At 72.1% G+C, this 112,401-nt stretch carries 101 protein-coding genes and 1 tRNA gene (2 of these 102 running past the window's edge); 52 read left to right on the top strand and 50 right to left on the bottom strand.

Features of this window, described 5'->3' with window-relative positions; genetic code table 11:
* From IAI59_RS04630 to IAI59_RS04670, 9 genes are all read right to left on the bottom strand, one after another.
* Positions 1-642, bottom strand: partial view of an ABC transporter substrate-binding protein gene (locus tag IAI59_RS04630; RefSeq protein ID WP_207419158.1) — the 5' portion only. The gene continues 477 nt to the left of window position 1, outside the view; the window shows 642 of its 1,119 coding nt (coding positions 1-642); its start codon is at positions 640-642; the stop codon falls past the left edge of the window.
* On the bottom strand, positions 639-2,798 hold the full coding sequence (locus tag IAI59_RS04635; protein WP_207419157.1) for a TonB-dependent siderophore receptor: 2,160 nt from the start codon (positions 2,796-2,798) through the stop codon (positions 639-641). The genes IAI59_RS04630 and IAI59_RS04635 overlap by 4 nt, the downstream gene beginning before the upstream one ends.
* A gap of 341 nt (positions 2,799-3,139) precedes the next feature.
* Positions 3,140-4,063: a dihydrodipicolinate synthase family protein gene (locus IAI59_RS04640; RefSeq protein ID WP_207419156.1), complete on the bottom strand. Its 924-nt coding sequence runs from the start codon at positions 4,061-4,063 to the stop codon at positions 3,140-3,142.
* A gap of 229 nt (positions 4,064-4,292) precedes the next feature.
* The gene (locus tag IAI59_RS04645; protein ID WP_207419155.1) at positions 4,293-5,123 is read right to left on the bottom strand and encodes an alpha/beta fold hydrolase; all 831 of its coding nucleotides are present in this window, start codon (positions 5,121-5,123) and stop codon (positions 4,293-4,295) included.
* Positions 5,120-6,463, bottom strand: coding sequence for an FAD/NAD(P)-binding protein (locus tag IAI59_RS04650; protein WP_207419154.1), 1,344 nt, complete (start codon positions 6,461-6,463; stop codon positions 5,120-5,122). The genes IAI59_RS04645 and IAI59_RS04650 overlap by 4 nt, the downstream gene beginning before the upstream one ends.
* A gap of 24 nt (positions 6,464-6,487) precedes the next feature.
* Positions 6,488-6,853, bottom strand: coding sequence for a gamma-butyrobetaine hydroxylase family protein (locus tag IAI59_RS04655; protein WP_207419153.1), 366 nt, complete (start codon positions 6,851-6,853; stop codon positions 6,488-6,490).
* Positions 6,854-6,868: 15 nt separating this feature from the next.
* On the bottom strand, positions 6,869-7,087 hold the full coding sequence (locus IAI59_RS04660) for a Trm112 family protein (protein ID WP_207419152.1): 219 nt from the start codon (positions 7,085-7,087) through the stop codon (positions 6,869-6,871).
* Positions 7,088-7,144: 57 nt separating this feature from the next.
* Complete coding sequence (locus IAI59_RS04665; protein WP_207419151.1) at positions 7,145-7,801, bottom strand: LON peptidase substrate-binding domain-containing protein; 657 nt, start codon at positions 7,799-7,801, stop codon at positions 7,145-7,147.
* Between the two features lie 46 nt (positions 7,802-7,847).
* On the bottom strand, positions 7,848-8,801 hold the full coding sequence (locus IAI59_RS04670) for a tetratricopeptide repeat protein (protein WP_408887626.1): 954 nt from the start codon (positions 8,799-8,801) through the stop codon (positions 7,848-7,850).
* 112 nt (positions 8,802-8,913) lie between these two features.
* Here IAI59_RS04670 and IAI59_RS04675 point away from each other — a divergent pair, with 112 nt between their 5' ends.
* From IAI59_RS04675 to IAI59_RS04700, 6 genes are all read left to right on the top strand, one after another.
* Positions 8,914-9,393: a YbaK/EbsC family protein gene (locus IAI59_RS04675; RefSeq protein WP_207419150.1), complete on the top strand. Its 480-nt coding sequence runs from the start codon at positions 8,914-8,916 to the stop codon at positions 9,391-9,393.
* A gap of 93 nt (positions 9,394-9,486) precedes the next feature.
* Positions 9,487-9,561 (top strand) — tRNA-Gly (locus tag IAI59_RS04680).
* 283 nt (positions 9,562-9,844) lie between these two features.
* Positions 9,845-10,819 carry a PEP-CTERM sorting domain-containing protein gene (locus IAI59_RS04685; RefSeq protein ID WP_237180928.1) on the top strand — a complete coding sequence of 325 codons (975 nt, stop codon included), beginning with the start codon at positions 9,845-9,847 and terminating at the stop codon, positions 10,817-10,819.
* Between the two features lie 68 nt (positions 10,820-10,887).
* Entirely contained in the window at positions 10,888-11,097 is a 210-nt protein-coding gene (locus IAI59_RS04690) for a hypothetical protein (RefSeq protein ID WP_207419149.1), read from the top strand.
* 222 nt (positions 11,098-11,319) lie between these two features.
* A complete protein-coding gene (locus tag IAI59_RS04695; protein ID WP_207419148.1) occupies positions 11,320-11,688 on the top strand; it encodes a hypothetical protein in 369 nt (122 codons plus the stop codon).
* Between the two features lie 294 nt (positions 11,689-11,982).
* Positions 11,983-12,174 (top strand): DUF3606 domain-containing protein, encoded by a 192-nt coding sequence (locus IAI59_RS04700; RefSeq protein ID WP_207419147.1) that lies wholly within the window; start codon positions 11,983-11,985, stop codon positions 12,172-12,174.
* Positions 12,175-12,231: 57 nt separating this feature from the next.
* Here the strand turns inward: IAI59_RS04700 and IAI59_RS04705 are convergent, their stop codons facing one another.
* Positions 12,232-12,600, bottom strand: a complete 369-nt coding sequence (locus tag IAI59_RS04705) for a DUF6481 family protein (protein WP_237181196.1) — start codon at positions 12,598-12,600, stop codon at positions 12,232-12,234.
* A gap of 144 nt (positions 12,601-12,744) precedes the next feature.
* Between IAI59_RS04705 and IAI59_RS04710 the strand changes: the two genes are divergently transcribed.
* Both IAI59_RS04710 and IAI59_RS04715 read left to right on the top strand, forming a co-directional pair.
* Complete coding sequence (locus tag IAI59_RS04710) at positions 12,745-13,167, top strand: CopG family transcriptional regulator (RefSeq protein ID WP_207419145.1); 423 nt, start codon at positions 12,745-12,747, stop codon at positions 13,165-13,167.
* 82 nt (positions 13,168-13,249) lie between these two features.
* On the top strand, positions 13,250-14,386 hold the full coding sequence (locus IAI59_RS04715) for an extracellular catalytic domain type 1 short-chain-length polyhydroxyalkanoate depolymerase (RefSeq protein WP_207419144.1): 1,137 nt from the start codon (positions 13,250-13,252) through the stop codon (positions 14,384-14,386).
* Positions 14,387-14,554: 168 nt separating this feature from the next.
* Here the strand turns inward: IAI59_RS04715 and IAI59_RS04720 are convergent, their stop codons facing one another.
* Positions 14,555-15,565 carry an aldo/keto reductase gene (locus IAI59_RS04720; RefSeq protein WP_207419143.1) on the bottom strand — a complete coding sequence of 337 codons (1,011 nt, stop codon included), beginning with the start codon at positions 15,563-15,565 and terminating at the stop codon, positions 14,555-14,557.
* A 46-nt stretch (positions 15,566-15,611) separates the two neighbouring features.
* A complete protein-coding gene (locus tag IAI59_RS04725) occupies positions 15,612-16,697 on the bottom strand; it encodes an SMP-30/gluconolactonase/LRE family protein (protein ID WP_207419142.1) in 1,086 nt (361 codons plus the stop codon).
* A gap of 216 nt (positions 16,698-16,913) precedes the next feature.
* On the opposite strand from IAI59_RS04725, the gene IAI59_RS04730 reads away from it, so the two are divergent.
* The gene (locus IAI59_RS04730; RefSeq protein ID WP_207419141.1) at positions 16,914-17,243 is read left to right on the top strand and encodes a hypothetical protein; all 330 of its coding nucleotides are present in this window, start codon (positions 16,914-16,916) and stop codon (positions 17,241-17,243) included.
* Positions 17,244-17,347: 104 nt separating this feature from the next.
* Here IAI59_RS04730 and IAI59_RS04735 read toward each other — a convergent pair whose 3' ends face one another.
* Positions 17,348-19,177 (bottom strand): AI-2E family transporter, encoded by a 1,830-nt coding sequence (locus IAI59_RS04735; RefSeq protein ID WP_207419140.1) that lies wholly within the window; start codon positions 19,175-19,177, stop codon positions 17,348-17,350.
* 157 nt (positions 19,178-19,334) lie between these two features.
* On the opposite strand from IAI59_RS04735, the gene IAI59_RS04740 reads away from it, so the two are divergent.
* From IAI59_RS04740 to IAI59_RS04750, 3 genes are all read left to right on the top strand, one after another.
* A complete protein-coding gene (locus tag IAI59_RS04740; RefSeq protein ID WP_207419139.1) occupies positions 19,335-22,349 on the top strand; it encodes a response regulator in 3,015 nt (1,004 codons plus the stop codon).
* Positions 22,350-22,356: 7 nt separating this feature from the next.
* Entirely contained in the window at positions 22,357-22,734 is a 378-nt protein-coding gene (locus tag IAI59_RS04745) for a response regulator (protein ID WP_207419138.1), read from the top strand.
* Between the two features lie 72 nt (positions 22,735-22,806).
* A complete protein-coding gene (locus tag IAI59_RS04750; protein WP_207419137.1) occupies positions 22,807-23,631 on the top strand; it encodes an alpha/beta fold hydrolase in 825 nt (274 codons plus the stop codon).
* Positions 23,632-23,692: 61 nt separating this feature from the next.
* On the opposite strand, the gene IAI59_RS04755 is transcribed toward IAI59_RS04750, so the two are convergent.
* Complete coding sequence (locus tag IAI59_RS04755; RefSeq protein WP_207419136.1) at positions 23,693-25,459, bottom strand: SLC13 family permease; 1,767 nt, start codon at positions 25,457-25,459, stop codon at positions 23,693-23,695.
* 220 nt (positions 25,460-25,679) lie between these two features.
* Here IAI59_RS04755 and IAI59_RS04760 point away from each other — a divergent pair, with 220 nt between their 5' ends.
* Complete coding sequence (locus IAI59_RS04760) at positions 25,680-26,312, top strand: DUF533 domain-containing protein (RefSeq protein ID WP_207419135.1); 633 nt, start codon at positions 25,680-25,682, stop codon at positions 26,310-26,312.
* Here the strand turns inward: IAI59_RS04760 and IAI59_RS04765 are convergent.
* Positions 26,293-26,718, bottom strand: a complete 426-nt coding sequence (locus tag IAI59_RS04765; RefSeq protein ID WP_237180927.1) for a CBS domain-containing protein — start codon at positions 26,716-26,718, stop codon at positions 26,293-26,295. The two genes, IAI59_RS04760 and IAI59_RS04765, sit on opposite strands and share 20 nt — an antisense overlap.
* An 83-nt stretch (positions 26,719-26,801) precedes the next feature.
* Positions 26,802-27,275 carry an Lrp/AsnC ligand binding domain-containing protein gene (locus IAI59_RS04770; RefSeq protein WP_207419134.1) on the bottom strand — a complete coding sequence of 158 codons (474 nt, stop codon included), beginning with the start codon at positions 27,273-27,275 and terminating at the stop codon, positions 26,802-26,804.
* A gap of 107 nt (positions 27,276-27,382) precedes the next feature.
* Between IAI59_RS04770 and putA the strand changes: the two genes are divergently transcribed.
* Positions 27,383-30,925 carry a bifunctional proline dehydrogenase/L-glutamate gamma-semialdehyde dehydrogenase PutA gene (putA, locus tag IAI59_RS04775; protein ID WP_207419133.1) on the top strand — a complete coding sequence of 1,181 codons (3,543 nt, stop codon included), beginning with the start codon at positions 27,383-27,385 and terminating at the stop codon, positions 30,923-30,925.
* Positions 30,926-30,968: 43 nt separating this feature from the next.
* Here the strand turns inward: putA and IAI59_RS04780 are convergent, their stop codons facing one another.
* Both IAI59_RS04780 and IAI59_RS04785 read right to left on the bottom strand, forming a co-directional pair.
* Positions 30,969-31,496 carry a hypothetical protein gene (locus IAI59_RS04780; RefSeq protein WP_207419132.1) on the bottom strand — a complete coding sequence of 176 codons (528 nt, stop codon included), beginning with the start codon at positions 31,494-31,496 and terminating at the stop codon, positions 30,969-30,971.
* Complete coding sequence (locus IAI59_RS04785) at positions 31,493-33,124, bottom strand: hypothetical protein (protein WP_207419131.1); 1,632 nt, start codon at positions 33,122-33,124, stop codon at positions 31,493-31,495. Before IAI59_RS04785 ends, IAI59_RS04780 begins: the two co-directional genes overlap by 4 nt.
* Positions 33,125-33,227: 103 nt before the next feature.
* Between IAI59_RS04785 and IAI59_RS04790 the strand changes: the two genes are divergently transcribed.
* The 6 genes from IAI59_RS04790 (at position 33,228) to IAI59_RS04815 (ending at position 39,993) form a co-directional block, all read left to right on the top strand.
* Positions 33,228-33,986, top strand: a complete 759-nt coding sequence (locus IAI59_RS04790; protein ID WP_207419130.1) for an IclR family transcriptional regulator — start codon at positions 33,228-33,230, stop codon at positions 33,984-33,986.
* A gap of 13 nt (positions 33,987-33,999) precedes the next feature.
* A complete protein-coding gene (locus tag IAI59_RS04795) occupies positions 34,000-35,286 on the top strand; it encodes an MFS transporter (protein ID WP_237180926.1) in 1,287 nt (428 codons plus the stop codon).
* Positions 35,287-35,300: 14 nt separating this feature from the next.
* On the top strand, positions 35,301-36,314 hold the full coding sequence (locus IAI59_RS04800; protein WP_207419129.1) for a ketopantoate reductase family protein: 1,014 nt from the start codon (positions 35,301-35,303) through the stop codon (positions 36,312-36,314).
* 184 nt (positions 36,315-36,498) lie between these two features.
* The gene (locus IAI59_RS04805) at positions 36,499-37,248 is read left to right on the top strand and encodes an SDR family NAD(P)-dependent oxidoreductase (RefSeq protein ID WP_207419128.1); all 750 of its coding nucleotides are present in this window, start codon (positions 36,499-36,501) and stop codon (positions 37,246-37,248) included.
* Positions 37,249-37,585: 337 nt separating this feature from the next.
* The gene (locus IAI59_RS04810; protein ID WP_207419127.1) at positions 37,586-39,070 is read left to right on the top strand and encodes a phytoene desaturase; all 1,485 of its coding nucleotides are present in this window, start codon (positions 37,586-37,588) and stop codon (positions 39,068-39,070) included.
* Entirely contained in the window at positions 39,067-39,993 is a 927-nt protein-coding gene (locus IAI59_RS04815; RefSeq protein WP_207419126.1) for a phytoene/squalene synthase family protein, read from the top strand. The genes IAI59_RS04810 and IAI59_RS04815 overlap by 4 nt, the downstream gene beginning before the upstream one ends.
* Here the strand turns inward: IAI59_RS04815 and IAI59_RS04820 are convergent.
* Positions 39,938-40,453 (bottom strand): sterol desaturase family protein, encoded by a 516-nt coding sequence (locus IAI59_RS04820; RefSeq protein ID WP_207419125.1) that lies wholly within the window; start codon positions 40,451-40,453, stop codon positions 39,938-39,940. The two genes, IAI59_RS04815 and IAI59_RS04820, sit on opposite strands and share 56 nt — an antisense overlap.
* A 269-nt stretch (positions 40,454-40,722) precedes the next feature.
* Here IAI59_RS04820 and IAI59_RS04825 point away from each other — a divergent pair, with 269 nt between their 5' ends.
* Entirely contained in the window at positions 40,723-41,976 is a 1,254-nt protein-coding gene (locus IAI59_RS04825; protein ID WP_207419124.1) for a glycosyltransferase, read from the top strand.
* Between the two features lie 169 nt (positions 41,977-42,145).
* Here the strand turns inward: IAI59_RS04825 and IAI59_RS04830 are convergent, their stop codons facing one another.
* The 4 genes from IAI59_RS04830 to crtY form a co-directional block, all read right to left on the bottom strand.
* The gene (locus IAI59_RS04830; RefSeq protein ID WP_207419123.1) at positions 42,146-43,075 is read right to left on the bottom strand and encodes a polyprenyl synthetase family protein; all 930 of its coding nucleotides are present in this window, start codon (positions 43,073-43,075) and stop codon (positions 42,146-42,148) included.
* A 143-nt stretch (positions 43,076-43,218) separates the two neighbouring features.
* Complete coding sequence (locus tag IAI59_RS04835) at positions 43,219-43,866, bottom strand: DUF2585 family protein (RefSeq protein ID WP_207419122.1); 648 nt, start codon at positions 43,864-43,866, stop codon at positions 43,219-43,221.
* 11 nt (positions 43,867-43,877) lie between these two features.
* Positions 43,878-44,978: a type 2 isopentenyl-diphosphate Delta-isomerase gene (gene fni / locus IAI59_RS04840; RefSeq protein ID WP_207419121.1), complete on the bottom strand. Its 1,101-nt coding sequence runs from the start codon at positions 44,976-44,978 to the stop codon at positions 43,878-43,880.
* A complete protein-coding gene (crtY, locus tag IAI59_RS04845) occupies positions 44,975-46,162 on the bottom strand; it encodes a lycopene beta-cyclase CrtY (RefSeq protein WP_207419120.1) in 1,188 nt (395 codons plus the stop codon). The genes fni and crtY overlap by 4 nt, the downstream gene beginning before the upstream one ends.
* Positions 46,163-46,247: 85 nt before the next feature.
* Between crtY and IAI59_RS04850 the strand changes: the two genes are divergently transcribed.
* Positions 46,248-46,985 (top strand): fatty acid desaturase, encoded by a 738-nt coding sequence (locus tag IAI59_RS04850; RefSeq protein ID WP_207419119.1) that lies wholly within the window; start codon positions 46,248-46,250, stop codon positions 46,983-46,985.
* A gap of 157 nt (positions 46,986-47,142) precedes the next feature.
* Here the strand turns inward: IAI59_RS04850 and IAI59_RS04855 are convergent, their stop codons facing one another.
* From IAI59_RS04855 to IAI59_RS04900, 10 genes are all read right to left on the bottom strand, one after another.
* Positions 47,143-47,514: a hypothetical protein gene (locus tag IAI59_RS04855; RefSeq protein ID WP_207419118.1), complete on the bottom strand. Its 372-nt coding sequence runs from the start codon at positions 47,512-47,514 to the stop codon at positions 47,143-47,145.
* Between the two features lie 54 nt (positions 47,515-47,568).
* On the bottom strand, positions 47,569-49,284 hold the full coding sequence (locus IAI59_RS04860) for a dihydroxy-acid dehydratase (RefSeq protein WP_207419117.1): 1,716 nt from the start codon (positions 49,282-49,284) through the stop codon (positions 47,569-47,571).
* Between the two features lie 237 nt (positions 49,285-49,521).
* A complete protein-coding gene (locus IAI59_RS04865; protein ID WP_237181197.1) occupies positions 49,522-50,322 on the bottom strand; it encodes an alpha/beta hydrolase in 801 nt (266 codons plus the stop codon).
* A complete protein-coding gene (locus IAI59_RS04870; RefSeq protein ID WP_207419116.1) occupies positions 50,315-51,076 on the bottom strand; it encodes a 2,3-dihydro-2,3-dihydroxybenzoate dehydrogenase in 762 nt (253 codons plus the stop codon). The genes IAI59_RS04865 and IAI59_RS04870 overlap by 8 nt, the downstream gene beginning before the upstream one ends.
* Positions 51,077-51,238: 162 nt before the next feature.
* Positions 51,239-55,081: a non-ribosomal peptide synthetase gene (locus IAI59_RS04875; protein ID WP_207419115.1), complete on the bottom strand. Its 3,843-nt coding sequence runs from the start codon at positions 55,079-55,081 to the stop codon at positions 51,239-51,241.
* A complete protein-coding gene (locus IAI59_RS04880; protein WP_207419114.1) occupies positions 55,078-55,314 on the bottom strand; it encodes a phosphopantetheine-binding protein in 237 nt (78 codons plus the stop codon). The genes IAI59_RS04875 and IAI59_RS04880 overlap by 4 nt, the downstream gene beginning before the upstream one ends.
* Entirely contained in the window at positions 55,308-55,952 is a 645-nt protein-coding gene (locus IAI59_RS04885) for an isochorismatase family protein (protein ID WP_207419113.1), read from the bottom strand. Before IAI59_RS04885 ends, IAI59_RS04880 begins: the two co-directional genes overlap by 7 nt.
* On the bottom strand, positions 55,949-57,574 hold the full coding sequence (locus IAI59_RS04890) for a (2,3-dihydroxybenzoyl)adenylate synthase (RefSeq protein ID WP_207419112.1): 1,626 nt from the start codon (positions 57,572-57,574) through the stop codon (positions 55,949-55,951). The genes IAI59_RS04885 and IAI59_RS04890 overlap by 4 nt, the downstream gene beginning before the upstream one ends.
* Positions 57,575-57,774: 200 nt before the next feature.
* Complete coding sequence (locus IAI59_RS04895; RefSeq protein ID WP_237180925.1) at positions 57,775-58,923, bottom strand: isochorismate synthase; 1,149 nt, start codon at positions 58,921-58,923, stop codon at positions 57,775-57,777.
* Positions 58,924-58,939: 16 nt separating this feature from the next.
* A complete protein-coding gene (locus IAI59_RS04900; RefSeq protein WP_207419110.1) occupies positions 58,940-59,998 on the bottom strand; it encodes a YncE family protein in 1,059 nt (352 codons plus the stop codon).
* Between the two features lie 155 nt (positions 59,999-60,153).
* On the opposite strand from IAI59_RS04900, the gene ddpX reads away from it, so the two are divergent.
* On the top strand, positions 60,154-60,702 hold the full coding sequence (gene ddpX, locus IAI59_RS04905) for a D-alanyl-D-alanine dipeptidase (protein ID WP_207419109.1): 549 nt from the start codon (positions 60,154-60,156) through the stop codon (positions 60,700-60,702).
* On the opposite strand, the gene IAI59_RS04910 is transcribed toward ddpX, so the two are convergent.
* The gene (locus IAI59_RS04910) at positions 60,695-61,297 is read right to left on the bottom strand and encodes a DUF938 domain-containing protein (RefSeq protein ID WP_207419108.1); all 603 of its coding nucleotides are present in this window, start codon (positions 61,295-61,297) and stop codon (positions 60,695-60,697) included. The genes ddpX and IAI59_RS04910 overlap by 8 nt on opposite strands.
* 200 nt (positions 61,298-61,497) lie before the next feature.
* Between IAI59_RS04910 and IAI59_RS04915 the strand changes: the two genes are divergently transcribed.
* The 3 genes from IAI59_RS04915 to IAI59_RS04925 all read left to right on the top strand — a co-directional run bounded on the left by IAI59_RS04915 (position 61,498) and on the right by IAI59_RS04925 (position 64,288).
* A complete protein-coding gene (locus tag IAI59_RS04915) occupies positions 61,498-62,124 on the top strand; it encodes a LolA family protein (RefSeq protein WP_207419107.1) in 627 nt (208 codons plus the stop codon).
* Positions 62,125-62,218: 94 nt separating this feature from the next.
* On the top strand, positions 62,219-63,016 hold the full coding sequence (locus tag IAI59_RS04920) for a gamma-glutamyl-gamma-aminobutyrate hydrolase family protein (protein ID WP_207419106.1): 798 nt from the start codon (positions 62,219-62,221) through the stop codon (positions 63,014-63,016).
* Between the two features lie 315 nt (positions 63,017-63,331).
* The gene (locus IAI59_RS04925; RefSeq protein WP_237181198.1) at positions 63,332-64,288 is read left to right on the top strand and encodes an SMP-30/gluconolactonase/LRE family protein; all 957 of its coding nucleotides are present in this window, start codon (positions 63,332-63,334) and stop codon (positions 64,286-64,288) included.
* Positions 64,289-64,322: 34 nt separating this feature from the next.
* Here IAI59_RS04925 and IAI59_RS04930 read toward each other — a convergent pair whose 3' ends face one another.
* From IAI59_RS04930 to IAI59_RS04975, 10 genes are all read right to left on the bottom strand, one after another.
* Positions 64,323-65,102 carry an SDR family NAD(P)-dependent oxidoreductase gene (locus IAI59_RS04930; protein WP_207419105.1) on the bottom strand — a complete coding sequence of 260 codons (780 nt, stop codon included), beginning with the start codon at positions 65,100-65,102 and terminating at the stop codon, positions 64,323-64,325.
* On the bottom strand, positions 65,099-66,268 hold the full coding sequence (locus tag IAI59_RS04935) for a zinc-dependent alcohol dehydrogenase (protein WP_207419104.1): 1,170 nt from the start codon (positions 66,266-66,268) through the stop codon (positions 65,099-65,101). The genes IAI59_RS04930 and IAI59_RS04935 overlap by 4 nt, the downstream gene beginning before the upstream one ends.
* A 288-nt stretch (positions 66,269-66,556) precedes the next feature.
* Complete coding sequence (trpA, locus tag IAI59_RS04940; RefSeq protein WP_207419103.1) at positions 66,557-67,375, bottom strand: tryptophan synthase subunit alpha; 819 nt, start codon at positions 67,373-67,375, stop codon at positions 66,557-66,559.
* The gene (gene trpB, locus IAI59_RS04945) at positions 67,372-68,613 is read right to left on the bottom strand and encodes a tryptophan synthase subunit beta (protein WP_207419102.1); all 1,242 of its coding nucleotides are present in this window, start codon (positions 68,611-68,613) and stop codon (positions 67,372-67,374) included. The genes trpA and trpB overlap by 4 nt, the downstream gene beginning before the upstream one ends.
* A 109-nt stretch (positions 68,614-68,722) precedes the next feature.
* Positions 68,723-69,409, bottom strand: coding sequence for a phosphoribosylanthranilate isomerase (locus IAI59_RS04950; protein WP_207419101.1), 687 nt, complete (start codon positions 69,407-69,409; stop codon positions 68,723-68,725).
* A complete protein-coding gene (gene pyrF / locus IAI59_RS04955; RefSeq protein WP_207419100.1) occupies positions 69,406-70,143 on the bottom strand; it encodes an orotidine-5'-phosphate decarboxylase in 738 nt (245 codons plus the stop codon). Before pyrF ends, IAI59_RS04950 begins: the two co-directional genes overlap by 4 nt.
* 9 nt (positions 70,144-70,152) lie before the next feature.
* Positions 70,153-70,494: a lipopolysaccharide assembly protein LapA domain-containing protein gene (locus IAI59_RS04960; protein WP_207419099.1), complete on the bottom strand. Its 342-nt coding sequence runs from the start codon at positions 70,492-70,494 to the stop codon at positions 70,153-70,155.
* A gap of 4 nt (positions 70,495-70,498) precedes the next feature.
* The gene (gene ihfB / locus IAI59_RS04965; RefSeq protein WP_207419098.1) at positions 70,499-70,831 is read right to left on the bottom strand and encodes an integration host factor subunit beta; all 333 of its coding nucleotides are present in this window, start codon (positions 70,829-70,831) and stop codon (positions 70,499-70,501) included.
* Between the two features lie 236 nt (positions 70,832-71,067).
* A complete protein-coding gene (gene rpsA / locus IAI59_RS04970) occupies positions 71,068-72,789 on the bottom strand; it encodes a 30S ribosomal protein S1 (protein ID WP_207419097.1) in 1,722 nt (573 codons plus the stop codon).
* Positions 72,790-73,092: 303 nt separating this feature from the next.
* Complete coding sequence (locus IAI59_RS04975; RefSeq protein ID WP_207419096.1) at positions 73,093-74,403, bottom strand: UbiH/UbiF/VisC/COQ6 family ubiquinone biosynthesis hydroxylase; 1,311 nt, start codon at positions 74,401-74,403, stop codon at positions 73,093-73,095.
* Between the two features lie 196 nt (positions 74,404-74,599).
* Here IAI59_RS04975 and IAI59_RS04980 point away from each other — a divergent pair, with 196 nt between their 5' ends.
* Both IAI59_RS04980 and IAI59_RS04985 read left to right on the top strand, forming a co-directional pair.
* Positions 74,600-74,938, top strand: a complete 339-nt coding sequence (locus IAI59_RS04980) for a P-II family nitrogen regulator (RefSeq protein WP_207419095.1) — start codon at positions 74,600-74,602, stop codon at positions 74,936-74,938.
* A gap of 29 nt (positions 74,939-74,967) precedes the next feature.
* Positions 74,968-76,350 (top strand): ammonium transporter, encoded by a 1,383-nt coding sequence (locus IAI59_RS04985; protein ID WP_408887625.1) that lies wholly within the window; start codon positions 74,968-74,970, stop codon positions 76,348-76,350.
* Positions 76,351-76,666: 316 nt separating this feature from the next.
* Here IAI59_RS04985 and pepN read toward each other — a convergent pair whose 3' ends face one another.
* Positions 76,667-79,318: an aminopeptidase N gene (gene pepN, locus IAI59_RS04990; RefSeq protein ID WP_207419093.1), complete on the bottom strand. Its 2,652-nt coding sequence runs from the start codon at positions 79,316-79,318 to the stop codon at positions 76,667-76,669.
* Between the two features lie 415 nt (positions 79,319-79,733).
* Between pepN and IAI59_RS04995 the strand changes: the two genes are divergently transcribed.
* From IAI59_RS04995 to IAI59_RS05010, 4 genes are read left to right on the top strand one after another with little or no spacing between them, the layout of a single operon-like run.
* Positions 79,734-80,489 carry an amino acid ABC transporter ATP-binding protein gene (locus IAI59_RS04995; RefSeq protein ID WP_207419092.1) on the top strand — a complete coding sequence of 252 codons (756 nt, stop codon included), beginning with the start codon at positions 79,734-79,736 and terminating at the stop codon, positions 80,487-80,489.
* Position 80,490: 1 nt separating this feature from the next.
* A complete protein-coding gene (locus IAI59_RS05000) occupies positions 80,491-81,171 on the top strand; it encodes an amino acid ABC transporter permease (protein WP_207419091.1) in 681 nt (226 codons plus the stop codon).
* A 5-nt stretch (positions 81,172-81,176) separates the two neighbouring features.
* Positions 81,177-81,851, top strand: a complete 675-nt coding sequence (locus tag IAI59_RS05005; RefSeq protein ID WP_207419090.1) for an amino acid ABC transporter permease — start codon at positions 81,177-81,179, stop codon at positions 81,849-81,851.
* A gap of 26 nt (positions 81,852-81,877) precedes the next feature.
* On the top strand, positions 81,878-82,375 hold the full coding sequence (locus IAI59_RS05010) for a DUF4269 domain-containing protein (protein WP_272874671.1): 498 nt from the start codon (positions 81,878-81,880) through the stop codon (positions 82,373-82,375).
* A gap of 16 nt (positions 82,376-82,391) precedes the next feature.
* Here the strand turns inward: IAI59_RS05010 and IAI59_RS05015 are convergent, their stop codons facing one another.
* Positions 82,392-82,886 carry a DUF2244 domain-containing protein gene (locus IAI59_RS05015; protein WP_207419089.1) on the bottom strand — a complete coding sequence of 165 codons (495 nt, stop codon included), beginning with the start codon at positions 82,884-82,886 and terminating at the stop codon, positions 82,392-82,394.
* A gap of 267 nt (positions 82,887-83,153) precedes the next feature.
* Here IAI59_RS05015 and nth point away from each other — a divergent pair, with 267 nt between their 5' ends.
* Entirely contained in the window at positions 83,154-83,801 is a 648-nt protein-coding gene (gene nth / locus IAI59_RS05020; RefSeq protein ID WP_207419198.1) for an endonuclease III, read from the top strand.
* 231 nt (positions 83,802-84,032) lie between these two features.
* Here nth and IAI59_RS23305 read toward each other — a convergent pair whose 3' ends face one another.
* Entirely contained in the window at positions 84,033-86,168 is a 2,136-nt protein-coding gene (locus tag IAI59_RS23305; RefSeq protein WP_207419088.1) for a glycosyltransferase, read from the bottom strand.
* Between the two features lie 193 nt (positions 86,169-86,361).
* Between IAI59_RS23305 and IAI59_RS05030 the strand changes: the two genes are divergently transcribed.
* Positions 86,362-87,738 (top strand): glycosyltransferase family 4 protein, encoded by a 1,377-nt coding sequence (locus IAI59_RS05030; RefSeq protein ID WP_207419087.1) that lies wholly within the window; start codon positions 86,362-86,364, stop codon positions 87,736-87,738.
* Between the two features lie 238 nt (positions 87,739-87,976).
* Here the strand turns inward: IAI59_RS05030 and IAI59_RS05035 are convergent, their stop codons facing one another.
* The gene (locus IAI59_RS05035) at positions 87,977-89,938 is read right to left on the bottom strand and encodes an alpha/beta hydrolase domain-containing protein (RefSeq protein ID WP_207419086.1); all 1,962 of its coding nucleotides are present in this window, start codon (positions 89,936-89,938) and stop codon (positions 87,977-87,979) included.
* A 265-nt stretch (positions 89,939-90,203) separates the two neighbouring features.
* On the opposite strand from IAI59_RS05035, the gene IAI59_RS05040 reads away from it, so the two are divergent.
* The 18 genes from IAI59_RS05040 (at position 90,204) to IAI59_RS05125 (ending at position 110,668) form a co-directional block, all read left to right on the top strand.
* Positions 90,204-90,719, top strand: coding sequence for a hypothetical protein (locus tag IAI59_RS05040; protein ID WP_207419085.1), 516 nt, complete (start codon positions 90,204-90,206; stop codon positions 90,717-90,719).
* 277 nt (positions 90,720-90,996) lie between these two features.
* A complete protein-coding gene (gene rimP, locus IAI59_RS05045; protein ID WP_207419084.1) occupies positions 90,997-91,617 on the top strand; it encodes a ribosome maturation factor RimP in 621 nt (206 codons plus the stop codon).
* A gap of 4 nt (positions 91,618-91,621) precedes the next feature.
* Positions 91,622-93,172: a transcription termination factor NusA gene (gene nusA, locus IAI59_RS05050; RefSeq protein WP_207419083.1), complete on the top strand. Its 1,551-nt coding sequence runs from the start codon at positions 91,622-91,624 to the stop codon at positions 93,170-93,172.
* 73 nt (positions 93,173-93,245) lie between these two features.
* Positions 93,246-93,851, top strand: a complete 606-nt coding sequence (locus tag IAI59_RS05055) for an RNA-binding protein (protein WP_207419197.1) — start codon at positions 93,246-93,248, stop codon at positions 93,849-93,851.
* A 60-nt stretch (positions 93,852-93,911) separates the two neighbouring features.
* On the top strand, positions 93,912-96,695 hold the full coding sequence (gene infB / locus IAI59_RS05060) for a translation initiation factor IF-2 (RefSeq protein WP_207419082.1): 2,784 nt from the start codon (positions 93,912-93,914) through the stop codon (positions 96,693-96,695).
* Between the two features lie 103 nt (positions 96,696-96,798).
* Positions 96,799-97,239, top strand: a complete 441-nt coding sequence (gene rbfA, locus IAI59_RS05065; RefSeq protein WP_207419081.1) for a 30S ribosome-binding factor RbfA — start codon at positions 96,799-96,801, stop codon at positions 97,237-97,239.
* Complete coding sequence (locus tag IAI59_RS05070; protein ID WP_207419080.1) at positions 97,236-97,634, top strand: acyl-CoA thioesterase; 399 nt, start codon at positions 97,236-97,238, stop codon at positions 97,632-97,634. Before rbfA ends, IAI59_RS05070 begins: the two co-directional genes overlap by 4 nt.
* A 188-nt stretch (positions 97,635-97,822) precedes the next feature.
* A complete protein-coding gene (gene truB, locus IAI59_RS05075; RefSeq protein WP_207419079.1) occupies positions 97,823-98,824 on the top strand; it encodes a tRNA pseudouridine(55) synthase TruB in 1,002 nt (333 codons plus the stop codon).
* A 5-nt stretch (positions 98,825-98,829) separates the two neighbouring features.
* Entirely contained in the window at positions 98,830-99,102 is a 273-nt protein-coding gene (gene rpsO, locus IAI59_RS05080; protein ID WP_408887624.1) for a 30S ribosomal protein S15, read from the top strand.
* Between the two features lie 436 nt (positions 99,103-99,538).
* Positions 99,539-100,627 (top strand): amino acid ABC transporter substrate-binding protein, encoded by a 1,089-nt coding sequence (locus IAI59_RS05085; RefSeq protein ID WP_408887623.1) that lies wholly within the window; start codon positions 99,539-99,541, stop codon positions 100,625-100,627.
* 86 nt (positions 100,628-100,713) lie between these two features.
* Positions 100,714-101,916: an amino acid ABC transporter permease gene (locus tag IAI59_RS05090; protein WP_207419078.1), complete on the top strand. Its 1,203-nt coding sequence runs from the start codon at positions 100,714-100,716 to the stop codon at positions 101,914-101,916.
* 111 nt (positions 101,917-102,027) lie between these two features.
* A complete protein-coding gene (locus IAI59_RS05095) occupies positions 102,028-103,173 on the top strand; it encodes an amino acid ABC transporter permease (protein ID WP_207419077.1) in 1,146 nt (381 codons plus the stop codon).
* A gap of 43 nt (positions 103,174-103,216) precedes the next feature.
* Positions 103,217-104,005 carry an amino acid ABC transporter ATP-binding protein gene (locus tag IAI59_RS05100; RefSeq protein WP_272874670.1) on the top strand — a complete coding sequence of 263 codons (789 nt, stop codon included), beginning with the start codon at positions 103,217-103,219 and terminating at the stop codon, positions 104,003-104,005.
* A gap of 290 nt (positions 104,006-104,295) precedes the next feature.
* Positions 104,296-106,182 (top strand): potassium transporter Kup, encoded by a 1,887-nt coding sequence (locus IAI59_RS05105; protein ID WP_207419076.1) that lies wholly within the window; start codon positions 104,296-104,298, stop codon positions 106,180-106,182.
* Positions 106,183-106,186: 4 nt separating this feature from the next.
* Entirely contained in the window at positions 106,187-107,296 is a 1,110-nt protein-coding gene (locus tag IAI59_RS05110) for a glycosyltransferase family 4 protein (protein ID WP_237180923.1), read from the top strand.
* A 154-nt stretch (positions 107,297-107,450) separates the two neighbouring features.
* On the top strand, positions 107,451-108,674 hold the full coding sequence (locus IAI59_RS05115; protein ID WP_207419074.1) for a glycosyltransferase: 1,224 nt from the start codon (positions 107,451-107,453) through the stop codon (positions 108,672-108,674).
* 33 nt (positions 108,675-108,707) lie between these two features.
* Positions 108,708-109,694, top strand: a complete 987-nt coding sequence (gene gmd, locus IAI59_RS05120) for a GDP-mannose 4,6-dehydratase (protein WP_207419073.1) — start codon at positions 108,708-108,710, stop codon at positions 109,692-109,694.
* A gap of 2 nt (positions 109,695-109,696) precedes the next feature.
* Entirely contained in the window at positions 109,697-110,668 is a 972-nt protein-coding gene (locus tag IAI59_RS05125) for a GDP-mannose 4,6-dehydratase (protein WP_207419072.1), read from the top strand.
* Positions 110,669-110,681: 13 nt separating this feature from the next.
* Here IAI59_RS05125 and IAI59_RS05130 read toward each other — a convergent pair whose 3' ends face one another.
* Both IAI59_RS05130 and IAI59_RS05135 read right to left on the bottom strand, forming a co-directional pair.
* The gene (locus tag IAI59_RS05130) at positions 110,682-111,134 is read right to left on the bottom strand and encodes a CreA family protein (protein ID WP_207419071.1); all 453 of its coding nucleotides are present in this window, start codon (positions 111,132-111,134) and stop codon (positions 110,682-110,684) included.
* A gap of 291 nt (positions 111,135-111,425) precedes the next feature.
* Positions 111,426-112,401: the 3' portion of a M20 family metallopeptidase gene (locus IAI59_RS05135; protein ID WP_207419070.1), read on the bottom strand. 419 nt of this gene lie beyond the right edge of the window; only the last 976 of its 1,395 coding nucleotides appear in the window; the start codon falls outside the window, past its right edge; its stop codon occupies positions 111,426-111,428.

Here is a 112,401-nt window from a genome sequence, read left to right on the forward strand (position 1 = left end):
GCCGGCATGGGCGTGCATCATCAGCTTCGGCAGGGTGGCAAGCCCGGCCACGTGGTCGCGCACCCGGGACAGCGCTTCGGCATAAAAGGCCGTGAAGGCGGCCGCCTGCTCCGCGCGCCCCAGCAGGGTGCCCAGGATGCGCAGGCTGGGAAGGGTGTCGCGCAGGGGGCTGGCAAAGAAATCCACCACAGCATAGGGCAGGCCGGCGGCGTCCAGGCTGCGCAGCACGGCGCCGCCGCTGGCGGTGGCGCTGGCGCGGCTGAGCAGCACCAGGTCGGCGTCCAGCGCCAGCATGCGCTCCACCGTGCCTGGCTCCGGCACCGTGCCCTGGCCCAGCAGCGGCACGGCGTCGAGCGCCGGAAAGCGGGCGCGCCACACGGCGTATTCGGCCACCGCGCCGCTGCGCATGTCGCCCGACCAGCCGGCCAGCAGGGACGCCGGGTCGGGGTGCAGCAGGTTCAGCACCGCCAGCAGGCGGCCGGGCAGGCAGACCACGCGGCGCGCCGGGCGGGGCAGCGCCACGTCGCGGCCCAGCAGGTCCCGCGCCGCGACGGGCGTGGCCTGGGTGCGCGCCAGGGAGGGCATGGTCAGGGAGGGCAGGGCCAGCGCGGCGGTGGCCAGCAGTGCCCGGCGCGCGGTCACCACTTCAGGCGCAGCCCGGCCAGCACCACGCGGCGGTTGCCGAAGTAGCAGGCATCCGTCGAGGAACAGGAGGACACGTAGTTCTTGTCGAACAGGTTGCTGACGTTCAGCGTCACCTCGGCTCCCTTCAGGTCCTCGCGCAGCGCGCCGAGGTCGTAGCGGACCGCCGCGTCATACAGCGTGAAGGCCGGGACGCGGAAGCTGTTGGTGTCGTTGCCCTGCGTCGCGCCGACATAGCGGATGCCGGCGCCGAGCCCGAGGCCGGACAGCGGGCCGTCACGGAAGCGGTAGTCGGCCCAGGCGCTGCCCGAATGCTCCGGCACCTGCGGCACCCGCTTGCCGGTGACGCCGGCCACGGTGCTGCTGGTCACCTCGGCATCGGTGTAGGCATAGGCGGCGATCAGGCTGAGGTTATCCGACAAGCTGGCGCGCCCTTCCAGCTCGAAGCCGCGCGAGCGGATCTCGCCGGTCTGGATGCTGAAGGCGGTCGCCGCCGGGTCGGGCGTCAGCACGTCCTGCTGGGTGATGTGGAACAGCGCCGCCTGGATGTAGCTGTTGGAGCCGTTGGGCTGGAACTTCAGCCCGGCCTCGTATTGCTCGCCGGTGGTGGGGTCGAAGGGATTGCCGCCGCGGGCGGGGGAGGTGGTGCCGGCATTGGGCAGAAAGGAGGTGGAATAGCTGGCATAGGGCGCCAGCCCGTTGTCGAACAGGTACAGCGCGCCGGCGCGCCAGGTGAAGGCGCTGTCCTCCTGGCTGGCGTTGCGGCCGGTGGCGCGGGTGTTGGTTTCGCTGCTGGCGAAGTCCTGCCGCAGGCCCAGCGTCAGCCGCAGCTTGCCCAGCGCGACCTGGTCCTGCGCGTAGAAGCCGAGCTGATCCTGGATCTGCCCGGTGGTGGCCAGCGCCGGCTCGGCGAAGTTCTGGAAATACACCGGCGCGAAGATGTCGAGCGACGAGACGCCCGCCGTGCCGTTGCCCAGCCGCCGCTTGGCCGAGCTGCGCGCCCAGTCCACGCCCAGCAGCAGCGTGTGGTCCAGCCCGCCGGTGGAGAAGCTGGCCTGCGCCTGGTTGTCCAGCGCCAGGGTGTCCGCGTGCTCGATGGCATGCACGATGCTGCGGCTCAGCGTGCGCTGGTTGGCCATCAGCGCGCGGCCGGAAACCGCCTGGAACTCGGCGTCGATGTGCTGGTAGCGGAAGTTCTGCCGCACGGTCCAGGTGTCGTCGAAGCGGTGCTCGAACTGGTAGCCGATGGAGGCCTGCCGGCGCTGGAACAGGTTGTAGTTGGGGTCGCCGCTGAAGAAGCTGCTGGGCAGCCGCCCGAAGCGGTTGGGCAGCACGGTGCCGACGGCGGGGGCGAAGTTGTAGAAGCCGCCCTCGGGCTCGTACTGGTAGTTGCCCAGCACCGTCAGCGTCGTGTCGTCCGACGGCTTCCAGGTCAGCGCGGGCGCGACCGCGATGCGCTGCTCCTCGTTGTAGTCGTACTGCGTCTGGGCAATGCGGCCGATGCCGGTCAGGCGGTACAGGAAGGTGCCGTCCTCCGTCACCGGCCCGCCGAAGTCGAAGGCGGTTTGCAGCAGCCCGTCCGTGCCCGCTTCCAGCCGGATCTCATGCACCGGCACCGCGGTCGGCCGGCGGCTGACCAGGTTGACGATGCCGCCCGAGCCGGTTTGCCCGTACAGCACCGAGGCCGGGCCGCGCAGCACCTCGATCCGCTCCAGCAGCCAGGGGTCCACATTGGGCACGGCATAGGAGATGCCGCGCTGCTGCCGCAGCCCGTCCAGGAAGTTCACATAGGCCGCGCCCGCCCCCTGGCCGCCGAAGCCGCGCACGAAGACGCTGTCGTAGCGCCCGGTGGGCCGCACCTCCGGCAAGACGCCCGCCGTGTAGCGCAGCGCCTGCGACACGGTGGTGGCGGCCTGGTCGTCGATCTGGTCGCGCGTCACGACGCCCACCGACTGCGGCGTCTCGATCAGCGGCGTGTCGGTCTTGGTGCCGGTGGTGGTGACGGGGGCGACGTAGCCTTCCACCGGCTCCCAGGCCCGCCAGGCGGTGGCCTGCACGTTGATCTGGGGCAGCAGCAACGGCGTCCCGGCCTCCTGCGCCCGGGCGGCGGCACCGCCCAGCACCAGACCTGTCAGCGCCGTCGTCGCCAGCGCCATGCCCCGCCGGAACGCCGGCCCCCTGCTGCGAAGAGTCACTGCTGACCACCCCCGGTCCTGATCTGAGAATGCGAATGGTTTGCAACATTGCGCGGGGGTTGCATAGGGGGGAGTGCTTGGGGGGGGGGCGGGCAGGCCGGGGGCGCTGCCCCCGGGTTCCGCCATTCGCCGCGCGTGGCAGGGGCCGGCTCCACGCCGCCGGCCCCGGGAAATCCTGTGCCCCGCCCCGCCGGGCGGGCGCCATCAGTGCCGTCCGGGCCGTCCTGATACCCGGGGCCCGGGGTGGCTCAGCCACCCCGGCGGAAAAGTTCAGAGAAGGCGGAGCCCGCTTCGGCCAACGCCTATTCCGCCGCCGCCGCCCGCAGCAGCCCCCACTCGCCCACCAGCGCTTCCAGCTTGCGCGCGCTGTCCGGCGCCAGCGGCCAGGCGGCGGGCGGGCGGGCGTGGCCGACGTCGCAGCCGGTCAGCGTCAGCGCCGCCTTGACCACGGACACGTTGGTGCCGTTCATCTCCTCCGCCCGTAGCGCCTCGAAGGTCTCGATGCCGGCGATGATGCCGTTGGCGGTGGCATAGTCGCCACGCGCCAGCGCATCGCGGATGGCGACCGAGCGCTCCGGCAGGAGGTTGATCAGCCCGGAGGTGAAGCCCTTGGCGCCCACGGCGGTCATCGGTGGCGCCCAGGGCTCGGCCAGCCCGCACACGAAGTTGATGCCGGGGCCGACGCGGTGGATCGCCTTGGCCAGGGTCATGACGTTGGGCGTGGCCCACTTCACGCCGGACACGCCCGGGATGCGGCACAGCTGCTCGATGGCCGGCAGGCCGATGGCGTCGTTGCGCAGGTACAGCACCACCGGCAGCCCGGCGGCGTCGGCCACGCGCTTGACGTATTCGATCACGCCGCGCGGCGCCATGAAGGGGTCGGGCGGCTGGTGCACCATGATGGCGTCGGCGCCGTCCGCCTTGGCGCGGGACGCGAGATGCACGGCATCCTGCACGCTGCGGCCGACGCCCGCGATGGTGACGCTCCGCCCGGCGATCAGCCCGGGAACCTCGGCCTGCATGCGCTCGGCCTCGGCCAGGGTCAGGCTGTAGAACTCGCTGGTGTTGCCGTTGATGGTCAGCCCGTCGACGCCGGCCCCGGCGCAACGGTCGATGATCGGCCGCAGCCGCTCGGGCCGCGGCTGGTCGGCGGCGTCCAGCGGCGTGACCAGGATGCCGGAAATGCCGGACAGCGCGGCGGAAACGCGATCGGGGGTGGTGGTCATGACAGCTCCTCCTCACGGGCGGGGGCGTTCTGCCTTCTTGCCGACGGCACGCCCGGAAAACTGCTATAGCAGTTATCGGGACACGGGGGAAAGCAAGCTCCGGCGAAAAGATACGCCCGCGGCTCCCACCCTGGCCCAGGCGCTGCCGGCGGCCGCCATCGCCCGCCTTGCCGATGCTGCAGCGAACGTCAGCCGGGGAACCCGGGGGAATGCCTGCCCCCGGGCCTCGTCACCCCACCACGCCGAGATGCCGCAGCAACAGCGCGTCCACCGCCTCCGGTGCCTCGAACTGCACCCAATGGCCGGCGCGCGGCACCACGTGGAACCCGGCGTCCGGGTGGCTGGCGCGCAACAGCGCCTCGCGCCGGGCCATGAAGGGAAAGGCGATGGCGTCGCGCTCGCCGAAGATCATGGTCACTGGCGCGCGGATGCCGGGAAGGGCATCGCGCAGCGCGCCGGCGGGCACCAGGTTGCGGCTGTGCAGCCGGGCGTGGTCGCTGTTCCAGTTCTGGATGCGCAGGGCCAGCGGGTCGATCCGCGCCGGGTCGGCCAGCATCAGCATGGCCAGGTTGCTGCGGTGCGCGGCCTGCCGCTCCGCACCCTGCTTGGCGCGCACGCCCGACAGCCGGAACGGGATGGCGGGCAGGCCGAGCCCCCCGGCGCCGACCAGCGCCACGCTGCGCAGCCGGCCAGCCGGCGCGGCGGCGGCGATGCGCCCGGCATTGATGGCGCCGAAGGAAAACCCCGCGAGGTCGAAGGGCGTGCCGGGCCGCAGCAGCGAGGCAAAGGAATCCGCCACCAGCGCGGCATAGCCCGGCAGGTCGGTGCCGGCGGGCGGCAGGGCGGATTCGCCCAGGCCCGGCAGGTCCGGCACCAGCAGGCGGCGGTGGCTGGACAGCGCCTCCACGTTGCGCGCCCAATGGCGCCAGGAGCCCGAGCCGCCGTGCAGCAGCAGCAGGGGGGGCGCGGCCGGGTCGCCCCACTCGTGCCACACCATGCTGCCCTCGCCGCAGGGCGTTTCGTGCCGCCGGGCTGCGGCCTCCAGGTCGTCGAGGGTCATGGAACGGCACTCCAGGCGGCGGCGATGCGCGCGGCCTGGGCGCGGATCTCGGGGGCGGCGGTGATTTCCCACAGGGCGCCGCGGGTCAGCGGGCCCAGCACGTGCAGGCCGGGCACCGGCCGGCCAGCGGCATCCAGCAGCAGCCCGTCCGCCCCCGCCACCGTCAGCCCGAGCCCGGAAGGGTCCAGCCCGGCCAGACCGTCGCGCAGCAGGGCGGGCACCGGCGCGGCCTTGCGCCAGCCGGCGGCGTCGGGGCCCATGCACAGCACGATGCGCCCGGCGGACACCCGTTGCTCGCCGCCGCCGCGCAGCCGCAGCATGGCGGTGGCGGTGCGGCCGCCAGGGTCGGCGTGCCAGGACGCCAGGCGTCCGGCGAGGGGGGTGAAGTGCCCGGCGGCGTGCTCGGCGGCCAGCGTGGCCGCGACGGCGGGGGCCAGGCGGTGGCGGTGCAGGTTCCAGGCGCTGCGGCCGTGGCGCAGGAAGCTGGCGCGCTGCGCCGGGGTCCAGTCCGCCCAGATGCGCTGCAGCTGCGGCCGGGCACCGTCGGCCACCGCCTGCCAGGGCTGGCCGGCGGCGGCGGCCGCGCGTGCCGCCCGGCGCAGGCGGCGGCTCAGCGCGGCGGGGCCTTCGCCCGGCGGCAGCTCCACCGGCCAGGGCGCCGGCGGCGGGCCGGACACGTGCGGCAGCGGCGGCCAGCCGTGCCGGGACAGCCCGACCACCGGCCCGCGGTGCCCCCGGCCGCGCAGCGACAGCAGCAGGTCCACCATGGTCAGCCCCATGCCGACCAGCAGCACCGTGCTGTCGGGGTCGATGTCGCGCAGCGCCCCGGGCGACCAGGGGTCGGGCTCCAGCAGGGGCGGGCCGTCCGCCGCGGCACCCGGCGCCACGGCGAAGCCGCCCACCGCCAGCGCCACGCGGCGCGCCGGCCATTGCCGCGCGCCGTCGCGCAGCAGAAAGCCCGTATCCACGCGTTCCACCGCCTCCACCCGCGCCGCCACGACCTCCACCGCCGCGGCGGCCAGCCGCTCGCGCAGATAGGTGCCGTAGGTGCGGCGGGGCGCGAAAACCGGCCCGCCATCGGCGGGGGCGGCGGGGGCGTCCGGCCGCGCGGCCAGCCATTCGGCGAAGTCGGCCGGGCGGTCGGGGTCCAGGCTCATGCCGCCGGCGGGCACGTTCAGCAGGTGGTGCGGGTCTTCGGTGCCATAGGCCAGGCCGGGGCCCGGCTCGCCCGGCTCCAGCAGCAGGATGCGGGCGCCCGGCGGCAGCGTGGCGCGCAGCCGCGCCGCCAGGGCGGTGCCGGCGAAACCACCGCCGACGATGGCCGCGTCATAGCCGTCCATGCACGCCAACTCCGCCTTGTCGGTTCATCGCCGGGCCGGCGGGTCGCGCGTCAGCCCGCGCTCGGCCAGCGCGGCCTCGTAGGCGGCCCAGCGGGCCGCCCGCTCCTCGCCCAGCTGGCGCAGCAGCGCCCAGCTGTAGATGCCACTGTCGTGCAGGTCGTCGAACACCAGCCGCACCGCGTAATGGCCCACCGGCTCCAGCCGCAGGATGCCCACGTGCCGCCGCCCGGCTACCCACTTGCGCTGGCCCGGGCCGTGGCCCTGCACCTCGGCGGACGGGCTTTCCACCCGCAGGTACTCGGCCGGCAGGGCAAAGGCCGCGCCGTCGTCGAAGCGCACCTCCAGCAGGCGCTCGGCCTGCCGCAGGCGGATCTCGGTGGGGGTGGCCATCAGGCCGGCGGCGCCTCAGGCGTCGAGGCGGCGAGCTTCGTCCGGCAGCATGATCGGGATGCCGTCGCGGATCGGATAAGCCAGGCCGGCCTTTTCGCTGATCAGCTCGCCGCGCTGGCGGTCATAAACCAGCGGGCCCTTGGTCAGCGGGCAGACCAGGATCTCCAGCAGCCGGGGATCGACGGGGCCGCCGGCGGGCGAGGTCGAATCAGGGGTGTCGTTCGGGGTGCTCATGTTCCCGGACTCCTGCGCCATGGCGGGCAGCGCGTCAACCGAGAGGCCGGGTCAGGGCTATTGCAGGGGCCGCCCCACATCCCCGCCCAGGGCCGGCACCGCGTCGATCCGCAGCATCGCTGTCAGCAGCTCCGCGCGGCGGCGGGTGTCGGGCGCGGTGAGCAGCGCCTGCTTCTCGCTGTCGTCGAAGGGGCAGATCATGCACAGCGTGGTCAGCAACTCGCTGAGCGGGATGCGTTCCACCGCCTCGCGGTCGGCCTCGATCTGCTTGGCCCGGAAATACGGCCACAGCGCGTCCAGCAGCGCGTCCCGGTCCACCTCGTCGGCGTCGCGCCGCTCGTCGATGGCGAAATAGGGCGTGATGTCGGCCTGCACCCGGCGGTAGCCGGCCGTGTCGTCCGGCAATTCCCGCAGCACGTCGAAGCGCCACAAGCCGAGCAGGGTGATCAGGTACCGCCCGTCGCCCGTTTCAGCGAAGGAGGCGATGCGCCCCAGGCAGCCGGTGCGGTAGATGCCGGAACGGCCGCCGGGCCTGGGCAGCGCCGGATCGGGCAGCACCATGCCCATGACGCGGCCGGAGCCGAGCGCGTGCTCGACCATCGCCTTGTAGCGCGGCTCGAAGATGTTCAGCGGCAGGCGGCCGCCCGGCAGCAGCAGGGCGCCGGACAGCGGAAAGATGGCGAAGCGTTCGGGGAGCGCGGCGCTTTCGGTCATCGGCACGGCTCCGGAAGGCGGGCGCGCCGGGCGCGCCCGCGCGGTGTCAGCGGAACAACAGGGTGGACAGGCCGCGGCGGGCCTTGACGGACGCCGGGTCCATCGGGCCCCAGGCCTCAAAGAACTTCAGCAGCTGCTTGCGCGCCGCCTCGTCGTTCCAGGCGCGGTCGCGGCGGATGGCTTCCAGCAGGGCGTCGGCGGCGGGGCCGCGCTGCTCGGTCGCGTTCAAGGCGATGGCGAGGTCGATGCGCGCCTGGTGGTCGTCCGGGTCAGCGGCCAGGCGCTGCTCGAACTCGGCCAGGTGGTCCCGCGCGCGGCGGCCCTCGGCGGCCAGCTCCAGCGCGGCGCGCACGCCGCTGATCTCGGCATGCTGGCGCAGCTTCTCGGGCACGCTGTCCAGCACGGCCAGCGCCTGGTCCTCCTCGCCCAGCGCCATCAGGGCGCGGGCCAGGCCGGCAAAGGCCTCCGGGTTTTCCGGCTCCTGCTGGGCCAGGGCCGCGAAGATCTCCAGCGCGGTCTGGTGGTCGCCGCCCTCGGCCGCGGCCTTGGCCTCGGCCAGCAGGTCGGCGCCGGGCAGCTGGCCGCCGGCGGCCTTGAGCAGCGTCTCGATGAACTTCTTGATCTCGGATTCCGGCAGCGCGCCCTGGAACAGGTCGGCGATCTGCCCCTGCCAGAAGGCCACCACGGTGGGCACCGACTGCAGCGGCAGGCCCATCTGCGACAGCTGCTGCACCAGGGCACGGTTCTGGTCGATGTCGATCTTGACCAGCCGCACGCGGCCCTGCGCCGCCGTCACCGCGCGTTCCAGCGCCGGCGTCAGCTGCTTGCAGGGGCCGCACCAGGTGGCCCAGAAGTCCACCAGCACCGGCACTTCGCGGCTGGCGGCCACGACGTCCTGCATGAAGGACTTCTGGTCGCTGTCCTTGATGATCTCGGCGGCGGCGGCGGTCGGGGGAGTGAGGGTCGCGTCCATGGTCGGGAACTCGGCTTCCAGCTGCATTCTCCCGGCATAGATGCGTGGTCGCCGGGCGGACGCAAGCCCGGGGGAGCCGCAGGCTTCCGCCGCACGCCCGCCGCCCCTAGGCTCTGCGCCCCACAAACAGGGGCTTCACATGAGCATCAGCAGCGTCCGCGCCCATCTCGCCGCCGCCGCGCCGGACCTGGAGATCCACGAAACCGAGGCCCGCACCGCGACCGTGGCCGAGGCCGCGGCGGTGCATGGCGTGGCGCCCGGGCAAATCGCCAAGACGCTGTCCCTGCGGGTGGGGGAGCGGGTGGTGCTGGTGGTGGCGCGCGGCGACGTGCGGCTGGACAACCGCAAGGCCCGCGCCGCCTTCGCCGCCAAGCCGCGCATGCTGGACGCGGCGGAGGTGGTGGCGCTGACCGGCCACCCGGTGGGCGGCGTTTGCCCGTTCGGCCTGCTCACGCCGTTGCCGGTATATTGCGACGTGTCGCTGCGGGCCTTCGAGGCGGTGTGGCCGGCGGCGGGCTCGGTCAACAGCGCGCTGTGCATCGCGCCCGCGCGGCTGGCGGCGCTGGCGGGCGCCGAATGGGTGGACGTGTGCCAGCCGCCGGCGGCGGAAGCCGCCTGATCCGGCGGCGCGCGGATATTTGCGGCCGGCCGCAAAACGGGGGTTGCGTGGGCCGGGCGCGCATGGCAAATGCCCGCCCACGCCGAACGGAGCGCGGGCGTAGCTCAGGGGTAGAGCACAACCTTGCCAAGGTTGGGGTCGAGGGTTCGAATCCCTTCGCCCGCTCCAGTTTCCTTCCAGGAACGACGGTTTTGCAAAAGGCTCGCGCAAGCGGGCCTTTCTTGCGTCTGGCCTGTTCCCGCCCCGACACATCCGGCGGCGGTTGGAAGAAGAAGCCTGAGGCGTGCCTGTTGCGTGGCTTTACACCCACCGCATGCGCAGGCGCGCATGGCGCCGCAACCCGTTGATTTTACCATGCGTTGTTGCAAGGCATGCAACTTGCAGGTGTCCTGAACTGCGCCTCACAACCGGCAGAACGACCGGACCGGCGTCCAAGAACAGGAGACCATCCATGCATTCTCGTTTCTCCGGCGGCCGCACCGTCTTCGCCCTGGCCTTGACCGCGACGCTGTCGCTTTCGGCCCTGCCCGCAGCCGCCGACAGCATCCTGTTCGTCGGCAACAGCTTCACCTATGGCGAGCCGGCCGGTGGCTCCCCCAGCATCCAGAATTACAACGCGAACAGCGTGACGGACCTGAACGGCCTGGGCATCGGCGGCGTGCCGGCCTTGTTCAAGGCCTTCACGGAGCAGGCCGGGCTGAACTACACGGTCAGCCTGGAAACGGCGCCGGGCCAGGGCCTGGACTATCACTACACCAACAAGCTCGCCCTGCTGGACAAGCCCTGGGACCACGTGGTGCTGCAAAGCTACAGCACGCTGGACGCCAGCAATCCCGGCAACCCGGCCAAGCTGATCCAGTACGCCGGCCTGTTCGCCAACCTGCTGACCGCGCAGAACCCCAATGTCGACATCAACCTGACCGCCACCTGGTCGCGCGCCGACCTGACCTACAGGACCCAGAGCCCCTGGCTGGGCAAGCCGATCGACGCCATGCAGGCGGATGTGCAGCAGGGCTACGAGCAGGCCAAGGCGAGCAACGCCAGCATCAACCGCGTGCTGGAAGTGGGCGGCGCCTGGAACGACGCGATCCAGAGCGGGCTGGCCGACGCCGACCCCTATGACGGCGTCAGCACCGGGCTGAACCTGTGGGCGCCGGACAACTACCACGCCAGCGTCTTCGGCTATTACCTGGAAGCCCTGGTGGTGTTCGGCAACGTCACCGGCGTGGACCCGCTGAGCCTCGGCGCCAACGAGCGGGTGGCGCGAGATTACGGCTTCACGGCGGAGCAGACGCTGGCGCTGCAGCGGGTGGCGCATGGCCGCGTGTCGGTGCCGGAGCCGTCCAGCCTGCTGCTGATGGGCACGGCGCTGGCCGGCCTGGGCTGGGTGCGCCGCCGCCGCGGCGCGGCCGCCGCGCGCGCCTGAGCCCCGTGCTGGCCGCGGCCTGCCGCTTGCGGTAGTCTGCGCGGCCGCACGGCACAGGGAGCGCGGCCATGAGCGACAGCTACATGCGCGAACAGGCGGAGGCGCTGGCGCAGCACCTCCGGCTGAACGACGGCAAGTCCGGCTATGTGGAAGCGACGGCGGACGGCTTTCAGGTCTATGTGCGCCGCAAATGGACCGGCAAGCCGCTGGCCAGCTGGGATGGCCTGCCGATCGAGTGGCACGAGAACGTCGGCACCAACAAGGCCGCCAATCGCTGAGGCCAGCCCCGGGTCATCGCCCCGGGGCCGCCCGGCTGGCCGCACAGAAGTTGCGGCCAATGCCCTTGTCCGCCGTTCCCGTCGCCTGCCATCGGTGGACAAGCTCTCGCCCCCGGCTTAACGGAAAGGCGCCCGGCGTCGCGCCGCCGGGCTGCCCGGCGGGGAGCCGGGCGGAATGGAGGATCCCGTGATGCAGCCCCGTCCCCTGGACCAGGCGCGGCCATGCCGCGCCGCCTGCCCGGCATCGTCCGCGCCATGAACGGCCGTTCGCAAAAGGGCTTTCGCGGCAAGTCGCAGCGCAAGCAGGGCCGCGCCGCCGCGCCGCAGGCGGAGTTGGAGCGGCTGCGGGCCGAGCTGGCCGAGGCGCGCGCGCAGCTGCGGCGCGTGGAGCAGGAAGGGGCCGACGGCTTTCTGGCCAAGCGGCTGGCCGACCTGGAGGAAGGGCGCCAGGTGGCGCGCGGCCAGGCGGTGGAGGCCACCGTCGCCCGCGCCCGGGCCGAGGCGCAGCTGCAGGCGCTGCGCGACGCCATCGGCAAGGCGCCCGGCCTGTCCGGCTGGCTGCTGCGCCGCGCCCAGCGCCGGCTGGGCTGACCATCACGGCGTGAGGCGAATGCCGCCCGCCATGCTATAAGCGGGTTATCGAGGCCATCACGCCGCCCGGATGCACCGATAGGGCAGCCGGCGCGTTGACACCTCATCGCGGGCAGGACCCGGCGGCACGTGGCCGCCCGGCACCCGGACCAAGACCACAGCCTGCCGCCCTGGCGGCACGCACGACGCGCGGACCCCCCCCGGTCCGCGCGGGCCAACGCCTTTCGCCACCCGGCGGCGGGCGGCTTTCCTTTCCGTGCCCGGATGGGCACGGAGCCACCACAGGACGATCCAGTGAATCAGATCAAGGCGACCGCCGCGGCCCCGAGCCCGGAAGCCCTTGCCGAACTCGAGGATGAGGTGGCCTACCTCGCCAAGCGGCACCGCGTTTCGCCGGCCATCGTGCGTGAGATCATCCGCCGCGCGGGGTCGAGCGAGCGTGGCGCGGTGGAGCGTGAGATCAAGAAGGGCAAGGCCCGCCGCTGACGGCGGGCACCGGCCGCCCGTCCCGGCGGTGAACCGGGGGGCGGGCCGGCCGGGGCGTCAGCGCCGGCGGGCCTGGCGGGCGGCGTAGCGGGCGTCGCGCGCGGCCTTTTGCAGGGCCGGCAAGGCGGCGGCGTGCTTGGCGGCTTCCTCGGCGGCGGCAGCCTCCTCGGCGGCCTGGATGCGGCGGCGCTCGGCTTCCGCGGCCTTTTCGGCGGCCAGGCGCTCGGCCTCGGCTTCCTTGGCGGCACGGCGCTCGGCGTTGCGGGCATCCCGCGCCTCGGCGATCGCCATGCGCTCGGCCTGCTTGGCCAGCATCTCGGGATCATCCGCCTTGGGGCGGGCGCGAAAGCGCTCCAGCATCTGCTGCTTCGCCTTGGCTGCCGTGGTCAGCCGATCGGCGACGGTCGCTGTCTTGTTGGACATCATGCCCCATCCTAGCGCGAAACAGGGGTGGCGTCATAGTCCGCGCGTTGCCGCCCCGCCGCGCGGCTGCCCTGCACCAGGGCTTGAAGTCCGCCCTCCACCCTTCCAGATACCATCCACATGGATGGTGCAGGGATGGCGAACAGCATGGCCGGCAAAACAAGCCCGACCCGGGGCAAGCCCGCGGGCGACTCCGAGAAGATCACGATCAACCTCGGCCATGTGGACCTCGGCCACGTGGACCTGCTGGTGCAGGATGGCTTCTACGCCAACCGCACCGACTTCATCCGCACCGCCATCCGCAACCAGGTGGAACGCCATGCCGAGGCGACGCGCCGGTCCGTGGCCCGCCGCAGCCTCGACCTCGGCCTGCGCCACATCAGCCGGGCGGAACTGGAGGCGGCGCGCGATGCCAAGCAGCCGCTCGACATCCGCGTGCTCGGGCTTGCCAGCATCGCCGACGACGTGACGCCCGATCTGGCGCGCGCCGCCATCGCCCGCGTGTCCGTGCTGGGCACTTTGCAAGCCAGCGCCGCGGTGAAGGCCGCGCTGGCCGACCGCACCGGCTGACCGACCGCCGCCTCGCGTGCCCCGCCGCCGGCCCCGGACCCCCGGAGCGCCGAACCGCCGCCCTTGCCGTGAAAGCCCCGCCATGCCCCTGAACCCGTCCGCCATGACCGAGGCCACCCGCCTGACCCGCGAAGGCAAGCTGGCGGAAGCCACCGACCTGCTGCGAAGCGTGCTCGGCGGCACCGCTCCCCCGCCGCCCGCCCCGCCGCCACCCGCCCCGCCGCGCCCGGCCGCCGCGGGCCGGCCCGCGCCCCGCATCCTGGACGTCGACCCCGAAACCGGCGAGGTCGCCGCCCCGCCGTCCAGCCGGCTGCGTGGATTGCTGGACGGTTTGGCCGCCAAGCTGCCCGGCGGCCTGCCCGGCGCCGGGCGTTCCACCCCGCCGGAGCCCTTGCCGCCCGGCGCCCGCTTTCTGTCGCTGTCGCATGGCGGTGCCGCCGGCACGCGCGGCTACCGTTTGTACGTTCCCGCCCGCCCCGCCGCCGCACCCGCGCTGCTGGTCATGCTGCATGGCTGCACCCAGTCGCCGGAGGATTTCGCCGCCGGCACGCGCATGAACGCCCTGGCCGAGCAGCATGGCTTCCTGGTCGCCTATCCGGGCCAGACCCAGGCGGCCAACGCGCAGAAATGCTGGAACTGGTTCAATGCCGCCGACCAGAACCGCGACAGCGGCGAGCCGGCGCTGATCGCCGGCATCGCGCGCGACGTGCTGCGCGACTACGGCGCGGACCCGAAGCGCGTGTTCGTCGCCGGCCTGTCCGCCGGCGGTGCCGCGGCCGCCATCCTGGGGCAGCGCTATCCGGACCTGTTTTCCGGCGTGGGCGTGCATTCGGGCTTGGCCTGCGGCGCGGCGCGGGACATGCCCGGCGCTTTTGCCGCCATGCGGCAGGGCGCCGCCGGCCAGCCCGGCCGCCCGGTGCCCACCATCGTCTTTCATGCCGACCGCGACAGCACCGTCCACCCGCGCAACGCGGCCCAGGTGGCGGCCCAGGCCGCCGCCCCGGGCCTGCGCGCCACCACCACGCAGGGCCAGGTGCCCGGCGGCCATGCCTTCACCCGCACGGTGCACGCCGATGCCGCCGGCCGGGTGCTGCAGGAACAGTGGCTGGTGCATGGCGGCGGGCACGCCTGGGCGGGTGGCAGCAACGCGGGCTCGTATACCGATGCAAAGGGGCCTGACGCCTCGGCCGAGATGGTGCGGTTCTTTCTGGCGCTGTAAAACAGGCCGGGGGAAGGAATTCCCCAAGGCTTATCCTGCCAATTGCCGCTGCGCCAAGCGGTCAGTCGCCAGAGATCACCGACCTCCGGCGTACCCGGCGTTTCACAAGCTCCAGACAAAAAGAAATAAAAGAAGGGGCCCGGGGAATTGTTTCCCCGGCCTTTCCTGCTACCCCGACCGCGCCACGCGCCCTTCCAACGGATAGGCCGGGTCGGTGTAGCCGGGCGTGGAGGGGTGCCCGGCGGGCACCAGGCTGTCGACCAGGGCCTCGTCCTCGGCGGTGAAGCGGTAGTCCAGCGCAGCAAGGTAGTCGGTCCACTGCGCCTCGGTACGCGGCCCGGCAATGGGCGCGGTGATCAGGCGATTGTTCAGCACCCAGGCCACCGCGAATTGGCCGGGGGTGATGCCCCGTGCCTGCGCGTGGTCGCGCAGCGTGGTGGCGATGGACAGGCTTTCCGGGCGCCATTCGGATTCCATCATGCGCTTGTCGGCGCGGCCGGCGCGGCTGTCGGCGTCGGGCTGGGCGCCGGGGGCGTATTTGCCGGTCAGCACACCGCGCGCCAGCGGGCTGTAGGGCACGACGCCGAGGCCGAAGTAGCCGCAGGCGGGCAGGTGCTCGACCTCGGGCATGCGGTTCAGCGCGTTGTAATAGGGCTGGCTGACCACGGGGCGGTCGATGCCGGCCTCGTCGCACAGCCGGCAGATCTCGGCCACGCGCCAGGAGCGGTGGTTGGACACGCCGAAGTGGCGGATCTTGCCGGCCCGCACCAAGTCGGCCATGGCGCGCACCGTTTCCGCCAGCGGCGTCGCGTGGTCTTCCTTGTGCAGGTACAGGATATCGATGCCGTCGACGCCGAGCCGCCTCAGGCTGGCGTCCGCCGCCATCATGACATGGCGGCGGGACAGGCCGCGGTCGCCGGGCCCTGGGCCGGTGGGGTTGCCCAGCTTGGTGGCCAGCACCCAGTGGTCGCGCCGTGCGCGGATGGCGCGGCCGGTCACCTCCTCCGAACGGCCTTCGTTGTAGACGTCGGCGGTGTCGATGAAGTTGATGCCGTGGTCGCGCGCGTGGTCGATGATGCGGGCGGCGGTGGGCTCGTCGGTTTGACCGCCGAACATCATGGTGCCGAGGCAGAGCGGCGAAACCTTCAGGCCGCTGCGGCCGAGGTTGCGGTATTCCATGGGTGGCTTCCTTGCTGGGTAGGCGTGATGGGCGGCGCGGGCGGAATCAGGCCGCCACCACCTTCCACAGCTCGTAGGATGCGGTGCGGGCACCGCCGCCCTGGTGGTACTGCGCCATGTCCTGGATATGCGAGCTGGTGACGTAGATCGTGCCGTCCGGCCCTTCCGCCAGGCTGTCGGGCCAGCGCAGGCGGCTGTCGCGCACCACCAGCACCATGCTGCCATCCGGCTCGCGGCGCTTCAGCGCGTTGTCCTCGGGGCTGGTGACGTAGATGCGCCCTTCGGCATCCATCCACAACCCGTCGGCGACCCCGCTTTCCCCCACCGTCTCGATCGCGGCGGCGAGGTCGTCCTCGGGCAATGCGGCGTCGGTCAGCCGGGCGACCGGCAGGCGGAACAGCGTCTTACCCGTCAGCGCCTGCCAGTAGAGATACTGGCCGGCGTGGTCGAGCGCGATGCCGTCGGCGGAGAAGACCGTGGGGCGGCCATCGGTTTTGCGGAGTTCGTGGCCATCGGCGTGCACCACCACGGCGGGGTCGGGCTGGGTGCTGGGGTGGCCGTGCAGCACGCGGCGCGGCGTGCCGCTGGCCAGGTCCACCACCAGCAGCGCGCCGATCTGCCCGGAATCGGTGATAAAGGCATGGCGGCCGTCCGGGGTGACGCGCACGTCGTTCAGGTAGCTGCCCTGCGGCACGGTGTCGTCGCCGAAGTGGATGGCCTGCACCACCTGGTCGGTGGCCAAGTCCACCTTCAGCAGCTTGATGCCGCCGGGCTTGTTGAATTCGTTGCCGGGTGCCGCGGGGTCGAGGATCCACAGAAAACCCTGCGGGTCCACCGTCACGCTTTGCACGCACACGAAGGTCTGGTCGAGCGGCTGCGGCGCGATGTTGCGATACGCGTTCCATCCGGCGTCCGGATAAGGCTTCAGCGTGCCATCCGGCATCAGCTCGGCCACGGAAACCGCCACGTCCTTTTCCCAGCGGGGGAAGTTCACGAAGACGCGGCCATCGCGGGAGACGGCCACGCCGGTGACCTGCTGCTCGAAGCTGGCCACCGGCTCCAGGCGGAAGCCGGGCTGCAGCGCCGGCACATCGGGCGTGTTGGGGGCCTTGGGGGGCGGGGTGGAGGACATCGCGCGTTCCTTGCGTTCCGCCGCATAACGCCGGGCCGGCCGGGCGGGTTCGGCGCGCGGCGCGCCCTCGCGCGGCAGTGTATCGCGGCCTGGGCCGTTGCCGCCCCGTTCCGCCGGGGGAAAGGCCGCGCGCGGCGCCGCAACCGGACCGCCCCGTTCAGGGTTAGCAAAGCATGACGGGCACGCAACGGCCCGGCTGGAAAGGAACCACCGACCATGGCTACCAAATTCGCGATCGCCGGCCTCGCCCTGTTGAGCTTGGCTGCCTGCGACAACGCCAGCCGCTCCGCTTCGCGCCCGACCGGCGTCACGCCCAGCATGTCGTCCGGCGTGGGCTTCAACAGCCCGCAGTCGGCCAACCCGATGTCGCCCAGCGCGTCGCAGAGCAAGGGTGAGGGCGGCACCGGTGGCCAGGGCGCGGCCGGCGGCGGCTCAGCCGGCGCGGCCGGTGGCGGCGGCGCGGGTGGCGCGGGCGGCGGCGGTGCCGGCGGCGGTGGCACGGGCGGCGGCGCCAGCGGCTCGGGCGGCGGCGGCGCGTCCCGCTAAGTCTTTTTGACCCGACCACGTCGCGGCGCCGCTCCCCCCGGGGCGGCGCCGCTGTCGTTTGTGAAGGCGGTCCGCGCGCCGGGGCGCGCGAACCGCCGTGCCGCCTAGCCCTGCTGCGCCAGTGCCCGGCACAACGCCACCATCTCGCCCACCGACGTCACGATGGTTTCGCCCGTGGCATCCTGCCGCAGCTCCAGCAGCAGCGGGCTGGCGGCATCGGCATGCCACAGCCCCACCACCACGCGTGCCTCCGGCAATTGCCGCTGCCAGCGGCGCACCAGGTAGCGGATGCCATCCGTGCTGTTGCCTTCCTCCAGCACCGAGATGCAGCACAGGCGGATGCCGGCCGCCATGGCGTCCTCCGCCTCGCCCGGGTCGGCCAGGGCGACGGCGCCGATGCCTTCGGCCTGCGCGGACTGGGCGGCCATGCGGGCGGCCAGGTCGTCCAGCGCCCCGCGCCCGGCGGCGCACACCACGCGGGTGGGCCCGGCGGGCGCCTTGGGCGTGAAGCCGGACAGCAGCGCCTGCACCTCGGTGCGGATGTCGTCCAGCTGGTCTTCTTCCAGCACCTCGCGCGACCAGTCCTGGTCGGCCAGCACCAGCGCGCGCAGCGCGATGGCGTCGTGATACCCGGCCAGCGACCGGTCCCGCTTCATCTGCACCCGCGCCTGGCGCTTCAGCCATTCGGAGTCGCGCTGCAGGGCGCGCTGGTAGAAGCCTTCCGGCGGCGACAGCGGCGGGCGGTCCCCCAGCATGACATCCAGGAAGCCGAGCTTCGGCACGTGCCGCCCCAGCACCACCAGGCAGACCGTCAGGGGCGTGGCCAGCAGCAGGCCGATGGGGCCCCACAGAAACGTCCAGAAGGTGGCGGCGACGATCACCGCGAAGGGCGACAGGCCGGTGCTGTGGCCGTAGATGCCCGGCTCGACTATCTGCGCCATCAGCGGCTCGGCCAGCAGAAACAGCGCCAGCACCCAGATGGCCATGGACCAGCCGGGGTCCACCGCCACGGCCAGCAGCAGCGGCGGCGCCAGGGCGATAAAGGTGCCGAGAAACGGCACGAAACGCATCAGCCCCGCCAGGATGCCCCACAGCGCCGGGCTGGGCAGCCCCACCCACCAAAGCGCCAGGGACATGGCCAGCCCCAGCGTGGCATTCACCGCCACCTGCGCCAGAAACAGCCGTGACAGGCGCTTGGCGGCGTCGTTCAGCGCCACAGTGGTGCGGTGCAGGTCGCGCGAGCCGACCAGGCGGATCAGCCGGTCGCGCAGGTCCTCGCGGTAGATCAGCACGATGATGGCGAACAGCACGACGATGCCGGCGGTGGCCAGCGGCGCCAGCACCGGCCCCGCGACGCTGCGGATGATGTCCAGCGGCGTGGCGCCGCCGCCCTGCGGCACGGCGCTGTTGACCGCGGGCGCCTCGGCCGCCTGGCCCGGCGCGGCGGCGCGCTCGGCCAAGCCGTCGCCCATCATGCCGCGCAGGTCGCGCATCGCCAGGTCCGCCTCGGCCAGCAGCTCGCCGATGCGCAGCGCCTCGACCTTCTGGCGCATGTTCTGCTGGTAGGCCGGCAGGTCCGACACCAGCGAGCCGCCCTGCCGCACCATGACCATGCCGAGGCCGAGGATGCCCGCGGCGGCCAGCAGCACCGCCAGCACCACGGCGGCGACATGCGGCAGCCGCGCCCGGCGCAGCAGCACCACGATGGGCGCCAGCACGAAAGCCAGCAGCACCGCCAGCACCAGCGGCACGATCAGGTCCCGCCCCAGCGACAGCGCGGCGATGGCAAGCGTCGCCGCCAGCAGGCCCAGGATGGCGTTCAGCGCCGTCACCGCCGGCAGGCCGCCGGCCGTCACGGCATGGGCCAGGGATGCGGCGAACGAGGCGCCGGCGGGCCCCTCGGGCGCGGGGGTGGCTGTGTCGTCGCCCTGCAAGGCTGGTCCTCCGGAAAGCGTGACAACGCCGGCGCCGGCACAAAGGGTGCGCGAAAAAAAGCGCCGGTGGAGCCGCCCGCCGCCCGCCATGCCCGCAGGGTCGTCAACCGGAACCTTTTTCGGGCGTTACCGGGCTTCAACGCCGGATCAACCCTCCTTGCCCTATTCCGCTCCCACTCCCCTTCGCCGGCTGCTGGACCGCCTGGTGCCGCGCCGGGCCGGGCCCGTGCTTGTTGCGGCCGCGCTGCTGGCGGCGGCGGGGCTCGCCGCGGCGGTCACCGAATGGTCCGCCGCTGCCCGGAGCCGCGAGGCGATGGCCATGGCCAATGAGCGGGTGCTGAACGCCGAGGCGCTGCTGTCGGCCGTCAAGGACGTGGAAACCGCGCAGCGCGGCTTCATCCTCACCAACGACCCCGCCTACCTCGCCCCCTACGAGGCGGGCCGCGCCGCCGTGGCCGCGCGGTTGCCGACGCTGGAAGCCGATGGCGGCGCCGGCCGCCTGCGGGAGCTGGCGGCGGCCAAGCTGAACTGGTCGGCCACCGCCATCGAGGCGCGCCGCAACCTCGGCATGGATGCGGCGATCGCCCAGATCCAGACGGGCGAGGGCAAGCAGCTGATGGACCGCATGCGGGCGGAGGTGGTGCGGCTGCAGGACGAGACCCGCGCCGCCCGCGCCGCCATGGCCACCGCGGATGCGCGGCGGTCCGGCCTGCTGACCATGCTGTCGCTGTGCGCGCTGGGGCTGGCCGCCGTGGCGCTGGGCCTTTACGCGCTGGCGCGGCAGCGGGCGGAACGGCGCGCGACGGCGCTGCTGGACGGCGTGATGGCGCATGCGCCGGTCGGGCTCGGTTTTCTGGACCGCGGATTGCGCCTGGACCACGCCAACCGCGCGCTGGCGCTGCTCGGCGAGCGCAACGCCGGCGGCACCGCCCTGCCCGAGGCGGTGCGCGGCCGGATGGAGCCGGCCATCGCCGAGGTGCTGCGCACCGGCCAGGCGCAAAGCGAGATCGCGCTGTCCGTGCCCGCCAGCGGCGAGCGGCCGGCGCGCCAGCTGCAGGTCAGCGTGTTTCCGCTCGACACCGTCGCCCATCAGGGCGGACCGGGGGGCGTGGACGGCGTCGGCATCGCCGCCATCGATGTCACGGCGCGGCACGAGATGGATGCCCGTCTGCGGCGCAGCGAGGCGCGGCTGAGGCTGATCGTCGACAGCATTCCGCAGCTGGCCTGGATGACGGACGCGACCGGGGCCATCCAGTGGTACAACCGCCGCTGGTACGACTACACCGGCGGCTCCGCCGCCGACATGGTGGGCGACGGCTGGAAAAGCGTGCACCACCCCGACCACGTGACGCGCGCGACCGACCGCTTCGTGGCGGCCATCCAGGCCGGCGATGCGTGGGAGGACACCTTTCCACTGCGCGGCGCCGATGGCCGCTACCGCTGGTTCCTGTCGCGCGCCATGCCGCTGCGCGAGGCGCCGGAGGCCGGCGCCGGGGAAGGCCGGCTGATCGGCTGGTTCGGCACCAACACCGACATCACCGAGATGCGCGAGGCCGAGGAAGCGCTGAGCATGGCCAAGGCGGCGGCGGAGGACGCCAACATGGCCAAGAGCCAGTTCATCGCCAACATGAGCCATGAGCTGCGCACGCCGCTGTCCGCCGTGATCGGCTATTCCGAGATGCTGGAAGAGGAAGCCGAGGAGCTGGACGGCGCCGACGCCTTCCGCGAGGACCTCGGCAAGATCAAGTCCAACGCCCGCCACCTGCTGTCGCTGATCAACGACGTGCTGGACCTGTCCAAGATCGAGGCAGGCAAGATGGAGGTGCAGCCGGAGGACTTCGACGCCGCCACCCTGTTGCAGGAGGTCGCGTCCACCGTCGATGCGCTGGTCGGCAAAAAGGGCAACGCGCTGGTGCTGGACATCGCGCCCGAGCTGGGCGCGATGCACACCGACCCGGTCAAGCTGCGCCAATGCCTGTTCAACCTGCTGGGCAACGCCGCCAAGTTCACCGAGGGCGGCCGCATCACGCTGCGCGTGGCCCCGGACGCCAAGCCGGGCTGGCTGCTGTTCCAGGTCGCGGATACCGGCATCGGCATGACGCCGGAGCAGCTGGACCGGCTGTTCCAGCGCTTCACGCAGGCCGATGCGACCACCACGCGGCGCTTTGGCGGCACCGGTCTCGGGCTTGCCATCACCAAGGCCTTCGCGTCCATGCTGGGCGGCGAGATCGATGTGGAAAGCCAGGAAGGGCAGGGCACCACCTTTTCCATCCGCCTGCCCACCGACCTGCGCGAGGCGCGCGCCGAGCAGGACGACCCGGCCGTGCTGGTGGGCGAGGCCGCGCTGGGCGCGGACGCGTCGCTCCCCGACGCGCGCCAAGCCGGTCTGGTGCTGGTGGTGGACGACGACGCCGCGACGCGCGACCTGCTGGCGCGCTTCCTGGGGCGCGAGGGCTTCGTGGTCCGCACCGCGTCCGACGGCCAGACCGGCCTGCGGATGGCGCGCGAGCTGCAGCCGGACGCCATCCTGCTGGACGTCATGATGCCCCGGCTGGACGGCTGGGGCGTGTTGTCGACACTGAAGTCGGAGCCGGAGCTGGCGGATACGCCGGTGGTGATGGTCACGGTGGTGCAGGAACGCGGGCTGGCCTTCTCGCTCGGTGCCGCGGACTACCTGAACAAGCCGGTGGAATGGAGCCGGCTGAAGCAGGTGCTGGACCGCTTCCGCACCCAGCCCGCCCCGGGCATCGCCCTGGTGGTGGAACAAGACGCGGCGCAGCGCGACGAGCTGCGCTCGCTGCTGGAAGGCGAAGGCTGGAAGGTGGAGGCGGTGGCCGACAGCCGCGCCGCGCTGTCGCGCATGGCCATGGCGCCGGCGCCGGCGCTGCTGCTGGTGGAGGTGCAGGGCGCCGATGGCGGCGACGGCTTTTCGCTGATCCGCGACCTGCGGCGCCAGCCGCAATGGTCGGGCCTGCCGATCGTCGCCCTGACCAATGGCGAGGTCGAGGAAAACGAGTTGAAGCAGCTGCGCGACGCCGTGCGGCAGGTGATGCCGGTGGATGGCATTCCCGAGGATCTGGTGACCGAGCTGCGCCGGATCGCGCAGGCATCCCGCGCGGCGGGCGGCGCGGCTGCGCCGCGGCCCGTCGCGGCGGATAATGGGCAAGGGTGATCTGGGCATGACGAAGATCCTGCTGGTCGAGGACCACGAGGAACTCTGGGACTTTCTGTCGCGCCGGCTGAAGCGCCGCGGCTTTGACGTGGTGCTGGCGCATGACGGGCAGCAGGGCGTGGACGTGGCGCATGCCGAGAAGCCGGACGTGATCCTGCTCGACATGAACCTGCCGGTGATGGACGGCTGGACGGCGGCCCGCACGCTGCGCGCTTCCGCCGACACGGCGAAGATCCCGATCATCGCGCTCACCGCGCACGCCATGTCGGGCGACCGCAACAAGGTGATCGAGGCCGGCTGCGACGATTACCACCCCAAGCCTGTCGATTTCTCGCGGCTGCTCGGCCAGATCGATGCCGCGCTGTTGCGGCAGGAAGGCGGCTGACGCGGCTGTGTGCTGAACTTTCGCGTGTCCCGGCGGTTTGCACCGCATACGCAACCGCAACAGGGAAACACCATGGCATTCGTCAAGGCCGCCGACGGCACCGAGATCTTTTACAAGGACTGGGGCAACGGCAAGCCCGTGGTGCTGATCCATGGCTGGCCGGTCAATGCCGACATGTGGGAATACCAGGCGCCGGTCCTGGCCGCCGCCGGCTTCCGCGTCATCTCCTATGACCGTCGCGGCTTCGGCCGCTCCGGCCAGCCCTGGAGCGGCTACGACTACGACACCATGAGCGACGATCTGGCCACGCTGATGGACGAGCTGGACCTGCGCGACGCCACGCTGGTTGGCTTTTCCATGGGCGGCGGCGAGGTGGCCCGCTACATGTCGCGCCACGGCGCCAAGGGGCGCGTGGCCAAGGCGGTGTTCGTCGCCGCCGTGCCGCCCTTCCTGCTGCGCACCGCCGACAACCCTGAGGGCGTGGACCGCACCACCTTCGACCAGATGGTGGATGGGCTGAAGGCCGACCGGCCGCACTTCCTGGCCGGCTTCGGCAAGCAGTTCTTCGGCGCCGGCCTTTTGAACTTCGCCGTCACCAACGAGATCCTCGACTGGTCGCTGGGCATGGCGATGATGGCGTCCCCCAAGGCGACGCTAGACTGCGTGCGCGCCTTCTCGGAAACCGATTTCCGCGCCGACCTGCCCAAGGTCACCGTGCCCACCCTGGTGATCCACGGCACCGACGATGCCACTGTGCCGCCGGACGTGTCCGCCCGCCGCGCGGCGGCGGCGCTGCCCAATGCCCGGCTGGTGGAATATTCCGGTGCGCCGCACGGGCTGTTCTTCACCGAGAAGGACAAGCTCAACCAGGATCTGATCGCGTTCATCCGCGGCTGAGGCGGGTGGAGGCCCGGGGCGGGAAATCCCCCCGGGCTTCCGTCTTTCCGGTCCTTCCCCGCTACCGTGGCACCAGCGGCCACACCAGTGCGATCAGCGGCACCCCCACCAGCAGCACGATCAGCGTCAGCGGCGCGCCCAGCCGGGCATAGTCGCCGAAGCGGTAGCCGCCCGGGCCCATCACCAGCGTGTTGCACTGGTGCCCGATGGGGGTCAGGAAGTCGCAGGCCGCGCCGACCGCCACCGCCATCAGAAAGGCGTCGGGGCTCAGCCCCAGGCGGGTGGCCAGGCTGGCGGCGATGGGCCCCATCATCAGCACCGTGGCGGCGTTGTTCAGGAACGGCGTGACCGCCATGGCGATCAGCATCATCAGGCCCAGCGCGCCGAGCGGCGGCAGGTGGCGCACCGCGACTTCCAGCCCCGCCGCGATCAGGTCGGTGCCGCCGGTGGTTTGCACCGCCTCGCTGACCGGAATCAGCGCGCCCAGCAGCACCAGCACGGGCCATTCCACGGCACCGTAAGCTTCCTCCTTGCTCAGGGCGCGCAACAGGAGCAGCACCACCGCGGCGCCGAAAAAGGCCACGGACACGGGAGCGATGCGAAAGGCCACCAGGCCCATCGCCCCCAGCAGCACGATCACCGGGATCCAGGAGCGGCGCGAACGGCCGAGGCTGATGGCGCGCTCGTTCAGCGGCAGCACGCGCAGGGCCGGCAGGGCGTCGGCGAAGGCGGGCTGCGGGCCGCGCAGGATCAGCACGTCGCCGGCCCGCAGCCGCAGCGCGCCCAGGCGCTGCGCAATGCGCTGGCCGCTGCGGCTGACGGCCAGCAGCGCCAGCCCGAAGCGATCCTGCAGCCGCGTGCCCTCGGCCGTCTGGCCGGCCAGCGGGGATTCGGCGGTGACCACGCCTTCCACCACGCTGGCATCCTCGGCCTCCGCCCCGGCCCCGCCGGTCAGCTGCAGCCCGGCGCGGGCGACCAGGCGCTCCAGATCCTCTTGGTCGCCTTGCAGCAGCAGCACGTCGCCGGCGCGCAGCAGCCAGCCGGGCGTCGGCGGAAAGCGGCGAAAGCGCTCGCGGATCACGGTGGCGACGCCGACGCGGCCTTCGCCCATGGCTTCCAGCGCCGGCGCGTCGCGCCCCACCAGCGCGCAGTCGGCCGGGATGCGCGCCTCGATGGTGTAGTCCCCGATCGCCGGGCCGCTGGCCTCGGCGGTGCCACGGCGGCCGTGCGGCAGCAGCCGCCAGCCGAAGGACAGGAACAGCAGCCCGGCGATGGCGATGCCAAGGCCCACGGGGGTGAAGTCGAACATGCTGAAAGGCGTGCCCGTCACCTCCGCCCGCACGCGGGCGACGATGATGTTGGGCGAGGTGCCGGTCAGCGTGATCAGCCCGCCGATCAGGGATGCGAAGGCCATGGGCATCAGCAGCGCGGAGGGCGAGGTGCCGGTGCGCCGCGTCAGCTGCATGGCCACCGGCATGAAGATGGCCAGCGCGCCGATGTTCTTGGTGAAAACGGAAGCCACCAGCACCGCGCCCGCCAGGGCCGGCACCTGGGTGGCGGTGCTGGTGAGATACGGCAGCACCGGGCGCATCAGGGTTTCCACGGCGCCGGAGCGCGCCACGGCGGCGCTGACCAGCAGGGCGGCCGCGACGATCACCACCACGTCGTCCGCGAAGCCGGAAAACGCCCGGTCCAGCGGGATGATGCCGACCAGAACGCCCGCCAGCAGCGCCAGCAGCGCCACCAGGTCGTAGGCGATGCGCCCCCACAGAAACAGCCCGACGGTGGCGCCGAGGATGCCGAAGGCCAGGGCCTGGTCGAGCGTCATGGTCCCGGCCGGCGGCGGCGGGCGGGGGGCGGGGGGCAGGGCATGGCGGAATCCCGGGCAAGGCGCGTGATGGAACGAACCAGAACCCGCCCCCGCGCGCCAGGGTTGCGGCACCACCCGGCCACGCCTGCGTTTCCCGCCCGGCTGTGCCTTGGCGGCCATGCCGCCAACTTCCGGGCCCGCTGCCGCGTTTTTTCCCGAACCTGCCGAGGACCCGCCCATGCCACCCGCCGCCCCGCACACATCCCCCGGCTTCTTGCAACGCCTGCTGGGCGGCGGCCGCGACCGGGACGGGGAAAGCACGTTGCTGGAGCGGCAGGCGCTTCAGCTGGACGCCGCCCCGCCCATGGAGCCCGCCCCCCGCCGCCGCCCGCTGGCCCACCCGCCGCAACGCCTGCTGCAGGAGCAGGTGGCCGCCAAGCTGCTGCATGCCTGGATGCAGAACCGCCACCAGACGCTGTTTCCGCTGACGCTCAACCTCCGCAACCTGCCGCCGCCGCACCGGCTGCTGCTGGTGCGGGGGCTGGCCGCCAGCAGCGCCATGGCCGGCACCGCCACGGCCCCGCTGGCCACCCTGCTGCCGGGCATCGGCGGCGAAGCGCCGGAGCAGGCCGCGCTCGCGGAAGCGCTGCGGGCCCCGACGCCCCTGGCGCCGCTGCTGGCGGAGCTGCGCGATGCCGGGCTGGGCGCGCATGCCTATACTGCGGCACTGCTGGCGGTCGGCCCCGCCGCGCCGGCCACCGGGCAGGCTTGGCTGGACTACCTGGCCGCCTGCTTCGCGCTGCCGGCCGAAACCACCACGGACCTGCGCCGCCGCAGCGGCCAGCGGCGCGTCAGGCCACGGGCTCGGTAGCGGCGCGCAGCGCCTGCTGCACCGTGTCGCTTTCCACCAGCAGGCGCCGCGACAGGTCGGCCAGCGTCAGCCAGCCCACGGTGCGGCCGCCGGCGTCGCGCACCGCCAGCCGCCGGATGTTCTGCGCGGTCATCAGATCCATCGCCGCGCGGATGTCGTCGGTCGGGCGGCAGAACACGGGCGGGGCGCTCATCGCCTCACGCACCCGCATGCGGGTGGGGTCGCGCCCTTCGGCCACCACGCGGTACAGCAGGTCGCGGTCCGTCACCACGCCCAGCAGGTCCTCGGCGCTGCCCACCGGCAGGCCGCCCACATCCAGCTCGCCCATCATCTCGGCCGCCTGCTGCACGGTGGCATCGGGGGCGATGAACTCCACCTCGCCGCTCATCACGTCCGCAACATCCATCGGGGTGGCCTCCTCGTGCTGCGGGGGGAATGGGCGGGGGCGGGGCGGGTTGCGGAAAGGGCGGAATTCCCGCGCGCCCGGCGTCAGATCGGCAGGTCGCTGGTGGTCTTGACCTCTTCCATCACCGTGTAGGTGTGCGTTTGCCGGATGCCCGGCAGGGCCACCAGCGTGTCGCCCAGAAAAGCGCGGTAGGCGGTCATGTCGCGCACCCGTGCCTTGAGCAGGTAGTCGAAGCCGCCGGCGACCATGTGGCATTCCAGGATGTCGGGCGTGCGGCGCACCGCCTCGGCGAAGTCCTCGAACACCCGGGCGCTGGTGCGGTCCAGCGTGATCTCCACGAAGATCAGCAGCGCACGGTCCAGCTTTCCGGCATCCAGCCGCACCGTGTAGCCCTGGATCACGCCGGCGCGCGACAGGCGGCGCACGCGCTCGAAGCTGGCGGCCTGGCTGAGGTTGGCGCGGCTGGCGAGGGCCACGTTGGTCATGCGGCCATCCTGCTGCAGCAGGCGCAGCAGGCGGCGATCGGTGTCGTCCAGCGCCGGGTGAAGATCATCCATATGGATGCGGTGTCCTGCGGGAAAGCTTCGGTCCAGGGCATGATAATCCGAAGCACCTTCGGCCAGAAGCGCCATACAGAGGAAGTTCCACCAGCCGGACGACCTCCATGCCCGACGACCTCCACGCCGTTCCGCCAGCCCCCTTCGCGGGCTTCGGCCCCGTTGCGCAATCCGCGCTGCGCGATGCCATCACGGCGCAGACCCGGGCGCCCGAGGGCGATTGCGTGGCCCGGCTGTTGGGCGCGGCGGCGCTGACCCCCGCGCAGGCGGCGCGGGCGGAGGCCGCGGCGCGCGGGCTGGTGCTGGCGTTGCGGGCGCGGGGCGACAGCAGCCCGGTGGAAGGCCTGGTGCGCGAATACAGCCTGTCCAGCCAGGAAGGCGTGGCGCTGATGTGCTTGGCCGAAGCCCTGCTGCGCATCCCCGATGCCGCGACGCGCGACGCGCTGATCCGCGACAAGATCGCGCCCGGCGATTGGCGGGCGCATCTGGGGCAGTCGCGCTCCCTGTTCGTCAACGCCGCCACCTGGGGGCTGGTGGTCACGGGCAAGCTGGTTTCCGCCGGCGGCGAGCAGGGGCTGTCGCGGGCGCTGACCCGGCTGCTGGCGCGCGGCGGCGAGCCGGTGATCCGCCGCGGCGTGGATCTCGCCATGCGCATGATGGGCGAGCAGTTCGTCACCGGCGAAACCATCGCCAAGGCGCTGCGCCACGCCCGCGCGCTGGAAGCGAAGGGCTTCCGCTATTCCTACGACATGCTGGGCGAGGCGGCGATGACGGCGGCGGACGCCACGCGCTACGACGCTGAATACCAGCGCGCCATCCAGGCCATCGGCACGGCGGCCGGCGGCAAGGGCATCTACGAGGGCCCCGGCATTTCCATCAAGCTGTCCGCCCTGCACCCGCGCTACAGCCGCGCGCAGCGCGATCGGGTGATGGCGGAGCTGTATCCACGCCTGTTGAACCTGGCGCTGCTGGCGCGCGCGCACGACATCGGCCTGAACATCGACGCGGAGGAAACCGACCGGCTGGAGCTGTCGCTCGACCTGCTGGAGCGGCTGTGCTTCGAGCCGGCGCTGGCGGGCTGGCACGGCGTCGGCTTCGTGGTGCAGGCCTACCAGAAGCGCGCGCCCTTTGTGCTGGACTGGATCATCGACCTGGCGCGCCGCAGCGGCCACCGCATCATGCTGCGGCTGGTCAAGGGCGCCTACTGGGACAGCGAGATCAAGCGCGCGCAGCAGGACGGGCAGCCGGACTTCCCGGTGTTCACGCGCAAGGCGCATACCGACGTGTCCTACCTCGCCTGCGCCGCCAAGCTGCTGGCGGCGCCGGACGCGGTGTTCCCGCAATTCGCCACGCACAATGCCCAGACGGTGGGCGCCATCCACGCCATGGCGGGCGAGGACTTCAGCAACACCCGCTTCGAGTTCCAGTGCCTGCACGGCATGGGCGAGCCGCTGTACGAGGCCGTGCGCGCCCAGCTGAACCGCCCCGCCCGCATCTACGCCCCCGTCGGCACGCATGAGACGCTGCTGGCTTATCTGGTGCGCCGCCTGCTGGAGAACGGCGCCAACGCGTCCTTTGTCAACCGCATCCAGGACCCCGCGGTGCCGGTCGATGCCCTGGTGGCGGACCCGGTGGCGGCCGTCGCGGCCACGGCTCCTGCCACGCCGCACCCGGCCATCGCCCTGCCGCCGGCGCTGCTCGGCGACGCGCGGCGGAATTCCGCCGGGCTGGACCTGGCGGACGAGCACGTGCTGGCGGCGCTGGCCCCCGCGCTGCGGGCCGGCGGCGCGTGGCAGGCGGCGCCGGCCACCGGCGGCGGCCGGCCGCAGCCGGTGCGCAACCCGGCCGACCGGCGCGACGTCGTGGGCCAGGTGCGCGACGCCGGGCCCGCGGACATCGAGGCCGCCCTGGCCGCCGCCGCGTCCTGCCGCTGGGCGGACACCCCCGCCGCCGGGCGCGCCGCCCTGCTGACCCGCGCCGCCGCGCTGCTGGAAGCGCGCCGCCCCGAGCTGCTGGGCCTGATCGTGCGCGAAGCGGGCAAGACCCTGCCCAACGCGGTGGCCGAGATCCGCGAGGCGGTGGACTTCCTGCGCTTCTACGCCACCCTGGCGCGGGACGAGGGCCGGCCGCTCGGCCCCGTCGCCTGCATCTCGCCCTGGAACTTCCCGCTGGCGATCTTCACCGGCCAGGTGGCCGCCGCGCTCGCCGCCGGCAACCCGGTGCTGGCCAAGCCGGCCGAGGAAACGCCGCTGGTCGCCGCCCGGGCCGTGGCCATCCTGCACGAGGCCGGCATTCCCGCCGACGCGCTGCACCTGTTGCCGGGCGAGGGCCCGGTGGGCGCCGCGCTGGTGGCCGACCCGCGCGTGCAGGGCGTGATGTTCACCGGCTCCACCGAGGTCGCGCGCAAGATCCAGCAGCAGCTCGCCAGGCGGCTTTCGGCGCAGGGCACCCCCGTGCCGCTGGTGGCCGAGACCGGCGGGCAGAACGCGCTGGTGGCCGATTCCTCGGCACTGGCCGAGCAGGTGGTGGCGGACGTGCTGCTGTCGGCCTTTGACAGCGCCGGGCAGCGCTGTTCCGCGCTGCGCGTGCTGTGCCTGCAGGAGGAAGCGGCCGACCGCACGCTGACCATGCTGCGCGGTGCCCTGGCGGAGCTTTCGGTCGGCAACCCGGATCGCCTGTCCACCGACATCGGCCCCGTGATCACCGACGAGGCGCGCGACGGCATCGAGGCGCACATCGCCCGCATGCGCGCGGCCGGCAACCCGGTGCACCAGGCGCCGCTGCCGGCGGGCTGCGCGCGCGGCAGCTTTGTCGCCCCCACCATCATCGAGATCGGCAGCATCGCGGAGCTGACGGGCGAGGTCTTCGGCCCCGTGCTGCACGTGCTGCGCTTCCGCCGCGACGGGCTGCCGGCTCTGCTGGACGCCATCAACGCCACCGGCTTCGGCCTGACTTTCGGCGTGCACAGCCGTATCGAGGATACCATCGCCCAGGCCACCGCGGCGTCGGGCGCCGGCAACCTCTACGTCAACCGCAACATGGTGGGCGCGGTGGTCGGCGTGCAGCCCTTTGGCGGCCATGGCCTGTCCGGCACCGGCCCCAAGGCCGGCGGCCCCATGGCCCTGGCGCGGCTGCGCCCCGCCGCCGCCGCGCTGCCCCCCGGCAGCCTGCCGCCCGGGGTCGCCGCCTGGCTGGAAGCGCGGGGCGAAGCGGCGCCGGCCACCCCGCTCGGCGTGTCGCTGGACCTGCCCGGCCCGGTCGGCGAGCGCAACCGCTACGAAACCGTGCCGCGCGGCGACGTGCTGTGCGTCGCGGCCACGCCCGCCGCGTTGCTGCGGCAGGTGGCGGCGGCGCTGGTCACCGGCAACCGCGCCCTGGTGCCGCCGGGGGCGGCGCTGCCACCGCTGCCCGGACGCATTGCCGAGGCCGGCGCGGCGTTGCCGCCCTGCGACGCGGTGCTGTTCGACGGCGCGCCCGAGGCGCTGCTGGCGCTGGGCCAGGAGCTGGCGCAGCGCCCCGGCCCGCTGGTGCCGCTGCTGGTGGCCGCGCCCGGCGGCCGCTATCCGCTGGAAATGCTGGTGCTGGAGCGCAGCATCAGCACCAACCTGGCGGCGGCCGGCGGCAACGCGGCGCTGATGGCCATCGGGTAGGACAGGCGGTTCGGCAGGCCGGGCGCGGTCCGCTGCCGCGCCGTCAGCCCCCGTCGCCGTTCAGCTTGGCCACGCAGCCATACCAGTCGCGGCCCGCCACCCCCGCATCCGGCACCGTCAGCGCGGGGGCCGAAACGCCGGAGCCGCTGGCGGTCAGCGTGCCGCCGCCCAGCAGGTCCTGGATGCGCGCGGTGCCGGTGCCGTCCAGCGGCAGGCTGGCGGTGGCGGTGCGGCGGGCGTCGGTGCGGCCCGGCACCTGCCAGCGGCTGCCATCGCCCTGAAAGCCGATGCGCAGGGCGCGGCGGGCCGGCAGGCCGCGGTTCGGCGCGGTCAGGGTGAAGCTGGCGCGCTGCGCCGGCCCGGCGGTGACCGCCAGGGCCATGTCGCGATGCGCCACGCGGGCCGTGCAGCGGTCGGCCAGGATGCTGAAGGACCAGGCGCCATCCACCGGCGCGGGGGGCGGCGCCACGCGGGCCGGGGCGCGGGCCACGGGGCGGGGGGCTGGGGATGGCGCCACCTGACAGGCGGCAAGGCCCAACAGGACCAGGAGCGGCGGAACGGCGCGGATCATGGCGGAGCCTCGTTGAGCGTGAAGAAGCGCCACGGGCTGGATGCGTAGCGCTGTGCGGCGGCCGATACGGCCAGCACGCGCCAGGCGTAGCGGCCCGGGCGGTCCAGCCGCAACGCCTGCTGGCCGGGGGTGGCGGCATAGGCGGCGAAGACTTCGCGCGGCGGCCCGTCGTCCACCGCCAGGACTTCCACGAAGCTGACGGCCGGCTCGACGGCCGCGCGCCACGCCAGGATGGGGTCGCGCTGCAACAGCACGGCATTCCCGGCGGGGGCCAGCAGCGTCGCGGCCGGGGGCGCGGGGGCGGTGCCGTCGGGCGGGGGCGGCTCGGCCGGGGCGCCCGCGCCGGCGGCCGGCAGCGCCGCCTCGATCGCCCCGGGGCGGGGCAGCCCGCCGGTGATCGGCTGCAGCCGCGCCGTGGCCGCCCCCAGCGGCACCAGCCCGAGCGCCTGCACCGCCAGCGCGGCGTTGCGGTCCTCGTGAAAGAAATAGCGCAGCTCCGGCACGGCGGCGGCGCGGGCCACGGGAAACGGCGCGCCGGCGGTCCAGCCGGCCTCGGCCAGCCCGGCGGTCAGGGCGGTGGCATCGGCCGTGTCGCTGCCGCGCGGATAGGTGACCACCACGCGCGGCAACGCCCCCGGCGGCAGGGCGGGAGCATCCCCCGCGGCGGCGCTGTCGGGCACGGGCGGGGCGGCGGCCCCCGGCTCGGGCGGGGTGGCAGTGGCGGTGGTGGCCGGCGCTTCGGCCGCCGGTGCCGCGGCGGCGGCGGGCGGCGTGGCGTCGCCGGGGGTGGCCGGGGGTTCCGCTTGCGGCCAAGCCAGCCAGCCCAGCCCGGCGCACAGCAGCAGCACGGCGGCGGCCACGCCGCGCCACGGCACGCCGCCGCGCCGGGTCGCGGCCGGCGACGCCGGCCCGGGCCGCAGCACCGCCAGGGCCCGGCCCGGCCCGCCGGTGGGGGCGGGGTCCAGGTCCGGCGCGGTGCCGGGCGGGATGATGTCCAGTTCCGCGTCCATCGCCACGGCGTCGCGCACGTGCAGCGGCGTCACCTGGGCGGCGCCGGCGATGTCGGCGGCCAGAAAGCTGGTGCCCAGCAAAAGGTTCAACCGGCCCGGCACGCCCCCCGCCGCTTCCGCCAGGGCACCCACCGTGCCATCGGCCAGGCGGGTGCCGTCCAGCCCCGCCTCGGCCATGCGGGCGGCCAGATAGGCGTCCGCGTCGGCGCGCCGCAGGGGCGCCAGAGACACCACGCGGTGCGGCAGGCCCGCCAGCCGCGCGGCAAAGCCCGGCAGCCCGGCCAGCACCACCAGCCCGGTGCCGCGCCGCGCCAGCGCCACCAGCGCCTCGTCCGAAACGCGGTTGGCCTCGTCCACCAGCAGGAGCGGCGGCAATGCGGCGGGTTGCAGCAGGCTGCCGTCGTCCAGCCGTGCCACCGGGCGGCCGGGGGCGCGCAGCGCCTGTTCCAGCTCGCGCAGCAGCCGCGTCTTGCCGATGCCGGGCGGGCCGCACAGGGCCACCAGCGTTTCGCCGTCGGCCAGCGCCGCCAGCACGGCGCGCCGGGCCGCCGCCCAAGCGGCATGCGCCACCGGCGGGCGCGGCGGCGGATCGGGCGGGGCGGGGGGCGGCGCGGTCATGCGCCTGCTCTATGCCATGCCGGGCGTGGCGTCACGATGGCGGCGTTGCGGCAACACCGGCCCGCGTTGACAGCGGACAAGGGAATGACCCAAGTTCAGCAGCGTGAACGCAACCGTCCCTTCCGCCGCGCGCGTGCTGGACCTGCTGGAATTCCTGGCCGGCCGGCCCGGCGGTGCCTCGCTGAGCGAGGCGGTGGCCGCGCTGGCGCTGCCCAAAAGCAGCACGCTGCTGCTGCTGCGCACGCTGCTGGCCCGCGGCTACGTGCTGCGCGACAGCGCCGACCGCTACCGCCTGCATGCGTTGTTCCGCGAGCACGGCTTTGGCTGGGGCGGCCACCGCCACGCCCGGCTGGTGGCGCTGGCCGAGCCGCTGATGGCCCGGCTGCGCGACACGGTGGAGGAAACCGTGCTGCTCGGTGTCGCGGAAGCGCAGGGCGTGCGGCTGCTGGCCAAGGCCGTGGCGCTGGCGGACCTGCGCTACGACGTCGAGCTCAGCCGGCCGAGCCCGTTCTACTGCACCGCCATGGGCCGCGTGCTCACGGCCTTCGCGCCCGAATCCGCGCAGGCCGCCATGCTGGACGCCGTGCCCCGCGTCGCCATGACGCCGGCCACGGTCACCGACCTCGCCGCGCTGCGCGCCATGGTCGCGGCCGCGCGCGCCGATTCGCTGGCCATCGTCGAGGAGGAATGGGTGCTGGGCGGCACGGGCATCGCGGTGCCAGTGCTGGGGGCCGATGGCATGGCCGTGGCCACGCTGGATGTCGGCTGCGTCACCACGCGCTTTCATGCCAAGCGCGGCCGCATTGTCGCGGCCTTGCGCGAAACCGGGCAGGCGCTGGGCGCCCTGCTGCGGACATCTTAAAGGAGGAAACGCCTTGGCTGCCGAGATGACCTTCGCCGAACGGCGCCGCCAGCTGGCGGCCGCCTGCATCGGCAACGTGCTGGAATACTACGACTTCATTGTCTACGCCTATTTGGCGGGCACCATCGCCCACAAGTTCTTCCCGTCCGACAACGAGGCGGCGGGGCTGCTCGCCTCCTTCGCCGCCTTTGGCGTGGGCTTTCTGGCACGGCCGCTCGGCGGCTTGGTGATCGGCCGCATCGGCGACAAGCGCGGCCGCAAGGCGGCGCTGCTGATCACCATCTTCGGCATGGCGCTGGGCACCGTGGGCATCGGCCTCTTGCCGACCTACGAGACCATCGGCCTGCTGGCGCCGGTGCTGCTGGTGGCCATGCGGCTGGTCCAGGGGCTGGCGGCGGGCGGCGAATGGGGCGGCGCCACGGCGTTCATCGTGGAATCCGCGCCCGCCGGCCGGCGCGGCCTGTTCGGCAGCATCGGCCAGGCCTCCATCGCCGCCTCCAACCTCCTGGGCAGCGTGGTGGTGGCGACCATCGCCGGTATCTTCACCGCCGACCAGATGCAGGACTGGGCCTGGCGCGTGCCCTTCCTGCTAGGCGGGCTGCTGCTGCCGGTCGGCGTCTACATGCGCCGCAACCTGCAGGAAACGCCGGCCTTCGTGGAGGCGCAGCAGGAAGCCAAGCAGAACGCCGCCGCCCGCCCGGTGCACGACCTCGGCAGCCCCTGGGTGCTGCTGGGCAAGGCCTTCGGCTTCACGGTGGTCTGGACCGTCTCCTACTACATCATGCTCAGCTACCTGCCGACCTTCCTGACGCGCCAGGCCGGGCTGACGCAGTCCCAGGCGCTGTGGGGCAATGCCGTGGCGCTGATCGTGCTGGTGGTGGCCACGCCGCTGTTCGGCTGGTGGTCGGACCGCATCGGGCGCAAGCCGCTGCTGCTGGCCTGCTGCGCCGCCTTCGCGCTGCTGCCCTACCCGCTGTTCTCGATCATCCTGTCCGGGCCTTCCATCGTCACGATCGTCATGATCATGATCGTGTTCAACCTGTTTATCGCCGCCTTCTCCGGCGCCGGCCCGGCCGCGCTGTCGGAGCTGTTCCCGACGCATTCGCGCACCACGCTGATGTCCACGGGCTACAGCGTCGCGGTCGCGATCTTCGGCGGCTTCGCGCCGTTCATCGCCACCTGGCTGATCAGCAGCACCGGCTCGCCCATCTCGCCCACCTACTACCTGATCTTCTCCGGCATCGTTTCCGGCCTCGTCATCTGGGGCTTCCGCGAAACGGCGCATGAGAAGCTGCGCTGAAAGGAACGTGTGACATGCCCGAACCCATCCTGATCTGGGGCGCCGGCGCCATCGGCGGCACCTTCGGCGCGGCGCTGGCCCGCGCCGGCCGCGACGTCACCTTCGTGGACGTGGTGCCCGAGCACGTGGAGGCGATCCGCGGCCCCGGCCTGCGCATCACCGGCCCGGTGGACGCCCACACCGTGCAGGCCCCCGCCTTCCTGCCGGCCGACCTCCAGGGCACCTGGAAGCGCGTGTTCCTAGCCGTGAAGGCCCACCACACCGAGGAAGCGGCGCGCGCGCTGGCACCGCACCTGGCGCCGGACGGCCACGTCGTCTCGCTGCAGAACGGCTTGTGCGAAGGCATCATCGCCGGCGTGGTGGGGCGCGAGCGTACCGTCGGCGCCTTCATCAACTTCGGCGCCGACTGGATCGCCCCGGGCGAGATCCTCTACGGCAACCGCGCCGCCTTCGTGGTGGGCGAGCTGGACGGCCGGATCACCGACCGCCTGCGCTCCATCCACGCCGACGCGCAGGTGTTCGAGCCCGACGCGATCATGACGGAGGACATCAACGCCTATCTCTGGGGCAAGCTGGCCTATGGCTCTCTGCTCTTCGCGCAGGCAGTGGGCGACCTCGGCATCGCCGACTGCCTGGCCCGTCCCGAGCTGCTGCCCACCTGGCGGGCGCTGGCCGGCGAGGTGCTGCAGGTGGCCCAGGCCGAGGGCGTCACCCCGCTCGGCTTCAACGGCTTCGACCCCGCCGCCTTCCGCCCCGGCGCCACCGAGGACCAGGCGCGGGCCAGCGTCGACGCCATGGTCGCCTTCAACCGCCCCAACGCCAAGACCCACTCCGGCGTGTGGCGCGACCTCGCGGTGCGGAAGCGCCGGACGGAGGTGGACGTGCAGATCGCGCCCATCGCGCAGCTCGGCGCCAAGCACGGCATCGTTACGCCGGCGGTCGACGGGCTGGTGCGGGTGATCCACGAGATCGAGAACGGCACGCGGCCGATGGCGGATGCCAACCTGCTGGACATCCTGCCGCGGTGAGAAAGGTCGGGGGAATGAATTCCCCCGAACCCCCTTCTTCTTTTTGTCCTATTTTCGCGCGCCGCTGCTGAACCGTCACGCTTTGGGCGACACCGTCTCCGCCCCTTTCCACAAACTCATCAGAAAAAAGATGGGGGTCCGGGGGAATTCCTTCCCCCGGCCTTCCCGCCACAAGGGACCACCCATGATCGACTTCACCGGAAAGACCGTCGCCGTCAGCGGCGCCGCCATCGGCTTCGGCCGCGCCATCGCGCTGATGTTCCGCGACGCGGGCGCCAAGGTCTATGGCTGCGACATTCGCGACGACGCGCTGCCCGCCCTGGCCGAGGCCGGCGTCGATGCGCAGAAGGTGGACCTGACCGACCGTGCCGCCGGCGCCGCCTGGCTGCGCGGGGTGGAGGAGCGCTCGGGCGGCCCGGTGGACGTGCTGGTGTGCAACGCCGGCGGCGTGGCGGGGCAAAGCCCCAAGCCGATCGAGGATGTGCTGGACGAGGAATTCGACCGCATCCTGGCCATCAACCTCGGTGCGGCGATGACGCTGTGCCGCGCCGCCGCGCCGGGCATGAAGAAGGCGGGCAAGGGGGCGATCGTCACCATCACCTCCGGCGCCGCGCTGCAGGCGTCGCTGACCGGCATCCAGGCCTATTGCTCGGCCAAGCACGCGCTGCTGGGGCTGACGCGGCAGCTGGCGCATGAGCTGGGTCCGCATGGCATCCGGGTGAACAGCATCGCGCCCGGCTTCATCCGTTCCAACGAGGCGACGGAAAAGCAATGGGCCTCCTACAGCCCGGAGCGCCAGAAGCAGATCGTCAACGCCGTGGCGCTGAAGCGGCTGGGCACGCCGGAGGAGATCGCCAAGGGGGTGTTCTTTCTGGCGTCCGACCTGGCGAGCTTCGTCAACGGGCAGGTGCTGTCGGTGGATGGCGGGCGGTAGCAAGGTTGAGAGGGGCGTTGCCCCTCTCAAACTCTCCCCGCCAGGGGATTGAATTCCCTGGACCCCCGTATGCCTTGGGTTGCGCGAGGGGCGGGAGAAAATCTGATTTAAAACAATACGATGGCGCTATCTGAGCCGTCACGCACCCACAGATGGGGGTGCAGGGGATTCAATCCCCTGCCGGGGGAGTTTGAGGGGGCAGCGCCCCCTCAAGGGCCAGCAGCAAAACCCCCCGGTTCGCTCCGTTGGCGGTTCCGCCCCCGCCCCTATATGACCCGTTGATGCCCAGCCCCACCCGATTCGCCCCAACTTCCCCCGCAGCCCCGGCGCGCTGGGCATGACCGCCCGCACCACCGCCGTCATCGGCGCCGGCTTCGGCGGGCTGGCGCTGGCCATCCGGTTGCAATCGGCCGGGCAGCAGGTGACGCTGCTGGAGAAGCGGGATAAGCCGGGCGGGCGCGGCTACGTCTATGAGCAGGACGGCTTCACCTTCGATGGCGGTCCCACCGTTATCACCGACCCGGGCTGCCTGGAGGCGCTGTTCGCGCTGTCCGGCCGCAAAATGTCCGATTACATCGAGATGATTCCGGTCACGCCCTTCTACCAGCTCTGCTGGGAGGACGGGTACCGCTTCGACTACGTGAACGACCAGGCGGTGCTGGACCGGCAGATCGCCGCCAAGTCGCCAGGCGACGTGGCGGGCTATCGGGACTTCCTGAAATATTCGCAGGCGTTGCTGGAGGAAGGCTACGTCAAGCTGGGCGCGGCGCCCTTCCTCGACTTCCGCTCCATGGTGAGGGTGGCGCCGCAGTTGATCCGGCTGCGGGCGGATCGCAGCGTTTATGCCAGCGTGGCGCGCTTCATCAAGGACGAGCACCTGCGGCAGGCGTTCTCCTTCCAGTCGCTGCTGGTGGGGGGCGATCCCTTCTCGACCTCGGCGATCTACGCGCTGATCCATGCGCTGGAGCGGCGCTGGGGCGTGTGGTTCCCGCGCGGCGGCACGGGGGCGCTGATCCGCGCGCTGGTGAAGCTGTTCGAGGACCTGGGCGGCACGATCCGGTGCAACGCCAATGTCGCGCGCATCACCACCGAGGGCCCGCGCGCCACGGGCGTCTTGCTGAAGGACGGCTGGCAGGGCCGTTTCGACAACGTCGCCAGCAATGCCGACGTGATGCACACCTACGACCAGTTGCTGACCGGCACGGAGCGCGGCGGCAAGATGGCCCGCAAGCTGGCGCGCAAGCGCTGGTCGATGTCGCTGTTCGTGATCTATTTCGGCCTGAAGGGCGAGCGGAAGGATCTGCGCCACCACATGGTGCTGTTCGGCCGCCGCTACCGCGAGCTGATCCGCGAGATCTTCAACGGCGCCACTCTGCCGGACGACTTTTCCCTGTACCTGCACGCACCGAGCGTGACGGACCCGACGCTCGCGCCGCCCGGGCACAGCGCCTACTACGTGCTCTCTCCCGTCCCGCATCTCGGCAACGCGGCGATCGACTGGGAGGTCGAGGGACCGCGCTACCGCGACCGCATCCTCGACTACCTGGACACCCACTACATCCCCGGCCTGAAGCGCGATCTGGTGACCAGCCATATCCTGACGCCGGCCGGCTTCCGCGACGAGCTGAACGGCCACCACGGCTCCGCCTTCTCGCTGGAGCCGGTGCTGACGCAGAGCGCTTTCTTCCGAACGCACAACCGCGACGACGTGATCCGCAACCTGTTCTTCGTCGGTGCCGGCACGCATCCGGGGGCGGGGGTGCCCGGGGTGGTGGCCTCGGCCGAGGCGACGGCGGGGCTGATGCTGGGCGGCGCCGCATGACCGACGCGGTGGTCACGGGCGCCGAGGCCTCGATCCGCAACGGCTCCAAGAGCTTCGCCATCGCGTCCCGCCTGTTCGGGCAGGAGATGCGCGAGGATGCCTGGATGCTCTACGCCTGGTGCCGCCATTGCGACGACGTGGTGGACGGGCAGGTGGCGGGCTTCGCGGCACCGGTCCCCGGCGCGGACACGCCGCAGCAACGCTTGGACGAGCTGTTCCTGCAAACCCGCCGGGCGCTGGCCGGCGCACCCGTGGCCGACCCGGTCTTCGCTGGCTTCAGCCGTGTGGCGGCCCGCCACCGCATGCCGCACCGCTTTCCGCTGGAGCTGCTGCAGGGCTTCGCGATGGACGTGGAGGGCGCGGAATACCGCACGCTGGATGACACGCTGCGCTACGGCTACCACGTGGCCGGCGTGGTCGGCATCATGATGGCGCTGGTGATGGGCGTGCCGCCGGAAGACCAGGCGACGCTGGACCGCGCCTGCGACCTCGGCCTCGGCTTCCAGCTCACCAACATCGCGCGCGACGTGCTGGACGATGCGGCGCTGGGCCGCGTCTACCTGCCGTCCGACTGGCTGCAGGAGGCCGGCATTCCGCCCGCCGAGATCGCCGACTCCCGCCACCGCGAGGCCCTGGCCGGCGTGGTGGCCCGGCTGCTGGACGCGGCCGAGCCTTATTACGCCTCCGCCGGCATCGGCCTCGGGGCGCTGCCCAAGCGCGCCGCCTGGGCGGTGGCGACGGCGCGCGGTGTTTACCGGGAAATCGGCCTGCGGCTGCGGGCACAGGGCACGGCGGGCCTGGAACGGCGCGTGGTGGTGCCCACCCACCGCAAGCTGTGGCACGTGGGCAGCGGCGGGCTGGCGGCGGTCAGCGCCCGTCGGGCAGGGAAGCCTCGGGCGCCGGATCTGTGGCAGCGCCCTTGACCCGGTTCTCCTGCAGGCGCTGCTTCAGCACCCGCACCGGCGGCGCGTACAGAAAGCCGAAGGACACGCAGCCATCCTTGCCTTCCACCGCGTGGTGCAGCCGGTGCGCCTGATACAGCCGCTGCATGTAGCCGCGGCGCGGCACCCAGTGGAACGGCCAGCGGCGATGCACCAGCCCGTCATGCGCCACAAAGTACAGCGCGCCATAGGTCGCCATGCCGACGCCCAGCCAGAACAGGCCGGTATGCCCCGGGTCCAGCCACATCAGCCCCAGGGACAGCACGGCGAAGACCACGGCATACAGGTCGTTGCGCTCCCACCAACCCTCGGTTTCCTCGTGATGGGACTTGTGCCAGCCCCAGCCGATGCCGTGCATCAGGTAGCGGTGCGCCAGGTAGGCGACCAGCTCCATGCCCACCACCGTGCCGATGACAATGGCGGCGGGGATCAGAACGGACATGGCAAAGCGGGCCTCCCTCGGTGGCGCAGGACGGCATATCGGGCCGGGCGGCGGATCGCGAAAGGGGGTGGGGGGAGCAAAGGTCGGGGGAATGGGTTCCCCCGAGCCCGCTTCTTCCTTCTGTCTGTCTTGACGAACTTGCGCGGAACGGTCCCGCCCGCATGTCAATCACCCCGGCCAGGGGGCATCGCCGCCCCGGCCACCACCAGGCAACAGGCGGAAAAAAGAAGGGGGTTCGGGGGAATTCCTTCCCCCGACCTGTCTTGCTGATGCCCGAGATCCTCTTCGCCACCTTCGAGGGCGGCGGCCACGTCACCCCCGCCGCCCAGCTCGCGCGCCGCCTGCAGGCCGACGACGCGGCGGTGCGCTTCTTCAGCGACGAAGCCAGCCGCGCCGCCGCCGCCGGCTTGACCTTTCACCCCTGGCAACGGGCGCCCAACCGCCAGGGCGCCGCCGCCGCCGCGGCACCGCTGCGCGACCATCTGGCCGCGCTGTGGCCCCCGGCGGCCGTCCGCAGCCTGTGCGACGAGGTGATGTGCGCCCCCGCGCTGGCCTATGCCCAGGACCTCCTGGACGCCATGCGGCAGCGCCCGGCCGCGCTGATCGTCGCCAACGAGCTGCTGCTCGGCGCCATGCTGGCCGGCGAGGCCGCCGGCGTGCCCGTGGTGTCCTTCAGCGCCAACATCTGGCCGTACCCCACCCGGCCCGACCTGCCGCCCTTCGGCCCTGGCTTCCGCCCCGGCACCCGCGACTGGCACGCGCGGCGGGACGGCTTCACCCGCGACTGGACCTTCAAGCTCTATGACGCCGGCCTGCCGGCGCTGAACGCCGCGCGCGCCGCGCTGGGCCTGCCGTCGCTGGCGCATGTGCTGGACCAGCTGCGGGTGCTGCGGCTGTCCCTGCTGGGCACCGCCCAGGCCTTCGACTTCGGGCTGGCGGAGGTGCCACCCCCCTTCCGCTATGCCGGGCCACTGCTGGAAACCCCGCCCTGGGCGGCGCCCTGGCGGCCAAGCCATGCCCGGCCGCACGTGCTGGTTTCCTTCAGCACCACGCAGATGGGGCAGGCCGGCGCCCTGCGCCGCAGCCTGGCGGCGCTGCGCGGCCTGCCCGTGCAGGCCGTGCTCACCGCCGGCCCCGCCATCGACCCCACCAGCCTGCCCTCCGGGCCGCGCACGGAGATCCTGCGGGGCGCGGCGCATGACGACATCCTGCCGCATTGCGCCGCCGCCATCGTGCAGGGCGGCCATGGCTCCGTGATCCGCCCGCTGCTTCACGGCGTGCCCCTGCTGGTGCTGCCGCTGGGGCGCGACAACGCCGACAACGCCGCCCGCGTGGCGGAGGCGGGCGCGGGCATCGTGCTGCCCGGCCGCGCCGGCGCGTGGCGCATCCGGCGGGCCGTGCGGGCGCTGCTGGAGGAACCCGCCTTCCGGCAGGCGGCGTGCGCGCTCGGGCAAAGGATCGCGCGGGAAACGGATGGGGGGGCGGGGGCTTCCGCCCATCTGCTGGGGCTGGTGGGAAGGTAGAAGGCCGGGGGAAGGAATTCCCCGGGCCCCTTCTTTTGTTTTTATCTGTTTTTGGGGGATGCGGGAAACGAGGTGGTGCTGGAAGGCCACAACCGTCTTCCCTCACGGGCACAGCCGAACAGACAGAAGAAAAGAAGGGGTCCGGGGAATTCCTTTTCCGGCTTTCGCTTCAGATTCCCCGCCGCAGCATTCCCGCCGGCAGCGGCAGCCCGGCCACCACCTCGTCCAGCAGCGCCGACAGGTGGCAGGCCGGGCGGGCGTCCAGCTCGGCGCGGGCCAGCCGCAGGTGGTCCAGGGCGCGGCGCCACGCGCCTTCCACCCCGAACAGCGACACCAGGGTGGGCTTGCCGGCATCCTGCTGCACGTCCTTGCCGGCGGCCTCGGCGGTGGCGGCAACGTCCAGCACGTCGTCCAGCGTCTGGAACGCCAGTCCCAGGTGGCGGCCGAAGCGGCGCAGGGGGGGCAGGCAGTCCTCTGACGCGCCGGCCAGCACGGCGCCGGCTTCCAGCGCCGCCACGAACAGCACGCCGGTCTTCAGGTGGTTCAGCTCGTCCACCTGGCCCGGCGCCACGTGCTGCTGGCGGGCGTGCAGGTCGATCTCCTGCCCGCCGACCAGCCCCTGCGCCCCCACCGCGCCGGCCAGCACCGCCACCATGCGGGCGCGGCGGTCGTCCGGCACGGCGGGCAGGGCGGCCAGCAGGCCATAGGCCTGGCTCAGCAGGCCGATGGCGGCCAGAATGGCGGTGTCCTGCCCGAAGGCCTGATGCGTGGTGGGGCGGCCACGGCGCAGCAGGGCGTTGTCCATGCAAGGCAGGTCGTCCAGCACCAGCGAGGCGGCGTGCACCATCTCCACCGCGCAGCCGGCGTCCAGCGCCGCCGCCTCGTCGCCGCCAAAGCGGCGGGCGGCCAGCACCGTCAGGATGGGTCGCAGCCGCTTGCCGGGGCCGAGCAGCGCATCGCGCATGGCATCGTGCAGCCGCGGCGGCGCCGGGCCCCCGGCGGGCAGCAGCTGGTCCAGGCGCAGCAGCACCTGGCCGCGCAGCTGCGCGAAGTCAGGCAGGGGCGGGGCGGGGCGCCAGCCGGTGGTCTCGGTGCTCAAGCGGCGTGCCGCATCTGCTGGTCCTGTTGCTCGCGGGCGGCGCCGCCGGAGATGGAGGAGCCGTCATTCCAGGCACCATACATGTTCAGATAGCGCCAGCCCCGAAATTGAGAAGGGACCGTTTCGCGGGCGGGCCGGGCGGCCTACCCCGCCATGCGCCACGCCTGCACCGCCTCCAGCGGGTGCACCAGCATCACCGCGCCGATCGCCAAGCTGTCATGGATCACGAAGGCCAGCGTCACCTCGATGGCCAGCCCCAGCGCCAGGGCGGGCCACAACCCGGCCCGCAAGGCCAGCGCGCAGCCCAGCACCACGCAGACCATGTCCCCGGTGGCGTTGAGGATGCTGTCGCCCCCATAGGTGGGGTCGGCGCCGCTGCTGCCGAAGCGGGCGATCACGAAGGGCGTGTTTTCCGCGACCTCCCAGCCGGCGGCGGCCAGCAGGGCGGCCACCAGCAGCCAGCCTAGCGGCCAGCGGCGCGAGGTCTTCCACAGCACCGCCGCGCAGAACAGCCCGTAGACGACGTGCAGCAGCGAGTACCAGTCCAGAAAGGCCTGTGAATTGCCGGGCCCGCCCACCGTGCCGTCCCAGAACCGCGTGGCGACCTCGGGCGAAACCAGCGGGCGGCCCAGCAGCATCAGGATGCCGCAGGTGGCCAGCCACAGCAGCAACCCGGAGGCGAGGTACACCGGCACCGGGCGCGGGGCCGGGATGAAGACCGGCAGGGTGGTCCGGCGCGGCGCCCGCGGTGGCGGTGCGGGACGGGCCGGGGAGCGGGCATGCGTCGTCATGGTCGTGGCGTTCAACGCCCGGGCGGCGGTTCCGATGCGTTTGCGGGAACAGGGTCCTGCAACGGCGCGCGCCGCAACGCCGCCAGGTCGGCCGAGCCGGTGCAGAAACAGGCCAGCCGCAGCTGCCGCAGCAGCAGCGCGACATGCGCGGCCACCGCCTCGGCCGAAACGGTGGCGGCCGGCAGCACGCCCGCCGCCTGCCCGACCACCCCTGCGCCGAGGCGGATGGCGCGCGCCGCGTCCAGCCCATCGTGGATGCCGCCGGAGCCGATGATCTCCACCCCCGGCGCGGCATCCGCCACGTTGCGGATGGAGCGGGCGGTGGAAATGCCCCAGCCCGCGAAGGCGGCGGCGAGCTGGCGGCGGGCGGGGTCGGTGGCGCGGGCGCCTTCCACCAGCCCCCAGTTGGTGCCGCCGGCCCCGGCGACATCGATCGCCGCCACGCCCGCGTCGCGCAGCCGGGCGGCGACGCGGGCGGAAATGCCGGCCCCGGTTTCCTTGACCACCAGCCGCCCCGGCAGGGCGGCGGCCACGGCGGCGATCTGCTTCAGCACGCCGCGCCAGTCGTGGTCGCCGCCTTCCTGCACCGCTTCCTGCAACGGGTTCAGGTGCAGGATCAGCGCGTCGGCGCCGATCATCTCCACCGCGCGCCGCGCGTCCTCCAGCCCGAAGCCGCGGATGAACTGCACGGCGCCGAGGTTGGCCAGCAGCGGCACGCCCGGCGCGCGGCGCCGCAGGTCGGCCCCGAGCCCGTCCGCCTGCCTGTGCCGCAGCGCGATGCGCTGCGAGCCGACCGCCAGCGCCACGCCGAGCTGCTGCGCGGCTTCCGCCAGATGGATGTTGATCGCCGCCGCGCGCGCCGGGCCGCCGGTCATGGAACTGATCAGGAAGGGCCCGGCGAGCGGCAGGCCGAGCAGCGTGGCGGACAGGTCGATCTCGTCTAGCGCCAGTTCCGGCAGGGCGTCGTGCTCGAAGCGGACATGCTCCAGCCCGGTGGTGGTGGCGGGAATGCCGGCACCGCGCAGCACGTGGTCGATGTGCTGGTCCTTGCGGGCGCCGATGTCCGGGGGGGAAGGGGGCACGCGGGATTCCGTCACGGGGGGCGGGGTCATGCCCGGCCGCGCTCCAGCAGGCAGGGCAGCGCGGCCGAAACCGGCACCGGCGGCTTGCCGGCAACGATTCGCAGCTTGTCCAGCCAGCCCGGCCGGCCGGCGTAGAAGCGCTCGATCAGCGGCTGGGGCAGGCCGTAGAAGCGTTCCAGCACGCGAAAGCGCTGTTCGGGCAGCGCGGCGCGGAACAGCATGCGGTTCAGCCGGCGGAAAAACGCCCGGCCGCGCCATAGCGCCACCGAATGCCGCTCGATCAGCGCCGAAAGCCCGGCCGCGTCCAGCCGCTCGGCCAGCGCCACGTGCTCGGCCAGCCGCACGGCGTCGGGCAGGGAATAGCCGGTGGTGGGGTGGAACAGCGCGGCGCGCAGCCCGACGGCCGGCAGGCCCTCGCGCCCGCGCCAGAAGGCGGCGATGTCGCCGTCCAGTGCCACCGGCAGCACGCCCTCCTCCTCGCGCAGCACGGATTGCACCTGCCAGCCCTGGGCGGCGGCGTAGCCGGCGATGGCGGCGCGCATGCCCGCCGTGTCCAGCGCCGGGCCGTCGGCGTAGCGCGTGTCCTCGATCAGCAGGGTGCGGTCGTCGAAGGGCAACACGTAGAGAAAGCGGTAGCCGTCGATCTGGCTGACCGTGGCGTCCATCACGATCGGCTCTTCCAGGCCGTGCGGCGCGGCGCAGCGCACCTCCTGTCCCAGGAATTTCTGGAAGCCCAGCGCCAGGCTGGGCGCCGGCGCCGGCCCGCGGCCATCCACCACCGCGCCGGCCCGCAGCACCGTGCCGTCTTCCAGCACCGCTTCGGTGCCATTCAGCCGCGCCACCGGCGTGTTCAGCCGCACCCGGCCGCCCAGCCGCAGGGACAGCACCTGGTGGAAGCGCTCGCTGCTGACGCTGGCATAGCCGCTGGACAGCCGCCGCGCGCGCGCCGGAAAGCGCACCGCGTAGCCCGGCCAGCGATGCGCCACCAGCGGCGCCACCCAGGCCCACTGCGCGGGCGACAGGTCACGCTCGAAGAACGACCAGGTGTGGCCGGCCCCCAGGCTGGGCCCGGCTTCCAGCAGCAGCACCCGCAGCTCCGGCCGCAGCTCGGCCAGCCGCAGGGCCAGCAGCCCGTTGGCCAGGCCACCGCCGATCAGCAGGATGTCGGCCACCGTGTCGGGGGGTGGCCGGTCGGGCGGCGGGGCATCGGGCATGGGCGGGACGCTGGCACGGGGCCGCCCGCCCTGCAATATCGGCAGGCCGCCCCATATGGCAGGAATGGCACCGCGAAAGGATCCGATGCCGCTTTCCCCTCCCCCCGCCGTGATCCGCGGCCAGGGCGCCATCGGCCTGACCCTGGCGCTGCTGGTGCTGGCGGCCTGGCTGGCACTGCACGTCTACGGTGTCTACTTCCACCGGTGGAGCGGCTGGAGCTGGCTGGTCGTGCCGCCGCTGATGGCGCTGCAGACCTGGCTGTCCGTCGGGCTGTTCATCATCGCGCATGATGCCATCCACGGCTCGCTGGCCCCCGGCCACAGGTGCCTGAACCGCGCCATGGGCCAGCTCTGCGTCGGCCTTTACGCCGGCTTCCGCTTCCGCCGCCTGGAAGCCAACCACCACCTGCACCATTCCGAAAGCGGCACCGAAGGCGACCCGGACTTCGACCCCGACGCCCCCGGCCGCCTGCTGCCCTGGTTCTACCGCTTCTTCCGCACCTATTTCGGACTGGTGGAATTCGCCGTGCTGACGGTCTGGCTGGGCGTGGCGATCTTCGTCCTCGGCGCGCATCCGGCCAACCTGATCGCCTTCTGGGGGCTGCCGGCGCTGCTGTCGGCCTTCCAACTGTTCTTCTTCGGCACTTGGCTGCCGCACCACCACGATGGCTCGGCATTCGGTGACGGGCACAACGCCCGCTCCAACGGCTTCGGGCCGCTCGCCTCGCTGCTCACCTGCTTCCACTTCGGGCGGCACCATGAGCACCACCTGCACCCCTACCTGCCCTGGTGGCGGATTCCTGATCTCTCGCGGGAGGGGTAGGAGAAGCAAGGCTGGGGGAAGGAATTCCCCCAGGCCCCCATCTTCTTTTTGTTCTGTTTCCGGGGTGGCTGTTGGAGACCGGCCGCTGCCACCAACGCCGACCGAAAAACCGATGGAAAAAAGATGGGGGTTCGGGGGAATTCCTTCCCCCGACCTTCTACGCCCCCACCACCCCGATCACCCTTGCCGCTTCCAGCGCCGCCGCGCGTGACGGCGGCAGGATCGCTTCCCGCCGCTGGCTGACCAGCATGACGCTGACCACGCGGGCGATCCATTCCACGTACATGTCCCGCGCCACCCAGAACCATTCGTCCGGCGCGCCGCCGGCGCTGGCGGAGGTGGCGCGGGCTTCCGCGACCAGGCGCGACAGGCGGCGTTCCATGGCGTCGCCGGCCAGCGCCGCGCGGCAGTCCTCGATGCCGCGGCGGGCACCTTGCAGCGCCAGGGCATCGGCCGGGCGGCGGTAGCGCTGGCGGATGTCCTCCAGCGTGTCGTCCAGCAGGATGTTGAGGAAGTCGACCACCAGCATCGCATGCGCCTCCTGGGTCCCGGGCGCGAGTCTGCGCCCGGGGCGGGGGGCGGTTCAAGGGCGGCCGGGGGTTTCCAGCAGGAAGTCGAAGTCGCAGCCCTGGTCGGCCAGCAGCACCTCGCGCCGGTACAGGCGGGCGTAGCCGCGGGCGGGGTTGGCCGGGGCCGGCGGGCTGGCCTCGGCACGGCGGGCGAGCTCCGCCTGGTCCACCAGCAGGTCGATGCGGCGGTCGCGCACCGAAACGCGGATGCGGTCGCCGTCGCGCACCAGCCCGAGCGGCCCGCCCGAGGCGCTGTCCGGCGTGACGTGCAGCACGATGGTGCCATAGGCGGTGCCGGACATGCGGGCGTCCGAGATGCGCAGCATGTCCTTCACCCCCGCGCGGGCCAGCTTCTGCGGGATGGGCAGGTAGCCGGCTTCCGGCATGCCGGAGGGGGAAAGCGGCCCGGCGTTCTGCAGCACCAGCACGTCGTCGGCCGTGACGTCGAGATCCGGGTCGTCGATGCGCGCCGAGAGGTCCTCCAGCGAGGAAAAGACCACCGCGCGGCCCTCGTGCTCGAACAGCTTCGAATCGGCGGCGGCGCGCTTGAGGATGGCACCGCGCGGCGCGAGGCTGCCGAACAGCGCCACCAGCCCGCCCTGCGGCTGCAGCGGCTCCGCCAGCGGGCGCACCACCGCGCGGTCCACGAAGCCGGGCTCGGCGTCCAGCCGCTGGCCCAGCGTTTCGCCCGTCACGGTCATGCAATCCAGGTGCAGCAGCGGGCGCAGCTCGCGCAGCACGGCGCCGATGCCGCCGGCGGCGTGCAGGTCCTCCATGTAGAAGGGGCCGGTGGGCTTCAGGTCCACCAGCACGGGGGTGGTGTCCGACAGCTCGTTCAGCTTGGCGAGCGGGATCGGGATGCCGGCGCGGCCGGCGATGGCGGTCAGGTGGATGATCGCGTTGGTGGAGCCGCCGATCGCCAGCAGCACGCGCAGCGCATTCTCCACCGACTTCGGCGTCACGATGTCGCGGATCGTGGTGCCGGCACGGGCCAGCGCCAGCGCGGCGGCGCCGGACGCCTCGGCGGCGCGGATGCGGTCGGCGTGCACGGCGGGGATGGCGGCGGTGCCGGGCAGCAGGATGCCCAGCGCTTCCGCCAGCGAGGCCATGGTGGAGGCCGTGCCCATCACCGCGCAGGTGCCGGCGGTGGTGGCGAGGTTGCCTTCCACCTCCTCGATGGTCGCGTCATCCACCTCGCCGGCGCGGAACTTGGCCCAGAAGCGGCGGCAGTCGGTGCAGGCGCCCAGCCGCTCGCCGCGCCAGCGCCCGGTCATCATCGGCCCCGTCACCACCTGCACCGTGGGCAACCCGGCCGAGACGGCGCCCATCAGCTGCGCCGGCACCGTCTTGTCGCAGCCGCCCACCAGCACCACCGCGTCCATCGGCTGGCCACGGATCATCTCCTCCGTGTCCATCGCCATCAGGTTGCGGAAGAACAGGCTGGTGGGGTTGAGGAAGACCTCGCCGAGCGAGATGGTGGGAAATTCCAGCGGCAGCCCGCCGGCCGCCAGCACGCCGCGCTTCACCGCCGCCACCAGCTCCGGCACCCCCCGGTGGCAGTTGTTGAACTCGGATGCCGTGGTGGCGATGCCCACCACCGGCTTCTTCAACAGGTCACCGGAATAGCCCATCGACCGCGCCATGGAGAGCCGCAGGTAACGCGCGAAATCCGGGTCGCCGTAGTTGGTCAGGCCACGGGCCAAGCCGATGGCGGGCGGGGTCTCGGTCACGGGCAGGTGTCCTTCCTCGGGGGGCGCCGTTCAGGGGCGGCGCTTTCCGGGGGATGCTGCGGCCTTGGCCGGGGGGCGTAAAGGTTGGGGGAAGGAATTCCCCCAAACCCCCATCTTTTTTCTGATCTCTTCCAGGGATCGCAGCCGGGACTGTCGCGCTACAGCCGCCACCTTCGCTCCCGAAGATGAATCAGAAAAAAGATGGGGTCCGGGGAATTCCTTCCCCGGCCTTGCTGCCTATGACCCCATCACGAAGCGCAGGGCCCGCCCCAGCGCCACCGCCATCACCGACCCATGCGTCTCGCCCTCCGCACAATGGAACTGCACCGGGTAGCCGGCGCCTTCCAGCCGGACGGCGGCGTCGCGCGCGTGGTCCACCATGGCGCGGCGTTCGCGGCGGTCGGCGGTGGCGGCGGAGGGGGTTTCCCAGGGCGTCAGGCCTTGTTCGTACTGGCCCACGGCAATGGCGACGCGGGGCGGCGCGGGCCGGCGCGCGAAGGCCAGGCGCGCCGGGTTCCACCAGACGGAGGGGCTGATGGCGACAAAGCCCGCGAAGGCCTCCGCGTCATGCGCCAGGATGTCGAGCGCCAGGAAGCCCGCCAGGGAATGGCCGACCAGGACCCGGCGCGCCGGGTCCACCGCGCAGCGTTCGGCGATGCGCCCGGCGACGGGGCCGCGCAGCGCGGCGAGAAAGGCGTCGCGGCCGCCGGTGGGGTGGGGGGCGGGTTCGGCAGCGGGCGGGCCGGGGGTGTAGTCCAGCATGCGGCGGGCGCGGTGGAAGGGGGCGTCGCCGGGATAGGCGAGGCCCGCCACCACGGCGGGCGGGATGCCCGTGACGCCGGCGCGCAGCGCGGAGGCGCGGGCGATGTCGGTGACCAGGCCGAAGCCCGCATTGGCATCCAGCAGCGTGATGACCGGATGGCCGCCGGGCGGCGGCGGCGCGGCGGGGATGGCCAGCCACAGGCGGTACTCGCCGGCCGGGGTGTGGAGGACGTGTTCCTCCGTGCCCGGCAGGGTGACGGGGGGGATGTCAGCCACGCAGCGTGGCGCCGCCGTCGATGTAGAGGTCGGCCATGGTGATGTGCCCGGCGCGGTCGGACAGCAGAAAGGCCACGGCGTCCGCGATGTCCTCCGGCGTCGCCAGCTTGCCGAGCGGGATGCCGGTCTTGAACTGCTCCGGCAGCCCGGCGATGACGCGCGCGGCCCCCTGCTCGTCCGCCCACATGCCGGTCTGCATGGGTGTCAGCGTCGAGCCCGGGGCGACGACGTTGCAGCGGATGCCGTGCGGCGCCAGCTCCAGCCCCAGGCAGCGCGCGAACATGGTGGTCGCGGCCTTGGACGCCGCATAGGCCGCCATGGCATGGCGCGGGATGCCGGCGGCGTTGGAGCTGACCACGACGATGGCCCCGTGCCCGCGCGGCGCCATGACGCGTGCCATGGCGCGGCCCAGGTGAAACACCCCATCCGTATTGACGGCGAAGACCCGGCGCCAGGCGGCGTCGTCCGTTTCGCTCACCAGCCCGGTGGCCAGGATGCCGGCCAAACTGGCGCAGGCGTCGATCGGCCCTTCCTCCGCCTCCACCCGCGCCACCAGCGCATCGACGGCGGCGCTGTCCGTCACGTCCAGCGGCAGGGCGCGCAGGTGGTCGGCGGCGGCAATGCCGGAAACGTCGAGGTCGGTGGCGATCACCCGCATGCCCTCGGCCAGCAGCGCCTCCAGCACCGCGCGGCCGATGCCGCCGGCGGCGCCCGTCACCAGCACGCGGCGCCCTGACAATCCGCTCGGTCTCATGGGGTGGGTCCTTTTGCTGGGGCGGGGGAGAAGCAAGGCCGGGGAAGGAATTCCCCGGACCCCATCTTTGTTCTGGTCTGTCTTCGGGCGTGGCCGTTGCCGCGTGCCGCTTTCTGGCAAAAACAAAAGAAAGGGTCCGGGGAATTCCTTCCCCGGCCTTCCTCAACCGTCACGGTCGAACGCCGCCAGCCGTGCCGCCAGCACCGGCGCCACATGCGCCGTCGCCGCCGCCCCCGTGAGGTCGGCGTGCAGGGCGGGAATCTCGATCACCTCGACCGCCGCCGCGTAGGGCCGCCACATGGCGGGCGAGACGGCGCGGCCGGCGTGGTGGTCGAGCGCCGCATGGAAGTGGGTGACGGTGCCGTCGTAGCGGCCGTGGCGATGCGCGCGCACCAGCGGGTTGTTGCCGCGCACCACGCGCACCACGCCATCCAGCGCGGCTTCCGGCAACTGGCCCAGCGGGCTGTCGCCGGCGCGCAGAAAGGCGGTGACGGCGGCGCGGGTCAGCGGCAGGTCGGGCAGGCGGTCGGGGTCGAAGCCGCCGATCGCCAGCAGGGCGCGCAGCGGCGCGTTCTCGTCCGGTTCCGGCTCGGCGCGCCACACGTCGGAGGGGTAGGAATCCAGCATGGCCAGCAGCCCGACCGTGCGGCCCCGCGCGTGCAGGTGCCGCGCCACGGCATGGGCGATGATGCCACCCACCGACCAGCCCAGCAGGTGCAGCACGCCGGCCGGGCGCAACGCGGCGATGCGCGTGGCGTAGTCCTCGGCCAGGTCGTCCAGGCTGGCGGGCGGCGCGGCGGCGGGGTCCAGGGCCGGGGCCTGCAGGCCGTGCAGGGTGCGGCGCGGCGCCAGCGCGCGGGCCAGCCCGCCATAGCACCAGGACAGGCCGCCGGCGGGGTGGATGGCGAAGACCGGCGCCAGCGCGGCATCGCCCTCGGCCAATGTCACCACGGGGTCGAGGCCATGGGCACCGGCGGGCCGCCGGTCCAGCAGCGCCGCCAGCCGCGCCACGCTGGAATGGGCGAAGACGGCGCCGAGGCCGGGGTCCCAGCCCAGCGTTTCGCGCACGCGGCGCAACAGCCGCACGGCAAGCAGCGAATGGCCGCCGAGCGAAAAGAAGTCGTCCTCCGCGCCCACCCCGGCGGTGCCGAGCACCTCGCCGAACAGCGCGGCCAGCTGCCGCTCCGTGTCCGTGGCGGGCGGGCGGCCGCCGGCGGGGGCGATGCCGGGGGCGGGCAGCGCGGCGCGGTCCAGCTTGCCGCTGCTGTTCACCGGCAGGGCGGGCAGGGACACATAGGCGGCGGGGCGCATGGCGTCGGGCAGCAGCTGCTCGGCCCGGGCGCGCAGCAGGGCGGCGTCGAAGCCGGGGCCGGGCACGGCATAGGCGACCAGCCGGCCTTCGCGCGCCACCACGCGGCATTGCGCCACGCCGGGGGTGCCGGCCAGCGCCGCCTCCACCTCGCCCAGCTCGATGCGCTGGCCGCGGATCTTCACCTGCTGGTCGGCGCGGCCAAGGTAGACGATGGCGCCGTCCGGGCGCAGCCGCGCCCTGTCGCCGGTGCGGTACATCCGCTGGCCGGGATGAAAGGGGTCGGGGATAAAGGCGGCCGCGGTCAGGTCGGGTCGGTTGAGGTAGCCTTCCGCCAGCTGCACGCCCGCGATGAACAGCGCGCCGGCCATGCCGGGGGGGACGGGGCGCAGCGCGTCGTCCAGCACGTACAGGCGGGTGTTCCACACCGGCCGGCCGATCGGCACGGGGCGCGCGCGGTCTTCGGGGCCGGCGTCGTGGAAGCTGACGTCGACCGCAGCCTCGGTGGGGCCGTAGAGGTTGTGCAGCTCGGCCGAGATGGTGGCGTGGAAGCGGTCGCGCAGCTCCGGCGTCAGCTCCTCGCCGGAGCAGAAGACGCGGGCGAGCGACAGGCCTTTCGCCGAGGGCTCGGCCAGAAAGGCGTCCAGCATGGAGGGCACGAAATGCGCCGCCGTGATGCCGTTGTCGCGGATCAGCGCCGCCAGCGCCGCCGGGTCGCGGTGCGCGCCGGGCGGCGCCATCACCAGCGTGCCGCCGCCGAGAAAGGACAGAAAGAACTCCCACACCGAGACGTCGAAGGTGGCGGGGGTTTTCTGCAGGATGCGGTCGGCGGGGCCGAAGCCGTAATGCGCCCGCATCCATTCCAGCCGGTTGCAGATGGCGCGGTGCCCGACCACCACGCCCTTGGGCGTGCCGGTGGAGCCGGAGGTGTAGAGCAGGTAGGCGGGGTCGGCCGGTGCCGGGCCGTCGGGCGGCGCGGCGCCCTGCGCGGGCCATTCGCCCGGCGGCAGCAGGGGCGTGCCGCCGGGCAGCGGCGCTTCGGCCAGCAGCAGCACGGGCGCGGCATCGGCCAGCATGGCCGCGAGGCGTGGCGCCGGATGCGCCGGGTCCAGGGGCAGAAAGGCGGCGCCGGCGCGCAGCACGGCGACCAGCGCCACCAGCAACGCCGTTGAACGGTCCAGCGCGACCGCGACACAGCGCCCGGGCCCGGCGCCGCGGGCCCGCAGCAGCCCGGCCAGCGCGGCGCTTTGCCGGTCGAGCTCCGCGTAGCTGAGCACGACGCCCGCGGCTTCCACGGCGGGCGCATCGGGCGTGCGCCGCATGCGCGCCTCGATCAGCGCCACCAGGGTGGTGTCGGGCAGGTCGTGCGCGGTGTCGTTCAGCCGGTGCAGCGCCCACCCGGCTTCCGCCGGCGTGGCGCTTGGCACCTCGGCCAGGCTGTTGGCCGCCAGCGCCGCCTCGCAGAACCAGGCGAGGCGGGCTGCATGCGCGGCGAGCGTGGCGGTGTCGTAGAGCGCGGGGTTGGCCTCGGCCAGCAGGTGCAGGCCGGCCGCGTCGGGCGCGGCGCGGAAGGTCAGGGTCAGGTCGTCCACCGGGCCGGTGCCCAGCACCTCCAGCGTGCTGTGCAGCCCGGCAAAGGCCGGCGCGGCGCCGAAGGGCAGCAGGTTGACCAGCGGCCCGTGCAGCCTGCGCCCGGCGCCCAGCAGGCCGAGGTCGCGCCGCAGCTGCTCGCCCCGAAAGCGGCCGTGGCGGCGGACCTGCCGCAGCAGCGCGCCCATGTCCGCCAGCAGCGCGGGCAGTGGCGTGGCTTCCGGCGCGCGCAGGCGCAGCGGCAGCACGTTCATCAGCGTGCAGGGCACCCGCGCCGCCGGGCTGCCGAGGCGGCCCATGAAGGTCAGGCCGATGCAGCTTTCCGCGCCGCCGGCGAAGCGCCGCACATAGCCCGCCACCAGCACCGCCAGCAGGTCGGGCCAGGGCAGGGCGTGGCGTTCCGCGGCCCCGCGCAGCGCGGCGGACAGGCTGCCGGGCAGCGGCAGGGCGCGGCGCAGCGCGGCGTGGCCGCTGCGCGCCTCGCCGGGGGCGAGGCCTCGCACCTCCGGCAGTTCCGCCAGTTCCGCGTGCCAGAAGGCGGCGTCGGCAGCACGCTTCGGGCCGGCGCGGTAGTCGGCATCGGCGGCCAGGGCGGCGGACAGCGGCGCCAGGGCCGGGCCGCCGCCGCCGGCGTAAAGCGCGGCCACGCGGCGCACCAGCAGGTCGGTGCCAAAGGCATCCACCGCCAGGTGGTGCACCCGCTGGAACCAGAAATGGCGCTCGGGGCCCAGCACGTACAGGCGCTCGGCCGCCAGGGCAGCGTGGGCGGTCGCCATGTCCCGCGCCATGGCGGCGCGCGCCTCGGCTTCCGGGTCGGCGGCGGCGGACAGGTCGACCACCTCCAGCCAGGGGCGGCGGGCTTCGTCCACGGCCTGCACCGCGCCATCGGGTCCGGGGCGGATGCGCAGGGCCAGCGCGTCGGCCTCGGCCACCGCGCCGTTGACGGCGGCGGCAAAGGCGTCGCGGTCCAGCGTGCCACGCAGGTCGACGACCTGGCCGGTGTTGAACACCGGGCTGGCCGGGTCCAGCGCCTGGGCGAACCACAACCCGGCCTGGGCTTCCGTGAGCGGCGCTTCCGTGGCCGGGGCGGCGGAAAAGGCGTTCACGCGCCGGCTTGCGCGCGGGCCATGATCGCCCACCACGCGTCCAGCGTCAGCCGCTCGGCGAATTCAGAGAATTCCAGGGTCAGGTTGGCTTCGCGCGCCCAGCGGGTCAGCAGCGCCATGGCCCGCATGGAATCGAGGCCGAGGTCCATCAGCTCGTCCTCACCGCCGATGTCGTCCGGCTGCTCGTGCAGCAGGGCGGCGATGTCGGCGCGCATGCGCTCGCGGGTCAGCATCGCAGGGCCTCCAGCAGGGCCTCGGTCGGCAGCGGCACGGCGCAGGTGGCGGCGACGTAGTTGACCGCCATCAGGTGTTTCTCGCGCGAGAAATCGGCCACCGCGTCGGCGGCCATGAAGGGCTCGATGTCGCGCTGAAAGGCTTCCGCGAGTGTCAGCGTCACGCCGATATGCGCGTAGATGCCGCAGACCACGAGCTGGTCGCGGCCGCGCACCCGCAGCAGCGTGTCCAGGTTGGAGCGCTGGAAGGCGCTGTAGCGGTGCTTGGTCAGCACGAAGTCGCCGGGCGCGGGCGCGAGTTCCGGCAGGATCGGCTGGTGCTCCGGCGCGTCGCTCATCCCCGGGCCCCAGAGGTCGGCCTGCAGCCCGCGGTCGCGGCGGTCCTGGTTGCCGTGCTGCGCGGTGTAGAACACCGGCACCCCCGCCGCCCGCGCGGCGCGGATCAGCCGCGCGATGTTGGCCACCACCGGCGCCATGGGCGACTGGTCGCGCGCATAGGGGCGGACGAAGTAGTGCTGCATGTCGTGCACCAGCAGCGCCGCGCGGTCGCGCGCCAGCGACCAGGGCGCGCGCGGCACGGGCAGCTCGGCCGCTTCCGGCAGCGCATAGGGGGCGATGGTCGGCAGGCCCTTGCTCATGACGTCTGCTCCGCCAGAAAGCCGGCGCGCAGCCGGGCGCGCAGTTCCTTGCGGCTGATCTTGCCGGCGGCGGTGGTTTCGAACCGCTCCACCAGCACCACCTGGTCCGGCACCTTGAAGGCGGCGATGCCGCGCGCGCGCATCCAGGCCTTCAGCGCGGCAGGCTTCGGCGCCGCGCCCTGCGGAATGACAAAGGCGCAGGACCGCTCGCCCAGGAATTCGTCGGGGATCGAGACGATGGCGGCATCGAAGACATTGGGGTGCGCCAGCAGGTGGTCCTCCACTTCCTCGGCCGAGATCTTCTCGCCCGCGCGGTTGATGTGGTCGCCGGCGCGGCCCTGCACCTCCAGGTAGCCGCCCGGCAGGCGCTTCACGATGTCGCCGGTGCGGTAGAAGCCGTCTTCCGTGAAGGCGCGCGCATTGGCGCCGGCGTCGTTGTGATAGGCGCGGATGGTGTAGGGGCCGCGCGCCAGCAGGTGGCCCGGCGTGCCGTCCGGCACCGGCGCGCCGGCGTCGTCCACCACCAGCACCTCGTCCATGGCGCTGATCGGCCGGCCCTGGGTCGTGACGATGGTTTCCTCGTCGTCGTCGAGCCGCGTGTAGTTCACCAGGCCCTCGGCCATGCCGAACACCTGCTGCAAGGTGCAGCCCAGCGCGGGCCGCACGCGCCGCGCCGCTTCCGGCGTGAACTTGGCGCCGCCCACCAGCAGCACGTCCAGGCTGGACAGGTCGTGCGGCGTTTGCGGCGCCGCCTGCATCCACAGCAGCGCCAGCGGCGGCACCAGCCCGGTGATGGTCACGCGGTGCCGCGCGATCAGCGGAAAGGCCACGTCCGGCGCGGGGGCGGGGCTGAGGACCACGGTGGCGCCGGCATACAGCGCGCCGATATGCCCCGGCGAGCTCATCGGGAAGTTGTGTGCCGCCGGCAGGGCCACCAGAAACACGCTGCTGTCCGTCACGCCGCAGATGTCGTTGCTGGCCCAGCAGGAATACAGGTAGTCGTCATGCGTGCGTGGGATCAGCTTGGACAGCCCCGTGCTGCCGCCGGAGATCTGGATAAAGGCGACGTCGGACGGCGCCGCGTCGTCCGGCAAGGCCACGCTGGCGTCGCGCTCCGTCGCCAGCGGCGTGAACTCCGCCGCATCCCCCGCCGCGACGACCACATGCCGCACCGCCGGCACCTCCGCCTGCAAGGCGCGGGCCTGCGCGCGATAGTCGAAGCCGTCATGCGTGGCCGGGATCACGTAGCCCGCCGCCTCGCCCCGCCGCGCGAAATGCGCCACCTCGGTGATGCGGTGCGCCGGCAGGGCGTAGAGCGGGATCATCCGCGCGCGGAACAGCCCGAAGACGGCGGAAAAGAACTCGGCGATGTTGGGCAGCTGCACCACCACCCGATCCCCCGGCCGCAGCCCGGCGGCAAGGTATCCCGCCGCAGCCGCCTCGGCCCGCGCCAGCAACTCGGCGTAGCTCCAGCGCCGCTCGCCATCGATGATCGCGGTGGCGTCCGGCCGCTCGGCCGCGCGGGCGCGCAGCACGTCGGAGAAGGTCTCGCCGCGCCAGAAGCCGGCGTCGCGGTAGCGCTGGGCGAGGTCCGCCGGCCAGTCCTGGCGCAGGGGGGTCATGGGGTGGTCCTTGCCGTCACGCGGGGAGAAGGTCGGGGGAAAGAATTCCCCCGAGCCCCCATCTTCTTTTGTCTGTTCGCCGGGTCACGCTTTCGGAAACGGCGTGCCGCAACAACGGGCGCTCGCGGGGACAGACCAGAAGAAAGCAGGGGTTCGGGGATTTCATTCCCCGGCCTTCCTGTTCCGCCCCCAGCCACAGGTCAAGCCCGGCTCTCATCCAGCGCGATCCCCAGCGCCGCCAGCAGCGCGCCGTACTTGGCCCCTGTCTCGGCGGCTTCCGCCACCGGGTCGGAGCCCGGCACGATGCCGGCGCCGGCGTAGAGCCGCGCGCTGGCGCCGCTGATCTCGGCGCAGCGGATGGCCACATGCCATGCGCCGTCGCCCGCCGCGTCGCACCAGCCGACGGCGCCGGCGTAGAAACCCCGGTCCATCGGCTCGATCTCGCCGATCAGCCGGGCGGCGCGGGCGCGCGGCAGGCCGCATACGGCGGGGGTGGGGTGCAGCAGCGCGGCCAGGGCGGCGGCGGACAGGTCCGGGTCCTTCAGCTCGCCCTCGATGGCGGTGCCGAGGTGCCACATGCTGTGCGTCCGCATCAGCGTGGTGCCTTGTGGCGCCGACAGGCTGCGGCAGAAGGGGGCCAGCGTGTCCAGGATGCAGTCGGCGACGATGGCGTGCTCGCGCCGGTCCTTGTCCGAGCGCGACAAGGCGCTGGCGGCGGCGGCGTCCGCCGCGGCATCGGCCTGCCGCGCGGCGGAGCCGGCCAGGGGGTGGGAGCGGATGCGCGCGCCGCGCTTCTCGACCAGCAGCTCCGGCGTGGCGCCGGCCAGCCAGCGGGCGGCGCCGCCCTCGGCCGCCGGCAGCGGCACCAGAAAGCCGGTGGCCGCCGGGTCGGTGGCCAGCCGGCGCAGCAGCGCCATGGGGTCGATGGCGCGGTCCGCCGTGGCCAGCAGGCTGCGCGCCAGCACGATCTTGGCCAGGCCGCCGGGCTGGCCGGCCTCGGCATCCATGATGTGCAGCGCCTTTCGCACGGCGGCGGCGTAGCCGGCGGCATCCGGCTGGTGGCGCAGCCGCCAGCGCATGGGAGCGGCGACGGGCGCGGCTTCCGGCGCCGCCGGGGCCAGCCGGCGCGGCTGCACCAGGAAGTCGTCCGCGTCCGGCGCGAAGGGCAGGGCGCCGGCCAGCACGGCATTCGCGCCGGCCTCGCGGAGAAAGGCGGCCGCGCGGGCGCCCAGCGTCGCCGCCGGGCCGCGCGGCAGCAGCGCCGCCACGCCATGCCCGACCAGCGTGCCGCCCGCGCCCAGAAACGCCAGCGCGGGTCCGGCCGCGACCGCCGCCGCGCCTGCGGTCATGACCGCGGCCGGCATGTCAGAAGCGGATGACGCTGACGGTGTCGCCATTGGGGTCGTCCACCGGCGGCTGGCCGCGCCCGGCGCTGCGGGCCTTGTTGCTGACAAAGGCCAGGCCGTTCTCGCCGCCCAGCGCCACGGTGTTGGGGTGGGTGCCGGTGGCAAGGCTGGCGCGCACCTCCAGCGCCTTGCCATCCACCACGCTCACCGTGCCGGCGCCGCGGTTGGCCACCAGCACCGTGCCGTCCGGCGCCAGGGTGACGCCCAGCGCGCCCTCGCCGGTCGGGATGCTCTTGACCAGGTTGCCGGAGCCGGCATCCAGCACCGTCAGCGTGCCGGACTTCTGGTTGGCGACGAACAGTCGGTTGTTTTTATTATCGAAGGCAATGTTGATGGCGCTTTCGCCGCCCGACGGGAACTGCCGCGCCACCTTGCCGTCCGCCAGCCCGATCTCGATCACTTGGTTGCTGGCCAGGCTGGCGGCGAACAGCCGGTTGCCGGCGGCATCCAGCGTCAGGGCGGAAACGCCGCCTTCCAGCCCTTCGAGCACCTGCGTGACCTCGCGGCCCTGGATCACCCAGATGGCGCTGCCCGCCCCCTGGAAGCCCGGCACGGAAACGAAGGCGCGGTCGCGGGCTTCGTCCACCACCACCTGGCGGACATGCGCCTTTTCGCCGCGCGCCAGCTTGGCCACCAGCTTGTCCGCCTTGGGGTCGATCAGCGACACGCTGCCGGAGCGGGTGTTGGTGGTGTAGAGCAGCCCGGTGCGGTTGTTGGCCGCCAGGCCGAAGGCGGGCTCGTCCGGCTTGAAGGTGGCGCGCACCTCAAGGCTTTGCGGGTCCAGGCCCAGGATGGCGGCGTTGTTCTGGTCGCGCTGCCCGGCGCTGGCCACGTGCACCAGCCCGGTGGCCCGGCTGAACACCAGCTCGTACAGCGACGGCGCGACCTTGGCGGTCTTCTGCACCGCCGGCGCGGCGGCCTGGGCGAAGGACGGGCGGGCCGTGGCGGCGGCCAGCAGCCCGGCCGCGAGGCCGAGCGCGTGGCGGCGCGAGAACGCGGGAACGGGGGCGGTGCGCATGGCGCGATGATCCTTGTCGGCCGGCTGCGCGGAAAGCGGCCGGGCGTGGGTTTGCAATTGCAAACAATTCTCATCTGGAAGATGCCGCCCGCCCCCTGCGCTGTCAAGCCGCCGGCGCCTGGGCACCGGCGCCGCGCCATGCCAGGATGCCGGCCATGCTGCTGCCGCTGTCCGAGGCCGATGGCCTGATCCTCGACCTCCGCTACGCCACCGCCGACAACCTCACCGGCGCGCCCATCTACCGCCGCCCGGTGGCGCTGCTTTTGCCCGAGGCGCGGCGCCGCCTGCTGGCCGCGCGCGACCAGGCGGCGGCGCTGGGCCTGCGGCTGAAGCTGTTTGATGCCTTTCGGCCGATCGAGGCGCAGTGGGCGCTGTGGCACGCCGTCACGGACAAGCGCTTCGTGTCCGACCCGCGCGACGGCGGGCTGCACCCGCGTGGCGCCGCGGTGGACCTGACGCTGTGCGATGCCGCCACCGGCGCCGAGCTGCCCATGGGCACCGGCTTCGATGCCATCGACGCCGCCTCGGCCCATGGCAGCGGCAACGTGCCGGTGGCCGACCAGCGCAACCGCGCCCTGCTGCTGGGGCTGATGGTGGGGGCGGGGTTCGATCCCTACCTGCTGGAATGGTGGCACTACCACCTGCCGGACGCGCGGCGCCACCCGGCGCTGTGCGCCAGCGCCGTGCCCGGCGGGCCTATGTGACGCGGCGGAACAGCAGCATCAGGTTGTTGGCCGGCATCTCCACCAGCTCCGGCGCGGCAAAGCCGTTGTCCGCCCCCAGGGCCTCCACCGCCGCCACCTCGCGCAGGCCCCAGGCCGGGTCGCGGCCGCGCAGGTCGGCGTCAAAGGCGGCATTGCCGGGCTCCAGCGGCCGCTGCCCGCGCCGGAACGGGCCGTAAAGCGCCAGCAGGCCGCCGGGCGGCAGCACCCTCCCGGCGCCGGCAAACAGCCCTTCCGCCGCCGCCCAGGGGGCGATGTGGATCATGTTGATGCACAGCACCGCCGCCACCGGCCCCGCCGGCCAGTCGCCGCCCGCCACGTCCAGCGGCAAGGCCGGGCGGATGTTGGGCAGGTCGGCGGCCCAGGCGTCGATGCTGGCGCGGCCTTCCGGCAGCGGCTCGGTCGGCTGCCAATCCAGGCCGGGCAGAGCCCGGGCCAGGTGCGCCACGTGTTCCCCGGTGCCGCTGGCGACTTCCAGCACCACGCCCGCGGCCGGCAGGCGCGGCCGCAGCACGGCCAGGATGGGGTCGCGGTTGCGAAGGGCGGAAGGGGCGCTGCGGCGCGGATCGGGGGTCATGCGGGGGTTCATGCCATCCGGACGCGTGGACAGCCACCGGGGGACCAAGGCCAGAAAAGGAATGGCCCCGGCCGCCATCGGTGTCCGTTTGCCCGGCGGGCCGCCGCCACAGGGGAACCGGACGGAAAAAAGCAGGGGCCCGGGGGAAATCTTTCCCTGGCCGTCTTTCCTGCCCCATCCCGCCGCGCCACTTGGGAGCGATGTTCCGACGCACCCTCCTCGCTTCCGCCGCCGCGGCCCTGGCCGTGCCATCCCTCGCCCTGGCCCAGGGGGCGGTGGGCAACCGCGCCGCCGTGCTGGCACGGGTCGAGGCCTACATGAACAGCCTGTCGACCCTGCGGGCGCGCTTTCTGCAGGTGGCGCAGAACGGCGGCTCGGCCGAGGGCACGGCGCTGATCTGGCGCCCGGGGCGCATGCGCTTCGAATACGACCCGCCGGTGCCGCTGATGCTGGTGGCCTCCGACGGTCAGTTCCTGCACTACGACAAGCAGCTGCGCGAGCCGTCCATCGTGCCGGTATCCTCCACCCCCCTCGGCTTTCTGCTGCGGCCACGCATCTCGCTGACCAGCGGCGACCTGGAGGTGATCGGGCTGGACCGGGTGGGCGGGCTGCTGCGCGTTGGCATGCGGCGGAAGGCCGCGCCGGCGGAAGGCAGCCTGACGCTGGTCTTCGCCGAGGAGCCGATGGAACTGCGCCAGTGGATCGTGGTGGACGCCCAGGGCCAGCAGACGCGCGTGACGCTGACGGAGATCCAGACCGGCGTGCGCTTCGACCCGCTGGTGTTTTCCTTCAACGACCCGCGCTTCTTTGAAACGCAGGTGCGCTGAAAACAGGCAAAATTGCCGCGAATTCACCGGTGCGGGACGCAGATGCGCGTGAATTTGCCTTGATAACGCCATGGGGCGGCGCAACCATTCCGTCATGCGCCCCCTGATTGGTATCTCCTGCTGCATCAAGGCGTTCGGTGCCCTCGCGATGCCGAACCACGCCGCCTCCGACCACTACATCCGCGTGGTGATGGGACCGGTCGGCGGCATTCCCGTGCTGATCCCCGCCGCCGGCGAGGGCATCATCGAGGAACTGCTGCCCCGGCTGGACGGGCTGCTGCTGACCGGCAGCCGGTCCAACGTGCAGCCCGCGCTGTACCAGGGCCCACCCCACCTGGAAGGCACGCCCGAGGACGCGGAGCGTGATTCCACCACCCTGCCGCTGACCCGCGCGGCCCTGGCCGCCGGCGTGCCGTTGCTGGCCATCTGCCGCGGCTTCCAGGAAATGAACGTGGCGCTGGGCGGCACGCTGGACCAGCGCATCCAGGACCTGCCGGGGCGGATGGACCATTCCACGCCGTCCGACCAGATCCTGCCCAAGGTGCGGACCGGCAAGGCGCACGGCGTGCGGGTGGACCCCGGCAGCCAGCTTGCCCGCCTGTGGTCCGGCCTGGACTATGACCCGGCCGCGGTGCCGGTGAACTCGCTGCACAACCAGGGCGTTTGCCGCCCGGCGCCGCGCCTGCGGCCCGAGGCCTGGGCGCCGGATGGCACCGTGGAGGCCGCCCGCGTGGACAACGCGCGGGGCTTCGCCGTCGGCGTGCAGTGGCACCCGGAATACGACTGGCAGACCGACGCGCTGTCGCGCCGCCTGTTCGAGACCTTCGGCGATGCCGCCCGCCGGCACGCGGCGGCCCGGATGGAACTGCCCCAGGCCGTTGCGGCGGAATAGCCACAACCGATTCGGAAGCGCTTCGATCAAACGTTTTTGAGTTGCACGGAACAACGCTTCCTGAATCGATGGAATGTCGTATTTTGTGGGGCAAGGCAGCAGGGTTTTCCCCAATCCGGTTCGCCCGACCATTCCGCAAGGAATGCTTCCCCCCGAAGGGCGCCCGGTCATTTCCCCCAAAGCAGGCCGGGCGCCGTTTGGTGCGGCTTCTCGCACCGATCACCCTGATGCGATTTGGTTTATCGGGACCGCGACCTGTCGGGACCCCATGGCGCGTGCCAAACTGGCCGGCGCCATGCGTGACAGGAGACCCCCGTGCTGAACGAAACCCCCTGGGACCCCAGCCCCGCATATCCGGACCAGCGCTTCCGCGCCTTTGAGCCGGCCTTCGGCGGCCTGCAGATCATGAACAGCGCGGTGCGCAAGCTGGCCGATGGCTGCCTGTGGTCCGAGGGGCCCGTCTGGCTGGGGGACCAGCGCGCGCTGCTGTGGTCGGACATCCCCAACAACCGCATCCTGCGGTGGGACGAACAAACGGGCACCGTCACGCCCTTCCGCGCGCCGTCCAACAATGCCAACGGCAACACGCGCGACCGCCAGGGCCGGCTGGTGACCTGCGAGCACCTGACCCGCCGCGTCACCCGCACGGAATACGACGGCGGCATCACCGTGCTGGCCGACCGCTTCGAGGGCCGCCGCCTGAACTCGCCCAACGACATCGTGGTGGCGGCGGATGGCGGCGTCTGGTTCAGCGACCCCGTGTTCGGCATCAATGGCTTCTACGAGGGTGAGAAAGCGGAGCCGGAACTGACGCCCGCCGTGTACCGCATCGACCCTTCCGGCACGGTCGCCAGGATGACGGACGACGTGGCCGGCCCCAACGGCCTGGCCTTCTCGCCCGACGGCCGCACCCTGTACCTGGTCGCCAGCCGTGCCGAGCCGCGCGAGATCCTGGCCTTCGACCTGGAAGGGGAAGGCAGCGCCACGCGGCTGGTGCGCCGGCGGGTCTTCATCGCCTGCGCGCCGGGACAATCGCCGGACGGCTTCCGCGTGGATACGGAGGGGCGGCTGTGGTGCGGCTGGGGCACCGGCGCGGAACAGAACGGCGTGCGGGTCTTCGATGCCGGCGGCACGCCGCTGGGGCATATCGACCTACCGGAACGCTGCGCCAACGTCGCCTTCGGCGGGCGGCACCGCAGCCGGCTGTTCATGGCGGCGTCGCGCTCGCTTTACATGGTGAACGTCAATGCCCAGGGGGTCGCGGGGGGATAAGGCGGGGGAATCCCTTCCCCCGGCCTTTCCGCCGTCAGGCGCCGTCGTTCGGCTCGGCCATCTTGCGGTGCATCCCCGCCAGCACGCCTGACGGCAGCACGTTGGCCACGGCGGACTGGATCTTGTTCTTCAGCCCCGCCGCCACGTCGCCATCGCCACTCTTCATGGCGTCGTAGCCGGACTTGGCGACCATGGCCGGGTCGTCCTTCTTGCCCTCGCCCACGGGGGTGTCGAGCATGTGGGCACGCTCGAAGAACTGGGTTTCCGTGGGGCCGGGCATCAGGCAGGTGACGGTCACCTGGCTGTCCTTCAGCTCGTCGCGCAGCGCGAAGCTGAAGGAATTCAGGAACGCCTTGGTGCCGTTGTACACCGCCTGGAAGCTGCCGGGCATGAAGCCGGCGATGGAGCCGGTGATCAGGATGCGCCCGGCATCCCGCGCCCGCATCGCGCCCGCCACCTTCTGGATCAGGTACAGCGTGCCGGTGATGTTGGTGTCCACCACGTGGCGGACCTCGGCGAAGTCCTGGTCCAGGAAGCCGTGGCCCAGGCCGCGCCCGGCATTGGCCATCAGCACGTCCACCGGCCGGCCGCCGGCGGCGGCCAGCAGCTTGTCCACCCCCTCGGGGGTGGCCAGGTCGGCTTCCACGGCTGTGATCTCCGTGCCGTGGCGGCGCAGCATGGCGGCCGCGGTCTCGATCGCCGGCTCGTCGGCGGCGATCAGCAGGTCGTGGCCATCCCCGGCGGCGAGCTTCGCGAGCTCCAGCCCGATGCCGGTGGAGGCGCCGGTGACAATGGCGAAGGGGCGTGTGCTCATGGCTTCAGGACCACCTTGATGCAGCCGTCATGCTTGTCGCGGAAGGTCTTGTAGAGGTCGGGACCCTCGGACAGCGACGCGGTGTGGGTGATAACAAAGGAGGGATCGATCTCCCCCTTCTGGATGCGCTCCATCAGCGTCGGCAGGTAGCGCTGCACCGGCGTCTGGGCCATGCGGAAGGTCAGGCCGCGGTTGATGGCCGAGCCCATCGGGATCTTGTCCAGAAAGCCGCCATAGACGCCGACGATGGAAACGGTGCCGAAGTTGCGGCAGCAATGGATCGCCTGGCGCAGCACATGCGGCCGGTCGGTGCCCATGAAGGTGGCGACCTTGATGCGGTCCAGCACGCTGTCGAAGCTGCCGGTGGCATTGGCCTCGGTGCCCACGGCGTCGATGCAGGCATCCGCGCCGCGGCCATGGGTCAGCTCCATGATGCGGTCGTAGATGTCCTCTTCCTTGAAATCGAGCGTCATGGCGCCGCCGGCGCGGGCCATCTCCAGCCGCTCCGGCACCGTGTCGATGGCGATCACGCGCTCGGCGCCCAGCAGAAAGGCGCTGCGGATGGCGAACTGGCCGACCGGGCCACAGCCCCAGATGGCCACCGTCTCGCCGCCCTTCAGGTCGCACATCTCGGCGGCCATGTAGCCGGTGGGGAAGATGTCGGACAGGAACAGCGCCTGCTCGTCCGGCATGCCGTCCGGCACCTTGATGGGGCCGACATCGGCATAAGGCACCCGCAGGTATTCCGCCTGGCCGCCGGCATAGCCGCCCAGCAGGTGGGAATAGCCGAACAGCCCTGCGGGCGAGTTGCCCCAAAGCTTGGCGGCCTTCTCCTTGTTGGGGTTGGACCGCTCGCAAGCCGAGAAGAAGCCCTTCTGGCAGAAGAAGCACTGGCCGCAGGAGATGGTGAAGGGCACCACCACGCGGTCGCCGACCTTGAGCGCCTTGTTGTCGCGCCCGACCTCGACGACCTCGCCCATGGTCTCGTGGCCCATGATGTCGCCGTGCTCCATGGCCGGGATCACCCCGTCATAGATGTGCAGGTCGGAGCCACAGATGGCGCAGGACGTGACCTTGATGATCGCGTCCCGCCCGTCCTGGATCTGCGGATCGGCCACGCTGTCGCAGCGGATGTCGCCCTTGCCGTGCCAGGTCAGTGCCTTCATGCCCGTCGTCCTCCGTATGCTCACGGGGTAACGGCGCAGAACAGGAATTGGCTGCGTCGTGCCGCAGCCTTACGTGGAACTTACCGCAGTCAAGGCAAAGATGAAGCTTGGCGGCGCTGAGCAGAAGCACAGAAGAAAGGCCGGGAAAGGAATTCCCCGACCTTTCTCTTTCTTCGTTCTGTCTGGTGGCTGTTGCGGCAAGAGGCCGTTCAGGGCACGCAGCGCCGCAACGCCAATTCGGAGCAAGCAGACAGGGGCCTGGGGGAATTCCTTTCCCCAGCCTTTCCCTTATTCGCCCCGCACCGCCGCCGACAGCTCCCGCACCTGGTCCAGCACCTTGCGCACCGTGTGGGGCGAGGCGCGCCCCTCGGCATCCAGCGTGCCCGCCAGCGTCTCGATCAGCGCCGAGGCCACCACGGCGCCGTCCGCGACCCGCGCGGCGTTGGCCGCCTGCTCCGGCGTGCGCACGCCGAAGCCGATGGCGATCGGCAGGTCGGTGAACTGCCGCAGGCGGGGGATGGCGGCTTCCAGCGCCCCGGCCTCGGCGCTGCGCGTGCCGGTGATGCCGGCGATGGCCACGTAGTAGATGAAGCCGCTGGTGCCCTTGAGCGCGTAGGGCAGGCGCTCGTCCGTGGTGGTGGGGGCAATCAGGCGGATGATGTCCAGCCCCTGCGCCGCGGCGGGGGCCAGCACGTCGGCCTCCTCCGGCGGCACGTCCACCACGATGATGCCATCCACGCCCGAGGCGCCGGCATCCACGCAGAAGCGCTCCACGCCGTAGGACATGATGGGGTTGAGGTAGCCCATCAGGATCAGCGGCGTTTCATCATCCTCGCGGCGGAAGTCGCGCACCATGGCCATGGCGCCGGCCAGCGTGCCGCCGGCCTTGAGCGCCCGCTGCCCGGCCAACTGCACCGTGGGCCCGTCGGCCATCGGGTCGCTGAACGGCACGCCGATCTCGATCAGGTCGGCGCCCGCGCCGGGCATGCCGCGCAGGATGGCCATGCTGGTCGCCGGGTCGGGGTCGTAGGCTTCCAGGAAGGGCATCAGCGCGCCGCGCCCTTCCTGCTTCAGCTTGGCAAAGCGCGCGGCGATGCGGCCGCTCACAGCGACTGCCCCAGGTGCTTGGCCACCGTGAAGATGTCCTTGTCGCCACGGCCGGACATGTTGAGGACGATGGTCTGGTCCCGCCGCAGGGTGGGCGCCAGCTTCATCACCTGCACCAGCCCATGCGCCGATTCCAGCGCCGGGATGATGCCTTCCAGCTTGGAGCATAGCTGGAAGGCTTCCAGCGCCTCGTCGTCGGTGGCGCCCACATAGGTGGCGCGGCCGGTCTCGTGCAGCCAGGAATGCTCCGGCCCGATGCCGGGGTAGTCGAGCCCGGCCGAGATGGAATGCGCTTCCTTGATCTGCCCGTGCTGGTCCTGCAGCAGGTAGGTCAGGTTGCCGTGCAGCACGCCAGGCCGGCCGCGGTTCAGCGAGGCCGCGTGCTCGATGGTGTCCATGCCGCGGCCCGCCGCCTCGACACCCCACAGCGCCACCTCCTTGTCGTCCAGGAAGGGGTGGAAGATGCCCATGGCGGAGGAACCGCCGCCGACGGCGCAGACCACCGCGTCCGGCAGCTTGCCTTCCAGCTCCAGGATCTGCGCGCGGGTTTCCTCGCCCACCACGCACTGGAAGTCGCGCACCATCTGCGGATAGGGGTGCGGGCCCGCCACGGTGCCGATGCAGTAGTAGGTGTCGTGCACGTTGGCGACCCAGTCGCGCAGCGCCTCGTTCATCGCGTCCTTCAGCGTGCCGGCGCCGGCGGTGACGGGCACCACCTGTGCGCCCATCAGCTTCATGCGGAACACGTTGGGCGCCTGCCGCTCCACGTCGGTGGCGCCCATGTAGACGACGCATTGCAGGCCGAACAGCGCGCAGGCCGTGGCGGTGGCGACGCCGTGCTGCCCCGCGCCGGTTTCGGCCAGGATGCGGCTGCGGCCGAGCTTCTTGGCCAGCAGGATCTGCCCCAGCACGGCATTGATCTTGTGCGCGCCGGTGTGGTTCAGGTCCTCGCGCTTGAAATAGATCCTGGCGCCGAGCGCGGGGTCCGCCGCCTGGGCGCGGGCATGCTCGGTCAGCCGGTCGCAACGCCACAGCGGGCTGGGGCGGCCGACGTATTCCTTCAGCAGCCGGCGCCACTCGGCCATGAACGCCGCGTCGTTCTTGGCGGCCTCATAGGCCTGCTCGACCTCGAGCAGCAGCGGCATCAGGGTCTCGGCGACGTAACGGCCACCGAACTGGCCGAAGCGCCCACGCGCATCGGGACCCTGACGGAGCGAGTTGGCTAACGGCTGATTCACGATCCATCCCTCCGGTCGGGGGAGCGTGTGTAGCGTGGGGCGGGGGCGGGCGATACTCCGGGATCACGGCAAAGCAGCCGGCGCCCGCCGCGCCCAAGCTGCCGAGGCGCTAGGCCGGCGGCGGTGGCGCGGGGGGCAGCGAGGGCTGGCTGCTGCGCCCCTTGGCCGCGTTCACGAAGGCACGCATGAGGACCATGTCCTTGACGCCGCGCGTCCGCTCCACGCCAGACGACACGTCCACCCCCCGGGTGCCCGATTCGCGGATGGCGGCGGCCACGTTCACCGGCGTCAGCCCGCCCGCCAGCATCCAGGGCAGCGGAATGCTGCGCCCGGCCAGCAGCGACCAGTCGAAGCGCATGGCATTGCCGCCGGGAATGCTGGCGCCCGGCGGCGGCTTGGCATCCAGCAGGAAACGGTCCACGGCCGTGTGGTAATCGTCCAGCAGGGCGAAATCCGCCTCGCCGGCAATGCCGATGGCCTTCATCACCGGCAGCCCGAAGTGGTCGCGGATCTCGGCGCAGCGGCCGGGGCTTTCCTGCCCGTGCAGCTGCAGCAGGCGCAGCGGCACCACCTCCAGCACCTGCTCGATCAGCGCGTCCGTGGCATCAACGAACAGGCCCACGGGGGTGATGGCCGCGGGCAGGCGGCGGGCGAGCGGCGCCGCCTGGGCGGGCACCACGGCACGGGCGGACGGCGGAAAGAACACGAAGCCCACCATGTCGGCGCCGGCCCGCACGCTGCCATCGACGCCCTCAGCGTCGTTGATGCCGCAGATCTTGACCTGCACGCCGCTCATCCCGCGAGGCCCGCGGCGATGCGCGCCGCCGCCTGCGCCGGATCGGCCGCGCCGGTGATGGGGCGGCCGATGACCAGCCAGTCGGCGCCGGCCCTGGCGGTGTCCTCGGGCGTCGCGGTGCGGGCCTGGTCGCCGGCGGCGCTGCCGGCGGGGCGGACGCCGGGCACCACCAGCAGCGGCGCATCGCCAAAGGCATCGCGCAGGCGGGATACCTCATGCGGCGAGCACACCAGCCCGTCCGCCCCGGCGGCCAGCGCCACGCGGGCCAGCCGCAGCACCTGCTGCGCCGGGCCGCCGGACACGCCGGTCTCGGCCAGCCCCTCGGTGGTGAAGCTGGTCAGCACGGTCACGGCCAGGATGGCGGGGCGGCGCGGGCCGGCGGCGTCCTCGGCGGCGCGGCGCGCGGCCTCGATCATGGCGCCGCCGCCGCCGGCGTGCAGCGTCAGCATGGCGGGCGGCTCCAGGCAAACCGACCGCACGGCACCGGCCACGGTGTTGGGGATGTCGTGGAACTTCAGGTCCAGAAACACCGGGCGATGCATGGCGATGCGCTGCACCACCGCCGGACCCTCGGCGCAGAACAGCTCCAGCCCCACCTTCACCAGCCCCACATGCGGCGCCACGGCCGCCGCCCAGTCCAGCGCGCGGGCAGGGTCGGGGGTGTCCAGCGCGGCAATCACGCCGCAGCGGTTCGGCTTGGCCCAGGTGGCGGCGGCGGGTGCGGGAGCGCTCATCCGCCCGTTTTACGCCGAGTGGGACAAGGGGGCCAGGGAGTTGCCGGGCGTGACCGGCTGGCTGGCCACCGGCACCGCCTGCTTGGCGCGCAGCTCCGCCAGCTCGGCCTCCAGCAGGGTCGCGGCATGGCGCAGCTGGCGCGCCTGGGCGCGGTAGCGCAGCCCGCTGCCCCAGGCCAGCAGGGCGCCCAGCAGAAAGGCCAGCAGCGCCGCCAGCAAGACCGCGCCGGCCAGCGGCAGCACCCAGGACAGGTCAAAGGGCCACAGGTGCAGCGCCACCGGCTCGGTGTTGGAAATGGCGAACAGCACCAGCAGCAGCAGCAGCGGCAGGGCGAGGATCAAGGCGAGCATCAGGTCACTCCGCAGCCGGCGCGGCGCCGCGGGCGGCGCGCTTGGGGGCCTGCAGCGGCCCGCCGTTGACGCGCTCGCGCAGTTCCTTGCCGGGCTTGAAATAGGGCACCGCCTTGCCGGCCACCTCGACCGCCTCGCCGGTGCGGGGGTTGCGGCCGGTGCGCGGGTCGCGCTGCTTGGCCGAAAAGGCGCCGAAGCCGCGCAGCTCCACCCGGTCGCCACGCGCCAGGGCGGCGCTGATCTCGTCGAAGATGGTGCCGACGATCAGCTCCACGTCCGGCTGCCGCAGGTGCGGGTTGGCCGTCGCCAGCTGCGCGATCAGTTCGGATTTCGTCATCGCGCGGCACTCTCCTGGGACGCGGGGGAAGTCTGTCGCGGAAAGCTGCCAAACGGTCCGGGCACCGTCAATCAGAAGCCATCCCCCCCGGGCGCGGGGGCCGGCGCCTCCATGCGGGGGGCGGGGCGCAGGGTCAAGGGGAGCCGTGGCGCGGGAGCGCGTGCCACAACGCAAAACGCGCCCCGGGTGCTTCCACCCGGGGCGCGCGTCGCGAAGCTTCCGGCAGGCCGGAAGGATCAGTCCTCGGACACCATCGAGTTGCGGCGGCGGATGGCCGCGCCCAGGATGTCGCCCAGCGAGGCGCCGGAGTCGGTGGTGCCGAACTCCTTCATCGCCTCGCGCTCCTCTTCCACTTCCTTGCCCTTGATGGTCAGGGACAGGCGGCGGGCGGCGCGGTCGATCGCCACGACCTTGGCATCGACCTTCTCGCCGATGGCGAACTTGTCGGGGCGCTGGTCGCCACGGTCGCGGGCCAGCTCGGCGCGGCGGATGAAGCCCGTCAGCACCTCGTCGACCTTCACCTCGATGCCGTTCTGCTCGACCTTGGTGACGATGCAGGTGACGACGTCGTTCTTGCGCACGCGGTCCAGCACCTCGGCGGCGGGGTCCGCCTCAAGCTGCTTGATGCCGAGCGAGATGCGCTCCTTCTCGACGTCCACGTCCAGCACCTTGGCCTTGACGACCTGGCCCTTCTGGTACTCGGCCATCGCCTGCTCGCCGGCGACGTCCCAGGACAGGTCGGACATGTGCACCATGCCGTCGATCTCGGGAGCCAGACCCACGAACAAACCGAACTCGGTGATGTTGCGGATCTCGCCCTCGACGATGGAGCCGGGGCCGTGGCTTTCCAGGAACAGCTCCCAGGGGTTGCCCTGGGCCTGCTTCAGGCCGAGCGAGATGCGGCGCTTCGGCTCGTCCACGTCCAGGATCAGCACGTCCACTTCCTGCGAGGTGGCGACGATCTTGCCCGGGTGGACGTTCTTCTTGGTCCAGCTCATCTCGGACACGTGGACCAGACCCTCGACGCCCGGCTCCAGCTCCACAAAGGCGCCGTAGTCGGTGATGTTGGTCACGCGGCCGCTGAACTTCGCACCCACCGGGTACTTGATCGCCACGCCTTCCCACGGGTCGGACATCAGCTGCTTCATGCCGAGCGAGATGCGCTGCGTCTCGGAGTTGAAGCGGATCACCTGCACGCGGACCTGCTGACCGATGGTCAGGGCCTCGCTCGGGTGGTTGATGCGGCGCCACGCGATGTCGGTGACATGCAGCAGACCATCGACGCCGCCCAGGTCCACGAACGCACCGTAGTCGGTGATGTTCTTGACCACGCCGTCCAGGATCATGCCTTCCTTGAGGCCCTGGATCAGCTCGGAGCGCTGCTCCGCACGGGTCTCTTCCAGCACGGCGCGGCGCGACACCACGATGTTGCCGCGGGCGCGGTCCATCTTCAGAATCTGGAACGGCTGCGGGCTGCCCATCAGGGGGCCGACGTCGCGCACCGGGCGGATGTCGACCTGGGAGCCGGGCAGGAAGGCCACGGCGCCGCCGAGGTCGACGGTGAAGCCACCCTTGACGCGGCCGAAGATCACGCCGTTCACGCGGCTCTGCGCGGTGAAGGACTTCTCCAGGTTGGTCCAGGCTTCCTCGCGGCGCGCCTTCTCACGGGACAGGACGATGGCGCCGTCCCGGTCCTCGTAGCGCTCGACGAACAGCTCGATCACGTCGCCGGGCTTCACCTCGGCCGTCTGGCCCTGAGGTGCGAATTCCTTCAGGGGCACGCGCCCCTCGCTCTTCAAGCCGACATCGACAACCGCGTAGTCGTCGTCGATGCGGATCACCCGGCCCGTGACGACCGAGCCGGCAAAGCCGGTGTCGGCGCCCAGCATCTCATCGAGCAGGGAAGCAAAGTCTTCGGTCTCGGCAGTTGCCGTGGCGAAGCTGTTGGCATTGGCCATGTAACGGAAATATCCTGCGGTGGCCCGGGCAACACCCAGGCCGGTTCTTGCGCCCCCGGACCACCGGACAACCCGGTGGCGGACACGACATGGCCCGGCGCCGCCATCGCGGCACATCGAAAGCCCGGTTGAGCTAAGCGGCATGTCGGCCCGCCCGGCCGGCCCGGCAGCGGCCCCGGTTTCCCGCAAGGCCTGAACGCCGGACAACCCCACTGCCAGCACGGCAGCACGGTTTGGAATTTGGCCTAGGCTATCTGGAGGCTTTTCGTCAAGCGGATTCGGCGGGCGCCACCGGCCCCACCCTCATTCCCCGACCGCCGCCACGCCGCGCCCTTCCAGCAGCCCCGCCGTCGCCGACCCGAAGCCCATCGCCCGCCGCGCAAAGAACTGCTTCAGCCGCGGCATGCGCTGCACCGCCGCCAGCCCGAAGCGCCGCGCGGCGCGGACCGGCGCGAAGTCGTTGCCGAACAGCCGCTCCAGCGCATGGGTGGCGCCCAGCATCACCAGGGCGTCCGGCCGGCGCGCCGCCTGGTAGCGGGCCAGCAGGCCGGCGCCGCCGGGGTCCTGGCCGGCCGCCACCGCCTCGATCACCAGCTCGGCCAGCGCCGCCACGTCGCGGAAGCCGAGGTTCAGCCCCTGGCCGGCAATGGGGTGGATGCCGTGCGCGGCGTCCCCCACCAGCGCCAGGCGGGGCGCGGTGTAGCGGGCGGCGTGCATGGCGGCGAGCGGGTAGGACCAGCGGCGGCCGATGGGCGTGACGCGGCCCAGCGTGCCGCCCATGCGGCGCTCGATCTCGCGGCCATAGGCGGCATCGTCCAGCACCAGGAACTGCCGCGCGAGGTCCGCGCGCTCGGACCAGACAATGGCGGACACGTTGGGGTGCGCCGCGCTGCCGGCCATGGGCAGCTGGGCGAAGGGGCCGTGCGGCAGGAACTGCTCCAGCGCCACGCCGTCATGCGGCAACTCATGCGCGATGGCGCCCACCAGCCCGAGCTGGTGGTAGTCCAGCCGCGTGGCGCCGATGCCGGCGGCGCGCCGCAGCGGGCTGTTGCGCCCTTCCGCGCCCACCACCAGGCGGGCGCGCAGCACCGCGCCGGTGGACAGGCGCACCGTGGCGCCCGTCTCGTCGTGCGTCACCTCGGCCTGGGCCGGCGCATGCAGGCTGAGCGGCGCCAGGGCCGCCATGCGGGCATTCAGCGCCACGCGCAGGCAGCGTGCTTCCACCATCCAGCCGAAAGGGGTGCCGCCGGTCTCAGCCGCGTCGAAGTCCAGGCCAAGCGGGCTGGCGGGCTCGCCGGGGCGGCCGTCGCGCACCTGGATGCGGCGGATCGGGCCGGCGGGCTGGGGCAGGGCGTCCCACACGCCGGCGGCGTCCAACAGGTTGCGGCTGGTGGCGGCGATGGCATAGGCGCGGCCGTCGAATTCCGGCAGCTCCATGGGCGGCAGGGGGGCCGAATCTACCACCGCCACGCGGATGCCGGCGGTGGCCAGCACCGTGGCCAGCGTGGCGCCCACCGGACCCGCGCCGACCACGCAGACATCGACGGCCATGGGGACGGCCGTGGCGGCGGCGGCGGGAGCGGCGGGTTCTGCAGGCGCGGGGGTGGGGGTCATGGGGCCTATTCTGCCTTCTGCGGCGCCGTGGTGCGAGGGCTCGTCCATGACGGTGCAGGCTGCCTGTTTTTTATGCAGTGGTGCCCGCCGCGCGTCATGCAGCGGGAACAGCCCGGCTGGCGCCGCCGGGCCACGCCCCTTGGCATGAGCTTCGCATATGCGGTGGCGAGCCACGTGGGGAAGGGGACCGCAGCGCATGAAGTTGGTCATGGCAGTCATCAAGCCGTTCAAGCTGGACGAGGTGCGCGAGGCGCTGACCCCGCTCGGCGTGCAGGGGCTGACGGTCACCGAGGTGAAGGGCTTCGGCCGGCAAAAGGGTCAGACCGAGATCTACCGCGGCGCCGAGTACCACGTGTCCTTTCTGCCCAAGCTGAAGATCGAGGTCGCCGTGTCGGCCGACATGGTGGATGCGGTGGTGGAGGCGATCGCCTCGACCGCCCGCACCGGCAAGATCGGCGACGGCAAGATCTTCGTGCTGGACGTGGAGCGCGCCCTGCGCATCCGCACCGGCGAAACCGACGACAGCGCCCTGTGATCGCCCCCCCTGTGACGGCCCCTTCCGCGATGACCCACACCACCACAACGGAATCCAAGCCGATGCGTCTGGCCCTGGCGAAGGCGCGCGGCGCCGCCGCCCTTCTTTCCGGCCTGCTGCTGGCCACCCCCGCCTTTGCGCAGGACGCGGCCGCCCCCCCCGCCGTCAATGCCGGCGACACCGCCTGGATGCTGACCAGCACCGCGCTGGTGCTGATGATGACCATCCCCGGCCTGGCGCTGTTCTATGCCGGCATGGTGCGCAAGAAGAACATCCTCGCCACCCTGATGCAGTCCTTCTTTCTGGCCGGGCTGCTGACGCTGGTCTGGATGGTGGCGGGCTATTCCATCGCCTTTGGCGAGGGCGGTGCCTATTTCGGCGACCTGTCCAAGATGTTCCTGTCCGGCCTCGCGGCCAACTGGGACCAGCCCTTCACGCTGGGCAGCGGCGACGGCGCGGTGGCCTTCACCATTCCCGAATCCGTGTTCGTCATGTTCCAGATGACGTTCTTCATCATCACCCCCGCGCTGGCCGTCGGCGCCTGGGCGGACCGCATCAAGTTCTCGGCCCTGGCGGTCTTCGCGGTGCTGTGGTCGCTGCTGATCTACGCGCCGATCGCCCATTGGGTCTGGCACCCGAACGGCTGGATCTTCGCGCTCGGCGCGCTGGACTTCGCGGGCGGCACGGTGGTGCACATCAACGCCGGCATCGCCGGGCTGGTGGGCGCGCTCGTGCTCGGCAAGCGCGTCGGCTACGGCACGGAAAACATGTCGCCCTTCAACCTGTCGCTCGCCGTGATCGGCGCCAGCCTGCTGTGGGTGGGCTGGTTCGGCTTCAACGCGGGCTCCGCCGGCGCCGCCGGCGGCCGCGCGGGCATGGCCATGCTGGTGACGCAGATCGCCGCCGGCGGCGCCGTGCTGGCCTGGGTGCTGATCGAATGGATCACCAAGGGCAAGCCCTCGGTCCTCGGCGCCATCTCGGGCGCCGTGGCGGGCCTCGTCGCCATCACCCCGGCGGCTGGCTTCGTGCTGCCGCTGCCGGCCCTGCTGATCGGCCTCGCCGCCGGGCTCGCGGGCTTCTGGGGCGCCACCGCGCTGAAGCACTGGTGCAACTACGACGACAGCCTGGACGCCTTTGGCGTGCACGGCATCTGCGGCATCGTCGGCGCGCTGCTGACCGGCGTCTTCGCCTACGGCCCGCTGTCCGCCACCCCGGCCCTGCCGGGCGGCGTCGGCGGCGGCTTCGACCAGTTCCTGCTGCAGGTCTACGCGGTGATCGCCACCATGGCCTTCACGGCGATTGGCACCTTCATCCTGCTCAAGATCGTGGACGTGATCATCGGCCTGCGGGTGACCGAGGAAGAGGAGCGCGAGGGCCTCGACGTTTCGCTGCACGGCGAACGCCTGGGCTGATCGCCTGATCCGCTGCGGGGTGAGAGGGCGCCGGGGGTTTCCCGGCGCCCTTTTTGGTTGGGGGCGGGCCAGGGGCGCCGCCCCTGGACCCCGCTGGGGAGGCTGAGCCTCCCCAGACCCCTGCGGCAGGAAGCATTCCAGGGCCATGAGGCCGAAGCGGAACGCAGGACATCTTTTTATAAAAAAATCGCCGGCGCTGAATCTTCAGTCCCCGAGGGTCATCGACCCTCGGGGCGCTGAAAACAGATGGCGGGGCCTGGGGGGACACTGTCCCCCCAGCGGGGGTCCAGGGGGCGGCGCCCCCTGGCCCGCCCCCTCAGTGCAGCGCCAAACCCTTCGACACCTTCTCGAACGTTCCCTTGCTCAGTCCCGGCCGGGCCAGGATGCGCTCCAGCTCCGCCCGCATGATCGCCGCCCGCGGCTCCGCCTGGCGCTTCCAGTCGGTCAGCGGCGAGACCACGCGTGCCGCCACCTGGGCGTTCACCGGGTCCAGCGCGATCACCATCTCGGCCAGAAAGCGGTATCCCTCGCCGGAGGCGGCATGGAACTGCGCCGGGTTGCCGGCGGCGAAGGCGCCGACCAGGGCCCGGACGCGGTTGGGGTTGCGGATGTCGAAGTCCGGGTGCAGCGCCAGGACCTGCACGGTGGCCAGCGTATCCGGGCGGCTGCTGGTGGCTTGCAGGGTGAACCACTTGTCCAGCACCAGCGGGTCATGCCGCCAGCGGGCGTGGAAGTCGGCCAGGGCGTCCAGGCGGGCGGGGTCGTCGGAATCGACCAGCACGCGCAGCGCGGCCAGCACGTCGGTCATGTTGCCGCCGGCGGCGTATTGCGCGCGGGCGCGGCGCAGCCCGTCGCCGCCGGGCGCCATGCTGAGCACGGACAGGGCGGCGTTGCGCAGTGCCCGGCGGCCGATGGAAGGGCCGTCGATGCGGTAGGGGCCGGGGTCGGCCAGCCGGTCGTGCAGCTCCGCCAGCCGGGGGGCAAAGCGAATGCCGAGCTGCCGGCGCAGCGACTGGCGCACGGCGTGGATCGCCTCGGGGTCCGCCACCGGCATCTGGTCGGCCACGAAGGATTCGGACGGCAGCGCGAAGGCCTCGGCCGCGAAGGCGGGGTCGCTGTCGGCGCGGTCCAGCGCCGCGGCGGCGATGGCGGCCAGACCCTCGCCCAGCACCGGCTCGCCGCCCTGCGCGACCATGCGCAGCATGGCGGCGGTGGCGTATTGCTGGCCGGATTCCCAGGCGACAAAGGGGTCGCTGTCATGCGCCGCCAGCAGGCCGAGGCTGTCCTGCCCCAGGCCCGACAGCTTCACGGGGGCGGAGAAGCCGCGCAACAGCGAGGGGGTGGGGCGTTCGGGCAGGCCCTCGAACACGAAGTCCTGCCGCGCCTCCTCCAGCAGCAGCACGCGCTCCGCCGGGGCATCGGCCGCGTTCTCGCCGCGCAGGCGCAGCGGCAGGGCCCCGCCGCCGGCGCCCAGCAGGCCCATGGCGACGGGGATCGGCACCGGCTGCTTGTGCGGCTGGCCGGGGGTGGGGGGCGTGCGCTGCGCCAGGCTGAGGGTGTAGCGGCCGCTGGCCGCATCGAAATCCTCGGTGACGTGCAGTTCCGGCGTGCCGGCCTGGGCATACCAGCGGGCGAAGCGGGAAAGATCGGTGCCCGAGGCGTCCTGCATGGCGGCCACGAAATCCTCGATCGTCACGGCCTGGTTGTCGTGCCGCTGGATGTAGAGGTCCATGCCGCGGCGGAAGGCTTCCGGCCCGATCAGCGCACGCATCATCCGCACCACCTCCGAACCCTTCTGGTAGACGGTGGCGGTGTAGAAGTTGTTGATCTCGACATAGGAATCCGGGCGCACCGGGTGCGCCATCGGCCCCGCGTCCTCCGGAAACTGCGCGGCCCGCAGGCGGCGGACATTGGCCAGCCGCTTGACCGCGGCACTGCCCATGGCTTCCGAGAAGTGCTGGTCGCGGAACACCGTCAGCCCTTCCTTCAGCGACAGCTGGAACCAGTCGCGGCAGGTGACGCGGTTGCCGGTCCAGTTGTGGAAGTACTCATGCGCGACGACCGTCTCGATGCCCTCATAGTCGCCATCCGTCGCCGTCTCGGGCCGCGCCAGGATGTACTTGGTGTTGAAGACGTTGAGCCCCTTGTTCTCCATCGCCCCCATGTTGAAGTCGGACACGGCGGCGATGTTGAAGACGTCCAGGTCGTATTCCAGCCCGTACTCCTCCTCGTCCCAGCGCATGGAGGCCTTCAGGCTGTCCATGGCGTGGCCGCAGGCGTCCTGGTCGCCGTCCCGCACGTAGATCGCCAGCGCTACCTCCCGGCCGGATTGCGTGGTGAAGCGGTCGCGCACCGCCACCAGGTCGCCGGCCACCAGCGCGAACAGATAGGAGGGCTTGGGGTGCGGGTCCTCCCACTTCGCCCAATGACGGCCGCCGGGCAGCTCGCCATGGCCCGCCGGATTGCCGTTGGACAGCAGCACGGGGCAACTGGCGCGGTCGGCCTCGATCGTCACGGTGTAGCGGGACATCACGTCCGGCCGGTCCGGGAAGTAGGTGATGCGGCGGAAGCCCTCGGCCTCGCACTGCGTGAAGTAGTTGCCGCCCGAAAGATACAGGCCCGAGAGTTCCGTGTTGGCCTCGGGCGAGATGCGCACGCGCGTTTCCAGCACGCACTCCGCCGGCAGGTCGTCGATGCGCAGCCCGCCGCCGGGCAGGTGCTGCAGCCGCGCGGGCTCCACCGCCACGCCGTCGATGCTGGCGTCCAGCAGCGTCAGCGCCTCGCCATCCAGCTCCAGCGGCGCCGGGCCGCCGTTGCGGCGCAGGCCGAGCCGGGCGCGCACCACTGTCTCGGTCGGGTGCAGGGCGAAATGCAGGTCGACGCTGTGCACCCAATAGGCGGGCGGGCGGTAGTCCTGGCGGTGGATGGTCGCGGGGGTCGCGTCGGGGTCTGCTTGGGGGGCGCTCATGGCGCGGGCTCCTGCCAGGGTCGGGCGATAGCGTGCTTGCGGGGCCAATATGGGCCGCCGGTCGCGGCACGCCCAGCAGGGGTGGGGCGCGGGTGGCCCTTGAGGGGGCGCTGCCCCTCAAACTCCCCCGGCAGGGTATTGAATCCCCTGCACCCCCATCTGTCGGTGCGGAACTGCTGGGGCAGCAATATCAATCGCGAAACCATATAATTAAGACGAAATTGGTGCCACCGTCACCGGCAGTGCCAAACACAGGAGGGTCCAGGGGATCTAATCCCCTGGCGGGGAGAGTTTGAGAGGGGCAGCGCCCCTCTCAAGGGCCACCGTCGGGCCCCCCGGCTTTACGGCACGCCGCTTGCGTGGTCACTGGCGCGCAGCATCGCCCGCGCACCGCCACCGCCAGGATATCCGTTGCATGACTGAGGCCCGTCCCCACCCCCCCATCGTCGCCGCCCATGGGCTGTGGAAGCGCTTCGGCGCGCTGACCGTGCTGAAGGGCGTGGACCTGGAGGTGGCGGAAAAACAGCTCGTCTTCATCATCGGCCCGTCCGGCTCCGGCAAGTCGACGCTGCTGCGCTGTCTGAACCGGCTGGAAACCCCGGATGACGGCGCCATCCGCATCGACGGCATCGACCTGCTGAGCCCGAAGACGGACATCAACAAGGCGCGCCAGCGGATCGGCATGGTGTTCCAGTCCTTCAACCTGTACCCGCACATGACGGCGCGGCAGAACGTCACGCTGGCGCTGCGCAAGGTGCTGGGGCAGGGGCGCGACCAGGCGGACGAGGCCGCGCGCCGCGCGCTGGACCGCGTCGGGCTGGCGGAGCGGATGGACCATTTTCCCGCGCAGCTTTCGGGCGGCCAGCAGCAGCGCGTCGCCATCGCGCGGGCCATCGCGCTGGAGCCGCGCGTGATGCTGTTCGACGAGCCGACCAGCGCGCTGGACCCCGAGCTGGTGGGCGGCGTGCTGAGCGTGATGCGCGAGCTGCGCCAAAGCGGCATGACCATGGTGGTGGTGAGCCACGAGATGGCCTTCGCCAAGGCCGCCGCCGACCGCGTCATCTTCATGGCGGATGGCGAGAAGCTGGAGGAAGGCCCGCCGGCCGCGGTGTTCGAGTCGCCGCAGCACGCGCGCACCCGCGCCTTCATCGGCCAGATCGATCGTCACTAGGATGGGGGGGTTCGAGAGCTTCGCCTTCTCCTTCCTCAATGCGAAGGTGATGGCGCAATACCTGCCGCTGATCGCGCAGGGGTTCGGCCTGACCGTGGTGCTGGCGCTGCTGGTGGTGGTGACCGGGCTGGCGCTGGGGCTGGCGCTGGCCTTGGTCCGCTCCTTCGGCATCCGGCCGCTGAACTGGCTGATCATCTTCGTGGTGGACCTGTTCCGCGCGCTGCCGCCGCTGGTCATCATCGTGCTGCTGTTCTTCGGGCTGCCGGCGGCGGGGCTCGGCATGTCGGGCTTCGCGGCCACCTGGCTGTCGCTCAGCCTGGTGCTGATGGCCTTCGCGGAAGAAATCTTCTGGGCGGGGCTGACTTCCGTGCAGAAGGGGCAGTGGGAGGCCTCGCGCTCCACCGGCTTGTCCTTCACGCAGACGCTGCGGCACGTGGTGCTGCCCCAGGCGCTGCGCATCACCATCCCGCCGCTGACCAACCGCACCATCGCCATCACCAAGGGCACCGCGCTGGGCTCCGTGGTGGGGGTGTCGGAGATCCTGGGCGCCTCGCAAAGCGCCATGAGCTTCTCGGCCAATCCCTCGCCGCTGATGCTCGGCGCCATCGCCTACCTGATCCTGTTCATTCCCGTCGTCGCCTTCGGCCGCTGGGTCGAGCGGCGGTTCGCCTGGAAGCGGTGAGCGCCATGGACGACTTCATCCAAGCCTTTCTCAACCTCGACATCGTGCGCGAGGCCTCGCCCATCCTGTGGCAGGGGCTGTGGCAGACGCTGCTGCTGGCGGTGATGGTGGTGCCGCTGGGCATCGTCGGCGGCGTGGTTCTGGCGCTGCTGTCCACGGCGCCGTTGCGCTGGGTGCGGCTCGCCGCCGCGGCCTGGGTGGACCTGTTCCGCGCCATCCCGCCGCTGGTGCTGCTGGTGTTCCTCTACGCCGGCCTGCCCTTCGCGGGGCTCGACGTCGGCGCCTGGGGGGCGGTGGCGATCGGCTTCTTTCTCAACACCGGCGCCTATTACGGCGAGGTGCTGCGCGCCGGCATCGACAGCGTGCCGCGCGGGCAAACCGAGGCGGCGCGCTCCACCGGCCTCGGCGCGGCGCGCACGCTGGCCCACGTCGTGCTGCCGCAGGCGGTGCGCAACGTTATGCCGGACCTGATCAGCAACACGGTGGAGGTGGTCAAGCTCACCTCCATCGCCAGCGTCGTGGCGCTGCCGGAGCTGCTATTCCAGGCGCGGCAGGCGCAGAACGTCACCTACAACGCGTCCCCCATCGTGGCGGCGGCGGTGGCCTATTTCCTGCTGCTCTGGCCGCTGGTGCGGCTGATGTCGCGGCTGGAAAACAAGGCGATGGCGGGGCGGCACTGAGCGCCCGCCTGTCCTGCGCCGATGCGCTGGCCAGGACGGGCCTGCTGGACCGGCTGGCCGCGTTCGACCCACATGTCGCGGGCACCCCGCCGCTCGGGCTCGACCTGCCGTCCAGCGACATCGACCTGCTGTGCTGCGCGCCGGACCCCGTGGCCTTCGCCCGCGCCGTGTGGGACACCTGCGCCGGGCACAGGAACTTCCGCATGCACCAGTGGACCGGCGCGGACCGCCCGGTGGTCGCGGGGTTCGAGGCGGCAGGCTGGTGCTTCGAGATCTTCGGCCAGGCCCGGCCCGTGCAGCTCCAGCACGGCTGGCGGCACTTCCTGGTGGAGCGCCGCCTGCTGGCCCTTGGTGGCGATGGCCTGCGCGAGGCCGTGATGCGGCAGCGACACCGGGGGGCCAAGACCGAGCCGGCCTTTGCCGCCGTGCTGGCGCGGCGGGGCGATCCTTTTCAAGCCATGCTGGAGCTGGAAGGGCAGCCCGATGCCGCGCTGGCCGCGCTGCTCCGCCACCAGGGCTTCTGATGGCCGCCCGAGCCGCTCAGCGCAGCTGCGGATTGTCGAAGTCCGGCCGGCGATAGGCCGCCAGCGCCTGTTCCAGCGCCGCCGCCAGCTCCGCCTTCTCGCTTTCAGACAGATACACGCCGAGCGGGATGCGCTGGCCGCGCCGCACCAGCGCCAGCCCGTCGCGCTCCGTCAGCTCCACATTGGCCCAGTAGGCCTGCATGCTGGCTTCGCTGCGCCGGCCACGGTGGTCGGTGCGGCGCACCGTCACCACGCCGTCCGTCAGCCGCACCACCTCCCGCGCCCGGTGTGCCCAGCGGTGGTGCAGCGTGACCAGTGCCAGCGCCAGCATCGACTCGGCGCCCAGAAAGCCGAACACCGGCCAGGCCCCCAGCCAGATGAAGGCGGCGCCCCCCGCCACCGTCCAGACCAGCGTGATGCCCGCCAGCAGCGCGAACAGCCCGCGGTGGAAGCTGTGGGCCGGCGTGCTGACGGCCTCGAACAGCACGGGCTCGGGCAACGGCGGGGGCAAGGCGGGGTTTGCCGGCATGGGCCGCCAGCATAGGCTGCCCGCCGCCCCCCTGCACGACGCGAGCGCGTGACCATGACCCGAGTCCCCAAGACCCCGCCCCATCATCCCCTGGCCGAACCGCCTGACTCCGTGCCGCCCCCCGCCACCCCGCTGCGGGCCGCCCGCCGCCGCGCCGCCGCGCCGGCGGGCGATCCGCCGCCGCCCCGCCCCCGCCGCGCCGCCAAGCCGCTGCATGGCTCGGCCGAGGCGCCGCGCCGCGCCCGGCTGATGAATGCCAAGCAGGCCGGCGACTTCATCCGCGCCATCGCCGCCACCAACCCGGCGCCGCAGACCGAACTGACCTTCACCACGCCCTACACCCTGCTGGTGGCCGTGGCCTTGTCCGCCCAGGCCACGGACGTGTCGGTCAACAAGGCCACCACCACCCTGTACCAGGAGGCCGCGACGCCACAGGCGATGGTGGCGCTGGGCGAGGAGGGGGTCGGCCGCCACATCCGCAGCGTCGGGCTATGGAAGGGCAAGGCCAAGAACGTCATCGCCCTGTCCCGCCAGTTGATCGAGCGCCACGGCGGCGAGGTGCCGCATGACCGCGCGGCGCTGGAAGCGCTGCCCGGCGTCGGCCGCAAAACCGCCAACGTGGTGCTGAACGTGGCCTTCGGCGAGGACACCATGGCGGTGGACACGCACATCTTCCGCCTGGGCAACCGCACCGGGCTGGCCCCGGGCAAGACGCCCCGCGCGGTGGAAGACGGGCTGGTGAAGCGCTGCCCGCCCGAGCTGCTGCGCGACGCGCACCACTGGCTGATCCTGCACGGGCGCTACATCTGCAAGGCACGGATGCCGGAATGCTGGCGCTGCCCGGCGATCGCGCTGTGCAACTACACGGACAAGGTGCGGGTAGCGCCGCTTCGCTAAGCGGCGGCGTAGCGGGAAGGCCGGGGAAGGAATTCCCCGGACCCCATCTTTTTTCTGACGCTTTATCACGCCGGAAAGTGTCGTTCCCTGGCGCCACAGTGATCCGCCGGAGGCAGCCAGGGCGCACCGCTCCCACCCGCAGAACCCGAAGTGGAACAGAAAAAGATGGGGGTTCGGGGGAATTCATTCCCCCGACCTTTCTGCCCTGCAGGTCTGGCACGCCCAGCCTGGTCAGGCTTCCAGCGACGCCACCAGCCGAAAGGCCCGCGCTTCCCGCACCGCCAGCCGGTCCTCCACCGAATCCGCGCGTGCGACCGACAGCGTCCGCAGCGCCAGCCCGACGCGGCGGCCGTCCGGCAGGGTGGCGGCGGTGGCGCTGTCCAGCACCACCTCCACCGCGCCTGTGCCGGCCGGCACGTCCAGCCCGACCAGCTGGGTGGCGCCGGCGGGCAGCACCACCTCGGTCACCGGGGCATCAAGGCCGGGAATCGCGCCGCGCTGCAGGCGCAGGCCCACCACCTGGTCGCGCGGCGGTGCCTGCAGCAGAAGCTCCAGGCGCAGCGGGCCGTGCAGGGCGGGGGGCAGGGGCAGGCTGAGCCGGGCCGCACCGGGGCGGGTCCAGGCGGCATCGGTGTCCATCGGGTGCCATAGCGGGCCGGCGCGCACGGCCTCGGCCACCGCCATGGCGGGCAGCGGGCGGGGGTGGCCGGTGCGGCGCACCGGCACCACGGCGCCGGGGACCAGCGGCAGCGGCGGGCGGGGCGGGGCGGCGGCGGCCAGGCGGGCGGCCTGGTGCAGCAGCTCGGCGGCCACCGCCGCCCAGTCGCGGCGCGGCGGCGCGGCGGCGATCCCGGCCTCGGCCCTGGCCCGTGCCGCCGGGTCGGTGACCATGGCCGCCACGGCCTCCACCAGCGCGGGCTCGGAGCCGGGCTCGAAGAAGGTGGCGCCGTGCTCGCCGGCTTCCAGCAGGGCGGAATGCCCGGGCGCCAGCACCGGGCGGCCGGCGGCCAGGCTTTCCGTCACCGGCAGGCCCCAGCCCTCCTGGTGGCTGTTGTACAGGGTGAACAGGCAGTCGCGCCGCAGCGCCGCCAGCAGCGGGTCGGCCACGCCGTGCAGCAGGTGCACCCGGCCGTGCAGGGGGGGCGCCGTGCGCAGCAGTTCCAGCGCGGGCTCGGCCAGCCAGCCGGGGCGGCCGACGCAGACCAGGTCCGGCACCTGTCCTGGCGGCAAGCGGCGCAGCAGGGCCAGCCAGGCCTGGAACACCATCAGGTGGTTCTTGCGCGCCTCGATGGTGGCGACAAACAGCACAAAGGGGCGGCCGCCGCGCAGCGCGCGGGGCAACACGGCGGGCGGCGCCTCCGGCGGCGGGGGGCGGGGGGTGGCGTCGAGGCCCAGCACCGCATGGTCCGGCAGCGGCAGTCCGGGCAGCAGCGCGGCATGCCGGCGGCGCAGCTCGTCGCGCGTGAAACGCGAGTTGAGCAGCACCGCGTCCGCGTGCAGGGCCAGGTTGGCGAACCAGCGGGCATAGGCGGACACCGTGGCGGGGGCGCAGTGCTCCGGCACCGCCAGCGGCGCGCAGTCGTGCAGCAGGGCGACATGGCGCAGCCCCGTGCCTTCGCGCGCCACGCGCAGGCACAGCAGGTGGTCGGGCTGCGACCAGCTGCCGCCCAGCGAGCACAGCACAGCGCCGGGCGCGAAGCTCATCGGCGCTTCCTGCAGCAGGTCGTCCAGCAGGGCGGCGGCGTTCCGCCAGGCGGGGTCCAGCGGGTCGGCGTCCAGCCGCATCAGGTGGTCGATGCGGTGGAACAGCGCCGCCGGCCAGCGCCGCCAGCCGCCGCCGGCGGCCGGCATGGCGCAGAGCACCGGCGGCACGGGGCCTTGCAGCGCGGCCTGCGCCACGTCCAACTGCACCCGCTGGATGCCGGAGGGCACGCGGCGGCCACGGCGGATCCAGGCCGCGAGGTCGGTGAGGTCGAGCACCACGCCCAGGGCGGCGGGCGGCGGCGCGGCGCGCGGCAGGGCGTCCAGCCATTCGGCCCAGGTGTCGTCCTGCCCGGGGTCCAGGGATACGGCGGCGGCCAGCGCCGCCTCGGCCTCGGCATGGCGGCCCAGCGCGTCGGCCGCCGCGGCCAGGCGGCGCCGGGCGGCGGCGTCGCGCGGGCGCAGCGCCGCAGCCTCGCGCAGCAGCGGCAGGGCGGGGGCGGCTTGGCCGGCGGCCTGCAGGCATCGGGCACGCTGCAGCAGCGCGCCCGAATCGTCGGGCGCCAGCTGCAGCACGGCGGCATAGGCGGCGGCGGCGGCGGGCCATTCGCCGGCGTGGCGCAGCGTGTCGGCCTGCTGGCGCAGGGCCGCGAGCTCGGCACTCATGCGGGAAAGTTCGGCACGGGCCGGGCGGCCTGCCTAGGGGTGCGCCGCGTTTTCATCCAGCGTGTTTCCCCTGCCCCAGCATGCAAAGCAAGCGATGGCCGGCGGCCGGCCGAACGGCTACCCTGGCGCCACGGCACGGCCGCGCTCCAGCCGCTGCCGCCGCCGCGTGTCATTGTCCCGAGGATTCCGGTCCATGCGTCCCCGCATTTACATCGACGGCCACAATCTCGCGCTCGACCAGGGGACCGGCGTCGCCACCTATGCGCGCAACCTCAGCTTCCGGCTGGGCGGGCTGGGGGCGGAGGTCGGCGTGCTGTACGGCACCCGCGCCAGCCCCAGCCGCAACCCGCTGATCCGCGAGATCGCGTTTTTCGACAACCGGGTGGGCGAGGCCAATGCCTGGCTGCGCTGGGTGCGCTCGGCGCGCCGCACCATGCTGTCGCCTTTCGGCGAATACGCCAGCGGCGTGCCGGTGACGGGCAAGGTGGTGTCCACCACCTTTGAAAGCCGCATGCCGCATTACGACCACCTGTGGAACGTGGAAAACGGCTTCACCGTCGCGCACAACCATTTCCGGCACTACAAGGCGCGCATGACGGTGCGGATGCCCCGCCCGCCCGAGATCATGCACTGGACCTACCCGCTGGCCATGCGGGTGCCGGGCGCCAAGAACATCTACACGCTGCACGACCTGGTGCCGCTGCGGCTGCCCTACACCACGCTGGATCACAAGCGCCGCTACTTCCGGCTGAACCGCCTGCTGGTGAAGAAGGCCGACCACATCATCACGGTGAGCGAGGCCTCCAAGCGCGACATCGTCAACCTGCTGGGCGCCGACCCGGACAAGGTGACCAACACCTACCAGTCGGTCGAGATCCCGCGGAAGTTCTCCGACAAGCCGGTGCCGGAGGCGATGGACGAGATCAAGGGCTCCTTCGGCCTCGACTGGAAGGGCTACTTCATGTTCTTCGGGGCGATCGAGCCCAAGAAGAATGTGGGCCGCATGATCGAGGCCTTTCTGTCCTCCGGCTCCGACCTGCCGCTGGTGATCGTCGGCAAGCAGGCCTGGAAAAGCGAGGAGGAGCTGAAGCTCCTGTTCGACGACCACATCCGCTTCCAGGTGCAGGAAGGCTCCATCCTGCGCACCCGCCGCAAGATCATCCTGCTCGACTACGCGCCCTTCAGGCTGCTGATCTCGCTGATCCGCGGCGCCCGCGCCTGCCTGTTCCCCTCGCTCTACGAGGGCTTCGGCCTGCCGGCGCTGGAAGCCATGAAGCTCGGCACGCCGGTGATGACCTCCAACACCTCCTCCCTGCCGGAAGTGGTGGGCGACGCCGCCATCACGGTGGACCCCTACGACGTGCGCGCCATGGTGGAAGCCATCCGCGCCCTGGACAAGGATGCCGACCTGCGCGGCTGGCTGGAACAGGCCGGCCCCCGCCGCGCCGCCCTGTTCAGCGCCGAGCAGTACGAGCGCCGCCTGGCCGAGGTCTACGCCCGGCTCGGCGTCAAGGTGGAACCGGGCAGCGGCGGCGCGGCAGCGGCGCCGTTGCCACTGGCGGCGGAATAAGTCGCGGGTGGCTTGAGAGGGGCGCTGCCCCTCTCAAACTCTCCCCGCCAGGGGATTGAATCCCCTGGACCCCCGTTTGTCTGGACGTGCGCTTCACGCGAAGCGAATAAATATTTAGCAATAACAATCTTTTAAGCATTTCCCGGAATGCGCCAACAACCGGGGGTGCAGGGGATTCAATCCCCTGCCGGGGGAGCTTGAGGGGGCAGCGCCCCCTCAAAGGCCACTGGCGCCACCCTTACCGAGCGAGCTTCGCCAGCGTCCCGTCCCGCGCTGCCGCGATGCTGCGTTCGGCATCGGCCGGCAGCAGCAGGCGCTCGTCCACCAGCCGGGCGCTCGCGGCGCGCACCGCTTCCACATAGGCATCCGGCGTCGGGTAGAGCTCCTCCAGCGAGGGGCGGGGGTCGTGGGCGGCGTCCCGTTCGGCGCGTGTCGCGGCCAGCGGCAGGGTGGCGCCTTGCTGCGTGCACAGGCCCTGCGTGCCGCCGGCACCGTCCGGCAGGGCGTTCCAGCCGGTATAGGTGGCGCGCGGCACGGCGAGGGCGGGCAGGCGGATGCCGGCGATGGCGTTGCCGTCCGCCCCCGCGCGCGGCAGCAGCAGCGGGTAGCCGCCCCGCGCTTCCGGCAGCGGCGTGCCCGGGACGATGTGCTGCGCGCGAACATAGCGGCCCTGGTAGTCCAGCCCCGGGATGGGCGCGGGGTAGACCGCGGCGGCCGGCACCAGCGTGCCCTGGGCCAGGGTGGGAAAGCGGCTGGCCGGCGGCTCCACCCCCTGGTCGATCCAGTTCTGCATGGCCACCAGCAGGGCGCGCAGCGCGGGGCCGCCGCTCATCGGGTTCAGTGGCAGGGCGCAGGCGGGGCTGCGGGTGACGGTGGCGTTCCAGACGTTGCCGTGCGGCGTGCCGCTCAGCAGGTAAAGCCGCACCTCCGGCGGCAGGTCCAGGTGGCGGCCCTGCGCGTCGGTCACCAGCAGGCTGGCCTGGGAACCCCAGAACTCGAACTCCGAATCGACCTGCATGATGCGCGGGCAGGAGTTGCTCTGCGCGCAGCGCAGCAGCAGCCCGTCGCGGCGGCCGCTCAGCGGGTCCTCCGTCACCGGGTAGGTGAAGGGAAAGTCCAGCACGGGGTAGAGCCGGTCGAACTGCGGGCCGGGGTTGCGGCCGGGCTGGGCGAAGCGGGCATTGGTGAAGCTGCGCCGCGCGCCGGGGATGACGGGCATCATGCCCTCGAACACCAGCCGCCCGGCCTCGTCCTGGTTCATGCCGACATACAGCACGTCGCGCAGCACGCGGCCGGATTGCGAGATGCCGAGGCCGATGGCGCGCGAGATGCCGCTGCGGCCGCCTTGCGCCAGCGGGTTGGCGTCGCTGCCGTCGCGGCGCAGAAAGCTGGTGACGTCGCGGATCGCGGCCAGCCCCATGCCGGCGACCTTGGGGTCGCGCGCCGTGTAGGTCAGCTCGTACAGCGCGCCGGGCGCGGCGCCGGCGGGGCGGGTGATCTCCACCGTGCTGTCGTCGATGACGTTGAGGGCCAGGCCGTCCGGCGTGGCGCGGGTATCGTCCGCATGGCCGCGCACCGTCAGGCGCAGGCTGCCGCGGTCGGCGATGGGGTAGCTTAGCGCCACCCGCTTGGGGCTGGCCGTGTCCGTGAAGCTCCATTCCTCGCGCGACGGGCCGGCCAGGCCCGGCACCGTGGGCAGGGCAATGCGCAGGAGGTCGGCGCCCGCCGGGGCATCGCCCTGCCAGCCGGCCCAGACCAGCGTGTAGCCCTGTTCCAGCAGAAAGCCGTTGCCGGCATCCTCGGCGCTGTTCAGGCGGATCGCGCTCGCGCCATCCGTGTCGCCCACCCAGCCGGGCAACAGCTTGCGGCCGCGGTTGACCACTTCGAACAGCAGCGTGCCGTTGGGTCGGGCGGGGCGCAGGATCACCACGTCGGTGGTGGCCTCCACCCGGCCCCCGGCGTTGCGCGGCGCGGCGGCCAGGTCGGCGATCACCGCGTTGCGCGGGTCGGCCGGGTCCAGCGCGATGGTGGCGCGGGCGGTGATCTTCTCGGCGGTGCCGGCGGGGCCGAAGCTGCGGCCATCCAGTGCCGGCTGCTGGCGGGACAGCACCTCGAAGCGGCTGACCTCGGCCCCGGCCGGCGTGGCGGCGAGCGTGGCGAGGGCCAGGGCGGCGAGCGCCGCCACGGTGGGACGCGGCATGCGGGTTTCCTCCGGTTGGGCGCGCCCGGCGGGCGGCCGCCCGCCATCAGATCGCAGCAGGGCGAGGCTGGCAAACCCCACGGCGCGCGGCGCCGGCGGAATGGCTTCGGTTGCGCTGAGGCAACAGCCCTGTGACATGAATGCAACAGCCCTGGGGGAAGCGCTGTTGCGCCGCACACCGGCGTTGACGCTCGCCCGCCGCGCACGACACCGTGACCCCGGGTCGGCGCCACCGTCTGGGCGCCCGGAGCTGGGGGGACCACCATTGCAGAGAGAGGACGGACGGCGGATCGCGACCCCCGCGGCAGGGCTCCGGCTGGCCGAGAATTCCGCCGCGCGGCTGACGCTGGAGCGGGGCGGCCACACCGGCTGGTGCGGCCCCGCCGCCATCGCGCTGGCCGCCGGCTGCGGCTACGCCGAGGCCTGCGCGCTGCTGCACCGCGTGGCGCCCGAGCGTTACGTGCACCAGCCCGAGATCGTCACCGCCTATTGGCGCGACGTGCTGGCCGCCCTGCAGCTGGCCGGCCAGCCCAGCCTGCCGCTGCCGCTCGATACCCCGGGCGGCCGTGGCCCGACGCTGCTGTCGCTGGCGCGCAATGGTGGGCTGGTGCCGGGGCTGTATCTGGTGCGGGTGACGGGCCACTTTCTGCTGCTGACGCTGCATGGCTTCGGGCTGGCGCAGGTGCACGACAACCGCCTGTCGGGCGCGGTGCTGTCGGTACGCACGCATGGGCGCTGCCGGGTGACGCACCTAGCGCGCCTGCCCTTCGGACTGGTTTGACAGCCCGTCCCCACCCGGATGAAGGGTGCGGCATCTTCTTTTTCTGAAGAAAAAGAAGCAAAAAGACCTTGTTTATGATGAGGTTGGCGCATGGGGCCGGGCGCGCTGCCACACTGACAAAAGTTTCTTGGTTCTTTTTTTCAAAAAAGAACGGCTTCTTCCGAACCGCCCCCGCCGGTGCCGGCCATTCCCGGCAAGGCCCTGTTGTTTCGCTTGCCGCCCACCGGGTGCGAGCCTATATGCCGATACAGAACATCTTCACGGCATAGCCAGGGGGGTGGCCTTAACCGGCCGCCTTTTTTTGTTTTTGGACGAGATCGACGAACTTCCCGCATCTGAGGGCCTCGAGTCCCGGATCGCCGCCACCATCACGCCCACGCTCGCCGCGATGGGCTACGAGGTCGTGCGCGTGATGATCCAGGGCAAGCAGACCCCCACCGTGCAGATCATGGCCGACCGCACCGACGGCCGGCTGATCGGCGTGGCCGACTGCGAGGCGATCAGCCACGCCGCCGGCGCGGTGCTGGACGTGGACGACCCGTTCAAGGGCGAATGGCACCTGGAGGTGTCCTCGCCCGGCATCGACCGGCCGCTGACGCGCACCAAGGACTGGGAGCGCTTCGCCGGCCATCTGGCGATCGCCGAGATGAGCATCCCGATCGAGGGGCGGCGGCGCTTCCGCGGCTTCATCCTCGGGGTGGACGAGGCTTCGGTGCGGCTCAAGCTGGAGGATGCGGGGGAGGTGACCCTGCCCCGCGCCGACCTGCGCCGCGCCAAGCTGGTGCTGACCGACGAGCTGATTGCCGCCAGCGCGGCGCAGGCCGGGGTGTCGCACGAGGGTCTGGAAGACGACCCCGAGGACGACGCCCCCGCCGCCCCCTTGCCCAAGAGGAACTAGGATCATGGCCGTGGACATCAGCATTGCCCGCCCGGAGCTTCTCCAGGTCGCGGATGCCGTGGCGCGCGAGAAGATGATCGAGCGCGACGAGGTGCTGGAGGCGATGGAGCAGGCCATCCAGAAGGCCGGCCGCGCCAAGTACGGGCACGAAAAGGACATCCGCGCCGTCATCGACCGCCGCACCGGCGAGGTGAAGCTGTCCCGCTGGTCCGAGGTGGTGGAGCAGGAGCCGGTCGAGAACGAGGACACGCAGATCCCGCTGCGCATCGCGCTCAAGGTGCAGCCGGGCATCACGGTAGGCGAGTTCATCGTCGACCCGCTGCCGCCGATCGACTTCGGCCGCATCGCCGCGCAGACCGCCAAGCAGGTGATCGTGCAGCGCGTGCGCGAGGTGGAGCGCGGCAAGCAGTTCAACGAGTACAAGGACCGCGTGGGCGAGGTCGTCAACGGCGTGGTCAAGCGCACCGAGTACGGCAACCTGATGGTCGACCTCGGCCGCGCGGAAGCCCTGCTGCGCCGGGACGAGACCATCGCGCGCGAAACCTTCCGCAACGGCGACCGCGTGCGCGCCTATATCTACGACGTGCGCGAGGAGCCGCGCGGCCCGCAGGTGTTCCTGAGCCGCACGCATCCGGGCTTCCTGGCCAAGCTCTTCGCGCAGGAGGTGCCGGAGATCTACGACGGCATCATCGAGATCAAGGCGGTGGCCCGCGACCCGGGCTCGCGCGCCAAGATGGCCGTGATCTCGCGCGACAGCTCGATCGACCCGGTGGGTGCCTGCGTCGGCATGCGCGGCTCGCGCGTGCAGGCGGTGGTGGCCGAGCTGCAGGGCGAGAAGATCGACATCATCCCCTGGTCCGGCGAGAACCCGACCTTCGTGGTGAACGCGCTGGCGCCGGCCGAGGTGACCAAGGTGGTGCTGGACGAGGAAACCCGCCGGGTTGAAGTCGTGGTGCCCGATGACCAGCTTTCGCTCGCCATCGGCCGCCGCGGCCAGAACGTGCGGCTGGCCAGCCAGCTGACCCGCTGGGACATCGACATCCTCACCGAGGCGGAAGAGTCCGAGCGCCGGCAGGAAGAGTTCCGCAAGCGCACCGGCCTGTTCGTCGAGGCGCTTGACGTGGACGACGTCATCGCCGGCCTGCTGGTCACCGAGGGCTTCGGCACGGTCGAGGAGCTGGTCGACGTGGAGGACGAGGAGCTGTCCAACGTTGAGGGCTTCGACGAGGACGTGGCCGCGGAGCTGAAGCGCCGCGCCCAGGCCTTCCTGGACCGCCGTGACGAGGAGCTGGACGAGAAGCGCCGCGCGCTTGGCGTCGAGGACGCGGTGGGCGAGGCCGGCGGCTTCAGCCCGGCCATGATGGTGACGCTGGGCGAGAAGGGCATCAAGACGCTGGATGACCTGGGCGACCTGGCGGCCGACGAACTGATCGAGATCCTGGGCACCGAGGCGGTGGACGAGGATACGGCGAACGCGATCATCATGGCGGCGCGCGAGCACTGGTTCGCGGCCGAGGGTGGTGCGCAGGAGAAGACCGACGACCAGCCTTCCTGAAACCAGTCCCGTGCCTGAGCCGGAACAGGCGGCGCCTGTTCCGGACCGGGTGCCGGAGCGTGCCCCCAAGCCCGTGAAAGGCGATGCGGCGGACCCGGACAGGGGGCCGCTGCGTCGTTGCATCGTGACGCGGGAAACGGGGCCCAAGGAGACCATGCTGCGCTTCGTGCTCAGCCCGGGGCGCCAGCTGGTGCCCGACCTCGCCGGGCGGCTGCCCGGGCGGGGAATGTGGTTGAGCGCGCGCGCCGATGTGCTAGAACGCGCGCAGGCCCGCGGCGCCTTCTCGAAGGCGGCCAAAGGGCTGGTCATACCGCCCCCCGATCTCCGCGCCAGCATCGAGCAAGGTCTCCGCGCTCGGCTGCGCGACCACGTTGGGCTGGCCCGGCGTGCCGGGCAAGCCGTTTGTGGGTTCCAGCAGGTGCGGGAATGGTTGCAGTCCGGCCGTGCCGGGCTGCTGGTGGAGGCGGTGGATGGCAGCGCGGCGGAGCGGCGGCGGCTACAAGGCGGGCATCAAACGCCCGTGGTGGCCATGCTGACCGCCGAGGAACTCGGGGCGGTGTTCGGGCGGGACCATGCGGTGCATGTGGCCATCGCGTCCGGGCGTATCGCCACAATCATCACACAGGAGGCTGGTCGCTTGGCCGGAATTTCTGTCAACGCGTACGGGGCGGGGTCGTGAGCCCGGCAACGGCTCGCGTTTGGATACATGGCTGAAAACGGATCGGATACCAGCGAGCGCATGAGTGACCAGAACGAGCAGGACGCCGGCAAGAGCCGGCTGAGCCTACGGCCCAGCGGCCGGTTGGAGCTTGGCAAGACCGAGCAGGCCGGCAGCGTGCGGCAATCGTTCAGCCATGGCCGCAGCAAGACGGTGCAGGTGGAGGTCGTGAAGAAGCGCGCCCCCGGCGCGCCGGCACCCACCAACACGACATCCAAGCCCGGCGGCACGGCCAGCGGGCCGCGCCCGGCTGGCGGTCCGCCGCGCGGGGCCGGTGGCCCGTCGCGCGGCGCCGCGGCCGGCCCGGCCAACCGCCCGCTGAACCAGGGCGAGCAGGCCACCCGCATGCGGGTGCTGGAAGAGCACCGCCGCCAGGAAGCCCAGCGTGAGCGCGAGGCGCGCGAGCGCCAGGCGCTGATGCTGCGCTCGGCCGCCGAGGAAGCGGCCCGCAAGGCCGAGGACGAGCGCCGCGCGGCCGAGGAGGCCGTGGCCCGCGCCGCCGAGGAAGCGCGCCAGAAGGCCGAGGACGAAGCCCGCCGCAAGGTGGAAGAGGAAGCCCGCCGCAACGCGCCGCCGCAGGCCGCGGCGCCGGTGCGCGCCCCCGTGCGGGATGGCGCCCGCGATGCCGCGCCGGGCGTCCGCCCGGCGGGTGGCCCGCCGCGGGCCGGTGGCCCCGGCGCCGCAGGCCCGGGGGCCGGCTTCCGCCGCCCCGGCGCCGCCCCCGGTGCCCCCGCCGCCGCGGCCCCCGGTGCGCCCGGCGCGCCGCGCCTGACGCTGCGTGGCCGTGACGAGGGTGGCGAGGAGGAGCGTCGCAGCCCCGTCCGCCGCCCGGCCGGCGGTGGCCCGCTGGCCGCCAAGAAGCCGATGCCGGTGCCGGTCAAAAAGGCGCCGGTCACCGACCGCCGCCGCGACGGCCGCATCGACGTCGCCGCCGCGATCGAGGGCGAGGACGAGCGCTCGCGCTCCATGGCCTCGGTCCGCCGCGCCCGTGAGCGCGAGCGCCGCCAGCAGGAGCTGGCGCGCCTGCGCTCGGATGGCGTCAAGGTCGTGCGCGACGTGGTGGTGCCGGAGTCCATCACCGTGCAGGAGCTGGCCAACCGCATGGCCGCCCGGGGCGGCGAGGTGGTCAAGGCGCTGTTCCGCATGGGCGTGATGGCGACGCTGACGCAGAGCATCGACGCCGACACGGCGGAGCTGGTGGTCAACGAGTTCGGCCACCGCGTGCGCCGCGTGTCCGAGTCCGATGTCGAGCAGGGGCTGGAAGGCGCCGTCGACAGCGACACCGAGCTGCTGCCGCGCCCGCCTGTCGTGACCATCATGGGCCATGTTGACCACGGCAAGACCAGCCTGCTGGACGCGCTGCGCAAGACCGACGTGGCGGCGCGCGAGGCCGGCGGCATCACCCAGCACATCGGCGCCTATCAGGTGACGATCCCGGGTGGGCAGAAGATCACCTTCATCGATACGCCGGGCCACGCCGCCTTCACCGCCATGCGCGCCCGCGGCGCCAGCGTGACGGACATGGTGGTGCTGGTGGTGGCGGCCGATGACGGCGTCATGCCGCAGACCATCGAGGCGATCCACCATGCCAAGGCGGCCGGCGTGCCGCTGATCGTGGCGGTCAACAAGATCGACAAGCCGGGCGTCAACCTGGACCGCGTGCGGCAGGAGCTGCTGCAGCACGAGGTGATCGTGGAAAGCCTGGGTGGCGACACCCAGGAGATCCAGGTCTCCGCCACCAAGGGGATGAACCTCGACAAGCTGCAGGAAGCCATCCTGCTGCAGGCCGAGGTGCTGGACCTGCGCGCCAACCCCGAGCGCGGCGCCGAGGGCACCGTGATCGAAAGCAAGCTGGACAAGGGGCGTGGTCCCGTGGCCACCGTGCTGGTCCAGAAGGGCACGCTGCGCCAGGGCGACATGGTGGTGGCCGGCGCCGAATGGGGCCGCGTACGCGCCATGCTGGACGACAAGGGCCGCCAGATGAAGGAAGCCGGGCCGAGCCTGCCGGTGGAGATCCTGGGCCTGTCCGGCGTGCCGACGGCCGGCGAGCCGCTGACCTTCGTGGAAGACGAGGGCAAGGCGCGCGAGATTTCCGAGTACCGCCAGCGCCGCAACCGCGACAAGCAGGCGGCCGCCGCCGGCGCCGCCCGTGGCACGCTGTCCGACATGATGGCGCGCATCGCGGCGGGCGTGCAGAAGGAAGTGGCCGTCGTCGTCAAGGCGGACGTGCAGGGTTCCGCCGAGGCGCTCGGCGTGACCTTGAACAAGCTGTCGCGCGACGAGGTGAAGGTCCGGGTGCTGCACAGCGCCGTGGGCCAGATCACGGAGTCCGACATCCAGCTCGCCAAGGCGTCCAACGCCGTGGTGGTGGCCTTCAACGTGCGGGCCACCGGCCAGGCGCGCGAGATGGCCAACCGCGACGGGGTGGAGATCCGCTACTACTCCATCATCTACGAGGTGTCGGACGACATCGAGGCGATGGTGCGCGGCAAGCTGGCGCCGATCCAGCGCGAGAAGTTCCTGGGCTACGCCCAGATCTTGGAGGTCTTCGAGGTCAAGCGGCTGGGCAACATCGCCGGCTGCCGGATCACCGAGGGCGTGGTCAAGCGCGGCTGCGGCGTGCGGCTGCTGCGCGATGGCGTGGTCATCCACCAGGGCGAGCTGGCGACGCTGCGGCGCTTCAAGGACGACGTCAAGGAAGTCACCAACGGCTACGAGTGCGGCATGAGCTTCGCCAACTACGACGCCATCAAGGTCGGCGACCAGATCGAGTGCTACGAGACGGAGACCGTGGCCGCGGTGTAACAGCCGCCGCCGCGCGCCGGCCCCGGCCGGCGCGCCCTCCTGCCTTTCTCTGCACCCCGGCGGGTCTCCGCCGGGGTGCGGCTCTTTTCGGAAGACCCCCACCATGGCCAAGCAAGCGGCCGGCTCCGGCCCCACCCAGCGCATGCTCCGCGTCGCCGAGGAAGTGCGCCACGCGCTGTCGGCCGTGTTCGCGCGCGGCGAGATCCGCGACGCGGACCTGCTCGACACCCGCGTCACCGTCACCGAGGTGCGCGCCTCGCCCGACCTGATGCACATGACCTGCTTTGTGTCGGGCCTCGGCCGCCGGCTGACCGACGAGCAGATGGCCGGGCTGAAGCGCATCCAGCCCTGGCTGCGCAAGCAGGTGGCACAGAAGGTGCGGCTGCGCACCGCGCCAGAGCTGCATTTCCACCAGGACGAGGCGCTGGAATACGCGGCGCATATCGACCAGGTGATGCGCCAGCCGGTGGTGGCCCAGGACCTGCGCAAGCCCGAGGCGCCCAGCCCCGGGGCCAACACGGCCGGGAACGACGACGCCGAATGACCGCGCGCGAGCAGCCCGAGCAGCCCCCCGAGGGCGCGCCCGTCATCCGCATCACCGCCATGCCGGCCGACACCAACCCGGCGGGCGACATCTTCGGCGGCTGGCTGATGGGCATGATGGACATGGCCGCCGGCAGCGCCGCCACGCGCCGCGCCCGCGGCCGCTGCGCCACCGTGGCCGTGGAGGCGATGAGCTTCATCTCCCCCGTCCGCGTCGGCGACGAGGTCTCGCTGTATGCCGAGGTGCTGTCCACCGGCCGCACCTCCATGCGCATCCGGGTGGAAGCCTGGCGGCGGGAGCGGGAAGGGGACCACACCAACCGCGTCACCACCGCCGTCTTCACCTTTGTGGCGCTGGACCAGACGGGGCGTTCCCGGCCTGTGCCGTTGGTGTGAGGGAAGCGAGATCCTTCTTTTTCTAAAGAAAAAGAAGCAAAAGGACTTTGCCTGAAAGCAGGAAGCGCTGCCTGCCAGCCCCCGCTTTCAGACAAGATTTCCCGGTTCTTTTTTCCAAAAGAGAACGGCTTCGCTTTTCCCGCTGCCCCCCCACCGTTTCAACTGCGACTGCTGAGAGACCTGCCCTGATGCCTCGCCCGCACCGCAAGCCGCGTGGGATTGCCCTCGATGGCTGGCTGATCGTCGACAAGCCTTCCGGCGTCGGCTCGACCGACGTGGTCAACAAGCTCAAGCGTGCCTTCAACGCGCAGAAGGTCGGCCATGGCGGCACGCTGGACCCGCTGGCCACCGGCGTGCTGCCGATCGCCTTTGGCGCGGCCACCAAGACGGTGCCCTACGTCATGGACGGCACCAAGACCTACCGCTTCACGCTGCGCTTCGGCGACGAGCGGGACACGGACGACGCCGACGGCAAGACCATCGCCACCTCCGACAAGCGCCCGACGGACGACGAGATCCGCGCGGCGCTGCCCGCCTTCATTGGCGACATCATGCAGATCCCGCCGATCTACTCGGCCATCAAGGTGAACGGCGAGCGCGCCTACGACATGGCGCGCGAGGGCCAGCTGGTGGAGCTGGCGCCGCGCCCCGCGCGGGTGGACCGGTTCGAGCTGGAGTCGCGCCCCGACGCCGACACCGCCATCTTCACGGTGCAGTCCGGCAAAGGCGTCTACATGCGCAGCCTGGCGCGCGACATCGCCCGCGCGGTGGGCAGCGTCGGGCACATCGCGACGCTGCGCCGCATGCGGGTCGGCCCCTTCCTGGAGGAGGCGGCGATTCCGCTGGACAAGCTGGCCGGAACCGGCGATACCCCGCCCCCTTCCCCGGACCTCCTGCTGCCCGTCACGACCGCGCTGGCCGACATCCCGGCACTGGCCCTTTCGGACGCAGAGGCTGCCCGCCTTTCCTTTGGCCAGACCATCTCCCTGGTCGAGCTGATGGGGCGGATCCCGGACGACGCCAACCCCGAAGGGGGCCTGGTGCGCGCGATGGCGGGGGGGCGCCTGAAGGGTCTTGCCAGGCTCGATGCCGGTCTCGTGAAGCCGGAACGATGGCTGGGCCCGGGTGAGACGACATTCGTCGCACCGCCGCCCGTGGGCGCGGACAGCGACACAGAACAGAAAGGCTGAAGCCGATGTCGATGGTGACCGCAGAGCGCCGCGCCGAGATCATCAAGGAATACGCCCTTAAGGAGGGCGACACGGGTAGCCCGGAAGTGCAGGTCGCCCTGCTGTCCGAGCGCATCTCGTCGCTGACGGAGCACCTGAAGGTGCACCCCAAGGACTTCCACAGCCGCCGTGGCCTCCTGGTCCTGGTCGGCCAGCGCCGTGGCCTGCTCGACTACACCAAGAAGAAGAGCCAGAGCCGCTACGAGAGCCTGATCGGCCGCCTGGGCCTGCGCCGCTAAAGGCGCTGCACGCCTGAGCAAACGCCGGCCCCTGAAAGGGGGCCGGCGTTTTTCGTTGTGGCCCGGGTGCCGGTGGCCCCGGAGCCGCCAGCACCATGCCGGAGGGGGGACGGAACCAGGTCCTGCCCGGCCCATGCTGCCGGCAGGGCGGTCAGCCCGCCCGATCTGCCTGTTTCATGGGCACCGCTGGGCGGTGGCTGGCGGAAGGCGCCGGGGCATAGACGACTTCGCCGCTGGCCTGGTCCTTGCTAATGGAACCTCCGCTGTTCATTCTCATTCAGTGAGACCGCATGGCACGATTGCGTCTTGTTCATGGCAAGGCTAGGGCTTTGACGGCGTGGTCCTCAGGGGCCGCCGCCTTGGCGCTGGTCCTTTCAGGGCGGCACGGGGCGCCCCGCCGGCACGCTGCCGGCCGGGTTCCAGGGATTGGGAGAGTATGATGACGTTCACTCGGCTTGCCGGCTTCCGTCGACACCTGCGCCTGATCGGCGGGCGCGGCCTGATCGCGGCCGTGCTGGCCACCGCCGGCGCGCTGCCCGCGCTGGCCCAGGCGCCCGCCGCGGCCCCCGCCGCGCCGTCCAGCAACACGCTGGATGCCATCCGCTCGCGCGGCACGCTGGTGTGCGGCGTCAACACCGGCCTGGCCGGCTTCGCGCAGCCCGACAGCCGCGGCGTCTGGACCGGCTTCGACGTCGACTACTGCAAGGCGCTCGCGGTCGCGATCCTGAACGATGCCTCCAAGGTGCGCTACGTGCCGCTGACGGCGCAAAGCCGCTTCACCGCCCTGCAGTCCGGCGAGATCGACGTCGCCGCGCGCAACACCACCGTGACGCTGTCGCGCGACACCTCGCTCGGCTTCGACTTCCCGGCCATCAACTTCTATGACGGCCAGGGCTTCATGGTGAAGGCCAGCACCGGCGTGAACAGCGCCAAGGAGCTGAACGGCGCCACCGTCTGCGTGCAGCCGGGCACCACCACCGAGCAGAACCTGACCGACTGGGCGCGCGCCAACAACATCCAGTTCACCCCCGTGGTGATCGAGCGGCTGGAGGAGCTTGTCGGCGCCTATGCCGCCGGCCGGTGCGATGCCTACACCACCGACGTTTCGGGCCTGGCCGCCACGCGCTCGGCGCAGCCCAACCCGGCCGAGCACAAGATCCTGCCGGAAGTGATCAGCAAGGAGCCGCTGGGCCCGTTCGTGCGCCAGGGCGACGCGCGCTTCGCCGACATCGTGCGCTGGACGCACTACGCGCTGCTGTCGGGCGAGGAGCTGGGCATCACGGCGGCCAACGTGGACAAGGCGGCGGCCGACGACGCGCGGCCCGAGGCGCAGCGCATGCTGGGCAAGAACGGCGGCCTCGGCCAGATGCTGGGCCTGGACAATGCCTGGGCGGCGCGCGTCATCAAGGCGGTGGGCAACTACGGCGAGATCTTTGCCCGCAACCTGGAGCCGATCGGCATCCAGCGCGGCCCCAACGCGCAGTGGACCAAGGGCGGCCTGCAGTACTCGCCCCCCTTCCGCTGATCTGACAGGCGGCGGCCGGGCCTGAGCCCGGCCGCCGCCGCCCTGCTCGCCAGGGCACCGGCCAACATGAGCAACGAGGCCCCGCCATGTCCGATACCGCCGCCGATCCCCGGCTGTTGCGCGCCCCGCCCAGGCAGGGCATCCGCCTGTCCTGGGCGGATGAGCGGTTCCGCGCCATCATCTGGCAGGTGCTGATCGTCGGCGCCGTCGTCGGCATCGTCTGGTGGCTGGTGCGCAACACCCAGCACAACCTGGAAGTGCGGCGCATCGCCACCGGCTTTGGCTTTCTGCAGCGCGAGGCAGGGCTGCCGATCGCCGAGTCCCTGGTCACCTACACCCCGGCCAGCACCTATGCCCGCGCGCTGCTGGTGGGCGTGCTGAACACCCTCAAGGTCGCGGTGGTCGGCATCGTGCTGGCCACCGTGCTGGGCACGCTGGTCGGCATCGCGCGGCTGAGCAAGAACTGGCTGCTGTCGCGCATCGCCGCCACCTACATCGAGGTGGTGCGCGACCTGCCGCTGCTGCTGCAGCTACTGTTCTGGTACACCATCATGCAGACCCTGCCGGCGCCCCGGCAGGCGCTGAACCCGGTCACCGGCGTGTTCCTGTCCAACCGCGGCCTGCGGCTGCCCTGGATCCAGTGGCAGGACGCGCACAGCTTCGCGCTGCTCGGCTTCGTCTTCGGCGTGGTCGCCACCATCCTTTATGCCCGCTCCGCCCGCGCCAAGCGCATGCAGGACGGCCAGCCGCGCCGCGTGTGGCCGGCGGCGCTGGGGCTGATGGTGGTGCTGCCGGTGGTCATCTGGGCGGCGCTGGGCGCCCCCTGGCAGGGCGACATCCCGGCCCTGCGCGGCTTCAACTTCACCGGCGGCAGCAACATGTCGCCGGAGTATTTCGCGCTGCTGGCCGGGCTGGTGACCTACACCGCCGCCTTTATCGCCGAGATCGTCCGCGCCGGCATCCAGGCGGTGCCGCAGGGCCAGTGGGAAGCCTCCGAGGCGCTGGGCCTGTCGCGCGGGCGCATCATGCGCATGGTGGTGCTGCCGCAGGCGCTGCGGGTGATCGTGCCGCCGATGACCAGCCAGTACCTGAACCTCGCCAAGAATTCCTCGCTGGCGGTGGCCATCGGCTACCAGGACATCGTGTCCATCGCCAACACGACGCTGAACCAGACGGGGCAGGCGATCGAGGGCATCGCCATCATCATGGGCGTCTACCTGTGCATCAGCCTGTCGATCAGCCTGTTCATGAACTGGTACAACGCGCGCATCGCGCTGGTGGAGCGGTAAAGGCCATGGAGAACTGTCTCATCTCCCGCTGCGGCATGGCCGGCCGTTCCAGGGCCGCTGGCCTCGGGGCCAGCGATGCCGCGCGCTTCGCGCCGGTGGAGCGGTAGTCCCATGAGCGATTTCACCGCAGACGCCCCCGTGGTGCCCGCCGAAACCCCGTCCCGCCGCCCGCCCATCACGGTGGTGGGGCCGGTGGCGTGGCTGCGGGCCAGCCTGTTCTCCTCCTGGCTGTCCACCGCCGTCACGCTGGCGCTGGCCTACCTGATCGTCCGCTGGGCCATCGGCTTCATCGACTGGGCCTTCGTCAACGCCATCTGGTGGGTGCCCACCAACGCCCAGGGCACCTCGCAGACCCAGGCCTGCCGTGCGCTGCAGGGCTCCGGCGCCTGCTGGGCCGTGATCACGGAAAAGCACCGCTTCATCCTGTTCGGCACCTATCCGTACGAGGAGCAGTGGCGGCCGCTGCTGTGCATCCTGCTGTTCATCGGGCTCTACGTCGTGTCCGCCATGCGCCGCTTCTGGCGCAAGGAGCTGGCGCTGGTCTGGGTGGCCACGCTGGCCGTGATCGGCGCGCTGATGTGGGGCGGCTTCGCGGGCCTGCCCTACGTGCCGCAGGAGCGCTGGGGCGGGCTGGTCATCACGCTGATCCTGTCCACCTTCGGCATCGCGCTGGCCTTTCCGCTGGCGGTGCTGGTGGCGCTCGGCCGGCGGTCCAAGATGCCGGCCATCAAGATGCTCTGCGTGGTCTACGTGGAGCTGATCCGTGGCGTGCCGCTGATCAGCCTGCTGTTCATGGCCAGCGTCATGTTCCCGCTGTTCCTGCCCGAGGGCATGAACATCGACAAGCTGCTCCGCGCCCAGGCCGCCATCATCCTGTTCGCCGCCGCCTACCTGGCCGAGGTGATCCGCGGCGGCCTGCAGGCGCTGTCGCGCGGGCAGTACGAGGCGGCGGACGCGCTGGGCCTGTCCTACTGGCACAAGACCGGCTTCATCATCCTGCCCCAGGCGCTGCGGCTGGTGATCCCGCCGCTGGTGAACACCTTTATCGGCATGTTCAAGGACACCTCGCTGGTGCTGATCATCGGCATCTTCGACCTGCTGACCGCCGGCAAGACGGCGGTGGTGGAGCCCGCCTGGCAGGGCTTCGGCATCGAGGTCTACGTGTTCGTGGGCCTGATCTACTTCGTGTTCTGCTTCGCCATGTCCCGCTACAGCCAGGGGCTGGAGCGCGAGCTGAACCGCCACCGGGTGCGCTGATGGCCGCCACCCCCGTCAACCCTTCCCGCAACGGAGCGCGCCCATGAGCACCGCCCTCGATACCTCTGTCGCCTCCGCCGCCCGGGTGGACGCGCCGCCGGCCATCCTGATGGACAAGGTCAACAAGTGGTACGGCGCCATGCACGTGCTGCGCGACGTCTCGCTCAGCGTGGCGGAAGGCGAGCGCGTGGTGGTGTGCGGCCCGTCAGGCTCTGGCAAGTCCACCATGATCCGCTGCATCAACCGGCTGGAGCAGCACCAGGAAGGCCGCATCGTCGTCGACGGCATGGAGCTGACCGGCGACCTGCGCAACCTCGACGCCATCCGCCGCGAGGTCGGCATGGTGTTCCAGTCCTTCAACCTGTTCCCCCACCTGACGGTGCTGGAGAACTGCACGCTGGCCCCCATCTGGGTCCGCCGCATGCCCAAGAAGGACGCCGAGGAACTGGCGATGGACTACCTGCGCCGGGTCAAGATCCCGGAGCAGGCGGGCAAGTACCCCGGCCAGCTGTCCGGCGGCCAGCAGCAGCGCGTGGCGATCGCCCGCGCGCTGTGCATGAAGCCCAAGATCATGCTGTTCGACGAGCCGACCTCGGCGCTCGACCCGGAGATGATCAAGGAGGTGCTGGACACCATGGTGATGCTGGCCGACACCGGCATGACCATGATCTGCGTGACCCACGAGATGGGCTTCGCCCGTCAGGTGGCCGACCGCGTGGTGTTCATGGACCGTGGCGAGGTGGTCGAGTCGGGGGCGCCGGACACGCTGTTCAACGACCCCAAGACAGACCGGCTGAAGATGTTCCTCAGCCAGATCCTGCGCGGCCACTGAGCACAGGCCTCGCGCCGCCCCTTTCGCGTTTTTCCTGTCCAGGGGGCCGGGCCCCCCTGGAGCCGCCTTTCACGGCCGGAAAGGCGGGACGCGCGCGAAATCGCTTTCGCAACAACGTGCCAGGAACACCCCCGGGCCCCGCCGGCCCGGGGTGCGGGAGATCCCGTTCGCTGCCGGGGGAATGCGAGGGGGCAGCACCCCCGCAAGGGCCACAGGTGCCCCCGGACGCCGCGCTCTTGCGCCCCAACCTCCCCCAAGCCTATGCGTGGCACCCCAGCAACACCGCAGCGATGGCCGTGTCCCTTCAAGAATCCGCCCCTGATACCCGCCCGCTGACCCCTGCCCTGCTGCTGGGGGTGCTGGGCGTCGTGTTCGGCGACATCGGCACCAGCCCGCTCTACGCGCTGCGCGCCTCGCTGCTGCATTTCTCGGCCGACGGGCTGGAGCGGTGGGAGATCCTGGGCATCCTCAGCCTGATCTTCTGGTCGCTGATCCTGGTGGTGACGGTCAAATACGTGCTGCTGGTGCTGCGCGCCGACAACAAGGGCGAGGGTGGCATCCTGGCGCTGATGGCCCTGGCCCAGCGCGTCGCGCGGTCGGACCGCTCCCGCCGCTTCGTGGTGCTGGCCGGCATCATCGGCGCCGCGCTGTTCTTCGGGGACGGCATCATCACCCCCGCCATCTCCGTGCTGTCGGCGGTGGAAGGGCTGAAGGTCATCTCGCCGGTCTTCGACCGCGCCATCATCCCGCTGTCGCTGGTCATCCTGGTGGCGCTGTTCCTGGTGCAGTACCGCGGCACGCACGGGCTGGGAAAGGTCTTCGGCCCGATCACCGCGGTGTGGTTCGCCAGCCTCGGCATCCTCGGCCTGATCGAGGTGCTCAAGGAGCCGGAGGTGCTGGTGGCGCTCAGCCCGCACCACGCCATCACCTTCTGCGCCACCTACAAGCTGGCGGCCTTTATCGCGCTTGGCTCCGTGGTGCTGGCGGTGACGGGGGCCGAGGCGCTGTATGCCGACATGGGGCATTTCGGCGCGCGCCCGATCCGCTTCGCCTGGCTGTGGTTCGTGCTGCCGTCGCTGACGCTGAACTACCTGGGCCAGGGCGCCCTGCTGCTGTCCGACCCCACGGCGCTGGAAAACCCCTTCTACCTGCTGGCGCCGGAATGGCTGCGGCTGCCGCTGGTGGTGCTGGCCACGGCCGCCACCATCATCGCCAGCCAGGCGATGATCTCGGGCGCCTTCTCGATCGCGCGGCAATGCGTGCAGATGGGCTTCCTGCCGCGCCTCGTGGTGCACCACACCTCCGAGACCGAGGAGGGACAGATCTACATGCCGCAGATCAACTACGCCCTGCTGGTCGGCGTGGTGATCCTGGTGCTGGCCTTCCACAACTCGGACAGCCTGGCCGCGGCCTACGGCATCGCGGTCACCGGCACCTTCATCTGCACCTCGGCGCTGGCCGGCATGGTGCTGCGGCGGCGCTTCGGCTGGTCGCTGCTCAGCGTCGCCGTGGTGATGGTGCCGCTGGCGCTGCTGGATGCCAGCTTCTTCATCGCCAACGTGCTGAAGGTGCCGGATGGCGGCTGGGTGCCGCTGGCGCTGGGCGCCGTGCTGTTCACCATGATGCTGACCTGGCGGCGCGGCCGCGACCTGCTGTTCGACCGCTTCCGGCAGGACAGCCTGCCGCTGAAGTCGTTTATCGCCCGCCTGCCGCAGTCGCGCACCATCCGGGTGCCGGGCATCGCCATCTTCATGACCGGGCAGGCCGACTACCTGCCCAACGCGCTGCTGCACAACCTCAAGCACAACAAGGTGCTGCACGAGCGGGTGCTGTTCGTCACCGTGATCAACGAGGACGAGCCGCAGGCGGCCGAACGCCGCGAGGTCACCGAGATGGCGCCGGGCATCCACCGCGTCATCCTGCACTACGGCTTCCAGGAAAGCCCCAACATCCCCAAGGAACTGGAAGCGCTGCGCGAGCACGGCGTCGATTTCGACCCGATGCAGGCCTCCTACTTCCTGGGCCGCGAAACGCTGGTGGCCGCCGCCGTGCCCAAGCTGTCCCGCTGGCAGCAGGCGATGTTTTCCGTGATGAGCCGCAATGCCGTGCCCGCCACCGAATTCTTCCGCATCCCCAGCGACCGCGTGGTGGAGCTGGGCGTGCGGGTGGCGATCTAGCCGCTTGCGGGTTCTGCTCTGGTACTGGGGGCGGCGGGGCGGCGGCGCGCAGTTCGCCCTCAGCCTCGCCCGCGGCCTGGCGGCGGTGCCCGGCACCGAGGTCGCCCTGTCCATCTCCCGCGAAGGCGACCTGGCGGCCGGGTTCGCTGCCCTTGGCCTGCCCTGCGACGCCGTTCCCACCTATTCCGGCGCGCCCGGCTTCCTGCTCGGCACCGCGCGGGTGCCTGGGCTGGCCCGCCGGCTGGCGCGGCAGGCGCGGGACTTTCGCGCCGATGTCGTGCTGTCCGCCATGCCGCATCTCTGGACGCCGCTGGTGGCCCCTGTTCTGAAGCGGGCCGGCATCGCCTTCGTGCCCGTGCTGCACGACGCGGCACCCCACCCCGGCGACCCGGCATTGCTGTGGCACTGGCGGCTGCGGCGGGAACTGGCCGCCGCGCGCGGTGCCGTGGTGCTGTCCGCCGCCGTGGAGCGGGCGATCCGCGCCGGGGCGCCGGCCCTTCCGCTGTTCCGCCAGCCGCTCGGCGCGCACCTGCCGGGGCCGGTGCCGGTGGGCGTGGAGGCCACCCATGACTTCCTATTCTTCGGCCGGGTGCGGGCCTACAAGGGGCTCGACCTGCTGCGCGACGCCTTCGCGCTGCTGCGCCAGACCCACCCCGCCGCCACCCTGCGCGTGGTGGGGGAAGGGGACATGGAACGCGCCGCCCCCGGCCTTTCCACCTTGCCGGGCGTGACCGTGGAGCCCCGCTGGGTCGCGGATGCCGCCATCCCGCCGCTGGTCGCCACCGCCCGCAGCTTGGTGCTGCCGTATCGCGAAGCCAGCCAGTCCGGCGTGCTGCCCATCGCGCTCGCCTGCGGCGTGCCGGTGGTGGCGACCCCGGTGGGCGGGCTGGCCGAGCAGGTGACGGACAACGAGACCGGGCTGCTGGCCGCCGCCGCGACACCGGAGGCCCTGGCCGCCGCCATGGCGCGGATGCTGGACCCCGCCACCCGGGCGCGGCTGGCGCGCGGCGCGCTGCTGCGCGGGGCGGGGCTGGCGGATTGGCCGGCGCAGGCGGAAATGCTGCTGGGGGGGATCCGGCCCTGGCTGGGACTGGTGCAAAGGTCGGGGGAATGAATTCCCCCGAACCCCCTTCTTCTTTCTGTCTCATGTGCGGTTGCGGCCCTGGCGACCCGGCGCCTCAGGCACGACAGGAGTCCGACGAAAAAAAGATGGGGGTCTGGACGAATTCATTCCCCCGGCCTTTCCTTTCGCCGGAGATGCCGCCCCGATGATCCGCCGCATCTGGACCCTGCTCCCCCGCAAGCTGCGCCGCGAGGCGCTGTTCGGCGGCATGGCGCTGCTGGCCCCGCGCATCGCGCGGCCGGAGCCGGATGGCGAGGGCGTGCTGGCCGTGGCGGGATATTTCACCGCCGCCACCGGGCTTGGCGCCGCCACGCGCCGGCTGGTGGCCGGGCTGCGCGCGGCGGGGCTGCAGCCGGCGGAGGCCGACCTCACCGGGCCATTGCGGCAGCGCGCCGGGCCGGGTGGCGCCGGGCCGCTGCAACCCGTGCCGGAAGGGCCGGGCACGCTGCTGGTGCATGTGAACGGGCCGATGCTGCCCTGGGCGCTGCGGGCGCTGGGCCGCCGCGCCGTGGCGGGCAAGCGCGTGATCGCCGTGTGGAACTGGGAGCTGCCGCTGCTGCCGGCCGACTGGCTCCGCGGCTTCCGCTGCTGCCATGAGATCTGGGTGGGCAGTGAGTTCGTGGCGGCGGCGGTGCGCGCCGCCCCCGGCGCGCCGCCGGTGCGGGTGGTGCCCTATCCCATCCTGCCGGCGCCGGCCCCGGCGGCGATGGGGCGCGACGAGTTCGGCCTGCCGGAGGCTGCCTTCGTGACGCTGGCGCTGTTCGACGCCACCTCGTCGCTCGCGCGCAAGAACCCGCTGGGGGCGATCGCGGCGCATCACGCGGCCTTTGGCGACCGGGCCGACCGGGTGCTGGTGGTCAAGACGCATGCCACGGCCGATGCCGGCCCGGGCTGGGCCGCGGTGATGGCCGCCGCCGCCGCGCGCCCCAACGTGCGGGTGGTGGACGAGCACCTGTCCCGCCCCGCGCTGTGGGCGCTGATGGCGGCGTCCGACTGCCTGCTGTCGCTGCACCGGGCGGAGGGCTACGGCTTCGCGATGGCAGAGGCGATGCTGCTGGGGCGCGCCGTGGTGGCCACCGGCTGGTCCGGCAACGTGGATTTCATGCACGGCCCCGGGGCCCACCCCGTGCCGTTCCGGCTGGTGCCGGCCGAGGACCCGCAGGAGATCTATGACCTGCCCGGCGCCCGCTGGGCGGAGCCGGACGGTGCCGCCGCCGCCGCCCTGCTGGCGCGGCTGGCCGGCCCGCCCCGGGCGCCGCACCCGCCGCCGGTCAGGTTTCCGCTACCGGACTACCCGCGATTGCTGTATCGCCGCCCGCGGAACGCGGTGCCGGCCTCGCCAATGGCCCCGGCCGGTGCCATTGAGTAAGACACGACACCCTGGAAGTTGAGATCCGCTGATATGCCGCGCGCTTTGATTACCGGAATTACCGGACAGGATGGTGCCTATCTGTCGCAGCTGCTGCTGGGGAAGGGCTACGAGGTCTTCGGCCTGCTGCGCCGCTCCGCCTCCTCCGAGGTGATCGACAGCCGCCTGCGCTGGCTCGGCATCGACGGCAAGATCACCATGCTGGACGGCAACCTGACCGACCTGTCCTCGCTGATCCGCGTCATGGAAGAGTGCAAGCCGGACGAGGTCTACAACCTCGGCGCCCAGAGCTTCGTGAAGACCTCCTGGACGCAGCCGCTGCTGACCGGGCAGGTGACCGCCATCGGCGTCGGCAACATGCTGGAAGCGGTCCGCCTGATCGCCCCCAAGGCGCGCTTCTACCAGGCCTCCTCCTCCGAGATGTATGGCCTGATCCAGGAGCCGATCCAGAGCGAGAGCACGCCCTTCTACCCGCGCAGCCCCTACGCGGTGGCCAAGCTCTACGGCCACTGGATGACGGTGAACTACCGCGAGTCCTTCGGACTGCACGCGTCCAGCGGCATCCTGTTCAACCATGAAAGCCCGCTGCGTGGCCTGGAGTTCGTGACCCGCAAGATCACGGACGGCGTGGCGCGCATCAAGCTCGGCCTCGCGTCCGAGCTGCCGCTCGGCAACCTCGACGCCAAGCGCGACTGGGGCCATGCGCGCGACTACGTGCAGGCGATGTGGCTGATGCTGCAGCAGGAAGTGCCCGACGACTACGTGGTCGCCACCAACCGCACCACCACGGTGCGCGAGTTCTGCCGCATCGCCTTCGCGCATGTGGGCCTGGACTACGAGAAGCACGTGACGGTGAACCCCGCCTTCCTGCGCCCGGCCGAGGTGGAGGTGCTGCACGGCAACGCCGCCAAGGCGGAAGCGAAGCTCGGCTGGAAGCCGGAGACGACGCTGGAGCAGATGGTGCAGGAAATGGTCGACGCCGACATCAAGCGCCACCAGGCCCGCATCGCGGCCGCCTGAGCATGGCCTTCGTGCCGCGCCGGATCCTCGTCACCGGGGCATCCGGCTTCGTGGGGCAGCACCTGCTGCGCCAGCTGCGCCGGGACTTCCCCGGCGCGATGCTGGTCGCCGCCGAGCGTGGCACGGATTGCCCCGGCGCCGACCAGGTCCTGCCGATGGACCTGGAGCGGCCCGAGGCGATGGACGCCCTGGTGCGAAACGCCGCGCCCGATGCCATCCTGCACCTGGCGGCCCAGGCCGCGGTGGGGGAGGCCTTCGCCAACCCCGGCCGCACCTGGCGCCTCAACCTGCTGGGCACCCTGGCCCTGGCCGACGCGGCGCTGGCGCATGCCCCCGCCGCGCCCTTTCTCTTCGCCTCCTCGGCCGAGGTGTATGGGCTGACCTTCCGCGACCGCGAGGCGCCGTTGGACGAGGACGCGCCGATGCGCCCCGCCAACCCTTATGCCGCCAGCAAGGCCGCCTGCGACATCGCGTTGGGCGAGATGGCGCTGCGCGGGCTGCGCGTGCTGCGGCTGCGCCCCAGCAACCACGCCGGCGCCGGGCAGGGGGAAGGCTTCGTGGTGTCCGCCTTCGCCCGCCAGGTGGCGTTGATCGAGGCCGGGCGGCAGGAGCCGGTGATGCGCGTGGGCGCGCTGGACCGCTGGCGCGACTTCCTGGATGTCAGCGACGTCTGCGCCGCCTACAGCCTGGTGCTGCGCGAGTCCGACCGGCTGGAGGCGGGCGCGGTGTTCAACATCGCGTCCGGCGAGGCGCAGCGGATCGGCGACGTGCTGCAGGCCCTGCTGGACCGTTCCGGCGCCAGCGTGACAGTGCGGGAAGACGCGGCCCGGCTGCGCCCCACCGACGTGCCCCGCACCGTCGGCAACGCCCGCCGGCTGCGCGACACGCTGGGCTGGGCGCCACGCATCGGCTGGGACGCCACGCTAGATGCCGTGCTGGCCGACTGGCGCCAAAGGGTCGCCGCCGGGGCCTGAGCCCCGGCGCGCCTCAGCGCGTCAGGTCCACCGGCACCGCCGTGACGCTGTTGAAGGGCGAGCCGTCGATGATCTTGGTGCTGGTGATCAGATAAACCAGCACGCGCTTGTCCTGGTCCAGGATGCGCGTGACCGTCAGCGCCTTGAACAGCGGCGAGGACGATTGCCGGAACACCGATTCCGTTTGCGGAATGCCGCTCGGCATCGCCACCGGCCCGGTGGCGCGGCAGGCGATGCTGAAGCGCGACGGGTCCTCCGCCAGCCCCACCCAGCCGCTCAGCCCGCCGGTGTCGGCGCGTGACACGTAGCAGGACACGTTGGGCACCTTGGGGTCGTCGTAGCGCTCCACCACCACCTTGTCGTTGGGGCCGACCATGCGGAAGGTGGTGCTGATCTCCCCCACCCGGGTCTGCGCCATGGCGGCAACGGGCAGCAATGAAGCCAGCACGGCGAGGGCGAGGCGCATCAGGGCGATCTCCAGGTAAGGCGATACGGGAGATGGGATAACGGCGGGGGGCGGGAAAAGGCCGGGGGAAAGAATTCCCCCAGGCCCCCATCTTTTCTTTGTCAGTCGGCGCTGGCGGCGGCGGGGCACTGTTCCGGCGCGCTGATCGCCGCCGGGAACGCGTTCAGCCATTCCCCGGGCCGCGAACGGCCGCCTGGCAGGTCGTCCAGGCGCATGCGCTTCAACACGCAGACCGGAAAACAGGAAGAAAAAGAAGAAGGGGTTTCAGGGGGAATTCATTCCCCTGACCTTCTACCCCCGCTTCGGTGCGTTCTCGCCCAGGTCCCAGAACAGCCCCGCCATCATCCGCAGCCCCTCGGAGACGATCGGCACCAGCACATGCTCGTCCGGCGCGTGCTGCGCGCAGGCGGCGTAGGAATGCGGCACCCACAGCGTTGGCAGGCCCAGGATATCGGCGAAGACATGGTTGGGCAGGCTGCCGCCGATATTCGGCAGGATGGCCGGCGGGCGGCCCAGCGTGGCGGCGATTGAACCCGCGGCCCAGCGCACCCAGGGCGAATCCGGGTCCAGCCGCGTCGCCGGCGCGGCCTCGCGGTCGTTGGGGACGATTCGCACGGCCTGGAAGCCCCGCGCGTCCAGGTGCGCGCGCAGGGCAGGCACGATGGCGGCGGCGTCCGTGCCCACCACGTAGCGCAACTGCACGGTGGCGCGGGCCACCGGCGGCACGGCGTTCATCGGCGCCTCGGCATTGCCGGCGCCGATCGCCAGCACCTCCAGCGTGTTCCAGCCGAACAGCCGCTCGGCCGGTGTCAGCCCCTCGGCGCCCCAGTCCTCGTCCACCGCCGGGTCGGTTTCGCCGCCGCCGACGCGCAGCGGGGCCAGGGCGGCGCGCACGCTGTTGGGCATCGGCGGCGGCAGCAGGCCGTCCACCAGCAGCCGGCCGCGCGCGTCCACCATGCTGGCGATGGCGTGCGACAGCACGGTGGCGGGGTTCAGGATCACGCCGCCCCAGTTGCCGGAATGATAGGCCCGCTCCCGCGCCCGCAGCTCCAGCCCCACGTTGAAGGCACCGCGCGAGCCGAGAAAGATGGTGGGCTCGCCCGCCGAAAGGCGCGGCCCGTCGGAGGCGATCAGCACGTCCGCCGCCAGGTCCGCCTTGCGGTCGCGGCAGATGGCGGCGAGGCCGGGGGAGCCGGACTCCTCGCCCATCTCCAGCAGCACCTTGGCATTGAAGCCGAGCCGCCCGCCGCGCACCGCCAGCACCTCG

This window comes from Roseomonas haemaphysalidis (assembly GCF_017355405.1).
GTDB lineage: Bacteria > Pseudomonadota > Alphaproteobacteria > Acetobacterales > Acetobacteraceae > Pseudoroseomonas > Pseudoroseomonas haemaphysalidis.

Coding starts and splice junctions, on each gene's coding strand:
- IAI59_RS05125 (WP_207419072.1), top strand. CDS start 109,697: ATGGCCTTCGTGCCGCGCCGGATCCTCGTCACCGGGGCATCCGGCTTC.
- IAI59_RS04805 (WP_207419128.1), top strand. CDS start 36,499: ATGATCGACTTCACCGGAAAGACCGTCGCCGTCAGCGGCGCCGCCATC.
- IAI59_RS04640 (WP_207419156.1), bottom strand. CDS start 4,063: ATGACCACCACCCCCGATCGCGTTTCCGCCGCGCTGTCCGGCATTTCC.
- IAI59_RS04705 (WP_237181196.1), bottom strand. CDS start 12,600: ATGATGTCCAACAAGACAGCGACCGTCGCCGATCGGCTGACCACGGCA.
- IAI59_RS04675 (WP_207419150.1), top strand. CDS start 8,914: ATGAGCATCAGCAGCGTCCGCGCCCATCTCGCCGCCGCCGCGCCGGAC.
- nth (WP_207419198.1), top strand. CDS start 83,154: ATGAATGCCAAGCAGGCCGGCGACTTCATCCGCGCCATCGCCGCCACC.
- IAI59_RS04645 (WP_207419155.1), bottom strand. CDS start 5,123: ATGACCCTCGACGACCTGGAGGCCGCAGCCCGGCGGCACGAAACGCCC.
- IAI59_RS04770 (WP_207419134.1), bottom strand. CDS start 27,275: ATGGATGATCTTCACCCGGCGCTGGACGACACCGATCGCCGCCTGCTG.
- IAI59_RS04855 (WP_207419118.1), bottom strand. CDS start 47,514: ATGCTGGTGGTCGACTTCCTCAACATCCTGCTGGACGACACGCTGGAG.
- pepN (WP_207419093.1), bottom strand. CDS start 79,318: ATGAGCGCCCCCCAAGCAGACCCCGACGCGACCCCCGCGACCATCCAC.
- IAI59_RS04685 (WP_237180928.1), top strand. CDS start 9,845: ATGCATTCTCGTTTCTCCGGCGGCCGCACCGTCTTCGCCCTGGCCTTG.
- IAI59_RS04665 (WP_207419151.1), bottom strand. CDS start 7,801: ATGACCGAAAGCGCCGCGCTCCCCGAACGCTTCGCCATCTTTCCGCTG.
- IAI59_RS04750 (WP_207419137.1), top strand. CDS start 22,807: ATGGCATTCGTCAAGGCCGCCGACGGCACCGAGATCTTTTACAAGGAC.
- putA (WP_207419133.1), top strand. CDS start 27,383: ATGCCCGACGACCTCCACGCCGTTCCGCCAGCCCCCTTCGCGGGCTTC.
- IAI59_RS04695 (WP_207419148.1), top strand. CDS start 11,320: ATGCCGCGCCGCCTGCCCGGCATCGTCCGCGCCATGAACGGCCGTTCG.
- IAI59_RS04975 (WP_207419096.1), bottom strand. CDS start 74,403: ATGACCCCCACCCCCGCGCCTGCAGAACCCGCCGCTCCCGCCGCCGCC.
- IAI59_RS04935 (WP_207419104.1), bottom strand. CDS start 66,268: ATGAAGGCACTGACCTGGCACGGCAAGGGCGACATCCGCTGCGACAGC.
- IAI59_RS04880 (WP_207419114.1), bottom strand. CDS start 55,314: ATGCTGACCCGCGAGCGCATGCGCGCCGACATCGCCGCCCTGCTGCAC.
- rpsO (WP_408887624.1), top strand. CDS start 98,830: ATGTCGATGGTGACCGCAGAGCGCCGCGCCGAGATCATCAAGGAATAC.
- IAI59_RS04800 (WP_207419129.1), top strand. CDS start 35,301: ATGCCCGAACCCATCCTGATCTGGGGCGCCGGCGCCATCGGCGGCACC.
- IAI59_RS04810 (WP_207419127.1), top strand. CDS start 37,586: ATGACCGCCCGCACCACCGCCGTCATCGGCGCCGGCTTCGGCGGGCTG.
- IAI59_RS04725 (WP_207419142.1), bottom strand. CDS start 16,697: ATGTCCTCCACCCCGCCCCCCAAGGCCCCCAACACGCCCGATGTGCCG.
- IAI59_RS04920 (WP_207419106.1), top strand. CDS start 62,219: ATGCGCCCCCTGATTGGTATCTCCTGCTGCATCAAGGCGTTCGGTGCC.
- truB (WP_207419079.1), top strand. CDS start 97,823: ATGCCTCGCCCGCACCGCAAGCCGCGTGGGATTGCCCTCGATGGCTGG.
- IAI59_RS04730 (WP_207419141.1), top strand. CDS start 16,914: ATGGCTACCAAATTCGCGATCGCCGGCCTCGCCCTGTTGAGCTTGGCT.
- IAI59_RS05100 (WP_272874670.1), top strand. CDS start 103,217: ATGAGCACCGCCCTCGATACCTCTGTCGCCTCCGCCGCCCGGGTGGAC.
- fni (WP_207419121.1), bottom strand. CDS start 44,978: ATGACCCCGCCCCCCGTGACGGAATCCCGCGTGCCCCCTTCCCCCCCG.
- IAI59_RS04915 (WP_207419107.1), top strand. CDS start 61,498: ATGTTCCGACGCACCCTCCTCGCTTCCGCCGCCGCGGCCCTGGCCGTG.
- IAI59_RS05115 (WP_207419074.1), top strand. CDS start 107,451: ATGATCCGCCGCATCTGGACCCTGCTCCCCCGCAAGCTGCGCCGCGAG.
- crtY (WP_207419120.1), bottom strand. CDS start 46,162: ATGCCCGATGCCCCGCCGCCCGACCGGCCACCCCCCGACACGGTGGCC.
- IAI59_RS04660 (WP_207419152.1), bottom strand. CDS start 7,087: ATGAGCACCCCGAACGACACCCCTGATTCGACCTCGCCCGCCGGCGGC.
- IAI59_RS05095 (WP_207419077.1), top strand. CDS start 102,028: ATGAGCGATTTCACCGCAGACGCCCCCGTGGTGCCCGCCGAAACCCCG.
- IAI59_RS04755 (WP_207419136.1), bottom strand. CDS start 25,459: ATGACGCTCGACCAGGCCCTGGCCTTCGGCATCCTCGGCGCCACCGTC.
- IAI59_RS04765 (WP_237180927.1), bottom strand. CDS start 26,718: ATGGATGTTGCGGACGTGATGAGCGGCGAGGTGGAGTTCATCGCCCCC.
- IAI59_RS04850 (WP_207419119.1), top strand. CDS start 46,248: ATGCCGCTTTCCCCTCCCCCCGCCGTGATCCGCGGCCAGGGCGCCATC.
- IAI59_RS04745 (WP_207419138.1), top strand. CDS start 22,357: ATGACGAAGATCCTGCTGGTCGAGGACCACGAGGAACTCTGGGACTTT.
- IAI59_RS04930 (WP_207419105.1), bottom strand. CDS start 65,102: ATGAGCACACGCCCCTTCGCCATTGTCACCGGCGCCTCCACCGGCATC.
- IAI59_RS04980 (WP_207419095.1), top strand. CDS start 74,600: ATGAAGTTGGTCATGGCAGTCATCAAGCCGTTCAAGCTGGACGAGGTG.
- IAI59_RS04900 (WP_207419110.1), bottom strand. CDS start 59,998: ATGCGCACCGCCCCCGTTCCCGCGTTCTCGCGCCGCCACGCGCTCGGC.
- IAI59_RS04815 (WP_207419126.1), top strand. CDS start 39,067: ATGACCGACGCGGTGGTCACGGGCGCCGAGGCCTCGATCCGCAACGGC.
- pyrF (WP_207419100.1), bottom strand. CDS start 70,143: ATGAGCGCTCCCGCACCCGCCGCCGCCACCTGGGCCAAGCCGAACCGC.
- IAI59_RS04650 (WP_207419154.1), bottom strand. CDS start 6,463: ATGGACGGCTATGACGCGGCCATCGTCGGCGGTGGTTTCGCCGGCACC.
- IAI59_RS04635 (WP_207419157.1), bottom strand. CDS start 2,798: ATGGCGCTGGCGACGACGGCGCTGACAGGTCTGGTGCTGGGCGGTGCC.
- IAI59_RS05085 (WP_408887623.1), top strand. CDS start 99,539: ATGATGACGTTCACTCGGCTTGCCGGCTTCCGTCGACACCTGCGCCTG.
- IAI59_RS04985 (WP_408887625.1), top strand. CDS start 74,968: ATGACCCACACCACCACAACGGAATCCAAGCCGATGCGTCTGGCCCTG.
- IAI59_RS04720 (WP_207419143.1), bottom strand. CDS start 15,565: ATGGAATACCGCAACCTCGGCCGCAGCGGCCTGAAGGTTTCGCCGCTC.
- IAI59_RS05030 (WP_207419087.1), top strand. CDS start 86,362: ATGCGTCCCCGCATTTACATCGACGGCCACAATCTCGCGCTCGACCAG.
- gmd (WP_207419073.1), top strand. CDS start 108,708: ATGCCGCGCGCTTTGATTACCGGAATTACCGGACAGGATGGTGCCTAT.
- IAI59_RS04760 (WP_207419135.1), top strand. CDS start 25,680: ATGCCACCCGCCGCCCCGCACACATCCCCCGGCTTCTTGCAACGCCTG.
- IAI59_RS04690 (WP_207419149.1), top strand. CDS start 10,888: ATGAGCGACAGCTACATGCGCGAACAGGCGGAGGCGCTGGCGCAGCAC.
- IAI59_RS04870 (WP_207419116.1), bottom strand. CDS start 51,076: ATGAGACCGAGCGGATTGTCAGGGCGCCGCGTGCTGGTGACGGGCGCC.
- IAI59_RS04960 (WP_207419099.1), bottom strand. CDS start 70,494: ATGCTCGCCTTGATCCTCGCCCTGCCGCTGCTGCTGCTGCTGGTGCTG.
- infB (WP_207419082.1), top strand. CDS start 93,912: ATGAGTGACCAGAACGAGCAGGACGCCGGCAAGAGCCGGCTGAGCCTA.
- IAI59_RS04785 (WP_207419131.1), bottom strand. CDS start 33,124: ATGACCGCGCCGCCCCCCGCCCCGCCCGATCCGCCGCCGCGCCCGCCG.
- IAI59_RS04895 (WP_237180925.1), bottom strand. CDS start 58,923: ATGACCGCAGGCGCGGCGGCGGTCGCGGCCGGACCCGCGCTGGCGTTT.
- IAI59_RS04885 (WP_207419113.1), bottom strand. CDS start 55,952: ATGAGCAAGGGCCTGCCGACCATCGCCCCCTATGCGCTGCCGGAAGCG.
- IAI59_RS05035 (WP_207419086.1), bottom strand. CDS start 89,938: ATGCCGCGTCCCACCGTGGCGGCGCTCGCCGCCCTGGCCCTCGCCACG.
- IAI59_RS04780 (WP_207419132.1), bottom strand. CDS start 31,496: ATGATCCGCGCCGTTCCGCCGCTCCTGGTCCTGTTGGGCCTTGCCGCC.
- ihfB (WP_207419098.1), bottom strand. CDS start 70,831: ATGACGAAATCCGAACTGATCGCGCAGCTGGCGACGGCCAACCCGCAC.
- IAI59_RS05105 (WP_207419076.1), top strand. CDS start 104,296: ATGGCCGTGTCCCTTCAAGAATCCGCCCCTGATACCCGCCCGCTGACC.
- rbfA (WP_207419081.1), top strand. CDS start 96,799: ATGGCCAAGCAAGCGGCCGGCTCCGGCCCCACCCAGCGCATGCTCCGC.
- IAI59_RS04950 (WP_207419101.1), bottom strand. CDS start 69,409: ATGAGCGGCGTGCAGGTCAAGATCTGCGGCATCAACGACGCTGAGGGC.
- IAI59_RS04670 (WP_408887626.1), bottom strand. CDS start 8,801: ATGCAGCTGGAAGCCGAGTTCCCGACCATGGACGCGACCCTCACTCCC.
- ddpX (WP_207419109.1), top strand. CDS start 60,154: ATGCTGCTGCCGCTGTCCGAGGCCGATGGCCTGATCCTCGACCTCCGC.
- nusA (WP_207419083.1), top strand. CDS start 91,622: ATGGCCGTGGACATCAGCATTGCCCGCCCGGAGCTTCTCCAGGTCGCG.
- IAI59_RS04710 (WP_207419145.1), top strand. CDS start 12,745: ATGGCCGGCAAAACAAGCCCGACCCGGGGCAAGCCCGCGGGCGACTCC.
- IAI59_RS05000 (WP_207419091.1), top strand. CDS start 80,491: ATGGGGGGGTTCGAGAGCTTCGCCTTCTCCTTCCTCAATGCGAAGGTG.
- rpsA (WP_207419097.1), bottom strand. CDS start 72,789: ATGGCCAATGCCAACAGCTTCGCCACGGCAACTGCCGAGACCGAAGAC.
- IAI59_RS05090 (WP_207419078.1), top strand. CDS start 100,714: ATGTCCGATACCGCCGCCGATCCCCGGCTGTTGCGCGCCCCGCCCAGG.
- IAI59_RS04995 (WP_207419092.1), top strand. CDS start 79,734: ATGACTGAGGCCCGTCCCCACCCCCCCATCGTCGCCGCCCATGGGCTG.
- IAI59_RS04890 (WP_207419112.1), bottom strand. CDS start 57,574: ATGACCCCCCTGCGCCAGGACTGGCCGGCGGACCTCGCCCAGCGCTAC.
- IAI59_RS04835 (WP_207419122.1), bottom strand. CDS start 43,866: ATGACGACGCATGCCCGCTCCCCGGCCCGTCCCGCACCGCCACCGCGG.
- IAI59_RS04715 (WP_207419144.1), top strand. CDS start 13,250: ATGCCCCTGAACCCGTCCGCCATGACCGAGGCCACCCGCCTGACCCGC.
- IAI59_RS04820 (WP_207419125.1), bottom strand. CDS start 40,453: ATGTCCGTTCTGATCCCCGCCGCCATTGTCATCGGCACGGTGGTGGGC.
- IAI59_RS05070 (WP_207419080.1), top strand. CDS start 97,236: ATGACCGCGCGCGAGCAGCCCGAGCAGCCCCCCGAGGGCGCGCCCGTC.
- IAI59_RS23305 (WP_207419088.1), bottom strand. CDS start 86,168: ATGAGTGCCGAGCTCGCGGCCCTGCGCCAGCAGGCCGACACGCTGCGC.
- IAI59_RS05130 (WP_207419071.1), bottom strand. CDS start 111,134: ATGCGCCTCGCCCTCGCCGTGCTGGCTTCATTGCTGCCCGTTGCCGCC.
- IAI59_RS04910 (WP_207419108.1), bottom strand. CDS start 61,297: ATGACCCCCGATCCGCGCCGCAGCGCCCCTTCCGCCCTTCGCAACCGC.
- IAI59_RS04825 (WP_207419124.1), top strand. CDS start 40,723: ATGCCCGAGATCCTCTTCGCCACCTTCGAGGGCGGCGGCCACGTCACC.
- IAI59_RS05005 (WP_207419090.1), top strand. CDS start 81,177: ATGGACGACTTCATCCAAGCCTTTCTCAACCTCGACATCGTGCGCGAG.
- IAI59_RS04655 (WP_207419153.1), bottom strand. CDS start 6,853: ATGGCCACCCCCACCGAGATCCGCCTGCGGCAGGCCGAGCGCCTGCTG.